Origin of the sequence: Corynebacterium guangdongense (assembly GCF_030408915.1) — a bacterium.
GTDB classification, from domain to species: domain Bacteria; phylum Actinomycetota; class Actinomycetes; order Mycobacteriales; family Mycobacteriaceae; genus Corynebacterium; species Corynebacterium guangdongense.
On record NZ_CP047654.1, the window covers coordinates 392,579 to 507,921 of the forward strand.

At 68.1% G+C, this 115,343-nt stretch carries 100 protein-coding genes and 4 tRNA genes (2 of these 104 running past the window's edge); 70 read left to right on the forward strand and 34 right to left on the reverse strand.

Features of this window, described 5'->3' with window-relative positions:
• The 4 genes from CGUA_RS01900 to CGUA_RS01915 form a co-directional block, all read right to left on the reverse strand.
• Positions 1–23, reverse strand: the 5' portion of a protein-coding gene (locus tag CGUA_RS01900; protein WP_290197167.1) for a carbohydrate ABC transporter permease. The gene continues 811 nt to the left of window position 1, outside the view; the window shows 23 of its 834 coding nt (coding positions 1–23); the start codon lies at positions 21–23; its stop codon lies beyond the left edge, outside the window.
• A complete protein-coding gene (locus CGUA_RS01905) occupies positions 20–1,024 on the reverse strand; it encodes a carbohydrate ABC transporter permease (protein WP_290197169.1) in 1,005 nt (334 codons plus the stop codon). Before CGUA_RS01905 ends, CGUA_RS01900 begins: the two co-directional genes overlap by 4 nt.
• Positions 1,025–1,112: 88 nt before the next feature.
• Positions 1,113–2,441, reverse strand: coding sequence for an ABC transporter substrate-binding protein (locus tag CGUA_RS01910; protein WP_290197171.1), 1,329 nt, complete (start codon positions 2,439–2,441; stop codon positions 1,113–1,115).
• Between the two features lie 114 nt (positions 2,442–2,555).
• The gene (locus CGUA_RS01915; RefSeq protein ID WP_290197173.1) at positions 2,556–3,596 is read right to left on the reverse strand and encodes an ABC transporter ATP-binding protein; all 1,041 of its coding nucleotides are present in this window, start codon (positions 3,594–3,596) and stop codon (positions 2,556–2,558) included.
• A gap of 370 nt (positions 3,597–3,966) precedes the next feature.
• On the opposite strand from CGUA_RS01915, the gene CGUA_RS01920 reads away from it, so the two are divergent.
• Positions 3,967–5,298 carry a DUF2254 domain-containing protein gene (locus tag CGUA_RS01920; protein ID WP_290197174.1) on the forward strand — a complete coding sequence of 444 codons (1,332 nt, stop codon included), beginning with the start codon at positions 3,967–3,969 and terminating at the stop codon, positions 5,296–5,298.
• A gap of 32 nt (positions 5,299–5,330) precedes the next feature.
• Here the strand turns inward: CGUA_RS01920 and CGUA_RS01925 are convergent, their stop codons facing one another.
• The 3 genes from CGUA_RS01925 to CGUA_RS01935 form a co-directional block, all read right to left on the reverse strand.
• On the reverse strand, positions 5,331–6,533 hold the full coding sequence (locus CGUA_RS01925) for a YihY/virulence factor BrkB family protein (RefSeq protein ID WP_290197176.1): 1,203 nt from the start codon (positions 6,531–6,533) through the stop codon (positions 5,331–5,333).
• A gap of 222 nt (positions 6,534–6,755) precedes the next feature.
• Positions 6,756–15,788, reverse strand: coding sequence for a type I polyketide synthase (locus CGUA_RS01930; protein ID WP_290197178.1), 9,033 nt, complete (start codon positions 15,786–15,788; stop codon positions 6,756–6,758).
• 195 nt (positions 15,789–15,983) lie between these two features.
• A complete protein-coding gene (locus tag CGUA_RS01935; protein ID WP_290197181.1) occupies positions 15,984–16,700 on the reverse strand; it encodes an RDD family protein in 717 nt (238 codons plus the stop codon).
• A gap of 145 nt (positions 16,701–16,845) precedes the next feature.
• On the opposite strand from CGUA_RS01935, the gene CGUA_RS01940 reads away from it, so the two are divergent.
• Positions 16,846–19,536, forward strand: coding sequence for a hypothetical protein (locus tag CGUA_RS01940; RefSeq protein WP_290197183.1), 2,691 nt, complete (start codon positions 16,846–16,848; stop codon positions 19,534–19,536).
• A gap of 55 nt (positions 19,537–19,591) precedes the next feature.
• Here CGUA_RS01940 and CGUA_RS01945 read toward each other — a convergent pair whose 3' ends face one another.
• The 3 genes from CGUA_RS01945 to CGUA_RS01955 are packed head-to-tail and all read right to left on the reverse strand — an operon-like array spanning position 19,592 to position 21,716.
• A complete protein-coding gene (locus CGUA_RS01945) occupies positions 19,592–19,852 on the reverse strand; it encodes a metal-sensitive transcriptional regulator (RefSeq protein ID WP_290197185.1) in 261 nt (86 codons plus the stop codon).
• Positions 19,853–19,901: 49 nt separating this feature from the next.
• On the reverse strand, positions 19,902–21,524 hold the full coding sequence (locus CGUA_RS01950) for an FAD-dependent oxidoreductase (protein ID WP_290197187.1): 1,623 nt from the start codon (positions 21,522–21,524) through the stop codon (positions 19,902–19,904).
• 15 nt (positions 21,525–21,539) lie between these two features.
• Positions 21,540–21,716, reverse strand: coding sequence for a DUF8730 family Cys-rich protein (locus tag CGUA_RS01955; protein ID WP_290197189.1), 177 nt, complete (start codon positions 21,714–21,716; stop codon positions 21,540–21,542).
• 213 nt (positions 21,717–21,929) lie between these two features.
• On the opposite strand from CGUA_RS01955, the gene CGUA_RS01960 reads away from it, so the two are divergent.
• The gene (locus CGUA_RS01960; protein ID WP_290197191.1) at positions 21,930–22,949 is read left to right on the forward strand and encodes a putative endonuclease domain-containing protein; all 1,020 of its coding nucleotides are present in this window, start codon (positions 21,930–21,932) and stop codon (positions 22,947–22,949) included.
• 39 nt (positions 22,950–22,988) lie between these two features.
• On the opposite strand, the gene CGUA_RS01965 is transcribed toward CGUA_RS01960, so the two are convergent.
• Positions 22,989–24,707 (reverse strand): long-chain-fatty-acid--CoA ligase, encoded by a 1,719-nt coding sequence (locus tag CGUA_RS01965; RefSeq protein WP_290197193.1) that lies wholly within the window; start codon positions 24,705–24,707, stop codon positions 22,989–22,991.
• A 133-nt stretch (positions 24,708–24,840) separates the two neighbouring features.
• On the opposite strand from CGUA_RS01965, the gene mshA reads away from it, so the two are divergent.
• From mshA to CGUA_RS01990, 5 genes are read left to right on the forward strand one after another with little or no spacing between them, the layout of a single operon-like run.
• The gene (gene mshA, locus CGUA_RS01970; protein WP_290197195.1) at positions 24,841–26,106 is read left to right on the forward strand and encodes a D-inositol-3-phosphate glycosyltransferase; all 1,266 of its coding nucleotides are present in this window, start codon (positions 24,841–24,843) and stop codon (positions 26,104–26,106) included.
• 55 nt (positions 26,107–26,161) lie between these two features.
• Positions 26,162–26,908: a phosphoglyceromutase gene (locus CGUA_RS01975; RefSeq protein WP_290197197.1), complete on the forward strand. Its 747-nt coding sequence runs from the start codon at positions 26,162–26,164 to the stop codon at positions 26,906–26,908.
• 18 nt (positions 26,909–26,926) lie between these two features.
• Entirely contained in the window at positions 26,927–28,180 is a 1,254-nt protein-coding gene (locus tag CGUA_RS01980) for a sensor histidine kinase (protein WP_290197199.1), read from the forward strand.
• Between the two features lie 2 nt (positions 28,181–28,182).
• Positions 28,183–28,878 carry a response regulator gene (locus tag CGUA_RS01985; protein ID WP_290197201.1) on the forward strand — a complete coding sequence of 232 codons (696 nt, stop codon included), beginning with the start codon at positions 28,183–28,185 and terminating at the stop codon, positions 28,876–28,878.
• 35 nt (positions 28,879–28,913) lie between these two features.
• Positions 28,914–29,963 (forward strand): alpha/beta fold hydrolase, encoded by a 1,050-nt coding sequence (locus CGUA_RS01990; protein WP_290197203.1) that lies wholly within the window; start codon positions 28,914–28,916, stop codon positions 29,961–29,963.
• On the opposite strand, the gene CGUA_RS01995 is transcribed toward CGUA_RS01990, so the two are convergent.
• A complete protein-coding gene (locus tag CGUA_RS01995; protein ID WP_290197205.1) occupies positions 29,960–30,877 on the reverse strand; it encodes a DUF3109 family protein in 918 nt (305 codons plus the stop codon). The two genes, CGUA_RS01990 and CGUA_RS01995, sit on opposite strands and share 4 nt — an antisense overlap.
• 34 nt (positions 30,878–30,911) lie before the next feature.
• Between CGUA_RS01995 and CGUA_RS02000 the strand changes: the two genes are divergently transcribed.
• From CGUA_RS02000 to CGUA_RS02020, 5 genes are all read left to right on the forward strand, one after another.
• Positions 30,912–31,847 carry a Ppx/GppA family phosphatase gene (locus CGUA_RS02000; protein WP_290197207.1) on the forward strand — a complete coding sequence of 312 codons (936 nt, stop codon included), beginning with the start codon at positions 30,912–30,914 and terminating at the stop codon, positions 31,845–31,847.
• Positions 31,848–31,874: 27 nt separating this feature from the next.
• Positions 31,875–33,011, forward strand: a complete 1,137-nt coding sequence (locus tag CGUA_RS02005; RefSeq protein WP_290197209.1) for an Rv0497 family membrane protein — start codon at positions 31,875–31,877, stop codon at positions 33,009–33,011.
• 109 nt (positions 33,012–33,120) lie between these two features.
• Positions 33,121–33,933 carry a pyrroline-5-carboxylate reductase gene (proC, locus tag CGUA_RS02010; protein WP_290197211.1) on the forward strand — a complete coding sequence of 271 codons (813 nt, stop codon included), beginning with the start codon at positions 33,121–33,123 and terminating at the stop codon, positions 33,931–33,933.
• 156 nt (positions 33,934–34,089) lie between these two features.
• Positions 34,090–34,281, forward strand: coding sequence for a helix-turn-helix domain-containing protein (locus CGUA_RS02015; protein WP_290197214.1), 192 nt, complete (start codon positions 34,090–34,092; stop codon positions 34,279–34,281).
• 298 nt (positions 34,282–34,579) lie between these two features.
• Positions 34,580–34,681 (forward strand): 30S ribosomal protein bS22, encoded by a 102-nt coding sequence (locus CGUA_RS02020; RefSeq protein WP_003855542.1) that lies wholly within the window; start codon positions 34,580–34,582, stop codon positions 34,679–34,681.
• A 69-nt stretch (positions 34,682–34,750) separates the two neighbouring features.
• On the opposite strand, the gene CGUA_RS02025 is transcribed toward CGUA_RS02020, so the two are convergent.
• The gene (locus CGUA_RS02025) at positions 34,751–35,830 is read right to left on the reverse strand and encodes an HAD family hydrolase (RefSeq protein WP_290197216.1); all 1,080 of its coding nucleotides are present in this window, start codon (positions 35,828–35,830) and stop codon (positions 34,751–34,753) included.
• 147 nt (positions 35,831–35,977) lie between these two features.
• Here CGUA_RS02025 and CGUA_RS02030 point away from each other — a divergent pair, with 147 nt between their 5' ends.
• From CGUA_RS02030 to CGUA_RS02070, 9 genes are all read left to right on the forward strand, one after another.
• Positions 35,978–36,232 carry a glutaredoxin family protein gene (locus tag CGUA_RS02030; RefSeq protein ID WP_290197218.1) on the forward strand — a complete coding sequence of 85 codons (255 nt, stop codon included), beginning with the start codon at positions 35,978–35,980 and terminating at the stop codon, positions 36,230–36,232.
• A gap of 227 nt (positions 36,233–36,459) precedes the next feature.
• Positions 36,460–37,839: a glutamyl-tRNA reductase gene (locus CGUA_RS02035; RefSeq protein ID WP_290197220.1), complete on the forward strand. Its 1,380-nt coding sequence runs from the start codon at positions 36,460–36,462 to the stop codon at positions 37,837–37,839.
• Positions 37,836–38,729 (forward strand): hydroxymethylbilane synthase, encoded by an 894-nt coding sequence (gene hemC / locus CGUA_RS02040; protein WP_290197222.1) that lies wholly within the window; start codon positions 37,836–37,838, stop codon positions 38,727–38,729. The genes CGUA_RS02035 and hemC overlap by 4 nt, the downstream gene beginning before the upstream one ends.
• Positions 38,730–38,800: 71 nt before the next feature.
• Positions 38,801–39,193, forward strand: a complete 393-nt coding sequence (locus tag CGUA_RS02045; protein ID WP_290197224.1) for a hypothetical protein — start codon at positions 38,801–38,803, stop codon at positions 39,191–39,193.
• A 273-nt stretch (positions 39,194–39,466) separates the two neighbouring features.
• On the forward strand, positions 39,467–41,212 hold the full coding sequence (locus CGUA_RS02050) for a bifunctional uroporphyrinogen-III C-methyltransferase/uroporphyrinogen-III synthase (protein WP_290197226.1): 1,746 nt from the start codon (positions 39,467–39,469) through the stop codon (positions 41,210–41,212).
• A gap of 121 nt (positions 41,213–41,333) precedes the next feature.
• A complete protein-coding gene (gene hemB / locus CGUA_RS02055) occupies positions 41,334–42,347 on the forward strand; it encodes a porphobilinogen synthase (RefSeq protein ID WP_494337336.1) in 1,014 nt (337 codons plus the stop codon).
• Between the two features lie 8 nt (positions 42,348–42,355).
• Complete coding sequence (locus tag CGUA_RS02060) at positions 42,356–42,976, forward strand: hypothetical protein (protein WP_290197228.1); 621 nt, start codon at positions 42,356–42,358, stop codon at positions 42,974–42,976.
• A 38-nt stretch (positions 42,977–43,014) separates the two neighbouring features.
• Positions 43,015–43,515, forward strand: coding sequence for a hypothetical protein (locus CGUA_RS02065; protein ID WP_290197230.1), 501 nt, complete (start codon positions 43,015–43,017; stop codon positions 43,513–43,515).
• Positions 43,516–43,594: 79 nt separating this feature from the next.
• Positions 43,595–46,189, forward strand: coding sequence for a heavy metal translocating P-type ATPase (locus tag CGUA_RS02070; RefSeq protein WP_290197232.1), 2,595 nt, complete (start codon positions 43,595–43,597; stop codon positions 46,187–46,189).
• Between the two features lie 21 nt (positions 46,190–46,210).
• Here the strand turns inward: CGUA_RS02070 and CGUA_RS02075 are convergent, their stop codons facing one another.
• Complete coding sequence (locus tag CGUA_RS02075) at positions 46,211–47,233, reverse strand: NAD(P)-binding domain-containing protein (protein WP_290197234.1); 1,023 nt, start codon at positions 47,231–47,233, stop codon at positions 46,211–46,213.
• Between the two features lie 23 nt (positions 47,234–47,256).
• Here CGUA_RS02075 and CGUA_RS02080 point away from each other — a divergent pair, with 23 nt between their 5' ends.
• From CGUA_RS02080 to CGUA_RS02100, 5 genes are read left to right on the forward strand one after another with little or no spacing between them, the layout of a single operon-like run.
• A complete protein-coding gene (locus tag CGUA_RS02080) occupies positions 47,257–47,679 on the forward strand; it encodes an arsenate-mycothiol transferase ArsC (protein WP_290197235.1) in 423 nt (140 codons plus the stop codon).
• Positions 47,680–47,723: 44 nt separating this feature from the next.
• Positions 47,724–48,782, forward strand: a complete 1,059-nt coding sequence (gene hemE, locus CGUA_RS02085) for a uroporphyrinogen decarboxylase (RefSeq protein WP_290197237.1) — start codon at positions 47,724–47,726, stop codon at positions 48,780–48,782.
• Complete coding sequence (locus tag CGUA_RS02090) at positions 48,782–50,164, forward strand: protoporphyrinogen oxidase (protein ID WP_290197239.1); 1,383 nt, start codon at positions 48,782–48,784, stop codon at positions 50,162–50,164. Before hemE ends, CGUA_RS02090 begins: the two co-directional genes overlap by 1 nt.
• 52 nt (positions 50,165–50,216) lie before the next feature.
• Positions 50,217–50,696 carry a hypothetical protein gene (locus CGUA_RS02095; RefSeq protein WP_290197241.1) on the forward strand — a complete coding sequence of 160 codons (480 nt, stop codon included), beginning with the start codon at positions 50,217–50,219 and terminating at the stop codon, positions 50,694–50,696.
• Entirely contained in the window at positions 50,697–51,149 is a 453-nt protein-coding gene (locus CGUA_RS02100; RefSeq protein ID WP_290197243.1) for a hypothetical protein, read from the forward strand.
• 23 nt (positions 51,150–51,172) lie between these two features.
• Here CGUA_RS02100 and CGUA_RS02105 read toward each other — a convergent pair whose 3' ends face one another.
• Positions 51,173–52,018: an NAD(P)-dependent oxidoreductase gene (locus CGUA_RS02105; protein ID WP_290197245.1), complete on the reverse strand. Its 846-nt coding sequence runs from the start codon at positions 52,016–52,018 to the stop codon at positions 51,173–51,175.
• Between the two features lie 102 nt (positions 52,019–52,120).
• On the opposite strand from CGUA_RS02105, the gene hemL reads away from it, so the two are divergent.
• The 6 genes from hemL (at position 52,121) to ccsB (ending at position 58,328) form a co-directional block, all read left to right on the forward strand.
• Positions 52,121–53,455, forward strand: coding sequence for a glutamate-1-semialdehyde 2,1-aminomutase (hemL, locus tag CGUA_RS02110; RefSeq protein ID WP_290197247.1), 1,335 nt, complete (start codon positions 52,121–52,123; stop codon positions 53,453–53,455).
• Between the two features lie 20 nt (positions 53,456–53,475).
• On the forward strand, positions 53,476–54,084 hold the full coding sequence (locus CGUA_RS02115; protein ID WP_290197249.1) for a histidine phosphatase family protein: 609 nt from the start codon (positions 53,476–53,478) through the stop codon (positions 54,082–54,084).
• A 3-nt stretch (positions 54,085–54,087) separates the two neighbouring features.
• Positions 54,088–54,696: a TlpA disulfide reductase family protein gene (locus CGUA_RS02120; RefSeq protein WP_290197250.1), complete on the forward strand. Its 609-nt coding sequence runs from the start codon at positions 54,088–54,090 to the stop codon at positions 54,694–54,696.
• A gap of 2 nt (positions 54,697–54,698) precedes the next feature.
• The gene (locus CGUA_RS02125; RefSeq protein WP_290197251.1) at positions 54,699–55,514 is read left to right on the forward strand and encodes a cytochrome c biogenesis CcdA family protein; all 816 of its coding nucleotides are present in this window, start codon (positions 54,699–54,701) and stop codon (positions 55,512–55,514) included.
• A gap of 73 nt (positions 55,515–55,587) precedes the next feature.
• Positions 55,588–57,201, forward strand: coding sequence for a cytochrome c biogenesis protein ResB (locus CGUA_RS02130; RefSeq protein ID WP_374725058.1), 1,614 nt, complete (start codon positions 55,588–55,590; stop codon positions 57,199–57,201).
• An 80-nt stretch (positions 57,202–57,281) separates the two neighbouring features.
• Positions 57,282–58,328, forward strand: coding sequence for a c-type cytochrome biogenesis protein CcsB (ccsB, locus tag CGUA_RS02135; protein ID WP_290197253.1), 1,047 nt, complete (start codon positions 57,282–57,284; stop codon positions 58,326–58,328).
• Between the two features lie 76 nt (positions 58,329–58,404).
• Here the strand turns inward: ccsB and CGUA_RS02140 are convergent, their stop codons facing one another.
• Positions 58,405–61,578 carry a beta-phosphoglucomutase family hydrolase gene (locus CGUA_RS02140; protein WP_290197254.1) on the reverse strand — a complete coding sequence of 1,058 codons (3,174 nt, stop codon included), beginning with the start codon at positions 61,576–61,578 and terminating at the stop codon, positions 58,405–58,407.
• A gap of 66 nt (positions 61,579–61,644) precedes the next feature.
• Between CGUA_RS02140 and CGUA_RS02145 the strand changes: the two genes are divergently transcribed.
• Positions 61,645–61,908: a helix-turn-helix domain-containing protein gene (locus CGUA_RS02145; protein WP_290198292.1), complete on the forward strand. Its 264-nt coding sequence runs from the start codon at positions 61,645–61,647 to the stop codon at positions 61,906–61,908.
• Here CGUA_RS02145 and CGUA_RS02150 read toward each other — a convergent pair.
• Entirely contained in the window at positions 61,905–62,174 is a 270-nt protein-coding gene (locus CGUA_RS02150) for a hypothetical protein (RefSeq protein WP_290197255.1), read from the reverse strand. The two genes, CGUA_RS02145 and CGUA_RS02150, sit on opposite strands and share 4 nt — an antisense overlap.
• A gap of 100 nt (positions 62,175–62,274) precedes the next feature.
• Here CGUA_RS02150 and CGUA_RS02155 point away from each other — a divergent pair, with 100 nt between their 5' ends.
• On the forward strand, positions 62,275–62,628 hold the full coding sequence (locus CGUA_RS02155) for a DUF4229 domain-containing protein (RefSeq protein WP_290197256.1): 354 nt from the start codon (positions 62,275–62,277) through the stop codon (positions 62,626–62,628).
• On the opposite strand, the gene CGUA_RS02160 is transcribed toward CGUA_RS02155, so the two are convergent.
• Both CGUA_RS02160 and CGUA_RS02165 read right to left on the reverse strand, forming a co-directional pair.
• Complete coding sequence (locus CGUA_RS02160) at positions 62,625–63,551, reverse strand: AEC family transporter (protein WP_290197257.1); 927 nt, start codon at positions 63,549–63,551, stop codon at positions 62,625–62,627. The two genes, CGUA_RS02155 and CGUA_RS02160, sit on opposite strands and share 4 nt — an antisense overlap.
• Positions 63,552–63,815: 264 nt before the next feature.
• The gene (locus CGUA_RS02165; RefSeq protein WP_290197258.1) at positions 63,816–64,718 is read right to left on the reverse strand and encodes a 1,4-dihydroxy-2-naphthoate polyprenyltransferase; all 903 of its coding nucleotides are present in this window, start codon (positions 64,716–64,718) and stop codon (positions 63,816–63,818) included.
• A gap of 77 nt (positions 64,719–64,795) precedes the next feature.
• Between CGUA_RS02165 and CGUA_RS02170 the strand changes: the two genes are divergently transcribed.
• Positions 64,796–65,656 (forward strand): glycosyltransferase, encoded by an 861-nt coding sequence (locus CGUA_RS02170; RefSeq protein ID WP_290197259.1) that lies wholly within the window; start codon positions 64,796–64,798, stop codon positions 65,654–65,656.
• Here CGUA_RS02170 and menE read toward each other — a convergent pair.
• Both menE and CGUA_RS02180 read right to left on the reverse strand, forming a co-directional pair.
• On the reverse strand, positions 65,640–66,782 hold the full coding sequence (gene menE, locus CGUA_RS02175) for an o-succinylbenzoate--CoA ligase (protein WP_290197260.1): 1,143 nt from the start codon (positions 66,780–66,782) through the stop codon (positions 65,640–65,642). The two genes, CGUA_RS02170 and menE, sit on opposite strands and share 17 nt — an antisense overlap.
• A 21-nt stretch (positions 66,783–66,803) precedes the next feature.
• On the reverse strand, positions 66,804–67,244 hold the full coding sequence (locus CGUA_RS02180) for a DoxX family protein (protein WP_290197261.1): 441 nt from the start codon (positions 67,242–67,244) through the stop codon (positions 66,804–66,806).
• Positions 67,245–67,320: 76 nt separating this feature from the next.
• Here CGUA_RS02180 and CGUA_RS02185 point away from each other — a divergent pair, with 76 nt between their 5' ends.
• Positions 67,321–68,502 carry a YkvI family membrane protein gene (locus CGUA_RS02185; RefSeq protein WP_290197262.1) on the forward strand — a complete coding sequence of 394 codons (1,182 nt, stop codon included), beginning with the start codon at positions 67,321–67,323 and terminating at the stop codon, positions 68,500–68,502.
• 2 nt (positions 68,503–68,504) lie between these two features.
• On the opposite strand, the gene CGUA_RS02190 is transcribed toward CGUA_RS02185, so the two are convergent.
• The 3 genes from CGUA_RS02190 to CGUA_RS02200 form a co-directional block, all read right to left on the reverse strand.
• Entirely contained in the window at positions 68,505–68,855 is a 351-nt protein-coding gene (locus CGUA_RS02190) for a zinc ribbon domain-containing protein YjdM (protein WP_290197263.1), read from the reverse strand.
• 64 nt (positions 68,856–68,919) lie between these two features.
• The gene (locus tag CGUA_RS02195; protein ID WP_290197265.1) at positions 68,920–69,282 is read right to left on the reverse strand and encodes an MmcQ/YjbR family DNA-binding protein; all 363 of its coding nucleotides are present in this window, start codon (positions 69,280–69,282) and stop codon (positions 68,920–68,922) included.
• On the reverse strand, positions 69,282–70,241 hold the full coding sequence (locus tag CGUA_RS02200; RefSeq protein ID WP_290197267.1) for a 1,4-dihydroxy-2-naphthoyl-CoA synthase: 960 nt from the start codon (positions 70,239–70,241) through the stop codon (positions 69,282–69,284). The genes CGUA_RS02195 and CGUA_RS02200 overlap by 1 nt, the downstream gene beginning before the upstream one ends.
• A gap of 32 nt (positions 70,242–70,273) precedes the next feature.
• Here CGUA_RS02200 and CGUA_RS02205 point away from each other — a divergent pair, with 32 nt between their 5' ends.
• Positions 70,274–70,867 (forward strand): Type 1 glutamine amidotransferase-like domain-containing protein, encoded by a 594-nt coding sequence (locus CGUA_RS02205; protein WP_290197269.1) that lies wholly within the window; start codon positions 70,274–70,276, stop codon positions 70,865–70,867.
• A gap of 4 nt (positions 70,868–70,871) precedes the next feature.
• Here the strand turns inward: CGUA_RS02205 and CGUA_RS02210 are convergent, their stop codons facing one another.
• Complete coding sequence (locus CGUA_RS02210; RefSeq protein ID WP_290197271.1) at positions 70,872–71,159, reverse strand: hypothetical protein; 288 nt, start codon at positions 71,157–71,159, stop codon at positions 70,872–70,874.
• Positions 71,160–71,215: 56 nt separating this feature from the next.
• A complete protein-coding gene (locus CGUA_RS02215) occupies positions 71,216–71,509 on the reverse strand; it encodes a 4a-hydroxytetrahydrobiopterin dehydratase (protein WP_290197274.1) in 294 nt (97 codons plus the stop codon).
• Between the two features lie 23 nt (positions 71,510–71,532).
• Here CGUA_RS02215 and CGUA_RS02220 point away from each other — a divergent pair, with 23 nt between their 5' ends.
• The gene (locus CGUA_RS02220) at positions 71,533–72,546 is read left to right on the forward strand and encodes an o-succinylbenzoate synthase (protein ID WP_290197276.1); all 1,014 of its coding nucleotides are present in this window, start codon (positions 71,533–71,535) and stop codon (positions 72,544–72,546) included.
• Here the strand turns inward: CGUA_RS02220 and CGUA_RS02225 are convergent.
• On the reverse strand, positions 72,525–73,412 hold the full coding sequence (locus CGUA_RS02225; RefSeq protein ID WP_290197278.1) for a putative endonuclease domain-containing protein: 888 nt from the start codon (positions 73,410–73,412) through the stop codon (positions 72,525–72,527). The two genes, CGUA_RS02220 and CGUA_RS02225, sit on opposite strands and share 22 nt — an antisense overlap.
• A gap of 245 nt (positions 73,413–73,657) precedes the next feature.
• On the opposite strand from CGUA_RS02225, the gene CGUA_RS02230 reads away from it, so the two are divergent.
• The 6 genes from CGUA_RS02230 (at position 73,658) to CGUA_RS02255 (ending at position 80,633) form a co-directional block, all read left to right on the forward strand.
• Positions 73,658–76,018 (forward strand): ATP-binding cassette domain-containing protein, encoded by a 2,361-nt coding sequence (locus CGUA_RS02230; RefSeq protein ID WP_290198293.1) that lies wholly within the window; start codon positions 73,658–73,660, stop codon positions 76,016–76,018.
• Positions 76,019–76,029: 11 nt separating this feature from the next.
• On the forward strand, positions 76,030–76,563 hold the full coding sequence (locus CGUA_RS02235) for a hypothetical protein (RefSeq protein WP_290197280.1): 534 nt from the start codon (positions 76,030–76,032) through the stop codon (positions 76,561–76,563).
• Between the two features lie 25 nt (positions 76,564–76,588).
• Positions 76,589–78,220, forward strand: coding sequence for a 2-succinyl-5-enolpyruvyl-6-hydroxy-3-cyclohexene-1-carboxylic-acid synthase (gene menD, locus CGUA_RS02240; RefSeq protein WP_290197282.1), 1,632 nt, complete (start codon positions 76,589–76,591; stop codon positions 78,218–78,220).
• 86 nt (positions 78,221–78,306) lie between these two features.
• A complete protein-coding gene (locus CGUA_RS02245) occupies positions 78,307–78,687 on the forward strand; it encodes a DUF3592 domain-containing protein (protein ID WP_374725059.1) in 381 nt (126 codons plus the stop codon).
• Between the two features lie 35 nt (positions 78,688–78,722).
• Positions 78,723–79,919, forward strand: coding sequence for a glycosyltransferase family 4 protein (locus CGUA_RS02250; RefSeq protein ID WP_290198295.1), 1,197 nt, complete (start codon positions 78,723–78,725; stop codon positions 79,917–79,919).
• A 24-nt stretch (positions 79,920–79,943) separates the two neighbouring features.
• The gene (locus CGUA_RS02255) at positions 79,944–80,633 is read left to right on the forward strand and encodes a demethylmenaquinone methyltransferase (protein WP_290197284.1); all 690 of its coding nucleotides are present in this window, start codon (positions 79,944–79,946) and stop codon (positions 80,631–80,633) included.
• 49 nt (positions 80,634–80,682) lie between these two features.
• Here CGUA_RS02255 and CGUA_RS02260 read toward each other — a convergent pair whose 3' ends face one another.
• Positions 80,683–81,936, reverse strand: a complete 1,254-nt coding sequence (locus tag CGUA_RS02260; protein WP_290197286.1) for a geranylgeranyl reductase family protein — start codon at positions 81,934–81,936, stop codon at positions 80,683–80,685.
• Between the two features lie 159 nt (positions 81,937–82,095).
• Here CGUA_RS02260 and CGUA_RS02265 point away from each other — a divergent pair, with 159 nt between their 5' ends.
• The 16 genes from CGUA_RS02265 (at position 82,096) to rplL (ending at position 94,189) form a co-directional block, all read left to right on the forward strand.
• Positions 82,096–83,115: a polyprenyl synthetase family protein gene (locus tag CGUA_RS02265; RefSeq protein WP_290197288.1), complete on the forward strand. Its 1,020-nt coding sequence runs from the start codon at positions 82,096–82,098 to the stop codon at positions 83,113–83,115.
• 81 nt (positions 83,116–83,196) lie between these two features.
• A tRNA-Tyr gene (locus tag CGUA_RS02270) sits at positions 83,197–83,279 on the forward strand.
• A 486-nt stretch (positions 83,280–83,765) separates the two neighbouring features.
• Positions 83,766–83,838 (forward strand) — tRNA-Thr (locus CGUA_RS02275).
• A gap of 22 nt (positions 83,839–83,860) precedes the next feature.
• Positions 83,861–83,934, forward strand: a tRNA-Met gene (locus CGUA_RS02280).
• A gap of 104 nt (positions 83,935–84,038) precedes the next feature.
• Positions 84,039–84,114 (forward strand) — tRNA-Trp (locus CGUA_RS02285).
• 24 nt (positions 84,115–84,138) lie between these two features.
• Entirely contained in the window at positions 84,139–84,471 is a 333-nt protein-coding gene (secE, locus tag CGUA_RS02290; RefSeq protein WP_290197289.1) for a preprotein translocase subunit SecE, read from the forward strand.
• A gap of 151 nt (positions 84,472–84,622) precedes the next feature.
• Positions 84,623–85,528 carry a transcription termination/antitermination protein NusG gene (gene nusG, locus CGUA_RS02295; RefSeq protein WP_374725060.1) on the forward strand — a complete coding sequence of 302 codons (906 nt, stop codon included), beginning with the start codon at positions 84,623–84,625 and terminating at the stop codon, positions 85,526–85,528.
• 189 nt (positions 85,529–85,717) lie between these two features.
• Complete coding sequence (rplK, locus tag CGUA_RS02300) at positions 85,718–86,146, forward strand: 50S ribosomal protein L11 (protein WP_290197293.1); 429 nt, start codon at positions 85,718–85,720, stop codon at positions 86,144–86,146.
• Between the two features lie 106 nt (positions 86,147–86,252).
• Complete coding sequence (gene rplA, locus CGUA_RS02305) at positions 86,253–86,966, forward strand: 50S ribosomal protein L1 (RefSeq protein ID WP_290197295.1); 714 nt, start codon at positions 86,253–86,255, stop codon at positions 86,964–86,966.
• Positions 86,967–87,030: 64 nt separating this feature from the next.
• Positions 87,031–88,416, forward strand: coding sequence for a phytoene desaturase family protein (locus CGUA_RS02310; protein WP_290197298.1), 1,386 nt, complete (start codon positions 87,031–87,033; stop codon positions 88,414–88,416).
• Positions 88,417–88,432: 16 nt separating this feature from the next.
• The gene (locus tag CGUA_RS02315; protein ID WP_310169412.1) at positions 88,433–90,373 is read left to right on the forward strand and encodes a heavy metal translocating P-type ATPase; all 1,941 of its coding nucleotides are present in this window, start codon (positions 88,433–88,435) and stop codon (positions 90,371–90,373) included.
• A gap of 138 nt (positions 90,374–90,511) precedes the next feature.
• On the forward strand, positions 90,512–91,657 hold the full coding sequence (locus CGUA_RS02320) for an ABC transporter permease (RefSeq protein ID WP_290197303.1): 1,146 nt from the start codon (positions 90,512–90,514) through the stop codon (positions 91,655–91,657).
• Positions 91,654–92,331, forward strand: a complete 678-nt coding sequence (locus tag CGUA_RS02325) for an ABC transporter ATP-binding protein (RefSeq protein ID WP_290197305.1) — start codon at positions 91,654–91,656, stop codon at positions 92,329–92,331. Before CGUA_RS02320 ends, CGUA_RS02325 begins: the two co-directional genes overlap by 4 nt.
• A gap of 10 nt (positions 92,332–92,341) precedes the next feature.
• A complete protein-coding gene (locus CGUA_RS02330) occupies positions 92,342–92,935 on the forward strand; it encodes a TetR/AcrR family transcriptional regulator (protein WP_290197307.1) in 594 nt (197 codons plus the stop codon).
• Positions 92,936–93,187: 252 nt separating this feature from the next.
• Positions 93,188–93,715, forward strand: coding sequence for a 50S ribosomal protein L10 (gene rplJ / locus CGUA_RS02335; RefSeq protein ID WP_290197309.1), 528 nt, complete (start codon positions 93,188–93,190; stop codon positions 93,713–93,715).
• A gap of 90 nt (positions 93,716–93,805) precedes the next feature.
• Complete coding sequence (gene rplL, locus CGUA_RS02340) at positions 93,806–94,189, forward strand: 50S ribosomal protein L7/L12 (protein ID WP_290197311.1); 384 nt, start codon at positions 93,806–93,808, stop codon at positions 94,187–94,189.
• A gap of 97 nt (positions 94,190–94,286) precedes the next feature.
• Here rplL and solA read toward each other — a convergent pair whose 3' ends face one another.
• Positions 94,287–95,468, reverse strand: a complete 1,182-nt coding sequence (gene solA / locus CGUA_RS02345; protein ID WP_290197313.1) for an N-methyl-L-tryptophan oxidase — start codon at positions 95,466–95,468, stop codon at positions 94,287–94,289.
• Between the two features lie 101 nt (positions 95,469–95,569).
• Here solA and CGUA_RS02350 point away from each other — a divergent pair, with 101 nt between their 5' ends.
• From CGUA_RS02350 to CGUA_RS02365, 4 genes are all read left to right on the forward strand, one after another.
• Positions 95,570–95,980 carry a hypothetical protein gene (locus tag CGUA_RS02350; RefSeq protein ID WP_290197315.1) on the forward strand — a complete coding sequence of 137 codons (411 nt, stop codon included), beginning with the start codon at positions 95,570–95,572 and terminating at the stop codon, positions 95,978–95,980.
• A 27-nt stretch (positions 95,981–96,007) separates the two neighbouring features.
• Positions 96,008–96,985, forward strand: coding sequence for a cell envelope lipid trafficking protein PgfA (gene pgfA, locus CGUA_RS02355; protein WP_290197317.1), 978 nt, complete (start codon positions 96,008–96,010; stop codon positions 96,983–96,985).
• Positions 96,986–97,290: 305 nt separating this feature from the next.
• Positions 97,291–100,782, forward strand: coding sequence for a DNA-directed RNA polymerase subunit beta (gene rpoB, locus CGUA_RS02360; protein WP_290197320.1), 3,492 nt, complete (start codon positions 97,291–97,293; stop codon positions 100,780–100,782).
• A gap of 116 nt (positions 100,783–100,898) precedes the next feature.
• On the forward strand, positions 100,899–104,903 hold the full coding sequence (locus CGUA_RS02365) for a DNA-directed RNA polymerase subunit beta' (RefSeq protein WP_290197322.1): 4,005 nt from the start codon (positions 100,899–100,901) through the stop codon (positions 104,901–104,903).
• A gap of 90 nt (positions 104,904–104,993) precedes the next feature.
• Here CGUA_RS02365 and CGUA_RS02370 read toward each other — a convergent pair whose 3' ends face one another.
• From CGUA_RS02370 to CGUA_RS02380, 3 genes are all read right to left on the reverse strand, one after another.
• Complete coding sequence (locus CGUA_RS02370) at positions 104,994–105,623, reverse strand: DUF1707 SHOCT-like domain-containing protein (RefSeq protein ID WP_290197324.1); 630 nt, start codon at positions 105,621–105,623, stop codon at positions 104,994–104,996.
• 132 nt (positions 105,624–105,755) lie between these two features.
• Positions 105,756–106,778 carry an L-idonate 5-dehydrogenase gene (locus CGUA_RS02375; protein ID WP_290197326.1) on the reverse strand — a complete coding sequence of 341 codons (1,023 nt, stop codon included), beginning with the start codon at positions 106,776–106,778 and terminating at the stop codon, positions 105,756–105,758.
• 49 nt (positions 106,779–106,827) lie between these two features.
• Entirely contained in the window at positions 106,828–108,270 is a 1,443-nt protein-coding gene (locus CGUA_RS02380; protein WP_290197328.1) for an Nramp family divalent metal transporter, read from the reverse strand.
• A 582-nt stretch (positions 108,271–108,852) separates the two neighbouring features.
• Here CGUA_RS02380 and rpsL point away from each other — a divergent pair.
• The 5 genes from rpsL (at position 108,853) to CGUA_RS02405 (ending at position 114,469) form a co-directional block, all read left to right on the forward strand.
• Positions 108,853–109,224, forward strand: a complete 372-nt coding sequence (rpsL, locus tag CGUA_RS02385; protein WP_290197330.1) for a 30S ribosomal protein S12 — start codon at positions 108,853–108,855, stop codon at positions 109,222–109,224.
• A 6-nt stretch (positions 109,225–109,230) separates the two neighbouring features.
• Complete coding sequence (gene rpsG / locus CGUA_RS02390) at positions 109,231–109,698, forward strand: 30S ribosomal protein S7 (RefSeq protein ID WP_290197332.1); 468 nt, start codon at positions 109,231–109,233, stop codon at positions 109,696–109,698.
• Positions 109,699–110,021: 323 nt separating this feature from the next.
• A complete protein-coding gene (fusA, locus tag CGUA_RS02395; RefSeq protein ID WP_290197334.1) occupies positions 110,022–112,148 on the forward strand; it encodes an elongation factor G in 2,127 nt (708 codons plus the stop codon).
• Between the two features lie 346 nt (positions 112,149–112,494).
• A complete protein-coding gene (gene tuf, locus CGUA_RS02400; RefSeq protein WP_290197336.1) occupies positions 112,495–113,685 on the forward strand; it encodes an elongation factor Tu in 1,191 nt (396 codons plus the stop codon).
• 109 nt (positions 113,686–113,794) lie between these two features.
• Complete coding sequence (locus CGUA_RS02405) at positions 113,795–114,469, forward strand: hypothetical protein (protein ID WP_290197338.1); 675 nt, start codon at positions 113,795–113,797, stop codon at positions 114,467–114,469.
• Here CGUA_RS02405 and CGUA_RS02410 read toward each other — a convergent pair.
• Positions 114,466–115,026, reverse strand: coding sequence for a hypothetical protein (locus CGUA_RS02410; RefSeq protein ID WP_290197340.1), 561 nt, complete (start codon positions 115,024–115,026; stop codon positions 114,466–114,468). The genes CGUA_RS02405 and CGUA_RS02410 overlap by 4 nt on opposite strands.
• Positions 115,023–115,343: the 3' portion of a DUF6286 domain-containing protein gene (locus CGUA_RS02415; RefSeq protein ID WP_290197342.1), read on the reverse strand. 264 nt of this gene lie beyond the right edge of the window; only the last 321 of its 585 coding nucleotides appear in the window; its start codon lies beyond the right edge, outside the window — the gene reads right to left on this strand; its stop codon occupies positions 115,023–115,025. The genes CGUA_RS02410 and CGUA_RS02415 overlap by 4 nt, the downstream gene beginning before the upstream one ends.

A 115,343-nucleotide genomic window follows, 5' to 3' on the forward strand; every position in this document is an offset into this window, starting at 1 on the left:
ACGGTCTGCCAACGTTTTCTCATGCCTTTACCTCATTCTTTGCTTCCCGTGCTTGTCGACGCCTGGCCTCACGCAGCTCGGCCCGCCGCTGCCCCTGCCCCGAGACGTCGGCGCCGAGGAAACGGATCAGGACGAAGGCGACGGCGAAGATGAACAGGAATATCAGGGTCGACAGGGCCGAGGCCGAGTTGAAGTTGCCCTGGCGCATGTCCTCGACGACGAGCTGGCTGATGACAGCGGTGGGGGAGTTGGAGGACGCGGAGATCATGATGACCGGGAGGTCGTACATGCGCAACGCGTCGAGGGTGCGGAAGAGCACCGCGACCATGAGCGCCGGTTTCACCAGCGGCAGGGTGATGCGGGTGAAGCGCTGCCAGGCGGTGGCGCCGTCGACGCGGGCGGCCTCGTAGGTCTCCTTGGGGATCATCTGCAGGCCGGCGAGGATGAGCAGCGCCATGAAGGGGGCGGTCTTCCAGACATCGGCGATGACGACCGCGAAGCGGGCCGGCCAGGGGTCGGTGGTCCACATGATGTTCGTGCCGAGGATGGAGTTGACGATGCCCTGGGGGGCGAACATGAACTGCCAGAGCTTGGCTGTCACGGCGGTGGGGATGGCCCACGGGATGAGGACCGCGGCGCGGACCAGGCCGCGTCCCCGGTAGTTGCCCGCCATGATCAGGGCCATGATCATGCCCAGGACGGTCTCCAGACCGACGGTGGTGACCGTGAAGAAGATGGTGTTGCGCAGGGCCGGCCAGAAGTCGGTGGACAGCGTGCCCGGCGGGCAGACCGAGACCGCCCCGGAGGGCGACATGCAGCGCTGGGTCAGCCAGTAGAGGTAGTGCTGGAATCCGGCGAATCCGCCGTCGACGAATATCCCGGTGTCGGGGTCGAGGTGGCGGTCGGCCTGGAACGAGAGGAAGATCGCGCGGATGACGGGGTAGCCGATGACGATGGCCAGCACGATGAGTGCCGGTCCCAGCAGCATCGCCGCCCGTTTCGTCTGTTGGGCTCTGGTGAGCATGTCTCCTCCGGGAAGGGGGTCTAAACGCCTCTGACACCTGCCCTCGGATGTAGCTGTGAGGAGCAGGTGCCAGAGGGGCTGTCGGGGGTTAGCTGGAGGCGTTCTCGATCGCGGACTTCATGTCGGCCGTGGCGTCGTCGACGCTCTTGCCGGCGGTCAGGGCCGCGTAGGCGTTGTCCTGGATGGCCTTGGAGATCTCCTGGTAGAAGGGGCTGACCGGACGCGGCACGGCGTTCTCGAGGGAGATCTTGAGGGCCGGCAGGTACGGGTGCTCCTCGATCAGGGCCTCATCGTCGTAGATGGAGGCCAGGACCGGCGGGAAGGACTCCTCGGCGAAGGACTTCTGGTTCTCCTCGCTGATGATGAACTCGATGAAGTCGCGGGCGGTCGCCTTGAACTCGGAGTTCACGTTGATGCCGTTGTTGTAGCCGCCGAGGGTGGACACGCCCACGCCGTCCTTGCCGACGAGCGGGGAGACCTCGAAGTTGTCGGCGACCTGGGAGGCGTCGTCGAGCGAGGTGGCGTACATGTACGGCCAGTTGATGGCGTAGGCGGTCTCACCGGCGGTGAAGGCGTTGTTGGTCTCCTCCTCGGTGGCGCCGGTGGAGGCCTGGGAGATGATCCCGTCGGAGTAGGCGTCGACAAGCGCCTGCAGGCCCTCCTTGGACTCCGGGGAGTCGACGGTGACGTTGCCGTCCTCGTCGAGGACGGAGCCGCCCCAGCCCTCCATGAAGCCGACGGTGTTGACCGTCAGACCCTCGTACTGCTTGAGCTGCGTGGTCAGGCAGTCGATGTTGGCCTGCTCGGCGGCGACGCAGGAATCGGCCAGCTCCTGGAAGTTGCCCGGCTCCTCCGGCATGACCTCGGTGTTGCGGAAGAGCAGCTGGCCGTTGGTGTTCTGCGGCAGGGCGTAGAGGGTGTCGTTGTAGGTGGCGGACTCGACGGTGGACTCCAGCAGACCGGAGGTGTCGATCTCGTAGTCGCCGGTCAGCGGCTCCAGGTACTGATTCGCGGCGAAGTCGCCGGTCCAGACCACGTCGAGCGCCATGACGTCGTAATCGCCTGAGCCGGCCTGCAGGGACTGGATGAGGGTCTCGCGCTGGGCGTCGGCCTCCTGCGGGAGCTCGTGCAGGGTGACCTCCTCGTCCGGGTGCTCGGCGTTCCAGGCCTCGACGATCGGCTCCAATTTGCCGATGTCGTTGGCGCCCATGGCGAAGGTGATCGGCCCACGATCACCCTCGCCGCCCTCGGAGGCGCCGGTGGTCTCGGTGACGGTGTCGGTGGATTCCTGGGTGGTGGTGTCGGTCCCGTCAGCGGAGTCGCCGCCGGTGTCCGAGGAACAAGCAACGAGCGTCACCGACGCGAGGGTGGCAGCGGCGATGGAGCCGGCGATACGGCGGGAGAAGCGAATCGTCATTCTGTCGACCTTTCATGGACCTGCGATTGACCTGGGATGTGCTTCTGACCATAGTGAGATCAGCCTGTAAACCACCTTAAATGTGATTTGGGCCACCGTCAACGGGGGTGGTTATTACCGGGTGTGCGAGGGGATGATCCGTTCACCGGTGTCCCTGTCGAAACGATGGGCCTGAGCGGCGTCGAAAGCGATGTCGGAGGAGTCGCCCATCTGCGGAACGAGTCCCTTGGGGACCTTCGCCACCATGCGCCCGGCCTCGGTGGCGACATACACGTAGGCCTCCGAACCGAGCTCCTCGACCAGTTCCACGGTTCCGGACAACCCGACCCAGCCGGAGGGGGCCTGCTCGCCGGGACGCACCAGAGTCATGGCCTCCGGACGAACTCCCAGCCGATACCGGTCCTCGCCCGGCAGGCGGGAGTCGAAGATGTTCATGGCCGGGGAGCCGATGAAGCCTGCGACGAACTCGTTGACCGGTTCCTCGTAGAGCTCCTTGGGGGAGGCGACCTGCTGCAGCACGCCCTCGTTGAGGACCGCGACGCGATCGCCCATCGTCATCGCCTCCACCTGGTCGTGGGTGACGTAGACGGTGGTGGTGCGCAGGCGCCGCTGGAGGGCCGCGAGTTCCGCTCGGGTCTGGACGCGAAGTTTCGCGTCGAGGTTCGACAGCGGCTCATCCATGAGGAAGACCTTCGGTTCCCGCACGATGGCGCGGCCCATGGCCACGCGCTGGCGCTGGCCGCCGGAGAGATCCTTGGGTTTGCGGTCCAGGAGACCACCCAGGTCGAGCAGGTCAGCGGCGGCGTTGACCCGCTGGTCGATCTCCTGCTGCGGCATCTTCGCCAGCTTCAGCGCGAATCCCATGTTCTTGGCCACCGACAGGTGCGGGTAGAGGGCGTAGTTCTGGAAGACCATCGCAATGTCGCGCTCACCCGGCTCCATTCGGGAGACGTCCGTGTCGCCGATGAGAACGCGGCCCTGGCTGACCGGTTCCAACCCGGCCAGCGCCCGCAGGGTGGTGGACTTGCCGCAGCCCGACGGGCCGACCAGGACGAGAAACTCCCCGTCACCGATCTCCAGGTTGAGATCACGCACGGTGGGTTCCTCGGCGCCCGGATACTGGATGAAAACCTGATCGAAAGTGACCGATGCCATGAGCATCACAGTAGCAGCGGGGCAGATCACAGTTCGGGGAAACTCGTGGGCACGGGGGTGACGACCAGTCCGCTCACTGAACCGGCCATGACCCCCGAGCCGAACCGGTGTCGGTGTCGGCGGGATCGGGCTCCCCCGCCGCGCGACGCCAGATCAAGGGGCCAGACCAGGGGGCATAACGGACCCGCCCGGGCGGTCCCCCGTCACCGAGGTGGGTCGGTAGGCTCGGGTGCTGCCCAGGGCAGACCGGTTCTCCGCCGTCGGGATGGCGGAGGGACGCGCGCGGGAGTGCCTGTGTACCGGGCCTGGCGCCCGACTCCGGCCGGACGGTCACGGGCGGGGATGAAAGACGACGGAAACATGGTGGAGGATGATTCGCGTGGGGCAGCTGTCCCAAAGGTTGCGACTGGCGACGCTGCGCTACCGGTTCCAGGAAAGCCTGTTTCTGCGCCCCGCCCTGCTCATGCTGGGCGGGATTGCGCTGGCGGTGGTCGCGACAATCATCGACCGCTGGCTCGGCCACGGCACCAGGGTGCCGCTGACGCTGGCGATGAGCAGCAACGCGGCCACCTGGCTGCTGGCGACGGTGGCCGGGGCGATGATCACCACCGTCGGAGTGGTCTTCTCGTTGACGGTGGTCAGTCTGCAGCTGGCTAGCGACCAGTTTTCCCCGCGGGTGATGCGATCGTTCATCCGCGACCGGTTGAGCCAGAGGGTGATCGGCCTGCTGGTGGCAACCTTCTTCTACTGCGTCCTGGTCCTGCCCGCCGTCAGCGGTGAGCCGACCGACCCCGCCCCACAGGTGTCGCTCACGCTGGCGGTGGTCCTGACGCTGCTCACCGTGGCGGGCATCATCGCCCACCTGAACCATCTGGCTCACGGGTTGCAGGTGGGCAACGTCGCCCGGGGCATAGTCGAGGAGGGGGAGGCCGTCGCCGCGACGCTGGACGAGGTGCCGGAGGGCACCCGGGTGGCGGATCCGCATGACTACCGCGATATTCCCGCCGAGGCGGTGGTGCTGACCTCTCCTCGCAGCGGGTGGGTCAGCCAGGTTGACGTTGACCGGGTGTTCGCCGTGGTGCCGGCGGGGACAGCAGTGCGCCTGGAAACGAGGGTCGGGGCCTACCTCCATTCCGGAGAGGCGCTGTTTACGGTGTGGCCGGAGCCTGACCAGGGCAGTCGGAGAGAGCTGGCCGCGACCGTGGAGGTCTCGGCCATGCGCACCATGATCCAGGACGTCGACTTCGCCGTCCGGCAGCTCGTCGACATCGGCCTGCGTGCGCTGAGTCCGGCGGTCAATGACCCCACCACCGCCGTTGAGGTCATCCTCCGGCTGGGCACTCTCATGCGAACGGTGCTCACCACCTCACTGGCCCCGCCGGCGGTCGCCGACGCCGCCGGCCGGGTGCTGGTTCAACCCTGGAATCTCTCGCACGAGGAGTATGTCGCCCACGCCTTCGACCAGCTTCGCCAGAGCTGTCTGGATCAGCCGGAGGTGGCGGCCGCGCTGCTGCGGGTGCTGCGGATGTTGAGCACCCATGTCCGTGACGCCGGCCCGGGGGAGGCGGCGTCCGCGGTCGACCAGCAAATGCAGCTGCTTCTCGACGGGGTGGAACGCCAGCCCGGCCTGCATCCGGACGATCTGCGCCGGCTCCGGGCGTTGACGCGTGATGACACCGACCCCGCGGACCACAGCCTGTGACCGGATCGTCCATGACGATCGCGGGCCCCGGGTCATTCCGGCCGGTAGGCGGTGCTTCCGGAGGCGTCCCCGCCGTCGTCGTCGGGCGCCGCGGGATCCCGGTTACCCTCCACCTCGTCGGAGTCGTCGTGGCGGCCGGCCCGGTTGTGGGCGGCGCGAAGCTCGCGTCCCTCGGAGGTCAGTCTCTCCCGTACCTTCCGCTGTTTCTCCACCTGTGCGGTGTCGCGCGGGGGCAGCTGAATGTTGTCTTCGGCCGCGATGTCACCCTGAAGCTGGCGGGCGCGCTCGACCTCGGCGTCGATCTCCAGGCCGAGCAGCAGGACGATGTTGAACACCCACAGGGTGAACAGCAGGGCCATGACGCCGCCGACGGTCCCGTATGAGCTGTACCCGCCGACGTACGCGAAGTAGAGGTACAGCAGGCCTGCGGCCAGGATGATGCCGAGGATCGCGATGATCGAGCCGATGCTGACCCAGCGGAACTTCGGCTGGCGGACATTGGGCGTGTAGTAGTAGAGCATGGCGACGAGGCCGATGAGCAGTGCCAGGATGACCGGCCATTTCACCCACGTCCACACGGGCAGGAAAGTCCCCATGAGGAAGTCGAGGACCCCCGTCAGGCCGAGGGATCCCGCGACGGGACCGAGCAGACCGGTCACCACGGTCTCATTGATGATCAGGGAAATGAGGATGAGCACGATTCCCAGCAGCAACGCCAGGGTGGTGACGAGCATGGTGCCGGTGAGCTTGATTATTCCCCGGCCCTCCGCCCGTTCGTAGATGGTGTTGGCGCTGCGGGAGAATGCCTTGACGTAAGCCGAGGCCGACCATAACGCGGTGGCCACGCCGATGATCAGGGCGAGGATCCCGCCGGTGGTGGAGACGGTGACGGTGTCGATCAGATCGAGGACGAGTCCCTGGTAATCCGCCGGGATGTAGGCGGCGGTGAAGTCCTCCGCCAGGACGGTCACGGCGTCGGCGTTGTTCGCCAGGACCAGGCTGATGATGGAGAACACCGCCAGCGTCGACGGCGCCAGCGACAGGACGGTGAAGTAGGTGAGCATGGCGGCCAGGTCGGTCCCGCCGTCGGAGAGAAATTCCCGCACGGACCGCTTGGCGGCGTACTTCCAGCTGGCGCCGCTGAGCCTGGGCGGGGAGTCGGGTTTCTTGCCGCTGTCGGGGGCGGGGGCGTCCGCGGCCGCCAGGGTTTCGTCGATCTTTTCCTCTAACGCCATGATGGTGTCCTTTCCTTGCACACATAACCGTCGATGAATGCGTCTGGGTGGTTACCATCCTAGAAATCTTCGCGCGTCGACGCGGGCTGGCCGAGGCAGGAACGGACCCCGACCGCGACGTGCAGGACCACAAACCTCGCCGGTCCCGCACACGACAACGGCGCCGCCCGCCCCTGATCTCTCAGGGACGGGCGGCGCCGTGTGTCAGCTACCTACTCGGGCCTACTCCTGCGGAGCGGCCGGGTAGACGCCGTCTGCACCCAGACGGACGTCGCCGTTGAGCAGCAGGTTGATCTCAGCCTCGTGGGCACCCTGCTCCGGGAAGCGGCGGTTCTCGACCTGCTCGAAGAGCGGGGCGCGACCGATCATGCCGGCCTGCATGTGGGCGACGCCCGCACGCAGACGCTGGGTGGCCTTCTTGCGCCAGTCGGCCAGGGACTGCTCGCCACGCTGGTCGCGCACGGCAGCCTCGAAGGAGGCCGGGTGCGCGTAGACGACCAGGGCGCCGACGTGACCGAAGCCCAGGGAGGTGAGCGCGGCGGCCTTGACGGTGCCGACCTCCAGCGGGGCCTTCAGCCAGACCAGGTTCTTGGCCTTCGGCTGAATCAGCGGGTCAACGCAGTCCAGCGAGGCGTTCTGCGGCAGACGCCCGGTGCGGAACACGTCCATGATGCCACCGGTCTGGAAGAGCGCGGCACCGGCCTTGGAGTGGCCCGTCAGCGACTTCTGCGAGATGACGAACAGCGGGGCGTCCTCGTCGCGACCGACGGCCGGCCACAGGAGGGAGTGCAGCTCCGCCTCGTTCGGGTCGTTGGCGTTGGTGGAGGTGTCGTGCTTGGACAGGACCGTCACGTCGTCCGGGGTCAGACCCAGGGCCTTCAGCGAACGGGCGACCGTGGAGTTGGCGCCGCCGCGGGCGGAGCCCAGCACACCCAGGCCCGGAGCCGGGATGGAGGTGTGCGCACCGTCGCCGTAGGAGGCAGCGTGTGCCAGGACGCCGAGGACCGGCAAGCCCATGTCGGCGGCGACGGAGCCACGGACCAGCAGCACGGTGCCGCCGCCCTCAGCCTCGAGGAAGCCGCCGCGACGACGGTCGTTCGCGCGGGAGATGAAGCGCGGGTCGATGCCCTTGTCGGTCATGGTCTTGGTCTCGGCGGTGGCGTTCATGTCGCCGAAGCCGGCCAGGGACTCGACCTGGACGTCGTCGATGCCGCCGGCGATGACGAAGTCAGCCTTGCCCAGCGTGATCTTGTCGGCGGCCTCCTCGATGGAGACGGCCGCGGTCGCGCAGGCGCCGATCGGGTGAATCATCGAGCCGTAGCCACCGAGCAGGGACTGCATGGTGTGCGCGGCGACGACGTTCGGCAGGGCCTCCTGCAGGATGTCCGACGGACGCTCCTCACCGAGGAAGCGGGTGACGAAGACCTTGTGCAGGGATTCCATGCCGCCGATGCCGGTGCCCTGGGTGGTCGCGACGTCCAGCGGGTGGATGTTCTGCAGCAGCTCGGTCGGGGAGAAGCCGGCGTTGATGAACGCGTCGACGGCCGTGACCAGGTTCCAGGTGGCCATCCGGTCGAGGGAGTCGACCATGTGCTCCGGGATGCCCCACTTTGCCGGGTCGAAGTCGTCCGGCATCTGGCCCGCGACGGTGCGGGTCAGGGTCGCCTTGCGCGGCACGTGGGCGGTGGCGCCCTGCTTGCGGGTGACGACCCACTCGCCCTCGACCTCGTGGGCCTCGGTGAAGTCCGGGTCAGCCTCGACGACGTCCTGGGCCTCGGCCTCGGACGCGACGGTGAACGTGATGTCGCGGTCCAGGAAGACCTTAGTCAGGTCCATCGAACCCTGGTCGACCATGTGGTACTTGTCGGTCAGGGTGCGGATGCCGGAGCGGGCCACGACCTCGTCGCGGAAGCGGTCGTAGATGTCCTCTTCGGCGATGGCGGTGCCGTCGGCGTCGTACCAGCCCGGCTGCGGATCCTCGTTCCACTCCACCAGGCCCATCATCCAGGCCAGCTCGAGGACGCCGGCGGCGGTCAGCTCGACGGAACCGTCGCGCTGGATGCCGTACTCGGCCTCGAAGCGGGTGCGGCCGGAGCCCCAGGAGGAGACCTCGCCGACGCCGGCGATGACGATCATGTCCTCGAGGTCGCGGGTGACGTCACCGACCTCGACACCCTCACCGATCTGGGTCGGGTTGTAGAGGTTCGGCAGCGCGGTGATGGTGGCCGGGGCGGTCGCGGCCTCAGCGCCGGCGGCCTCGGAACGGGCACCCTCGGCGGCCTCGGCGGCGGCCTGCTCGGCCAGCTCGGTGATGGAGATGGCGGACTCGCCCAGACCACCGGTCAGATCCTTCTCGACGGGGGCCTGTGCGGCCTTCACGCGGGTCTCGGCGGAGGCCAGGTCCATGAGCTCGGAGGAGATCTCCTCCGGGGTCCAGACGTGGATTCCGGCCTTCTCGGCGGCCGGGATGATGGCGTCGTTGCCGCCCATCAGGTTGGTGCCGGCGACCCAGCCGATCTTGGCCTGGGCCAGGGTGACGCCCTTCGGCCAGCCGGCCTCGGAGGACCACTTGGCCAGGATGGCGTCCAGCGCGGACTTGACCTCGGCGTAGGCGCCGTCGCCACCGAACATGCCGCGGTTCGGGGAACCCGGCAGGATGACGTGGGCACGGGTGTCGACGGCCTTCTGAGCGAGCTCGGACAGGCCGGCGATGGTGCGCTCGACGGACCAGAGCAGCAGACGGGTCTGGTTCTCGGCGGCCGGGCCGGCGTCGGCGAGCGAGCCGGAGACGGACGGAGCGGCGAAGGGGAAGGCCAGGGTCGGCGTCAGGGCCGGCTTGGTGACCTTGACGTCGGCGCCGACGGACTCACGCTGCTCGGTGCCGATCCAGTCGATGAGGGAATCGATGTCGCGGTAGGAGCTCAGGTTCGCCTGGACCAGCCACAGCGCGGAGCCCGGGGTACCGTGCTCGGCGAAGATCTGGCGGGCGAACTCCTTGCGCGCCTGGGAGACGCGGGACGCGGTCATGATGACCGTGGCGCCGCCCTCGAGCAGACGCTCGACCAGTGCGGTCGCGATGGAGCCCGGTGCGGCACCGGTGACCAGAGCGACGTCGCCGGCGTACTCGCCGACGAACTCGGCGCGGGCGGCCTCGGCGATGGCCTTGAGGTCACCCTTGCCGCCGTTGGAGGCCCACCAGTCAGCCTGCTTGGCGACGGTTTCGCCGGTGCCGGTGAAACGCTCGGCGCCGAGCTCGATCTCGCCGAGGGCGACACGAGCCAGGTCCTCACGGGCGGTGGCCCAGCGGTCGTCGAAGAGCACGGCCTTCTTGGCGTCGAAGGACGGGGTGACGAGCTTGACCCAGTTGGCGCCCAGCTCGGCCTCGACGGCCTCGACGACGGTGGTGTCGACCGGCTCGTTCTCGACCGGTGCCGGGGTCAGGCCCAGCTGGTCGAGGACTGCGCGGGCGGCGGTGGCCAGGACGCCGTTCTCGCCGGTGACGGAATCAGCGTAGGCGGTCAGCGCGGCGGAGTCGACGACTCCACCGGCGCCGCCGGCGCCGCCACCTGCGTTGAGGGAGACGGAGACGCCGTTGCGGGAGGCGACGTTGCCGACGGCGGCGTCGATGAGGGCATCGACGTCGGCCTTGGAGGATGCGGAGGTGGCCAGGGTGGACAGGGAGCCACCGCGGACAGAGTCCTCCTCACGGGAACCGAGGAGAATCTCGGACTCGACGTGACCGACCCAGGAGGCCGGCAGGGACCAGGCGCCGGTGACGCGCTCGCCGACGTGGGCCGGCTTGTAACCGGAGGCGCCCATCAGCTGACGCAGGCGGGTGGTGACGGCTTCGGTGAGGACGGAACCGAACGGGGAGTAGCCCGGGGCCGCGGTCTTGACGCGCTCGCGCAGGGTGGCGACGTCGGAGTCGGCGGCGCCGTCGATGGCCGGCACGCCGATCTCGGCGGACATGTCCATCAGCAGCTGGTTACGGCGGGAGGAGACGCCGTTGGTGAGCTCCTCGACGGTGTCGGAGTCGTTAATCTGCTCCATGCGGATCTTGTTCTGGAAGGCGAACAGGACCATGATCGCCTCGGCGGCCGTGAACGGCAGGTCCGGGGCGTCCGCGCCGGAGCCACCGCCGGTGGCGGCGGGGGCTGCCGGAGCCGGGGCGGCCTCGGCGGCGGCCGGGGCTTCCTCAGCGGCGGCCGGTGCGGCCGGTGCCTCGGACTCGGAAGCGGCCTCGGTCGGCTCCTCCACGAGCGGAGCCTCGACGACCTCGGAGAGCATGACCACGTCCTGGTCGCGCTCGACGTTGAAGACCGGCATGTCCAGGCCCTCGATGGCGAGCGAGCGCTTGGCCATGTTCGCCTGGGTCGGGGAGGCGGCCAGGCCGACCTCGATGATCTGCTCGACGTTGTCGAACAGGACCTGCTGGGTCTCGATCCAGCGGACCGGGGAGGCGAACTGCCAGGACAGCAGCTCGATGATGAGGACGCGGGCCAGCTCGTTGTCGGTGGCGAAGTCGGCGACCTTCTTGCCTGCCAGACGCTCGGTCGGGGCGACCTCGCGGATGGAGTCGATGAAGTCGTCGGTCAGCTCGAACGGGCGGGCGACCAGGTTCGGCACGTAGCGGCCGACCAGCGCGTCCAGATCCAGCTCGGCCGGCAGGAGCTCGTCGAGCTTCTTGGCGAAGTCGGCGACGCCCGGGCGCAGGACGGAGGAGTGGAACGGGACGTCGATACCCGGAACCGTGACGTAGGCGCGGGGGTTGATCGGGTCGGTCTTGGCCTTGAGGGCCTTGAGACCCTTCTTGGTGCCGGCGATGGAGTACTGCTGGCCTGCGATGTTGTAGTTGACGATCTGCAGGAACTCGCCGGTCTCGTCGGCGACGGCGGTGACGTAGTCCTCGACGTCGTCGGCGGAGACGCCGATCATGTTCGGACGCAGCGCGGCCATGGCGTACTCGGAGTTGCCGTCCTCGTCACGCGGGACGAGGGTGCCCATGGCGGAGCCACGGGAGTAGACGACGTCGATGACGGCCTCGAGGTCGAAGATGTTCGCCAGGGAGGCCAGGGCGGTGTACTCGCCGAGGGAGTGGCCCGCGTACATGCTTCCCGACGCCAGTGCGTCGGCCTCGCGCAGACGCTCGGTCTGGGCGTAGGCGACGACGGCGAGGGCGACCTGGGTGAACTGGGTCAGGTGCAGGACGCCCTGCGGGTGCTTGAAGGTCTCACCGCGGACGGTGATCTCCGTCGGGTTCTCGTCGACGATCTGACGGATGGAGAAGCCCAGCTTCTCGCGGGTGTGGGTGTCCGCGCGGTTCCAGATTTCGCGGGCCGCGGCGGAGGCGCTGCGGTCGCCGGCGCCCATGCCCTCGGCCTGGATGCCCTGGCCCGGGTAGACGTAGGCGGTCTTCGGCTGGGCCATGAGGGCCTGGCCGACGGAGACGACCTCGCCGTTGATGCGGCAGGTGACCTCGAAGGCCTTGTGGATGCCCTTGCGGCCCACCCGCTCGACGGTGATCTCGACCTTGTCGTTGAGCTGCACCATGCCGTACATGGAGTAGGTCCAGCCGACGACAGTGCCGTGCTTGCCGGCCAGGTGCTGGGCGGTGGCGGACAGCCACATGCCGTGCACCAGCGGCGCCTCCAGGTTGACCAGCTGGGCGGAGTTGTAGGAGGAGTGGATCGGGTTGTAGTCACCGGAGACCAGCGCGAACGGGGTCATGTCGGACGGGGCGGTGACGGTGGCGCGGTCGACGAAGGAACGCGGGGTGGCCTCGATCTTGTCGGCGGACTTGCCGCCGCCGAACTCCGGAGCCGGGGTCGGCAGATCGGTGCCGGTGGCGCGGCCACGGATGGCGAAGCGCTGCATCTGGGTCGCGACCAGGTCGCCGGACTCGCGGTCGAAGAGCTCGAGCTCGACGGTCACGATGCGGCCGGAGACGGACTCGTCGATGGCGGTGCACTTGGAGGTGACGTCGATGGTGCGGCCGTCGGCCAGCTCCTCGAGCGGGACCAGGACGTCGACGACGTGGTTGAGGTGGACGGCGTTGAGCAGACCCTCGATGACCGGGTAACCGGACTCGAGCTTGCCGGAGCCCAGCGCGGTGTAGATGGCCGGCCAGCAGGGGCCGACCAGGACGTCCGGGGTGCCCGGCTCAACGGTGCCCAGGGCGGCACCGGTGACGGCGGTGTGGGCGTTGAGCAGCGACGGTGCGAAGGTGAAGGAGTACTTGGCGACGCCGAACGGCGCGTCCTCGGACTCGGAGCCCGGGATGATCTGCGGCATCTCGGCGATGTAGTCGCCGTTCTCGGAGGTGGAGCCGACACCGGCCAGGCCCTCGAGGAGGGCGAAGACAGAGTCGGGCAGGCGCTCGTCGGAGACGACCGGGGAACCACCGGTGGCGACGGCCTCGGAGAGGTCGAGCGGAACGGTGACTTCCTTGACGTAGAACGGGCGCTGCTCCTCCGGGAGGTCGTCCCAGTAGGAGTCGGCGTTGATGCGGATGGACCAGCGGCCCTGCTCGTCCTGGATCAGGTCGTAGGCGTCCTCGTCCATCTCGTAGGCCGGGTTGGCCATGAAGTGGCCGTGCCACTGGATGGTCGGGGCGGCCTTGATGAACTCGGCCTCGGACTGGGCGTCGGCGAGACGGGAGAACTGGGTTTCCGGCTCGGCGCCGGAGGCGCGCAGCGCTTCCGTGGTGCCGTCCTCGAAGCGGGCCAGCAGGTCGGCGACCGGCTCGTTCTTCTTGGTGATGCCGGCGACGGCCATCGGGCCGGGGATGATGCGGACCTGGTCGGCGGTGTAGCGCTCGTCCTGGGCCTGCCAGAGGGTGTCCTTGCCGAACCAGACCTTGAGGTCGCCGTCGATGGCCGGAACCCACGGCATCGGCTTGACGTGCTTGCGGTTCAGGGAGATCCACCAGGCGGCGTCACGCGGGCTGACCAGCGTGTCGTGGGCCCCCGGGTAGGCGTCGAGAAGCTTCTTGGCGGCAGCCGGGGCGTCGGCGATGGACTCCACGTCCGGGAAGAGGGTCTCGATCTGGCCGTGGTCGGCGTCGCTGAGACGGGCCTCGACGCGGTTGAGCAGGTCGAGGAAGCGGTCGTCCCAGGTCGGGTCGATGAACGGGTGGGCCAGCTCGACGAACTTGTTGACCCACTCGGCGTAGGTCATGGTCTCGACGTCGCCGAAGTAGGGCTTGGAGGTCTTGGCCAGGGCGGCGATGATCTCGTCGCGGCGGGCGTCGTACTCCTCGAAGGGCATCGAGGTGATCAGACGGGACGCGGCCGCGAAGGAGTTGTCCAGGTCGTGGATGTCGGCCAGCAGGTGCGACTGCGAGGAGGCGACGCCGTGACGGCCGGTGCCGCGGGCGACCCAGCCGTTGTTGTCGTCGCGGGAGATGCCCGGGGTGTTGACCAGCAGATCCTTGACGGAATCGGTGGCCTTGGCCTCCTTGGTGGCCATGGCCACGGTGCCCAGGAACACGGCGTCGACCGGCATCTTCGGCAGGCCGTACTTCTCGGACCAGGTACCGGTGATGTAGGTGGCGGCCACCTCCGGGGAGTAGATGCCGCCGCCGACGGTCAGCAGCACGTTCGGGTACTGACGGATCTCGGCGTAGGTGTCGATGAGCATGTCATCGAGGTCGGTCCAGGAGTGGTGGCCGCCCGCGTGACCGTCCTCGACCATCATGATGATGCTCGACTCCGGATCGACGGCGGCGATCTTCAGGGTGTCGCGGATCTGCTTGGTGGTGCCCGGCTTGAACGCGATGTACGGGAAGCCGTCCTTGTGCAGCTGGGCGAGGAGCTCCTTGGCCTCATCCGGCTCCGGGATGCCGGCGGAGATGGTCACGCCGTTGAACGGGGCGCCGGCGTTGCGGGCCTTCGGCACGATGCGGGCCTGACCGAAGTGCAGGTTCCACAGGAAACGGTCGAAGAACATGGTGTTGAACTGGGCCATGCGACCCGGCTCAAGCTTCGACTCGAGCTCCTCCTTGTGGGCCGTGAAGACCTCGTCGGAGAACATGCCGCCGCCGGCGAGCTCGGTCCAGTAGCCGGCGTTGGCTGCGGCCGCGACGATCTCGGAGTCGGCGGTCGACGGGGTCATGCCGCCCAGCATGATCGGGGACATGCCCGTCACGGTGGAGAAGCGGGTCTGGGTGTAGGTCTTGCCGTCCGGCAGGGACACCAGGCGCGGGGCGAAGTCCGCGTAGTCGGTGGCGGTCGGCAGCTCGGTGCCCGGGGTGGCCAGGGCGTCGCGCTCGGCCTCGGTGCCCGCCGGGACGACGGCGATGCCGGTGCCGGCGAGCAGACGCTCGGACATGCGGGTCAGGGAGCCGTCCAGGGAGAGGGCGTGGGTGACGCCGTTCTCCTGCAGCTTGGCGACCTGCGCCGGCCAGTCGTGCTGCTCGACCAGGATGGCGTCGGCCAGCTCGCGGGCGGTGACGCCCTCGAAGGAGACGCCGCACTTGTCGGCCCACTCGACGGCCAGGTCGGCGGCCGCCTGGTTGCCGGAGTGGTGGAAGGGGTAGGCCACGGCGAGGACGTCGAACTGCGGGGTCCACTCGGAGCCGCCGAACTCGGCCTCCTCGAGCTTCTCGTTGTGGGCCTTGACCAGGCTCTCGATGCGGGACTGGGCGGCGGTCAGGGTCTCCGGGGCGCCGGAGAGCACGACGTGGCGCGGGCCGTTGATGACGGCGATCTCGGCGCCGGCGACGTCGGCGATCATCTGCTCGACGACGTTCGCGGTCAGTCCGCGGATCGACAGCATGCGGGCGCGGTCGTCGGTGGCGCCGGCGACGTGGCTGGCGGCGGTGCCCATGAGGATGGCGAAGGCCAGTGCCTGGGTCGGCTGCTTGGCGGCGACGACGCCGAGCGAACCCTGGGAGTGGCCGAGCAGGATGGCGTCGGTGACGTCCAGGCCCAGGTCACGGAGGTGGTCGACGGCAGCGATCTGGGAGAGAACGATGCCCGGTACGGAAACGGCCGGGTACACGTCGATGTCCGCTGCCTGCGGCAGCGCATCCGGGCCAGTCAGCTCCTCCAGGCGGCCCATGGCGCCCGGAACGGTGGAGGCGATGGTGCGGGCGACCGGGCCCGTCAGTGCGCGGGCGTCAGCCAGCACCTCGGCCAGGCGGCCGGCGGAGTGGTGGCTGGAGGCGGAGCCGGCCAATGCGGACTGCCACGGCGAGCCCTGGCCGGCGAACAGCAGCGCCGGCTTGTCCAGGGCGAGAAGCGGGGTCAGAGACATGTGGTGCAACGTCCTTTACTTTTCTGGTCAATAGTTATTTGGACTACGACACCGTAACTTACGGGCCCGTATATCGCACTATGCGACACCCTCGATTGTGACATGAATTACGGAACGGTAACAGGGCCTGGCGGGAAACGATTCCGCCCCGGCGTCGGGGGTTCGAGGCCGGGGCGAAACTGGTGGGCGGCCGTATCAGGCGCGCTTGAGGACGCGGGTCCGTGCCCATCTGTCGTTGAGGCCCTGGGTCCGGTCGCCCTGGCCCGCCTGGAAGAAGATGATCAGCCCCAGGACGAAGACGATCAGCCCGCCGAAGGCCGGCACCAGGCCCGCGAGCAGCCACGCGTTGCGCTTCGCCGACGTGCCCAGGGACAGTCGCCCGCCGTCCAGCTCGGTGACCCGTATTCCCGCCAGGCGCTTGCCGACGGTCGAAAAATCGGTCGTCTGCATGAACACGGCATAGAGATAGAAGACAACCGTGTTGAGCAGGCTGAGGGTGACGGAGGTCTGGGCCATCTCGTCCATCCAGGAATTCATCGTGGCCCCGTCGTTCATCATCCCCGGGTCCACGGGCGGGAAGACGCCCAGCATGGAGGCCAGGGCGTTGACGACGAAACCGATGATGAAGCCGTCGATGAAGTAGGCGAGCAGGCGACGGCCGCCGCCTGCCCCAGCCGTGGGGGCGGCGACGCCGTAGCCGTAGCCCGGCTGATCAAAGCCGTAGCGCGGCTGCGGATACCCGTAGCCGGCCTGGCCGTAGCCATCTTGGCCGTAGCCGGGCTGCGGCTCGTACATGGGATAACCGCCCGGTTCCTGCGGGCTCTGCCCGTAGCGACCGGAACCGGCCCGGGGGTCGGCGTCGTCGGGGTGGCGGGGGTCCTGGTTGTCGGGGTTCTCGTACGGGTTGGTCATGAGGGCATCCTTCAGGGTCGGGTCGTGCGTTCAGTCTGCATCGTTTTCTCGGCCTCGTCGACCCCCGGAGGGCCTTTCCGGCGACCCGCCGAAGGCTATATCAAACTGACTGCGGGTGCGGGGGGCGCCCGGTAGCGTGGCAGGCATGACCCCCATGGAATGCGAGCAGCAGTGGGCTAGCGCGTACGGGTCCTATCGCAAGGACCAGATGCGCGCGGACGTCTTCGTCGAGAAGGTCGACGAATTGTGCGCGGAGCTGGCGTCGGCCAACGAGGCCAGCGCCGAAGTGTCGGAACTCGACTACCGCATGCGACTGTCCCTGGTGTACGCGTTGCACAACGTCGACCGGTCCCGCGCGATCGAGACGACCCTCTCGCTGTGGGAGCAGCACCGCCGCAATCCGGCGGCGTTCCCGGCCAACGAGCTGGCCCTGCCGGGGACGAACCCGCCGACGGACCGTGACGGCGAGGTGCTGACCGACAGGTTCGACGTGCTCATTCCGGACCTGGCCTATGACGCGGTGTTTGAGCCGTCGATAAGCGCGGCCCGCATCGAGGAGCTGATCACGATCAGCCAGAACTACCGGCGGGAGCGGGGTGACTCCCAGCGGGAGATCGACAACGTGCGCATCTACGCCTACCAGGGGATGGATCGGCCCGAGCGGGTGCTCGAGCTGATCGGGGATCGCCGCCGGCTCGACGTGGACAGGGTGGCGACCTACCAGGAGGCGCTGGCCTGGTTCCTCGAGTACGACATTCTCGCCATGGCGCACCTGGAGACGGGCGACCTCGTCCAGGCCAACCAGCTCATCACGGAGATGGAGGCCGCGCCGATCGACGTCACCTCCCAGCCGCTGATGATGATCGCCGAATCCCTGGAGCCGCTGGCCAGGCATCTCAGCCCCGACACCACCCTGCGCCGGGTGCGCCGTGTGCTCACCGACGCCGTCGGGGTGCCGTCGCTGCAGAAGCCCCTGCTCCAGGCCGCCTGCGTCACCGCCGCCGGCGGGCTCGTCGACGCCACCCTCCGCCTCGTCCACGAATCCGAGGGGCACATGCGGCACCCGGTGGAGCTGCTCGACGTGCTGGCCCGGGTCCTGAGCATCGCGGCCGGGGCCGGCGCCGGGGCAACCGTGCTGCCGCGCTTCGACGCCCCCCGCTGGCGGGCGGTGGCCGAGGTGGGGGAGTGCACCGTCGCTGAGCTGGCGCGCGGATTCATGGCTGCCGCCACCGATTACGCCGCCCGGCTCGACGAGCGCAACGGCACGACCCGGCGCGTCGACTCACTGGCCCGGCCCTACGAGGTCCCGGACTGGAAGCCCGAGCACTTCATCGGCACCGGCCTCGACGCCGCCGCGCCGGTCGACGCCCTCGGGCTGCGGCGCCTGCGCGAGGACGAGGCGCCCTCGCCGTGGACGGTCATGGACTACCTGCAGATGATCGGGGAGGAGGACGAGGCCCAGAGGATCGCGCACAATCTGGCCAACCCGACGGGCGCGTCCCTGGACGGCTACGTCGCCGCGGTGCCCCGTTTCCTGGACGAGGACGAGGACACCGGGGTCCAGGGCGCGCTGGAGATGGTGGCCCTGCACGACGGGCTCGTCGACGGCACCATCACCGACCCCGTGGAGGGGCGCGCCTCGGAGGTCGTCGGCATGGTCCGGGCCCAGATGGCGCGGCGCCCGGAGGTCTTCAGCGACCGCCACGCCGTCGAGATCGCCGCCCTCGGCCTGCCGACGCTGCTCGCGCTCGATCCCTCCTACTGCATCAACCGGGCCGCGGCCATTCTGCTCAAGATCGCGGAGAGCTTCTCCCTCTCCGCCAACGGCATGCGACAGCCGGATCCCCTGCGCCGGGGCATCGCCTCCTTCGTCGCCTCGGTGGCCGAGGACGAGCTGAGCAACCCTGAGCTGCGGAGCGAGCTGATCATCATCGCCGAGGCCCTCGAGACGGAAAGCGCCCACATCGACGCGCTGGCCACCGTCAGTCTGGCGCAGACCTACCTGACGGATCCGGCGCTCACCGGGGAATCGGTCGTCGGCGACGCCACCCACGAGGACATGCAGCTGCACCTGCTGACGATGAAGGCCCGCAACTTCCGCTACGCCAACAACACCCGGGAATCGGTCCGCACCTACTTCGCCATCATCGATGTCGCGGACAGGACGAAGGACGTCGATCTCGCCGTCGACGCCCGCGCCCAGGCCCTCGGGGCGCTCCTGGACAACCGCGAGTTCACCAAGGCCGCCAACCTGTGGGAGGACAACCGCCGGTGGATGGACACCCTCGGCGACGCCTTCCTCACCTCCCATCCGGGGCCGCGCTCCACGATGGCCGCGGCGATGCTGCGCACCACCGTCTTCATGACCGACGACGCCATGGATCTGTACTTTCCGCAGGCCTTCGAGGACTACCGGCGCGACGCCTGGGACTACCTGGTCCAGGGCAGTGAGGACGGGTCAACCCCGGCCGAGGACCGCACGCGACACATCATCGGTGAAACCAGCCAGATCGTCGGCGAGCTGGTGCGCATGGAGCACCTGCGTCACGCGGCCGAGATGGCGGGCTGGGCGTCGTCCATTTCTCCGATCGACCTCTCTGCCGAGGGCCACTTCCTGGCGCTGACCATGCAGGTGCCCATCCACGTCGCCCGCGGCGACGACCGCACGGCGGCTCTGCTCATCGAGACCGCGGCCCAGCAGGCCCGCGACCGGGGCATGACCATGTGGTACAACCACGCGGTCAATCTGCTGCGCATCTATCGGGAGGCGGACCGGGCGAGCGGGGAGCCCTACCGTCAGGCGCTCGCGGATCTGGGCGAGCCGGCGGAGGGCTGAAAGCGACGACCCCGGCCTCCGGTGACGGGGGTCGGGGTCGTGGCGTTCTATCGGGCTACGCGAGCTTGAGCAGCATCTTCTCCAGGCGCTGGCCGTCCATGGAGTCGGGCCCCTGCTCGACCATGCACTTGCGCATGCCGGTGGAGACCACCAGGAAGCCCGCGCGCTGCACGGCGGTGGCGACGGCGGAGGTCTGGGTGACGATGTCCTCGCACTCCTCGCCCTCCTCCAGCATGCGAATGACCGCGTCCAGCTGGCCGCGGGCGCGCTTCAGGCGCATCAGGGCCGGCCTCATCTCTTCCGGATCAAGCTTCATTGGATTCCTCGTCTCCGCACAGGGATAGGGGGTGGGGTATTCACCCAGCTTAGACGGCGTTGACACTGGAGGCAGCTTCCCAGGTCAGGAACCCGCCGTTGAGATTGGCGGCTTCGATGCCCTTGTTCTCCAGGAGGGTGACGGCAGTGTGCCCGCGCTGGCCGACGCGGCAGAACGCCAGGACCTTCTCGCCCTCGAACTCGTCGAAGCGGTCGCGGATGTCGTCCAGCGGAATGTTGACCGCGCCGGGGATGGTGGCGCGGTTGAACTCGCCGGGCGTGCGGACGTCGACCAGCTTCCAGCCCTCGGCGACGGCCTGCTCCAGCTCGTGGTGCAGAAAGGACTTCTCGCCGTTGGCGAGGTTGTCGGCGATGAAGCCGGCCATGTTGACCGGATCCTTCGCGGAACCGAACTGCGGGGCGTACGCCAGCTCCAGATCGGCCAAGTCGGAGGCGGTCAGGCCGCCGCGCATGGCGGTGGCGATGACGTCGATGCGCTTGTCCGCGCCCGCCTCGCCGACGGCCTGGGCGCCGAGGATGGCGTCGGTGGCGGCGTCGATGATGAACTTGAGGTGAATCTGGGACGCGCCCGGGTAGTAGCCGGCGTGGTCCTGCGGATGCAGGGAGACCACGCGGATGTCGCGGCCGGCGGCGCGGGCCCGCTTCTCGTTCCAGCCGACGGTGGCGGCCTGCAGGCCGAAAAGGCCGACGATGGCGGTGCCCAGGGTGAGCCGTGAGGTCACGTCGCGGCCGGTGATGATGTCGGCGATGAGGCGGCCGTGGCGGTTCGCGGTCTGGGCCAGCGGGACCAGGGTGGTGTCACCGGTGATGGCGTCGCGCTTCTCGGCGGCGTCGCCCAGGGCGAAGATGGCCGGGTCGGCGGTGCGCTGGAACTCGTCGACGACGATGCCGCCGCGCTCGCCGACCTCCAGGCCCGCCTCGGAGGCGAGCTCGCTGGCCGGACGCACGCCGATCGCGGCGACGACCATGTCGGCGTCGATGACGCGCCCGTCGCGCAGGGTGACCGATCCCTCCGCGATCTCGACGGTGTCGGCGCCGGTCAGAACGGTGACGCCGTTCTTCTCCAGATGCTGGTGAACGTAGGCGGCCATCTCCGGGTCCAGCGGGGCCATGATCTGGTCGGAGAACTCGAGCACGGTGACCTCGACGCCACGGTGGGTGAGGTTCTCCGCCAGCTCGAGGCCGATGAAGCCGCCGCCGATGAGGACGGCCTTCTTCACACCGTCAAGGGCGGCGGTGATGACGTCGACGTCCTCGACGGTGCGCAGCGTGTAGGCCCGCTCGATGCCGTCGATCGGCGGCAGGACCGGGGACGCGCCGGGGGAGAGCACCAGGTGGTCATAGGCCTGGGTGGTGGTGCCCTCGGGGCCGGTGAGCTGGATGGTCTTGGCCGCACGGTCGATGTCGTGGGCGCGGGTGCCGACGCGGACGTCGAGGTTGAAGCGCTCCTTCAGGGATTCCGGGGTCTGCAGCAGCAGTTCGTCGCGTTCCCCGATGACACCACCGACGTAGTAGGGCAGGCCGCAGTTGGCGAAGGAGACGTAGCCGGAAGCCTCGACGACGATGATCTCCATGTCTTCGTCACGACGACGAAGGCGGGTGGCGGTGGACATGCCGCCGGCGACGCCGCCGACAATCACGGTGGTGGTCATAGTGGGTGAAGCTCCTTAGCGCTTGAAAAGGCCGGACAGAACGGAACCGATGTTAGCGGTGCCCGGGGTGTCGCTGTCGTTGCAGGTGCACCACTGGTTGGCGGGGACCTGTGCCTTGACGGAGTCGATGTGGTTGCCGCAGCCGGCCCAGGTGGTCTTGCCGCAGGAGTTGCAGGTGGCGGGGTAGCACATGGTGGAGGTTCCTCTCGGAGAATTTAATACCTGTGGGGGTATGTTGCTGACGGGGGTTAATATACCCATGGGGGTATGGGGGCGCAAGTCTCTGTGCAATATCCGACCCGGCCGCCTCGTCTTCCCGTGTAATTGCACGGGATCAACGGCCCCGGCAGGCGTGTCATTGCATCCACCCGGAACCTGACCTGCTCGATCCCCGTCCAAGTAGGCATGGATGTCCCGACCTTGAGGTCGACGCACGAGCTCGTCGGCGCCGCACGCAACCACCTGCCAGCACACGCCCGAAACGATGAGGTCGACGCGTCAATCGCCGAGCACTACACCAGGGCGTCACCCGATCTGTGGGTCCCCAATTCGTCCCTGCGTCCGCCCGGGCTGGTGCGCAGGGAATCCGCGCATCACCCCCGGGGACTCGGCTACCGGGTGCCGGCGCGGGTCCGGGCGTTGGCGCACCTGCAGGAACGGCCGGACTGGGTGGCCGACGGCTTCAGCGCTGCCGCTCTCCACGGTTTCGGGGCGTTCTCGGAGTCCTCGGACACCATGCTGCTCGGCGTCACCCGCAAACGGCTCGCTTCCCGCCCGGAACAGGCCACGACGCGGAGGCTGCATGACGCGGTGCGTACCCGGTTCGTCTCCGTCGAGGGTCGCCACGTCCTGGTCGTCGACCGGGGCACGGCCATCGCGCACTGCCTCAGGGACATCCGGGCCGGAGCGGTCTCCTGGCCGATCACCCGGGGGCTGGCATTCCATGACACGTCCATCCGGGCCATCCAGTTCCTCGATCACGTGCTGGACCGCACCACGCTGACGGCCGAGGACATTCGTGGCCAGTGCGCCGGGCTCGTCGACTCCCGGTGGCTGCGACGTATGGTGGCGTCGACAAGCCAGGGCATGGAATCTCCGCCGGAGACGCTGCTCAGGCTGGTCGTCCGGAACCACGGCGACTTCGAGCCTCAGGTACCCGTTCACGACGGCGGTCTGCTGATCACCCGGGCGGACCAGGCCGACAGGCGCCGCCGCGTCGCGCTGTTCTACGACGGGGAGCATCATCTGGATCGTCGGCAACGTGACAAGGACACGGCGATCACCCGGACCATGCACCGCCTGGGCTGGACTGTCGTCCGCCTGACGGCGACGGACCTTGCGGATGCGGGTCGGGTGATCGAGGCGATCAGGGTTTCCGTGCAAAATAACGCTCCCCGAACCCCTCGTGATTATGCAATTACATAGCAACGCCGGGGCCGGGGAGCGTGCAATTGCACGACGGGGCTACTTCGATTCCTGCGAAATCCGTTCGACGAGCTGCTCGCGGACCTCCTTGCGGGAGACCTTGCCCATCATGTTCGCGGGCAGTTCCTCGAAGTGGTAGAAGGTGCGCGGCACCTTGTAGGGGGTGAGCCGTTCCCGGGCGAAGGCCTTCATGCCCGCGATGTCGATGGCCGCGCCTTCGCGCAGGGTCACGCAGGCGACGACGTCCTCGGACCCGTCCGGGCGTGGCTTGCCGACGACCGCCGCCGCCTCAATGTCCGGGTGTTCGGCCAGGACCTCCTCGACCTCGGCGGGGTAGACGTTGAATCCGCCGGTGATGATGACTTCCTTGATGCGGGCGACGAGCTTGACGAAGCCGTCGGAATCCATGACCCCGACGTCGCCGGTGCGGAACCAGCCGTCGTGGAAGGTCTTCTCGTTGGCCTCCTCGTTGTTGAGGTAGCCGGCCATCACCTGCGGGCCGCGGGCGAGGATTTCCCCCTCCTGGCCGTCGGGCATCAGCTCGTCGAGGCTCTCAGGGTTGACGATGCGGATCTCGGTGTCGGGGAAGGGGACGCCGATGTATCCTGCCTTCCGCTTGTCGTTCATCGGGGTGCCGATGAGAATCGGCGAGGTCTCGGTGAGGCCGTAGCCCTCGACGAACATGCCGGAGGTGCGGCGCTCCCACTTGTCGACGAGTTCCTTGGGCATGTTGGCCGCCCCGCAGAAGGAGTTGCGGATGGACTTCAGCGAGAAGTTCTTCTCGTCGGCGGTCTCCATGACCCGCTCGAAGATCAGCGGGACGCCCGACATCCAGGTGATGGGTTTGGCCTTGAAAGCGTCGGCGATGAGGTCCATCTTCGGGCTCGGGACAATGACCATCTGGCCGCCGACGTAGGGCGCCAGGGTGAGCACCGTGGTCAGGCCGTAGGCGTGGAAGAAGGGCAGGGCGGCGAGCATGTACTCCTGCTCTTTGCCCAGGTCCTTGACCCAGGCTTTGCCCATGGCGATGTTGGAGAAGAGGTTGCCGTGGGTCAGCTGCGCACCCTTCGGGGCGCCGGTGGTGCCGGAGGTGTACATGATCACGGCCGGGGTGTCCGGGGTGACCTGGACCGTGTCCAGGTCCGCTCCGTCGCCGCCGATGGCCGTTCCGACCAGCGCGTCGAAGGGCACGGTGTTCGGGGCGGCGCCGTGGAGCTGCTCGCGGGCCTCGCGCAGGGCGGGCAGCGGGATGCGCAGGGCCAGCTGCTTGATCTTCGGCATCGCCTGGATCACGTTGACGCTGACGATGGTCTCCAGGGCGGTGTCACCGGAGTCGCGGAGTTTCTCGAAGACCGGGGCGGCCTTGTCCCAGACGACGGCCACCCGCGCCCCGGAGTTGACGAAGGGATCGTGCAGCTCGTGCGTGGTGTAGAGCGGGTTGTGCTCGGTGACGGTGGCGCCGAGCTTGAGCACCGCATAAAAAGCGACGACGTGCTGCGGGCAGTTCGGCATCGCCAGCGCGACCTTGTCGCCCGGCCGGACGCCGAAGGCGCGCAGGCCGGCGGCGGCCCGGCGCACCAGCTTGTCCAGCTCGCCGTAGGTCATCTCGCGTCCGAAGAACCACGTCGCCGGCTTCTCCGGATTACCGGCGACGGCGTCGTCCCACACGTCGTTGAGGGTGGTGTCCCCGTAATCCAGCGTCGGATCGGTCCACTCGGAGTAGGCGGACAGCCAGGCCTTGGTCTCGGCGGCGCTCATGGTTCTCCTTCGGTGTTGGCGATCAAAGTCAAAATCAACGGTCAATTAAGCCTCGGCCGCCAGTATAGGGACAGCGGGAACACCGGTGTCGGCCGCCGCTTTCGGCGCCGACGGGCCTGCCTATGATGAGGGCATGCGCATCGCGATGATCTCCATGCACACCTCCCCGCTGGAGCAGCCCGGCGTCGGCGACGCCGGCGGCATGAACGTCTACATCATCAACACCGCCCGCCAGCTGGCGCGACGGGGGGTGACGGTGGACGTCTACACGCGTGCCACCCGGCCCAGCCAGGGTGAGATCGTCGAGGTCGAGGAGAACCTGCGGGTCATCAACGTCATTGCGGGTCCCTACGAGGGCCTGGCCAAGGAGGAGCTGCCCACGCAGCTGGCGGCGTTCGCCGGCGGCGTCATCGAGTTCGTCCGCTGCCGGCAGGGCCTGGCCTACGACGCCATCCACTCCCACTACTGGCTCTCGGGTCAGGTGGGGTGGCTGCTGCGGGATCTGTGGGACGTCCCGCTCATCCACACCGCGCACACCCTGGCGGCGGTGAAGAACGCCCATCGGTCCGAGGGTGACACCCCCGAGTCCGAGGCCCGGCGCATCTGCGAGCAGCAGCTCGTCGACAACGCCGATCTGCTGGTGGTCAACACCGTCGACGAAACCCGGGAGCTGGTCGCGCACTATGACGCCGACGCGGCCAAGATCGAGGTCGTTCCGCCGGGCGCCGACACCGAACTGTTCACCCCGGGAACGCACCGCAACACCGAGCTTTCCCGGCGCCATCTCGGCATCCCGCTGCACGCGAAGGTCGTCGCCTTCGTCGGCCGCCTCCAGGAGTTCAAGGGGCCGCAGGTGCTGCTGCGGGCCACCGCCGAAATCTTCGAGCGGGATCCGCACCGCAACCTGCGGGTCATCATCTGTGGCGGGGCGTCGGGGGCGTCGGCAAGCAGCAGCACCTACCGAAATCTGGCCGGGGAGCTGGGCCTGGCCAACCGCGTGCGTTTTCTGGATCCGCGCCCGCCGGAGGAGCTGGTCAGCGTGTACCAGGCCGCCGACATCGTGGCGGTTCCCTCCTACAACGAGTCCTTCGGCCTGGTCGCCATGGAGGCGCAGGCGACGGGTACCCCGGTCGTCGCCGCGGCGGTGGGCGGTCTGCCCATCGCCGTCGCCGACGGTGAGACGGGTCTGCTGGTCCACGGCCATGATCCGGCCCAGTGGGCGGATGCGCTGGAGCAGCTGCTTGACGACGACGAGCGACGCATCGCCATGGGCGAGGCCGCCGTCGGTCACGCCGCCCAGTTCAGCTGGGCGGCCTCCGCCGGGAGACTCGCAGCCGTGTACGAACGCGCCCTGGCGATCGAACTGCCCGACTGTCAGGGAAGAAAAGCCCAGGGTTAGGAAAAACCACCCCTGTGACCAGCATTGCCCCGATGAAAGTGGCATGCTGGAGGTCATGACTAACGGAAAGCTCATTCTCGTCCGGCACGGTCAGTCCGTGTGGAACGAATCCAACCAGTTCACCGGTTGGGTCGATGTTGATCTCACTGACAAGGGTCGTGGCGAGGCCGTCGCCGCCGGCAAGCTGCTCAAGGAGCAGGGCGTCCTCCCCGACGTCGTGTACACCTCCCTGCTGCGTCGCGCCATCACCACCGCGAATATCGCGCTGGATGCGGCCGACCGCCACTGGATTCCGGTCGTGCGCAACTGGCGTCTGAACGAGCGCCACTACGGCAAGCTCCAGGGCCTGAACAAGGCCGAGATCCGGGAGCAGTTCGGTGAGGAGCAGTTCATGGAGTGGCGCCGTTCCTACGGCACCCCGCCGCCGGCGATCGACGTCGACAACGAGTACTCCCAGACCGGTGACCCGCGCTATTACAACCTGCCGGAGGTCCCGCGCACCGAGTGCCTCAAGGACGTCGTCGAGCGCTTTGTCCCGTACTTCACCGACAACATCCTGCCGCGCGCGGCCAAGGGTGAGTCCGTGATGGTCGCCGCGCACGGCAACTCCCTGCGTGCCCTGGTCAAGTACCTGGACAAGATCTCCGACGATGATATCGCCGGCCTGAACATTCCGACCGGCCAGCCGCTGGTCTACGAGATCGCCGCCGACGGCTCCGTCGTCAACCCGGGCGGCACCTACCTGGACCCGGAGGCCGCCGCCGCCGGCGCCGCCGCCGTGGCCAGCCAGGGCCAGAAGTAAGGGCGATCCTTCCTGCCCGTGGATCTGATTCTCGCGTTCCTGCTCGGCGCCTTGGTGGTGGCGTTGATGATTCCGGTGACGGTGTACGTCCGTCGCCGGCTCGTCCGTATGCGCGCCACCGCCGCCGCGAACGACAACCAGGTCACGACCATCAGCCAGGTGCTGCATCTGGCCACCCAGGGCTCGCCGACCGGCGTCACGGTCCTGGACCGCGGGGGAGACGTGGTGCTCTCCAACGCCCGTGCCCACGACATGATGATCGTGCACGACCGGGCGATCAACCCTGAGGTGTGGGCCGTCGCCCAGCAGGTCTTCGCCGACAAGGAGACCCATTCCCTCGAGATCGAGATGCCGAAGCGGCGCACCGGCACCCGGGTTTCCAACGTCCGGGCGGTCGTCAAGCCGTTGACGCTTGTCGACGACCGTTTCGTCGTCGTCTACGCGACCGACGAGAGCGAGAACGTGCGCATGGAGTCGGCGCGGCGTGACTTCGTCGCCAACGTCTCCCACGAGCTCAAGACCCCGGTCGGCGGCATGAGCCTGCTGGCCGAGGCCCTTCTCGAGGACCCGGGCGACCGGGCGCACGTCGAGTACTTCGGTTCGCGGATACTCAAGGAGTCCCACCGCATGGCCAGCATGATCAGCGAGCTGATCGCGCTGTCCAAGCTCCAGGGCGCCGAGGCCCTGCCGGAGATGGAGCCGGTCAAGGTCGACGACATCATCACGGAGGCTTTTCGGCGCAACCAGGTCGCCGCCGACCAGGCCGGCATCCTCCTCACCCGGGGCGTCAGCTACGACGTCCAGGTCCTCGGTGACCGTTCCCTGCTGGTGACGGCGCTGTCGAACCTGGTCTCCAACGCCATCAACTACTCGCCCCACTCCGCGCCGGTGTCGGTGACCCAGAAGATCATCAACGACATCGTCCACATCCGGGTCACCGACCGCGGCATCGGGATCGCCCCGGAGAACCAGAAGCGCGTGTTCGAGCGCTTCTTCCGGGTGGACAGGGCCCGGTCCCGCCAGACGGGCGGCACCGGGCTGGGCTTGGCCATCGTGAAGCACGTCGTCGCCAACCATGGCGGTAATATCAAATTGTGGTCCCGCCCCGGCACGGGATCGACGTTCACCATTGAACTTCCCATCTACCGTCCGAAACCCGACTCCGTCGAGGAGCTCGAGGCAAAACAGTCGGATGACGAGACATCATCTGCAGGCGCGCAGGCGCTTCGCGAGGCCGTCAGCCGTGTGACGACGCGACGAAAGGAGTCATAGCAATGACGACCACCATCCTGATTGTTGAGGACGAGGAATCCCTGGCGGATCCGCTGGCTTTCCTGCTCAAGAAGGAGGGGTTCAACACGATCGTCGCCGGCGACGGGCCACGGGCTCTCGAGGAGTTCGCCCGCCACGAGATCGACATCGTCCTGCTGGATCTGATGCTTCCGGGCATGTCGGGCACCGACGTGGCCAAGCAGCTGCGCACCACCTCCAACGTGCCGATCATCATGGTCACCGCCCGGGACTCCGAGATCGACAAGGTCGTCGGCCTCGAGCTAGGCGCCGACGACTACGTGACCAAGCCGTACTCCTCGCGCGAGCTGATCGCCCGCATCCGTGCCGTGCTGCGACGCGGCGGAACCGAGGCGGAGGAGGTCGAGGTCGAGGACGAGCAGATCCTCGAAGGAGGCCGCGTCCGCATGGACGTGGAGCGCCACGAGGTCACCGTGGCCGGCGAGCCCGTGGCCATGCCGCTCAAGGAGTTCGACCTGCTGGAATACCTGCTGCGCAACTCCGGGCGTGTCCTCACCCGCGGGCAGCTCATCGACCGCATCTGGGGCGCGGACTACGTCGGCGACACCAAGACCCTCGACGTCCACGTCAAGCGCCTGCGCTCCAAGATCGAGGAGGAGCCCTCCCGCCCCCGGCACCTCGTCACCGTGCGTGGCCTGGGCTACAAGTTCGACGCCTAGCGACGCCCCCGCCGAGGACGATTACTCTCGACGTCATGATTGTCGAGGAATTCTCCTATCCCTCCGCCAACGGGCGTGACGAGATCACGGCCTGGCTCTACCGCCCCGAGGAGGAGACCGGCCCACCCCGGGCACTGTTCCAACTCATCCACGGGTACGCGGAACATTCGCGCCGCTACATGCCGATGATCGAGGGGCTCACGGAGAAGGGGGTCGTGGTCGTCGCCGACGACCACGTCGGCCACGGCGCCACTGCGCTGTCCTCCGGAACCTGGCTGGACACCGGGGGCACCGGCTACCAGACCTTCATCGACGATGAACTGGCGCTGACCAAGATCGCCCGGGAGAGCTACCCGGACCTGCCGCTCATCCTCTTCGGCCACAGCTGGGGATCCATGATCGCCCGCGAATACGTCTCACAGTGCCCTGATCTGGCCGCCGGGCTGATTCTTTCGGGCGTCGTCGAGCAGCTGACCTCCGCCGGCCTGGACATGGAGGTGCTCAGCCAGTCGGCGCGGGCGGCCATCGCCCTCAACGTCTCCCCGAAACTGCGGGAGGTCTCGCCCCGGCTGCGCGCCAGCTCGGAGGAGGAGGTCGTCACCGAGCTGGCCTCGGTCATCGCCACCAAAGCCACCGCCCGCTACGAGGAGGACGACCCGATGGCCTGGGTCGCCACCGACGTCGACGCCCGGCGCGAGTTTCTGGAGGACCCGCTGGGAGCTCCGGCCCGGCAGCCGAGCTTCGACTTCTTCCGCGATCTGCTCGGGCTCTACATCCGGGTCGGGTCGGATCGCTTCCCCCGCCGGGTGCGGAAGGACCTGCCGATCCTCATCATGTCCGGCGACCAGGATCCGATGGGCAACTACGGGGAGGGCGCCTATCACCTGGCCAACAAGCTGTGGAAGGAGGGACATGGGCACGTGCGGACCCGCGTCTTCCCGGGGGCGCGCCATGAGATTCAATGGGAGGGGTCGTCCCGGGGTGGCGTCCGCAAGGAGATCCTGCGCTTCCTCGACGACGTCGTGGAGGCGGGGCGCAAGGTCAGCGTCGACGAGGCCCCGCCGCGTCGCCAGGCGTACAGCTAGGAGAGCTCGCCCCGCGCGGTGGCGGGGTGACGGGTCCGGAGTCGGCCGCCGACCGCCTCGTCGGCCCGGGCCCGGTTGCGGCAGTGCTCGGCGAGGAGCTCATAGGAGGGGTCGCCCATCAGCGCGATGAGCTCCTCGCGCTGGGTGATCCACATCGGCTCGGCGGCCGTGTGGCAGCCGGAATCGCCGGTGCAGTACCAGTCGAAGTCCTCGCCGCCGCCGCCCCAGCCACGGCGGTCGTACTCGCCGATGGTGGTGCGCAGAATTTCCTGGCCGTCCGGTCGCTCCTCGTAGGCCTCCAACCGGCGCAGGGGCAGCTGCCAGCAGACCTCGGGCTTGACGACGGTCAGCTCCTCCCCGGCGTCGACCGCCCACTGGTGCAGGGCGCAGCCGGCGCCGGTCGGCCAGCCGGCCCGGTTGGCGAAGACGCAGGCCCCGCCGGTGACCTTCGTCTTCAACGCCGGCTGGGGGTTGCCCTCCTCGTCGTCCAGCTCGTCCCAGACCAGCCAGGGTTCGATCTCGTCGGTGGCGTCCGGGGAATCCGCGGCCGCGAAAAACTCGTCGACGGCCGCACTGCGCCCCTGCCAGTACTTGGCGGGCATCCGCTTGACGGCGTCGTAGAGCTGGTCACGGTCAGTCTCGTCCGCCATGTAGGCGCCGTGGTTGCAGCAGCCGACGTCCGGGTCAGATTGGAGGATGCCGTGGCACGCGTCGGTGCCGAATGCGCAGTTCCAGTTCGACTCCAGCCACGTCAGATCGACGGAGAAGACGTGGTGTTCGTCCTCCGGGTTGGTGAATTCGAACCAGTCACGGGGGAAGTCGGGGGCAACTTCACGACCAGCAGAAATGGATCGACCTGCTGGGGAATCAGCGGGGAAGCCGAGGAAAACTGTGGTATTGCGAGGTTGGTTCACACTGACACACCGTAGACCGTCTACCCTGATAGGCGTGCGTTTAGGTGTATTGGATGTGGGAAGCAACACGGTTCATCTCGTGGCGGTTGACGCCAGGGACGGTGGTCGACCGACCCCGATGAGCGACTGGAAGACCGGGCTCCGGCTCGTCGAGATGCTCGACGGGGACGGGGCCATCGACGACAAGGGCATGAAGAAGTTGACCGAGGCGGTCGCCGAGGCCGCGGATCTCGTCGACAAACTCGGCTGCCAGGAGATGATCCCGTTCGCGACGTCCGCCGTGCGATCGGCGACGAACTCCGAAGCGGTCCTTGACCACGTGGAGAAGGAGACCGGCGTGCGCCTGGAGATCCTCTCCGGTGAAGAGGAGGCCAACCTGACCTTCCTCGCGGCCCGCCGCTGGTATGGCTGGTCCGCCGGCCGCATCACCAACCTCGACATCGGCGGCGGCTCGCTCGAGATGTCCACCGGTCTCGACGAACATCCGCAGATCGCCGTCTCCCTCGACCTCGGCGCCGGCCGCCTGACCCACGAATGGTTCGACACCGACCCGCCGGAGCGCAAGAAGATCAACACCTTGCGCGACTACATCGACGCCGAGCTCGCCCGTCCCGCCGCTGACTTCAAGGCCATTGGTGTGGAGGGCCTCGCCGTCGGCACCTCCAAGACCTTCCGTACCCTCGCCCGACTGACCGGCGCCGCGCCCTCCTCGGCCGGGCCTTACGTCCAGCGCACCCTGACCGCGCCGGGCCTGCGTCAGTTGATCTCCTTCATTTCCAGGATGACCGCCGCGGACCGAGCCGAGCTCGAGGGCATCAGCTCCGACCGATCCCACCAGATCGTCGCGGGTGCCCTCGTCGCCGAGGCCTCGATGCGCGCCCTGGGCCTCGAGAAACTGGAGATCTGTCCGTGGGCTCTGCGAGAAGGGGTGATTTTGCGTCGACTGGACAAGGGGACTGGAATAGAGTGACGGGAAAGACGGAAGGACACCTGAGCAATGGCTGAAGACAAACAACTCACGGTTGCGGAGCTGCTGGCCCGCTCCCGTGAGAGCAAACCGGATGCGGAGCCGCCGCGGCGTCGGCGTCGCCGCAGCCTGGAGGAAGGTGGGATCTCCGTCGCCGAGTTGACGGGGTCGTTCCCAGCCGTCGAGGCCACGCCACCCGAGTCCAAGCACAGTTCCGTGCCCTTGGATGCCTCCCCTGAGGATTCCGACGCCGAGCGTCAGGCCGCGGAGAAGGCCGAAGCCGAGCGTAAGGCCGCGGAAAAGGCCGAAGCTGAGAAGAAGGCCGCCGAGAAGAAGGCGGCCGACAAGGCGGAAGCTGAGCGCAAGGCGGCCGACAAGGCGGAAGCTGAGCGTAAGGCTGCGGAGCAGAAGGCCGCCGAGGAGGCGGAAGCCGAGCGCAAGGCCGAAGCCGAGAAGAAGGCCGCCGAAAAAAAGGCCGCCGAAAAAAAGGCCGCCGAAAAGGCCGAAGCCGAGAAGGCCGAAGCCGAGAAGAAGGCCGCGGCCGACAAGCGTGCTGCCGAGGATCGCGCCATTCTCGAGGAGAAGGCCCGCAAGGAGCGTGAGGCTCAAGAGGCCGAGACGGCCGCCGTCAAGAAGCCGTCCGCCGATGAGACGACCGTCATCAGCAAGATCACTGAGCAGCCCAAGCCGAAGGAGTCGGCAGCCCCGAACTCCCTCACGTCCGCTTCCAGGGCCGGCGCCACCGCGGCCGACACAACGGCCATTCCGACTGTCAGGGCGGACGCCCCCGAACGGCGAGGGTACGGCGACACCGCCACCATCGACGCCGTCCGCATCGACGATGATGACGAACGCTACGCCGACCGGCAGGTTGAGCACAGTCACGACAGTGGGGCCGAGGACTGGGAGGATGAGGGCGCCGGCATCGCCACAGTCATCGGGATGGCGCTGGTGGGCGTCGTCATCGGCGTTATCGTCTTCATCGGTTTCGAACTCATGTGGGGACAGCTGAACTCGTGGTTCGTCACTCTCCTCGCCCTAGCGGTGACCGCCGTCATGGTTGCCGTCATCCGGGCGCTGCGCACCGGCCGCGACGCCGCGGCCATGGCACTGGCAGCCCTCGTCGGCCTGGTCATGACCTTTGGGCCGGCCATACTGGTGCTCTAAAAAGATCGCCTTCCCTTCCGTCACCCGGGCCGGGGGCCGCACGTTGCTGTGGCCCCCAGGCCCGGTTCTCTTTGCCCGGAAGGCGGGTGGTCTGTCTACCATGGGCGCCATGAACAAAATCGCAGTTATCGGTGGCGGACAGATCGGCGAGGCGCTCGTCTCGGGTCTGGTCGCCGCTGGCCGGGAACCGTCCAGCATCATCGTCACCAACCGTTCCGAGAAGCGTGGGCAGGAGCTTGCCGACGCCTACGGGGTCCACACCACCAACGACAACCAGCAGGCGATCGACGAGGCCTCCGTGGTGTTCCTGTGCGTGAAGCCGGTGGGCATCCACTCCATCCTCCACGAGATCTCCGAGGCGCTGGAGTCCAACGACGACACCGTCGTGGTGTCCCTGGCTGCCGGCGTCACCCTGGCGTCGATGGAGGAGGCGGCGCCGGCGGGCCAGCCGATCGTCCGCGTCATGCCGAACACCCCGATGCTGGTGGGCAAGGGCATGAGCGCCTGCGCGCCGGGTCGCTACGTGTCCGAGGCGCAGATGGAGCTGGTGACGAAGCTGCTGCAGGCCGTCGGGCAGGTCGCCGTGGTGGAAGAGTCGGACATGGACGCGGTCACCGCGCTGGCCGGCAGCGCCCCCGCGTACTATTTCCTGCTCACCGAGGCACTCGTCGACGCCGGTGTCCAGCTCGGCCTCAAGCGCAGCCTCGCCACGACGCTGGCGTCGGCGGCGGCATCCGGCGCGGGTGCCCTGCTCGACGCCGAGAGCCCGGACCCTGCGCGTCTGCGTCAGGCCGTCACCTCTCCGGCGGGAACCACCGCGGCCGCTCTGCGCGAGCTGGAGGAGTCGGGTCTGCGTGGGGCGATCTACCGCGCGGCGGAGAAGTGCGCCCAGCGCTCCGCCGAACTGGGCGGGCTTGGATAATAGGGGATAGGGGGATAGACCCACCCCGTCCCGCAAATTTCTTTCCCGTAAGTCGCATGAGTAACAAATTTAACGGTAGACTTGTTCCGGCACGTGCGTGTTGATACTGCGGGAGGGGAAGCCTGCAGCGCGCCCCGTGCTGAAGGGTTGATAGTTATGGTGAATGAAGATAAAGGTTCGTTTCTGACCGTCGCTGAGGTCGCGGAGATCATGCGCGTCTCGAAGATGACGGTGTACCGCCTGATCCACGCAGGTGAGTTGGCCAGCGTTCGCGTCGGCCGCTCCTTCCGCGTTCCGGAGAAGGCCGTGAAGGATTACCTCGACTCCTCCTACTACGAGGTCGGGTAGCCCGGCGCCGTTGATCTGAACCGCGTCGCTGTGGCGTCGCCATCATGCCTCGGAGGAGTCTTCGGAGTCTTCCCGGGGCAGGACGGCGACGCCACACTGCTTTTCCGGCCGGGGAGTTCGGAGGGGCCTGTTTGGTTGCGAATAGCGCCCTCGGTATGATGGACCCCATTCGTGTTCGCCTTCGGGTAGGAGTGCACCTTACCCACGTGTGTCAACCCTCCTCGAGCGGGTTCCGCGGAGAGGCGAACAGGACTTGAGAAAAGTACGTACCTAACAACGAACTGAAACGAGGAAACCCATGGGTTCAGTCATCAAGAAGCGTCGCAAGCGCATGTCCAAGAAGAAGCACCGCAAGATGCTTCGTCGTACCCGCGTTCAGCGTCGTAAACTGGGCAAGTAAACCTTGACCAGCAGGGCCCCGTCACCAGGACTTTTGTCCCGGTGCCGGGGTCTTGTCGTTGTGCCGGGGTTAGACCTGGTCCTGGCGCAGACGAAGGCCGCGGCGGTAGCGCTGCACCCGGTTGAGGGAGAATGCGGCGGCGACGAGCGTCGGCACGCCCCAGCGGCGGACGGCCTGGCGCATGCTGCGGTAGTCGCGCACGGCCCAGCCCCGGGCCTTCGCCTCCTTCTTGAGTCCCGCGTCCGGGTTGATGGCCACGGCGGTGCCGACCATGGACAGCATCGGCAGATCGTTGCTGGAGTCGGAGTAGGCGGTGCAGCGGGAGAGGTCGAGGTTCTCCATGGCGGCCAGGGCCGCCACGGCGTGGGCCTTGCCGGGGCCGTGGAGGATGTCACCGACCAGGCGGCCGGTGAACCTGCCGTCCTCGACCTCGGGGACCGTTCCGAGGGCGCCGGTCAGGCCGAGGCGGTCTGCCAGGATGTGCGCGAGCTGCACGGGGGTGGCGGTGACGAGCCACACCTGCTGGCCGGCGTCGAGATGCATCTGCGCCAGGGCGCGGGTACCGGCGTAGGTCTTCTCGATCATCTTGTCGTCGACGATTTCCTCGCCAAGGGCGATGAGGTCGGCGACCGGGCGCCCCTTGATGAATTCGAGGGCCTTCATGCGCCCCGCCGCGACGTCCCCGGCGTTCTCCTTGCCGCTGACCTTGTACTTGATCTGCTTCCACAGGAAGGGGGTGATCTCCGAGAGGCGGAAGAATTTCTTGCGGGTCATCCCGACCGCGAGCTCGACGAGGGAGGAGCCCTGGATGAGGGTGTTGTCGACGTCGAAGAAGGCGGCGGCGCCCGTGTCGACCGGGATGTCCGGGTCGGGGGTCGCCCGGTCGGTCCGGCCGGCTGAGTGGTAGGCCCCGGACACGGAGTCGACTCCGGAGGTGAACTCGTCGAAGCCCAGGCCGAAGGTCTCGCGGATGGCCTCGGCGGCGGCGGCTTCACCCGCTTCGCGCTGTTCCTCGTCGCCGAGCGGGGGAGCTGCGGTGTCCTCGATGAAGTGGCGGATGTTGCCCCGCGAGCGCGCCCACAGGGAGAGGAACTCTCCCGGATCCGCGGGGAATCCGGGCTCCCCGTTGTTGCTGGGATGGCTGGTCACCGCGACTGGCACCCGCCCTTCCTGAACTCGCTGACAGCTGACCGACTAATCTTTACCATCGTAATGCCCCGCCGGGGCGGCGGCCCGTCGGGATTCGGGCCCTGCCATGTGAACCCGGGGAGCCGTGAACGAGGAAGGAATGATTTCATGCCGAAAGCAGGGACTCCCCGGGAGGTTGAACTCATGGTCCGGACCACGTGCGGCTCCTGTGCGCGGGTGGAGGCGCAGATCACGCCGGTGGTGTCGGCGGCCGGGGCGCGCCTGAGCGTCCGCAACGTCGATCACGACCGTGAACTGGCCATGGAGTTCGGGGACCGGGTCCCGGTCGTGGTCATCGACGGGGAGGAATTCTCCGCGTGGGAGGTCGACGACAGAGAGCTCGCGGAGGAACTGGCGGACTAGGGGCGCCCGGCCGGGCGGGTCCGTGGGGTCACCCGGGGAGCTCCCCGGCTAGGAGTGGGCGGTGCGGATCGCTACACTGGCTATAGCCCAGGGTTAATCAATGGTTTGATTCAATCGGGCATTCAGCCCGCTTTGTGTCCTATCGAGGAACGAGCCCGGCATTGTGGGACCCACCTCCGGGCGCGGCGGAAGTCCGTGGTCGGGGGGCGTACAAGGAGGACTATTTCGTGAGTGTGCTCGTCGTAGGGATGTCGCACCGGTCTGCGCCGGTGGCGCTCCTGGAGCGTCTCAGCATGGACGACACTGTCCGAAACGACACCACCACCCGTCTGGTCGACCGGCCGTCGCTGTCGGAGGCCATGATCGTCTCCACGTGTAACCGTCTCGAGGTCTATTCGAGCACGGACTCCTTCCACGCCGGCGTCGCCGACGTCATCGAGGTGCTGGCGGAGATCTCCGGCGTCGACACCGAGACGCTGCGCAGCTACCTCTACGTCCGTTACGCGGACGCGGCGGCCGAGCACATGATGGTCGTCGCCGCCGGTCTCGACTCCATGGTTGTCGGTGAGCAGCAGATCATCGGGCAGGTGCGCACCGCGTACCAGTCCGCGGCCGAGAAGGGCACCGTCGGCCCGAAGCTGCACAGCATCGCCCAGTCGGCGCTGCACGTCGGCAAGCGCGTGCACTCGGAGACCGGCATCGACGAGGCCGGCTCCTCGATGGTGACCTACGCGCTGGACCAGGCGATGGCCAACGCCGACCTCGAGGATCTCGCGGGCAAGACCGCACTCGTCCTCGGGGCCGGCGCGATGGCCTCGTTGGCGGCCACCCATCTGGGAAAGCGCGGCGTCGAGAAGCTCATCATCGCCAACCGCACTTTCGAGCGCGCGCAGCGGGTCGCCCAGCACGCCCGCGAGGCCGGCGTGGCCGCCGAGGCCCTGGCCTACGAGGACCGGGCCGCGGTGCTCGGTGAAGTCGACATCGCCGTTTCCGCGACTGGCGCGGACGGCTTCACCATCACCGCCGACGACATCCCGGAGACGCGGGCGTCGCGCCTCATGCTCGTGGATCTTTCACTGCCGCGCGACATCGACGACGCCGCCGGCGAGGTCGCGGGCGTCGACCTGGTCAACATCGAGTCGCTGCACAAGTCGGTGACCGCTCGCGACTCCACCTCCCGGGCCCATCTCAAGGCGCAGAAGATCATCGCCGACGAGCTGCGCGAGTTCCAGTCCGAGCAGCGCGTCCGGGACGTCGTGCCCGCGCTGACCGCAATGCGCACCCGCGCCAACGACATCATGGAGTCCGAGGCGGACCGTCTGCGCTCCCGGCTGGGGGAACTGGACGACAAACAGTTCGGGGAGGTCACCAAGGCCATGCGCCGCGTCGTCAACGAGATGCTGCACACCCCGACCGTCCGTGCCAAGAAACTGGCCGCGGAGGAGGGCACCGTCACCTTCGGCGACGCCCTGACCCGCCTCTTCGGCCCGGACGAGGCCGACGCCGACTCACCGAGCGTCGCCGTCAACGCGGTGGACCTGCCGCGGGTCGACCAGACCGACACAGGAACCATCTACACCCTGCGAAAGGACGCTGAAAACGCATGACCACCCTCAAGATCGGCACCCGGGGCTCCAAGCTGGCCACCACCCAGGCCGGCCACATGCGCGACGCGCTCATCGCCAACGGCTACGACGCGGAGCTGACCATCATCACCACCCCCGGGGACGTGAACATGGCCCCGGTCGAGCGCATCGGCGTCGGGGTGTTCACCCAGGCCCTGCGCGAGGCGATGGAGGCCGGCGAGTGCGACATCGCGGTCCACTCCTTCAAGGACCTGCCGACCGCGGCCGACGAGCGTTTCCACCTCGTCGTCCCGGTCCGGGAGGACAGCCGCGACGCGCTCATCGCCCGCGACGGACTCACCCTGGCCGAGCTGCCGGAGGGAGCCCGCGTCGGCACCTCGGCCCCGCGGCGCATCTCCCAGCTGCGTGCGCTGCGACCGGACCTGGACATCCAGCCGCTGCGCGGCAACATCGACACCCGGATGGGCAAGGTCACTGACGGCGAGCTCGACGCCGTGGTGCTCGCCTACGCCGGCCTGTCCCGCGTAGGCCAGGCAGACCGGGCCACCGAGGTCTTCGAGAAGGACCTCGTCTACCCGGCCCCGGCCCAGGGCGCGCTGGCCATCGAGTGCCGCGCGGAGGACGAGCGGGCCCTCGCCGCCATCACCACCCTGCTCGATTCGGACGCCCTGACCTGCGCCACCGCCGAGCGCACCGTCCTCAACCGCCTGGAGGCCGGCTGCACCGCGCCGGTCGCCTCCTGGACCGAACTGGGCGAGGACGGCACCATCACCCTGCACGCCGGAGTCTTCGCGGTGGACGGCTCCACCCAGCTGACGTCCTCGGAGTCCGGCACCGACCCGGTCGCCCTGGGGCAGGCACTGGCCGACCGACTGCTCGCCGAGGGGGCGGCGGGGATTATCGAGGGCTGATTCCGCGCCCGTTCGTCCCCGTTCCTCCCCATTCGTCAAGGCCGTGCCCGACCAGTAGGATCAACCGGACTATGGCCGACCTTTCGATTAGCACTGACCGTCTCACCGTCACTCTCGGCTGGTGGGAGAAGCTCGCGGCCCGGCGATCCCACTTCACCCTCCCCCTGCGCGCCATCGTCGGAGTGGCCGTGTGCCCCTCCGCCATCGGCGCCGCCGGGGTGGAGGAGGGGGGCGAGCGCCGCCTCCAGGCCACGCGCATCCCCGGGCTCCTCGCCACCGGAACCTACGCCAACGAGGGCACCGGCAGCCGCACCTTCCTGGCCTCCCACCGCAGCGGGCCGGGCCTGGTCCTGGATCTGGAGGGCGCGACCGTGGATCGTGTCATCCTCACCACGCCGCACGCGGAGATCTACGCCGAGGAACTGGCCCGGCACGGCGCGACGCGCCTAGACGGGGACCAGTGAACCGCCCGTCACACTCGGGTGGGTAAAATGACGTGTTTTTCTTTTGTGGCCATCCTAAATTAGGGTGTAACTATCACATGAGGTCTGCCCGGTGTGCGACCGGCCCCAGCTAGTGCAAAAGTGGAGGTCACACGCTAGCTTGGCAGACTTTCTGTGTGGATAGCGGAAACGCTCCACCATCCGGTGCCCATGTGCGCCACTCCAGCCGTGCCCTGTTGGGGCGCGACCTGTGATGACATATTGACCAGAGTTTCGACCTTAGAAAAGAACCGAATGAGCCAGGCACCACAGACTCCCCAGCCGGGGAGGATCGTCTTCGTCGGCGCCGGTCCGGGAAACCCCGACCTGTTGACCGTCCGCGCCCGTGAGGTCCTCGCCAACAACGTCATCGCCCTGACCGACGCGGACGTGTTGGCCGGAGTCCGGGACATCGTCGGCGAGAGTCTCCCGGTTCCTGCGTCCAAGCTGGAGGCGGCGAACGAGGAATACGAGCGCATGTGCGCCGAGGCCAAGGACGCGGGTGCCCGTCGCAAACCGCCGCGTCCCGAGGGGCCGAGCGCGGGGGAGATCCGCATCGTCACCGACCGTGAACCGGCCGCCGTGGTCGAGCAGCTCAAGCAGGGCCAGGCCGACGTCGCCGAGGCGTGGGAGCGGGGGGAGGCCGGCGAAGGCTACGTCGTCCGCCTGGTCTCCGGAAACCCGCTGACCAGCGACTCCGTCATGGCCGAGATCAGCGCCGTGGCCGCCGCCGGTCTGGAGTTCCAGATCGTGCCGGGGATGTCCCTGCCGTCGACCGTCCCGTCCTTCGCCGGCATCGCGCTGGGCTCGACCTACACCGAGACCGACGTCTCCGGCGGCAACGTCGACTGGGATCAGCTCGCCGCCGGCCCGCAGCCGCTGGTGCTGCAGGCCACCGCCGAGGACCTGCCGGTCGTTGCGACCGAGCTGCAGGCCCGCGGCCTGTCCGCGAGCACCCCGGCGTCGGTCACCACCAACGGCACGACCCGTCTGCAGCGCACCCACGACGTCACGCTCGGCACCCTGGCCAAGCTCGACGCCGAACTGCCGGGCCACCTCGTCGTCACCCTGGGCAAGGGCGTCGATGAGCGCACCAAGTACTCCTGGTGGGAAAACCGCCCTCTGTACGGCTGGCGCGTGCTGGTCCCGCGCACCAAGGAGCAGGCCGCGTCGATGAGTGCCCGCCTCTCCGGGTACGGCGCCATCCCGCAGTCCGTCCCGACCATCTCCGTGGAACCGCCGCGCAACCCGGCGCAGATGGACCGCGCGATCAAGGGCATCGTCGAGGGCCGCTACCAGTGGATTGTCTTCACCTCGGTCAACGCCGTGACCGCCGTGTGGGACAAGCTCCACGAACTCGGCCTCGACGCCCGTGCCTTCGCCGGCGTCCACATCGCCGCGGTGGGCACGAAGACCGCCGATGAGCTGCGCGCCCTGGGGCTGCACCCCGAGCTGCTGCCGCGCCCGACCGAGCAGAACGCCGCGGGCCTGGTCAAGGTCTTCCCGGAGTACGTCGAGGAGCTCGACCCGGTCGGCCGGGTCCTGCTGCCGCGCGCCGACATCGCCACCGACGTGCTCGTCGACGGCCTCATGGACAAGGACTGGGAGGTCGACGACGTCGTCGCCTACCGCACCGTCCGCGCCGCCCCGCCGGCGGCCGAGGTCCGGGACCAGATCAAGACCGGCGGTTTCGACGCGGTCTGCTTCACCTCCTCGTCGACGGTGAAGAACCTGGTGGGTATCGCCGGCAAACCCCACCAGCGCACCATCATCGCCGCCATCGGCCCGATGACGGCGGAAACGGCTCGCGAGATGGGCCTGCGCGTCGACGTCATGCCCGAGGTCGCCGACGTCCCCAGCCTGGTGGACGCGCTGGCCGAGCACGTCGCCCAGCTGCGCGCCACCGGCCAGCTGCCGCCGCCGAAGAAGAAGCGGCGGGCACGGCGCAAGCCGACCGAGGCGGCGGCGGAGACGATGGAACCGCAGGCGGACAGCGCCTAAGACGGCTTATCGACGACCGCTTCGTCGCTCCGGCGAAGTCCGTGTCGGCCGGGGTCCTTATGATGGGGGTCAAGGCTTGAACACCTCAAGCGACCAGATCCGTCGGAAGGACCCCTTTGTCGTGACCACCCCAGATTTCACGCCGATCCCGGCCCGTCGTCCCCGCCGTCTGCGCACCACCCCGGCCATGCGTGACATGGTGTCCGAGACCAGCCTGCGACCCGCGGACCTCATCCTGCCGATGTTCTTCGCGGACGGGCTGAGTGAGGCCAGGGAGATCTCCTCCATGCCGGGCGTGCACCAGCACACCCTCGATTCACTGAAGTCGGCCGTCGAGGAGGGCCTGGCCGCCGGCGTCCGCTGCTTCGACATTTTCGGCGTCCCGCTCGACTCCGACAAGGACGCCACGGGTTCCCCGGCCTGGGATCCGGACGGGGTCCTCAACCGGGCGCTCAGCGCGCTGCGCTCCGAGTTCGGCAACGACGCCATCATCATGGCGGACACCTGTCTGGACGAGTTCACCGACCACGGCCACTGCGGGGTGCTCAGCACCGACCGCTACGGCGAGACCGTCGTGGACAACGACGCCACCCTGCCGCTCTACCAGCAGATGGCCGTGGCCCAGGCCGAGGCCGGCGCCCATATCGTCAGCCCCTCCGGCATGATGGACGGCCAGGTCCTGGCCATCCGCGAGGCGCTCGACGCCGCCGGTTTCGACGACGTGGCCATCATGGCCTACTCCGCCAAGTACGCCTCCGCCTTCTTCGGTCCCTTCCGAGAGGCCGTCGGCTCCTCCCTGCAGGGCGATCGCCGCACCTACCAGCAGGACCCCGCCAACCTCCGGGAGTCCCTCCTGGAGGTCGAGCTCGACATCGAGGAGGGGGCGGACTTCGTCATGGTCAAGCCGGCGATGCCGTATCTGGACGTGCTCAGCGAGGTCGCCCAGCTCTCCTCCGTCCCCGTGGCCGCCTACCAGGTCTCCGGCGAGTACGCGATGCTCCAGGCGGCCGGCCGTAACGGCTGGGTCGACCTGGACGCCGTCATGATGGAGTCGTTGATCTCCATCAAGCGCGCGGGCGCCGACCAGATCCTGACCTACTTCGCCGTCGACGCAGCAAAGGCCCTCGCCCGTTGAGCTCTCCCGTGACTGACGACAATAAAACCGGCGACACTAAAACCGGCGACCAGAAGCAGCGGAAGGATCCGCTGGGCCGGCCGGAAACGGTCCGTCTGGCGGTGCAGCTGTGGGCCGCGACGGTCGCCCTGCAGCTGATCCACCTGGTGTTCAACGTGATCATGCTGATCATCGACCCCTCCGGACTGAAGGCCGCCGCCCGGGAAACCGCGGACGCGCGCGACGTCGAGGAGGTCACCACCGAAATGATCCAGGGCAGCGTCATCGGCTCCGTGGTCATCATGACGCTGATCAACCTGCTCATCCTCGGTCTGCTGACCTGGGGTCTGCTGGCCATCAACAAGCGGAGCAGGCACGCCGGTTCCGCGCGCCACCTCTGGCTGGTGTTCAGCATCTACTTCGCGTTGCAGGGCATCACCGTGTTCGCGTTGTCCCCGGCCGGTTCCGCCGTCCCCGACTCCCTGTTCCTGGTGGACGGCTCGCTGCAGATCGTCGCCGCCGTCGCCGCGGTGACCGGCCTGGTCTTCGCCTCCAAACAGGACACCCTGAACTGGATTGACCCGAACCGCAAGGAGAAGATGTCGTTGCCGCCCGGCCCCCGGGGGCCGCGTCCACCGACATCCCGATAAGCCCCCGGGCCCTCCCGCACCACCCAAGGACTTCCCTCATGAGCAGCACCTACCCCTCCTACCGGCCGGACCCCAACGACCCGAACAGGCGACGTCGCGTCGTTCTCCCGGAGGACGGGAGCTGGCCGGTCCAGCTGCGCTGGGGCTTCCTGCTGATCCTGGGGACCGCGGTCCTCATGATTGCCACCGGACTTGTTCAGCTCACCGGCGGATTCCCCGGTAATCCGGACGCCGACTACGCCTACATCCAGTCCTACATGTTCAACCTGCGCTTCACCGCCGTGTGGAACATCACTGCGGCGGTCATCCTGGCGCTGCTGGCGGCCCAGCTGCGTACCGGCCACAAGCTGGCCCGTCGCTGGCTGGCGGCGGTGATCACCCTGACCAGCATGCTCAACCTCATCTCCTTCCTCCTCAACGTCACCGGGTTCGCGGGCATCCTCATCCTCGTTCTGCTGGTCCTGGCCCTGCTCCTGCTGTTCCGCCCCTCCTCGAACGCCTTCATGGATCGAGAGTGGGAGGCACGCCGTAACGCCTGAACCCTCGAGCCCGCGGCCGTCGTGGTTGTAGGATCACGGGTGCACAACAGGTCCGGTCAACCATGAAGGAGGTGGCCCTGTGGTCACCAGCCGCCCGGGCACCGGGTCAGTGGCCTCGTCGCAGTTGCTTCTCGACGACCGCGACGCCGACGCCGCCGAACTGCCCAACGTCTCCTACACTTTCGACCTCGAGGGCCTGGAGGCGGCGCCGGACATCGAGGAGATCGAGGACGCGCTGCACGCCATCTCGGGCGTCCGCGTCCGTATCGTCTTCCCGAAGCACACCGCCTGGATCTCCGCGCCCTCCATCGTGGCGCCGGGGCAGATCGCCGCCGTGTTCGCACAGTTCGGGGTCACTGCGACAATGACGGAGACCTCCGCGGACCGTTATCTGCATGATTCGCGCAGCCGTGGCCGACGCCGCCGCAGCCAGCGCCGCCGCAGCAAACTGACCCGGCCGTCCTGGCGGCTGCGCCGTCAGCAGGAGGAGGAGGACAGGGCCGCGGAGCGTGCCCGCGCGGCCGGTTTCTTCGACGATGAGCCGGGCGAGGTGGGACGTTCCCCCCACGAGGAGGAACCCGAGGACGTGCTCTTCACCTCCCGGGACCTCGTCACCCGCGCCCGCCTGTATGTGGCGCTCCTGTTCGGCCTCCCGATTATCGTGATCAGCTACAACCCGGACTGGCAGTTCCCGTGGTGGCAGTGGGCCGCGGTCGTCATGGCCGCCCCGGTGGTCGTGTGGAGCGCCTGGCCCTTCCACCGGGCCCTGGTCGGGGGCGTCCGGCGCGGGCTGACCGCGCTGGACGGTGCGAGCACGGTCGCGATTGTGGCCGCCTACCTCTGGTCCCTGAGCATGCTCATTTTCACCGAGGCGGGCGCGGTCGGATGGACGTCCCGGCCGAAATGGTTCGCCATCCAGCACAGCACCATCTATGAGGGGGAGCTCTTCCTCGACGTCGCCTGCGGCATGACCATCCTGCTGCTCTTAGGCAGGTTGATGACGATGCGGTCGCGGGCCAGCATCCTGGATCTCATCGACGCCCGCCGTCCCGACCCGCATTCCCTGGTCAAGGTGGCCCGGCGCGGCCGGACCAGCCCGAACGACCCCTACGAGACCCTGCCCCTCCAGGAGGTCAACGTCGGCGATGACGTCATCGTGGAGGCGGGTGAGGTGATCCCGGTGGACGGCTCCGTGATCGGCGGCGCCGCGGTCATCGCCCCGGGCGCGGTGGGCGGCACCGAGAAACCGGGGGACGAGGTCAACCCGGGTTCACCGGTGTTCGCCGGCACGCGCAACGTCGAGGGCCGGATCAAGGTGCGCGTCGCCCGTACCGGGCACGGCACCCGCATGGCGGCGACCCGCCGCTGGGTGGCGGCCGCGACGCACCACCAGAACCGGGCGACGATGCTCTCGACCCGTACTGCCGCGCTGCTGATCCCGACCGCCCTGACCCTGGCGCTGGTGGACTTCGCCCTCTGGTGGATGATCACCGGCAACCTCAACGCCTCCTTCGCGACGGCGCTGGCGGTGCTCGCCTCGGTCGCCCCGGTGGCGCTGGCCCTGTCGACGGCGCTGGCGGTGCGCCACGGCATTGAGGCCTCGGCGAGGCACGGCATCATGCTGCGTGACGGGCGCGTCATTCGGCAGCTGGATTCCGTGGACACGGTGATGTTCAACCGTCTCGGCACCCTTACCGAGGACCAGATGGTGGTCCAGGACGTCACCGCCGCAGAGGGGGAGAACCCGGAGCTTCTTCTGCGGGTCGCGGGCGCGCTCGTCATCGACTCCGATCATCCGGTCTCCCAGGCCATCGTCCACGCGGCGCGGGAGTCCCGTGACCGCGGGACCGAGGACCAGTCCGTCGTGCCGCATTTCATCCAGGCCAGCCGGGTGGAGATCACCGAGGACGGTTCCTTCACCGGCCTGGTCGAATTGCCGCTGGCCGACGAGGCGGGGACGCTGGCCACGCGTCCGGTGGAGGCGGTGCTGTGGCGTCCCCGCACGATGTCTGAGCTGCCGACGGGGCGCCTGTCCCGGGCGGTCGCCGCCGGTGGCACGCCGCTGGTGGTGCGGTGGCGGGGGCGCGACCGGGGCGTGATCACGCTGACGGACACGATCCGCACGGACGCCCCGGCGGCAATCGACGACCTCGAGGAGCTCGGGCTCGAGACGATGATGCTCTCCCGCGACGCCTATCCCGTGGCCCGGCGCTTCGCCGACCGCCTCGGACTGGACTACGTCCTGGCCGGCGTCGCGCCCGGCCGCAAGCCGCACGCGGTGCGCAGCGTCCGCACCCGTGGCGCGACGGTGGCGATGGTGGGCGACGAGTCGGTGCTCGACACCATCCGGGTGGCCGACGTCGGGGTGCTCATGGGGCCGACCGAGACTCTCAACCTCGTGCACGGGGAGAGCATCACCGCCCGGCACAACTCCGATCACGGCGTGGACGTGGTGATCCTGCGCCACGACGTCTCAGCGGTGCCGCAGATGCTCAACCTGGCGCGCCGGGTCTGCCGGATCATCGATCGCAACATCCTGTTCGCGTGGTCCTACAACATCGTCGCGCTCCTCGCCTCGATGGCGGGTCTGCTGCATCCGATGGCCGCGACGGTGCTGATGCTGGGCTCCTCGGTGTTCATCGAGGCGCAGTCCAACCGCGTCCGGCGCTTCTGAACCGGCCACGGCGAACAACGCTCAGCGTCGTTCGGCGGCGTCGGCGCGGAGGAAGGCGGCCACGGATTCGGCGGCGGCGCGGGCGACGGGTGAGACCCCCACGATGGTGGCGGCGCCCGGCCCGACCCAGTCGCCGTATCCGACCAGGAAAAGCCCGCCGACGGTGGGCGAGCGTCGGGCGTCGAGAAGCCCGCGCACGGGGCCCAGTGCGGGACGGAAGCCGGTGCACCAGATCAGGTGGTCAGCGTCGACCTCGTCGAGCGAGGTGAACATCGGCGTGGCCCGCAGCGCGCCGGAGTCACGGGCCTGGCGGACGGCGGGGAGCATGACGATGTCGCCGAGCTCGGTGTCGTTGCCCGGGTCCGCCTCCCCGCGGAGGATGGCCAGGGCGCGCACGCTGTTGCGCTGGAACAGGACCCGGCCGTCGACGTCGTCGGGCATCCAGCGCGGCGCGGAGCGGGTGTACCAGGTGACCTCGCCGACGGCCTCGTCGAGCGTGAGCTCCGCAGCGATCTGGGCGGCGGAGTTGGCGGCCCCGACCACGGCGACGCGCGCGCCGCGGAAGGGCGCGAGGCCCGGGTAGACGGCGGAATGCCACTGCCGGACGTCCCCTCCCGGACGGGCGAGGGAGCCGGGGTAGTAGGGGATGAACGGGGTCTCCCACGTGCCGGTGGCGGCGACGACGGTACGGGCGGTGAAGGTCCCGGAGTCGGTCTCCACGGTGAACTCCGAGCCGTCGTGGGTGACGCAGCCGACGCGCACCGGGCGCCGGACGTCGAAGCCGTAGCGTCGTTCGTAGCGGGTGAAGTAGTCCACCACGTGGCTGGCCGACGGGAAGCCCCGGTAAGCGGGCATCGCCATGCCCGGCAGGTTGGAGAAATCGGCCGTGGAAAAGAGGGTCATCGACGGCCACACGTGCAGCCAGGCGCCGCCGGGTGAGGCCTGGGCGTCGAGAAGCAGGGGTTCGACGCCCTGCCTGCGAAGATAGAAAGCCGACGCGAGACCGGCCTGGCCGGCGCCGATGATGATGCAGTCGTGGGTCACGCTTTCAGCCTATCCTGGAGGACATGAGCACTCCTTCCGTCCTCTTCGTCTGTGTTTCCAACAAGGGAAAGTCCCGCATGGCAGCCGCGCTGGCCAGCAAGTTCGCCCGCGACAATGACCTCAACGTTGACGTCCACTCCGCGGGCACCGACCCGGGTGAGGGCATGAACACCGAATCCGCCGAGGCCGTCGCCGAGGTCGGCGCGGACATGACCGCCGACCACCCCAAGCCCATTGACCCTGAACTGCTCGCCACCGTCGACCGTGTCGTCGTCCTCGGAACCTCCGCCCAGGTTGAGCTGCCCGCCGACGCCCGCGGCGCCCTCGAGGTCTGGGACACCGTCGAGCCCTCCAGGGACGGCATCGAGGGGATGGAGCGGATGCGCCTGCTCAGGGACGACATTCAGGGCCGTGTCGAGACGCTGCTCAGGGAGCTCGCCGACTAGCCCCGTTCACACCCCCTACAACTTTTGGGCCATAATCGATTGCTATGACTCGTCGACAGCTTGAAGGCGCTCCCATCCTGGACGCCGCCGCCGGTAAGAAGCCCACCCGCACCCCGGTCTGGTTCATGCGCCAGGCCGGCCGTTCGCTGCCCGAATACAAGAAGGCCCGCGAAGGCATCCCCATGCTCGACTCCTGCTTCATGCCGGAACTGCTCGCGGAGATCACCCTGCAGCCGGTGCGCCGCCACGACGTGGACGCCGCCATCCTCTTTTCCGACATCGTCGTGCCCCTCAAGGCCGCCGGCGTCGGCGTCGAGATCGTGCCGGGCCGTGGCCCGGTCATGGACCAGGCCATCACCACCCGCGCGGACGTCGACAACCTGCCGATCCTCGACCACCACGTCACCGAGGTCGCCGAGGGCATCCGCATCATCCTCGACGAGCTCACCGGCAAGCAGGCCCTCATCGGCTTCGTCGGCGCCCCCTTCACCCTGGCCAGCTACCTCATCGAGGGCGGGCCCTCGAAGAACCACGAGAAGACCAAGGCCATGATGCACGCCGAGCCGGAGACCTGGCACGCGCTGATGCGCCGCCTGGTCCCGACCATCACCGCCTTCCTCAAGACCCAGGTCGAGGCCGGCATCGACGCCATGCAGCTCTTCGACTCCTGGGCCGGGTTCCTCACCGAGAAGGACTACCGCGAGTTCGTCCTGCCGTATTCGGTGGAAATCCTCAAGGAGGTCGACGGGGTCATCCCGCGCATCCACTTCGGGGTGGGCACCGGCGAACTGCTCGCCGCCATGGGCGAGGCCGGTTCCGAGGTGGTCGGCGTCGACTGGCGCGTCCCGCTCGACGTCGCCGCCGAGCGTATCCACGCCCTCAACGGACCGAAGGTCCTGCAGGGCAACCTCGACCCGGCGATGCTCTTCGCCGGCCCGGGCGTCATCCGCTCCGAGGTCGCCCGCATCAAGGCCGAGGCCGCCCGCGCCATCGAGGCCGGGCACGCCACCGGACACATCTTCAACCTTGGACACGGCGTCATGCCGAACACCGACGCGGACGCCATCACCGAGGCCGTCCGCATCATCCACGAGGAGGACTAATGCGTTACGCCATCATCGGAGCAGGTCTGGCAGGACTGACCACGGCACTGGAAATCCGGCGCGCCGACGCCGACGCCACCATCGACGTCTTCGAGGCGACCGACCGCATCGGCGGCAAGCTGCTGACCGTGCCGTTCGAATCCGGCCGCGTCGACATGGGCGCGGAGGGCTTCCTCTTCCGCCGCCAGGACGCCGTCGACTTCTTCCAGAGCCTCGACCTGGGTGAAAGCATCGTCCACCCGTCCGGCCTGCGCTCCATCCTGTACTCCGGTGATCAGGCGACCACCCTCCCCACCGGCGGCGTCATGGGCATCCCGGGCTCCTCCGAGGCCGTGGCGCACCTGGTGTCCCCGGAGACCGCCGCGCGCATCGACGCCGAAGGCGACGCCGAGCCCATCGACTGGAAAATCGGCGGTGACGTCAACGTCGGCAAGCTCGTCCGCGAGCGTTACGGCGACGAGGTCGTCGACCGCAGCGTCTCCGCCCTGCTCGGCGGCGTGTACTCCTGCACCGCCGATGACCTGGGCCTGCGCGCCACCATCCCCGAGCTCGCCGACGCCCTGGACATCCTGGCGAAGAAGGGGCAGAAGGTCACCCTCTCCGGGGCCGTGCGCAGCTGCGAGTTCGCCCGTTCCAAGGCGCCCAGCTCCGCCGACCCGGTCTTCGGCGCCTTCGCCGGCGGCTTCGCCCAGCTCTACGAGGAACTCGCCGAGCAGTCCGGCGCCGACATCTACCTCGACGTCTTCGTCTCCGCCATCACGCGTGACGAGGACGGCTTCATGTTCACGGGCGCCGAGGCGCCCTACGACAAGCTCGTCCTGGCCACCCCCGCCCCGACGACCGCGCTGCTGCTGAAGTCGCTGGCCCCCGAGGCCGGCGAGACGCTCAAGTCCGTCAAACTGGCCAACTCCGTGGTCGTCGGCATGAAGTTCGACAGCGAGGAGGGGCTCCCGGACAACTCCGGCGTGCTCATCGCCACCGACCAGGACGGCGTCAAGGTGAAGGCGTTCACCTTCTCCTCCAAGAAGTGGCCGCACCTGGCGCATCAGGGCGGCGCCCTGGTGCGCGCCTCCTTCGGCCGCTTCGGTGAGGACGAGATCACCCGCGCCGACGAGGACGACCTCGTCGACTGGGCGCTCGACGACCTCAAGACCATCACCGGCTTCGACGGCCGGGAGGCGGGGCTGTCCGAGATCTACACCCAGCGCTGGTTCGGTGGCCTGCCCCGCTACGACGAGAACCACCTGGCCACCGTCGCCCGCGTCCGCGAGCTCATCGCCGAGGTGGACGGGCTGGAGGTCACCGGCGCCTGGGCCGGCGGCGTCGGCATTCCCGCCGTCATCGCCGACGCGCACGCGGCCGTCGCCCGTCTGGTGGGGTAGCCCACCCCCGGCAGTTGTGTGCTCCGGCACACATCTAGGTAGCCTGCGCTGTATGAGCTCACACCCTCAGGTCGACCCGCAGCGGGCGGACCGCATCATCAAGGCCGTGCGCCGCTCGCAGCTGGCGGGCCTCATCATCGCCGTCCTCATCGTCGTGGGCCTGTTCGTCGCACTGATGAACAGGTGGGAGCCCAACGTCATCGTCCCGCTGGTGCTGCTGATCCTCGCGGCCCTGACGGTGTACCCGATCGCGTGGATGGACACCTCCAAGCGCTGGATCGTCACCGTCCTGCTGCTGATGTCCATCCTCAGCGCGATCAGCGCCGGCCTCGGTCTCTACGGGGGGCTGGGCACCGGCTGGCCAAACACCGTGGCCATCGCCGGCCTGGTCGCCGCCGCGGCCGCCATGATTCTCTCCGCCCAGTCCCGCACCGCCCTGGCTCGCCAGGTCGCGTCCGAGGACGAACTCGAGAGGGCCGACGCCCCCGCCAAGGAGGGCGAGGAGCGTCGGGCCCGCCGGCGCGCCCGGTAGATGGGCGCGTCACGTCGAGGCGCCGTCATCGCGGTGCTCGCGATCCTGGTGGCGGCGGTTCTCCTGCTGATTCTGCGCGCCCCCGGCATGCCCCTGGGCGGGCCACCGGTGGTGACCACGACCGTCGTGACCACCGAAGTGGCGGGCATCCCCGCGACCGTCACCGAAACCGAGGGATTCACCGCCCGCGAGGGTGTGGCCCCCTCCGCCACGGTGGTCAACGATGAACCGCCCGGCGACCTCAACTCGATCTGGACCACCGGCGACATCCCGGAGGGGGACGCGCAGCTGGTCCGGGACGAGTTCATCCGTGGCTTCGGGCACGACGGCCGGACCGAACGCCGCATCAACGTCTACCTGCCGTCGACCGGGGGAGCGGAGACGTTCTCCTGCGCCCGCGACGTCGACGTGGTGCGCTGCGACGGGCCGGGGATGCAGGTGTTCATCGCCTGAGCCGCCTGAGCCGCCTGAGGCGGCTAGGCCTCACCGCGGTAGACCACCGCCGCCGAGAAGTCGTGCTCGCCGCGCCCCGCCTCCTGCTGCGCACGCAGGGAGGCGAGGGCGGCGGCCACGCCGGGCAGCTCCTCCTCGGCGGTGTCGAGCATCAGCCCCGCGTCCTTGGCAATGGCGTCGACGGTGAAATCGCCCGGGGAGGTCGAGCGCTCCCCGAGAATGAACGGGGTCTTCATGTTCTTCATGAACTCCAGGCCGGTCCAGTCGAGCATGTCGAGGACCTCCGCCTCAGCCACGCCCTCCGCCGCACCCAGGTGCAGCGCTTCGGTCACGCCCTGGACGGTCACGGCGAGGGCGAGGTTGGCCAGCAGCTTGCCGGTCGCGGCCTTGGCGGCGGTGTCGACCTGTTTGAGGCGGTCGGGGTTCTTGGCGGTCCAGGGGGTGACGACGTCGGCGACGAGCTGGCGCCGGGTCGCGTCGGGGGATCCGACGTAGACGCCGAGGCCGCCGGCGCGGGCCGGGCCCAGCGTGCCGACGACCGGGATGTGGACGAAGCCGTCGACGGCGGCGGCGAACTCCCGGGCGTCGTCGGGCGAGATGGTGGTGGAGTCCGCCCAGGTCACGCCCTCGGGGATGAGTCCCGGTTCGACGACGGTCTCGCGGACGGCCTCCGGGCCGAACAGTGAGGTGATCACCAGGTCGGCGTCGGCGACCGCGGCGGCCGGGGTGTCGGCGACGGTGGCGCCGGCGTCGGCAAGCGGGACGGTCTTGTCCTTCGAACGGTTCCAGACGGTCAGGTCGTGGCCGGCGATGAGATGGAGGGCGAGTTCCGTGCCCATGCGGCCGAGGCCCAGGAATGCAATCTTCATGCCGTCCATGGTGGACCAACGGATCGGAAGTCGCCAGAAGTGATTGCCCCCGCCATATCAACCGTATGGATTACCCCGGATTCATTACCTACAATGTTCCGCATGACTGAGCAGACCCCCAGGCAGACCCCGACGTCCCAGAACACCGCGCGTTCCGCTGAACTTCATGAGCGCGCCCGTGCCGTCATCCCTGGCGGCGTCAACTCCCCGGTCCGCGCGTTCGGGTCGGTCGGCGGGCAGGCCCGCTTCATCGAGTCCGCGCAGGGCTCGAAGCTTCACGACGTCGACGGCAACACCTACGTCGACCTGGTGAACTCCTGGGGCCCGATGATCAACGGCAACGCGCGGGCGGAGATCCGCGACGCGGTGCACGCGGCGATCGACAAGGGCTTGTCCTTCGGGGCGCCGACCGAGGCGGAGATCGACCTGGCCCAGGCCATCATCGACCGCACCTCCGTCGAACAGGTCCGACTGGTCAACTCCGGCACCGAGGCGACCATGTCCGCGGTGCGCCTGGCCCGCGGCTTCACCGGCCGTTCGAAGATCCTCAAGTTCGACGGCTGCTACCACGGCCACGTCGACTCCCTGCTCGCCTCAGCCGGCTCGGGCGTGGCCACCTTCGCCCTCCCGGACTCCCCGGGCGTGACCGGCGCCTCGGCGGCCGACACCATCGTCGTCCCCTACAACGACCTGGTCGCCGTGAGGCAGGCCTTCGCCGAGCATCCGGGGGAGATCGCCGCGATCATCTCCGAGGCCGCCGCCGGCAACATGGGCACCGTCGCCCCGGCCGAGGGCTTCAACGCCGCGCTCAAGGAGATCGCCCACGCCGACGGGGCGCTGCTCATCCTCGACGAGGTCATGACCGGTTTCCGCACGTCCTACCAGGGCTGGTACGGGGTCGACGGCGTCGCCGCCGACCTCACCACCTTCGGCAAGGTCGTCTCCGGTGGCCTGCCGGCGGCGGCCTTCGGCGGCCGCGCCGACATCATGGACCACCTCGCCCCCAACGGCCCCGTGTACCAGGCGGGCACGCTCTCCGGAAACCCGGTCGCCATGGCCGCGGGGCTGGCGTCGCTGACGCTGGCCGACGAGGACATCTACCCGGTACTGCAGGCCAACGCCGACCGGCTCACCGGCCTGATCTCCGAGGCGCTGACGAAGGAGGGCGTCGCGCACCACATCCAGCGCGCCTCCTCGATGTTCTCCGTCCGCTTCGCCGAGGGCGCCGGACATGACTTCGCCGACATGAAGGCCGCCGACACCTGGCGCTACGCCCCGTTCTTCCACGCGCTGCTCGACAGCGGCGTCTACCCGCCGGCGAGCGCGTTCGAGACCTGGTTTGTCTCCACCGCGCTGACGGACGATGATTTCGAACTGATCGAGCGCGCGCTGGCCCCGGCCGCACGTGCAGCCGCGGCAGCCACCTCGGGCCAGTAATCAGATAGGACACCACAGTCTTGAGCACCACCATCGTTCACCTTGTCCGGCACGGTGAGGTCCACAACCCAGGCCAGATCCTCTACGGCCGGCTCCCGGAGTACCATCTCTCCTCCCGCGGCCGCAGCCAGGCCGCCCGCACCGCCGCGGCCTTCACCGGCCACGACGTCACCTACTTGGCGGCCAGCCCCCTGACCCGCGCCCAGGAGACGGCCGAACCCTTCGCCGAGGTCACCGGGCTGCAGGTGGAGACCGACGAGGATCTCATCGAGTCCTGGAACCACTACGAGGGCCTGCGCACCAAGGGCTGGCGTTCCCAGCTGTGGAACCCGATCCGGTGGCAGCTGATGACCAACCCCAACCTGCCGAGCTGGGGCGAGCCCTACGAGGAGATCCTCGCCCGCATGCGCGACGCCATCGCCCGCGCCCGCGCCCAGGCGGAGGGCCACGAAGCGATCCTGGTCAGCCACCAGCTGCCGATCGTCATCGTCCAGCGCGCGGTCCGTGAGATGCGGCTGCCGCACAGCCCGCTGGATCGCCAGTGCGACCTGGCCAGCGTCAGTTCGCTGATCTTCCAGGACGACACCCTCACGGAGATCAAGTACTCCGAGCCCGCGAAGGATCTTTAAGAGATGCAGCTGAATCGCCGTAGCTTTCTCGGGCTGACGCTGGCGGGCTCGGCCACCTTCCTGGCCGCTTGCGCGCAGGAGGAGGGCGCTTCCCAGAACGCCGTGGCCGTGGGCGGCACCTTCCAGTTCCACTCGCCCGGCGGTGAGACGATCATCCGCTACGAGGAGTCGGAGCGGCAGCCGGTCGGCAACTTCGGCGGGCCCTCGCTGATGGACCAGACGCAGGAGATCCAACTCTCCGATTTCGCCGGCCAGGTCGTGGTCCTCAACGCCTGGGGACAGTGGTGCGCCCCCTGTCGCGCCGAGGTCGACGACCTGCAGCTGGCGCACGAGGAACTGCAGAAGCAGGGCGGCACGGTGCTGGGCATCAACGTCCGCGACTACCAGCCGGAGATCGCCCAGGACTTCAAGACCGACAACGGCGTGACCTACCCCTCGGTCTACGATCCGCCCTTCAAGTCCGCCCTCGCGCTGGGCGGTGTGCCGACCTCGGTCATCCCCACCACCATCGTGCTGGATCGCCAGCACCGTCCGGCCACCGTTTTCCTCCAGGCCGTGACCTTCGACGAGATCATGGACGCGGTCCGCCCCGTCCTTGAGGAACAGGCTTAAGCGTGGACACCCTCCTTCTGGCCCAGTCGGACGTCGGCGGGGCTTTCGCTGACGCGGCCGTGTCCGGGCCGCTGCTCATCGGCATTCTCGCGGCGGCGCTGGCCGGCCTCGTCTCCTTCGCGTCGCCCTGCGTCGTGCCGCTGGTGCCGGGCTACATGTCCTACCTGACCGGCATCGTCGGCGGGGAGATGGCCATGGACAAGGAACACGGCGTGGTCGTGGCCAGGAAACGCCAGTGGGCCGTCGTCGGCGCCGCGGGCCTGTTCATCCTCGGCTTCACCGTCGTCTTCGTCCTGCTGACGGTCACCGCCTTCGGATTCATCAGCATGTTGTCCCTGAACACGGGCACCCTGATGCGTCTGGGTGGCGTCGTCACCATCATCATGGGCCTGGTGTTCATCGGGATGGTCCCGGCGCTGCAGCGCGACACTCGCCTGCAGCCGAAGAAGTGGACCTCCTGGCTGGGCGCCCCGCTGCTCGGCGGCGTCTTCGCCCTCGGCTGGACGCCGTGCCTCGGCCCCACCCTGGCGGCGATCATCTCGGTCTCCGCCGGCACCGAGGGCATGACCGCCGTCCGCGGCGTCATCCTCATCATCGGCTACTGCCTGGGCCTGGGCCTGCCGTTCCTGCTGGTGGCCATGGGCGCGAACTGGGCGATGACCTCCATCGGCTTCCTGCGGCGTCACTCCCGCACGATCCAGATCCTCGGCGGCGTCGCCATGATCGTCGTGGGCGTGCTGCTGCTGTCGGGCGCCTGGAACTACTTCATCGGCTGGGCCCGCATGCTGACGGTCGATTTCGGCACCACAATCATCTAGCGACGTTCGGAGAACTACCCACGTGAAGACCGTCACCTCCCTGCTCAAGAAATCGTGGCACTGGCTGACCAGCATGCGCACCGCCCTGGCGCTGCTGTTCCTGCTGGCGCTGGCGGCCATCCCGGGGGCGCTGCTGCCGCAGCGCAGTCTCAACGAGACGAACGTCAACGACTATCTCGCCAACAACGGCCGACTGGCGGAGATCTACGACAAGCTCATGCTTTTCGACGTCTTCCAGTCGCCCTGGTTCGTCGCCATCTTCGTCCTGCTGATCATCTCGCTGATCGGCTGCATCATCCCGCGCTCCGTCGACCACTGGAAGGCGTACCGCACCCCGCCGACGAAGGCCCCGAAGTACCTGCACCGCCTGCCCCTGCACATGGAGGGGACCGTCGAGCACTCCTTCGCCGAGGTCCGTGCCACCACCCTGGGCCAGCTCAAGCGCTGGCACGTCAAGGAGACGAGCGCGGCGGAGGACCGCGCGGGCGTCTACTCCATCTCCGCGGAGCGCGGTTACGGCCGTGAGCTGGCGAACCTCATCTTCCACCTGGCCCTGGTGGCGATGATGCTGACCATGGTCGCCGGCCGCATCGTCTACTACGAGGGCCACACGATCGTGGTCACCGAGTCCCAGGCGGAGTCCGCGTTGCCGGTCAACCAGTCGAAGGAGTTCTGCAACACCTCCACGTCGAACTTCGACTCCTTCCGCGCCGGCGCGCTCTTCGATGGCACCGGCCTGACCCCGTTCTGCTTCGTCGCGCACAACTTCTACGCCGACTACCTGGCGAATGGCCAGGCCGAGATGTTCACCTCCGACATCTCCTACGCGCTGGGCGAGGACGTCACGAGCGATCCGGAGACCTGGACGGACTACCAGCTGCAGGTCAACCACCCGCTGCGCATCGCCGGCGACCGCGTCTACCTCCAGGGCCACGGTTTCGCCCCGCAGTTCACCGTCACCTGGCCGGACGGCGAGTCCCGGACCCAGATGCTGCAGTGGCAGCCGACCGACCCGACCTTCTTCCTCTCCTCTGGCGTCATGCGCTTTGATCCGCCGGCCGGCATGTACCCGGACCTCTACGAGCGTCGCCAGAACCAGATCGCCATCCAGGGGTTGTTCGCGCCGACGGCCGAGTGGGCCGGTGACAACGGTGAGCTGCTGCAGTCCGGTTACCCCGCGATGCGGGACCCGGCCGTGGCCATCGACGTCTACCGCGGCGACGCGGGCCTGGACACCGGCCGCGGCCAGTCCATCTTCGAGCTCGACCCCTCACTCATCCACTCCGGCCAGCTGCAGCGCATCGAGCGCGTCAACCTGGAGAAGGGGGAGTCCGTCACGCTCGACGACGGCACGACCGTCACCTTTGACGGGGCCGCGGAGTTCGCGAACTACCAGATCTCCCACGACCCCTTCCAGAACTGGGTGCTCGTCTCCACGCTGGTGATGCTCGGATCCCTGGTGGGTTCCCTGGTGATCAAGCGCCGCCGCATCTTCATCCGCCTCGAGCAGCTCGCCGACGGGACCACCCGCGTCGAGCTCGGTGGCCTCGCCCGCACCGACCGCGCCGGCTGGGGCCCGGAGTTCGACAGGATCGCCCGCGGCATCCTCGAGCTGCCCGACGCCGACGAGGTCGAGGAGGACGGGCTCGTCGACGACGACATCATCAACGTGGGGGTCTCCCGCTAGACCCGGCTATTGCCCAACCTCCCGGGGAGGGGGTAGCGTCACGGAACGAATCATCCTTAAGAACGAGGACCTAGTCATTCATGTTGCCTGTTAACCAGACCCTTTCGAACTACTCCGACATCGCGTTCCAGTCGGCGTTCGTCATCTACGTGGTGGCGCTGTTCGTGTCGCTGTTCTTCTACGGGAAGATGCAGGGCATCATCGACGCCCGCCGCGAGCGCGCCACCCGCCCCGCGGAGGCCTCCGTCGCGCAGCGGGTCGCCGTCGGTGACGCGGGCTCGACGCTGGTCGACGACGGCGTTCCGGCGTCGGCAAGCGACGCCAACGACGAGCAGCTCAGCGACGGCGAGCTGGCCGGGCGGGAGGCCCGCGCCGACAAACTTTCCGGCATGACGCAGGCCCTGGTCTGGGTCGGCATCCTCCTGCACGCCACCTCCTGGGTGCTGCGCGGCGTGGCGACCGAGCGCTTCCCGCTCGGCAACCTCTACGAGTACATGCTCGGCATCTCCCTGGGCGTCATGATCGCCGCCGCCGTCGCGCTGCAGCGCCGGTCCTGGCGTTCGCTGTGGCCGTGGGTGCTGACCCCGATGCTCGCCCTGATGTTCTACGGCGGCACCGAACTCTACGCAGAGTCCGCCCCGGTCGTCCCGGCGCTGCAGTCCAACTGGCTGCCCATCCACGTCAGCACCGTCGCGATCGGCGCCTCCATCGGCATCGTCTCCGGCGTTGCGTCGCTGCTCTACCTGCTGCGCATCTGGCAGGCCCCCGGCCAGGAGAAGGGGTTCTTCGGGGCGCTGGCCAAACCGCTGCCGACCGCCAAGAAGCTCGACGCGCTGGCCTACCGCGCCGCGATCGTCACGCTGCCCACCTTCGGCGTGGGCATCCTGCTCGGCGCCATCTGGGCCGAGGCCGCCTGGGGCCGATTCTGGGGCTGGGACCCCAAGGAGACCGTCTCCCTGATCACCTGGATCCTCTACGCCGCCTACCTCCACGCCCGTGCGACGGCCGGCTGGAAGAACTGGAAGGCGGCGCTGATCAACATCGTCGGCCTGGCTTCGATGATCTTCAACCTCTTCTTCATCAACCTGGTCGTGTCCGGCCTGCACTCCTACGCCGGACTGAACTGACGCACCCCACCGGAGGCGCACCGCGGTGGTCACCCGCCATGGTGCGCCTCCGCTGCGTTTCCGGGGAGTTCCCGGCCTACTCCCGCACCGGCAGCGACGCCACCCACTGATCGCCCGGATTGAGCCGATGATGCACCCCGCGCACGACCACGTCCAACGGCGTCAGCGCCCGGGCGTGCAGATGCAGCGTCACCTCGTCCTGGGTGATCCGCACCTGAAGCGGCTGGCCGAGGAAATGAATCTGGAAGCCGACCTCCGGCACGGCCCGCGGCAGGTTCGGGTCGAGGACCACGTCGTCGCCGCGGATCTGGAGCCCGGAGTAGGCGCGCATGAGCATGTCGACGGTGCCGCTCATGACACCGAGGTGGATGCCCTCGGACGTCGAGGACCCTTGCTCGTTGTCGAGGTCGGCCACGAGCGCCTGCTGGTAGAGCTCCCATGACCTGTCGAGGTCGTGGCGGGAGTACGCCCAGGCGTGGATGAACTCGCTGAGCGTGGATCCGTGGGTGGTGCGCTCGACATAGTAGTCGATGGTGTCCGCGATCTGCTTCCTGGTCATCCGGTAGCCCATCCGTGCCAGCACCGCGCCGAGCTCATCCCCGGAGAAGAGGTAGAAGAGCATGAGCACGTCCGCCTGCTTGGACACCTTGTAGCGGTTCGGGCTGTCGCCCTCGGCCGCGAGGATAAGGTCCATCCGGCCGATGTCGCCGTATTTCTCGTGGTAGCCCTCCCAGTCGAGTTCCTCCAGTTCCTCGTAACCGTCGAACTGGCTGAGGACTCCGTCCGTGTGGAACACCAGCCGCAGGCGACGGGAAATATGGTCCCAGGTCTCCACCTCGGTGTCGCTGAGACCCAGGCGGGAGCGCAGGGCCTCGCTGTCGTGCGGGTCGAGCAGCCGCAGCGCCTCCCCGGCGCAATTGAGGATCCGTGAGGTCAGGACGTTGGTGTAGGCGTTGTCGCGCAGGCCCTGGCCCGGGGCGTCCGGGTAGCCGTCGTGGAACTCGTCCGGGCCCATGATCCCGTGCAGCGAGTAGCGGTCGGCCTTCTCGTCGTAGACGGCCCTGGTCACGAAAAAGCGCGCGACCTCGATGAGCAGTTCCGCACCGTGGTCGGTGAGGAACGCCTGGTCGCCGGTGGCCTTGTAGTACTGCCAGACGGCGTAGGCCACGTCGAGACCCACGTGGTACTGGTTGTGGGAGTTGTCGGGCATCCACTCCCCGGTCATCGGGTTGTACAGCTGCGAGGGCGTCTCCTCGCGGCCGTCCGAGCCGGACTGCCAGGGGAAACGCGCACCCTGGCCGCCTTCCAGCAGGGCGGCGTGGCGTGCCTCGTCGAGGCGACGATAGCGGTACATCAGCAGGGCGCGGGTGAGCGCGGGCTGGCGCAGGCTCAGGGTCGGGTACACGAACAGCTCGTCCCAGAAGACGTGTCCGCGGTAGCCCTCGCCCTGCAGGCCCCGGGCCGGGGTGCCGGCGTCGAGGTCGCGGGAGGCCAGCGCGGTGTTCTGCAGGACGTGGAAGGTGTTGAAGGTCAGCGCCCGGTGGTTGGTTCGCCCGGCCTCGAGCTGGACGTTGAAGACGTTCCAGAGCTTGCTCCACGCCGCGGCGGAGGCGGCGGCGACCTCGGCGACGGACCCGGTGCGCTCGAGACGTTTGGTGGCGTCGAGAAGCGGGGTGGACAGGGCGGGGTCGCGGGAGGTGACGGCGACGGCGAGCTTGTCGACGTAGAGCGGCTCGCCCGCGCGGGCCGGGGTCCGCCAGACGTCGCCGGCCAGGCGGGGGCCGTCGGCGCGGGCGGGATCCCCGCCGCCGGAGACCCAGGTGCGCGTGCCGACGGCGACGTCGACGTCGGACTGGAGCGTCCGGGTCTCCAGGACGACGGCGGTGTCGTCGACGTGGTGGATCGCCGGGACCGACAGGTGGCGGGTCTCCAGCGCGTGATCGTCCTCGACGTTGCGGTTGCGCACGTCACCGTTGATCGCCGAGTGCACGGTGACCTCGCCGGACCAGTTTTCGGGGATGACCTCCACCCGCAGGGCGGCGGTGTGGGCGTCGGCCAGGGAATGCAGGTGGTGGGTCGAGACGGTGGTGATGCGCCCGTCCGGCGCCCGGCGCACCGTGGTGCGCCGCGAGACGCCGGTACGCAGGTCCAGTTCCTGGCGCTCATCCAGGATCTCGTCCGCGGAAGGCAGCAGCGCGTGGCCGTCGGCGTCGGTGATGCGCACCCAGGTCCAGTCCGGGGTGTTCACCAGGTGCTCGGTCTCGGCCACGGCGCCGGCGGTGTCGGTGAGGTCGGAGAGCACGCGGTTGTACACCCCGGCCAGGTAGGAGCCGGGGTAGTGGACGCCGTCGTCGACGGTGCCCGGTACGGCAGCGCGGGTGCCCCAGTAGCCGTTGCCGGTGCCCAGGGCCGCCTCGCGCTCCCCCTCCTTCTCGGGGTCGGGGGAGTCGTACGCGAGCAGGTGGGTCGAGGGGACGTCGAGCTTGTCCGACCAGCCCAGGCGCAGGTCGATCGTGGCCAGGTCGCGCAGCAGGCGGTCCGCACCGGCGTCGTAGAGGGCGTCGCCGGCGGTGTCCTTGTCCCGGAGGACGCCGAGGATGAGGCCGAATTTTCCCGCGAACGCGGCCGCCACGCCGCTGGTGGAGTCCTCGACGACGACCGTGTTGTGCGGGCTCGCCCCGAGGGCGGTGGCGGCCCGGAGAAACATGTCCGGGGCCGGCTTGCCCGCCAGCCGGTGGTCGCGGGCGGTGTTGCCGTCGACGCGCACGTCGAAGAGGTCGAGGATGCCGCCGGCGCCGAGCACGGCCTCGCTGTTGCGGGAGGCGGTGACCAGGCCGATGGGCAGGCCGGCCTCGCGGAGGCGGCGGATGAGCGCAACGGTGTCCTGGAAGACCCGGACCCCGTCGGCCGCCAGCGCGGCGTCGAAGTAGCCCTGCTTCCTGGCGGCCAGTTCGTCGACGGTCGTCTCCTCGACCACGACGTCGCGGGAGAGGAGAAAATCACGCACCCCGTCCTCGCGTGTTTTGCCGTCCACGTGGGTGCGGTAGTCGAAGGTGACGTCGAAGGGCCGGGGCTGGGCTCCCGCGGGGGCGAGGGAGGGGAGGGCCTCGTCGAAGAGTGTCTTCCACGCCCGCGCGTGCACGGCGGATGTGTCCGTGACCACACCATCCATGTCGAAAATGACCGCGTCCGGTTCCACCCGGCGGGCGGAAGTGAGGGTCTCGGCTGAAGGTTCCGGGATCTGGTTCATAAGTACAGGCTAAACAAAGCCCCCGACAGCGGTAGACTGCGAAACGTGGAGCCTGTCAAAAAAACGATGTCGAGCCCGCGCAACAAGCCGGGCAAGCCAGCCAGCGATGATCCGCGGCTGCAGGCGCTCGGCGCGCGACTAGCCGATCGCCGTCGGGAACTCGGCCGTCGTCAGCAGGACGTCGCCGAGGAGGCCGGAGTCTCCCGCTCAACTCTGCACACGATCGAGCGTGGCGGCACCGGCGTGCGCTGGGAGAAGGTCCTGGCGGTTGCCGAGGTGCTGCACCTGGACTGGGTGCTGGTCGACGCCGACGGGACCGCCGGGGACTAAGCCTCGGGTTCGCCGCGTTCTTCGCGGCGGCGCCGACGTTCCTCCTCTTCGCGGGCGGCCCGCTCCTGGGCCTCCTTCTCCCGGCGCTGCTTGAAGGCGTCCTTTTCCAGGCGCCAGAGGAAATCCTCGTCGTCGTCGGGACCCTTGATGGCGGGCTGTTCGGGGGCGGAACTCCGGTTCTGGCGGTTCCAGGTGCCCGGGCCGAAGGCCTTCCACAGCAGGATCACCGCCACGATGATGAGGATGAGAAGCAGTACTCGTCCCATGGGGTGACATCACCTTCCCTTGTCGCGTGTTGACCCACCAGTCTACTCCCGCCAGGGTTGCGACTTTCGATTGACGGGGTGATGGGTAGGATCGCCACTTGTGACTAACAACGACCAGACCCCGAACCCGTCCCAGCCGGCCGGAGCCGCCGCTCAGCCGCCGGAGCTGGATCCGGAGGTCCGCAAGCGGGCCAACCGCGCCGCCCTCAAGTACGGTCTGGCGCGCCTGGGGCTGTTCGTCGCGCTGACCGTCGTCATCGCGGCGCTCGCCGGGCTCATCGGCGCCCCGGTGCCGGTGGTGATGAGTGCCCTGCTCGCCCTGATCGTGGCGTTCCCGCTCTCGATGCTGATCTTCCCGAAGATGCGCCTGGAGGCCAACGCCGCCGTCGCCGCCTGGGACGCCCAACGCAAGGCCCGCAAGCAGTGGGTCCGCAGCGAGCTGGAATCCCGCTAGCCGCCGAGCAGGAAGGCGACCATCAGCATCGCCGGCATCGACAGGAAGGTCGTCAGGAAGACGGTGTCGCGGGCGATGACCTCGCCCCGCCGGTAGGTGGCGGCGTAGTTGTAGATGTTCTGCGCCGTGGGCAGCGCGGACAGGATGACCGCCATGTAGGTCAGCTCGGGGGAGACGTCGAAGAGCCCGCACAGCAACCAGGCGATCAGCGGCATGCCGGCCACCTTGAGCGCGGTCGAGACCACCGTCGCGACCCGGTCCGAGGCCAGGATGCCGCCCACGGTCAGCGAGGCGCCGAAACTCATGAGAATCATCGGGACCGAGGCCCCGCCCAGAATCTGCAGTGGCGCGAGGATTGGCGCCGGCACCGTCCACCCCAGGTAGGCGATGAGCATGCCGCCCAGCGCGGCGAGCACCACCGGGGAGGTCATCGCCGTGCGGATGCTGGTGAGGACGCGCCGGCGCGTCGAGCCCTGGCCGGAATCCGAGCCCAGGAAACCGAGGATGATCGGGGTGAACAGGCCCATCTGGACCACCAGGGTGGGCACGACGTGGGTGGCGTCGCCGAGCACGTAGAGCGAGACCGGCAGGCCGATGTTGACCGAGTTGTAGTAACTCGAGGCCGACGCGCCCATGGTGGTCTTCGGGACGTCCATCCGGAAGAAGAGGCGCGAGGCGACGACGTAGACCAGCGAGGTCAGCACCGTCGCGGCGCTGATCACCAGCACGACGGGGGAGAGGAAGTTGTCAGGGTCGGCCACGACGACGCTGGAGAAGATCAGTGCCGGGCTGGCCGCGTAGAACGCCACCCGGTTGAACATGATCCGCTGCTCGCCCTCGCCGATCACGCCGCGCTTGGACAGCAGCCAGCCGACGGCGATGACCGCGAAGACGATGGCGAAGCCGGTGATGACGTCTAACAAGGGAGAATCCCGCCTCTCAGGAGTATGCCGCTAGATCATACGTCCGGCTCGGGCGGCGGTGCCCGTCGGTGTGTCGTGGGCGCAGATCCGTGGACCGGTCGGGACCCCACTTTTCCCGCCCCACGGAAATCACCAACCCCAGGGTGAGAACCCCCGGGTCAGCGGTGACCCTGGTGTTTGGGGCCCGAAACGGACTCACCCTGGGGTTCTCACCCTGGGTGTCGGGATTTCCCGGGGACGCCCGCCCCAGGCCCCCGATCCGACTCAGCGCACGTACCCGCCGACGAACATGGCGATGGCGGTGATGACGGCCCAGGCGAGCATGGCCTTTCCGGTGGAGCCGATGACCGGGATGAGGTCGCGGCCGGCCACCCCGCGCCGCATCGCCAGGTTGCCCGGGGCCACCAGGGGAGAGGCGACCACGCCGAGCATCAGCGGCCACCACGCGAAGAAGTAGATGAGGGAGACGATGAAGGGAACGGAGGACAGCATGGTGAAAAGGCGCCGGGATCCGGTGTCGCCGAGGCGCACGGCGAGGGTGATCTTGCCGGTGTCGCGGTCGGAGGGGATGTCGCGGATGTTGTTGGCCAGGTTGACCGACGCGGAGATCGACCCGATGGCCACGGCCGCCAGTGCGCCGACCCAGGTGATCGAGCCTGACTGGGTGTACTGGGTGCCGAGCACGGCGACGAGGCCGAAGAAGACGAAGACGGCGACCTCGCCGAGCCCCCGGTAGCCGTAGGGGTTCTTGCCTCCGGTGTAGAACCAGGCACCGAGGATGGCGACGGCGCCGACGAGGATGAACCACCAGGCCGACCACAGCGAGAGCGCGACGCCGGCGACCGCCGCGACGCCGAAGGCGATGAACGCCGCCCGCTTCACGTGCGCGGGTTTGGCCAGTCCGCCGCCGGTGAGGCGGGCCGGGCCGGTGCGGTCCTCGTCGGTGCCGCGGATGCCGTCGGAGTAGTCGTTGGCGTAGTTGACGCCGATGATCAGCGCCCAGGCGACGATGAGCGCCAGCAGGGCGCGGCCCCAGTGGTGGGAGGCCCCGTCGTAGGCGGCGGCGCCGGTGCCGACGATGACCGGCGCCCAGGCGTTGGCCCAGGTGTGGGGGCGGGCGGCCTGAAACCAGTCGCGCCGGGTTGCGGGGTAACGCGTTGTAGACATGGTCAACATTGTTCCTCATTCGTCGGCGAAGTGTCCGGGAGGGTCTAGAGTGAACAAGTCCGAACGGGAAGGTGCGTATGTGGATTCGTTATGGGCTTGGTCAGGCCGTCAGTCTGGTGGTCACCCTGGTGCGGCTGGTTCCGTTGGCCATCCTCAACCGGGTGTCGAGGGAGCGGCTGCCGGACGCCACCCCCGCCGGCGTGGTCATTTCCATGACCACCCACGGCGCCCGGCTGGCGCATGTCCATTACGCGCTGGAGTCCCTGGCCCGGGGCAACATGGTCGCGCCGATGGTGCTGTGGCTGGACAAGAAGGACTTTGACGCGCCGTGGCCGGCCCCGCTGCGCCGCCTCGTCGACCGGGGGCTGCGGGTGCGCTGCTCGGATGGGGACTATGGTCCGCACACCAAGTACTGGGGGACCTTCAACGACGTGGCGGGCACGGCCACCCGGGTGGTCACGGCCGACGACGACATCATCTACCCCGAGTGGTTCCTCGAGCGGCTGGTGCTCGCCAACGACATCAGCCCGGATCGGATCGTGGCGCACCGGGCGCACCGGGTCAAGCTCAACGACGAGGGGGTCGCGCCCTACCGGCGCTGGAAACCGGTGACCGGCACCCGTCCCACCGCCCGCAATTTCGCCACCGGGGTCTCGGGGGTGCTCTACCCGGCCTCGTTCATCTCCTACGTCGTCGGGCAGGGCACGCGTTTCATGGGGGTCAGTCCGCGCGCCGACGACGTGTGGCTGCACCTGTGTGCCCTGCGTTCGGGCCATGAGGTGCGGCAGGTGTCGGGGCAGTCCCGCAATTTCGCGGTGATCCCGGCGACCCAGATGACGGCGCTGTCCTTCCACAACACGATGTTCGGCGGCAATGACGCCCAGATCGCGCAGGCCTACACCGACGACGACGTGGCGGTGCTCAAGGCCGCGCGTTGAAGAGCTTGACGACGCCCTGCCGGTCCACTTTGCCCGGCCCGATCAGGGGCAGCTGTGTTACGCGGCGAATGTCCTTGGGGATCTGCCAGCGGGGCAGGTGGGCCAGTCCGTCGAGGACGTCGCCGACCTCGGCCTCGCCGACGTAGGCGGCGACGATGGCCTGACCGAAGCGTTCGTGGGGGACTCCGACGACGCAGGCCTCGGAGACTCCCGGCACCTGCAGCATCTCCCTTTCGAGGACTTCGGGGTGCAGTTTCATGCCCCCGGAATCGATGACCGCGTCGAGGCGGCCGGTGACGGTCAACTTCCCCCCGTCCAACCGACCGCCGTCGGAGGTGGCGAACCAGCCGGGACGGGCGAAGGCCTCGTGTCCGGGCATGTTGCGGTAACCGTGGGCGATCATGGGGCCACCGAGATGGATACGCCCGTCGGGGTCGACCTCCACCTGCGCGCCGGGCAGGGGGGTGCCGTCGTAGACGCAGCCCCCGGAGGTCTCGGAGGAGCCGTAGGTGGTGACGACCGTGATCTGCATGGCCCGCGCAGCGGCGAGCAGCGTCGGGTTGATGGCGGCGCCGCCGACGAGGACGGCGTCGAAGAGCCGCAGGGCCTCGATACCTTCCAGGCTGTCCATGGCCTTGCCCAGCTGATGCGGGGTCAGGGAGGTGTAGACGCGGTCGCCGGTCTCGGCGAGTTCCCGGGAGGCGGCGGCGAAAGCCGGGACGGAGAAGCCCGCGGAGACGTCGATGGCCAGGGGGTCGACGCCGGCGACCAGGGAGCGGACGAGCACCTGCAGCCCCGCGATGTGGTGGGCGGGCATGGCCAGCAGCCACTGGCCCGCCCCGCCCAGGAATCGGTGGGTGGCGTCGGCGGAGCTGACGAGGTTGACGGGGGAGAGCAGCGCGCCCTTGGGCGGTCCGGTGGAGCCGGAGGTGGCCACGACGAGGGCGGTGTCCTCGTCGACGGGGGTGCCGGGGGCGAGGGTGGCGCGCAGCAGTTCGCGCCGGGCGGCGTCGTGGGCGGGGACCGGCAAAAGGGAACGCTGCCCGGCGATCGCCTCCTCCAGATCGCCGAGGATGGCGGTCGGGTGGTGGGGATCGACGGGCAGCAGTTCGAGGGGGCGGTTCACGGCTACATCGTAGCCCGGGGGTTAGGCGTAGGCCGGGGTGCGGGTCTCGGTGGTGGTGGTGCGGCGGGCGGCGAGGACGGAGTCGACGGACCAGGCGCCGGCGCCGTGGGCGGCGAGCAGCAGGCCGGCGGCGCCGATGACGCCGACAAGCTCCCAGCCGCCGTTGGCGGCGAAGATGCCGTAGGCGACGTGGGCGGTGAGGGCGGCGACGAGCATCTGGAGGGCGAGCAGGCCGCCGACGATGCGGGTGCCCAGGCCCAGGATGATGAGGATGCCGGCGATGATCTCGAAGGCGGCGACGAGCGGGGCGGCGGCGCCGGCGGCCGGGATGCCGATGGAGGCGAAGTAGCCGGAGATGCCCTCAAGGCCGGTCATGGCGAACTTGTCCCAGCCGTGGGCGATGAGCACGACGCCGAGGACGAGGCGGGCGAGAACAGCGGAAGCATTGGTGAACGTTGTCATGTCAGCGAACATACACGAGATGGTTTAATCTTCAAACTATCAACGGGGTGCGATTGTTTGTGAGTACGATTACGCCATGATTGTGCAAGTTCTTCGTGTAGCGCTCGCCTTCGTCGGCATCATCGTCGGCGCAGGCTTCGCGTCCGGTCAGGAAGTCATGCAGTACTTCGTCGGCTTCGGCATCAACGGGCTGTGGGGGGTGGTGCTGTCGGCCGTGGTCATGACCGTGATGGCGATGATCATTCTCCAGCTCGGCTCCTATTTCCAGGCCGCCGAGCACGGCGAGGTGTTCGACCGGGTCTCGCACCCGATCTTCTCCCGCGTCCTCGATCTGGGGGTGATCGTGACGCTGTTCAGCACCGGTTTCGTCATGTTCGCCGGCGCCGGCGCCAACCTCAACCAGCAGTGGGGGCTGCCGACCTGGGTCGGCGCACTGCTCATGGTCGCGCTTGTGCTGGCCAGCGGGCTTCTCGACGTCAACAAGGTCACCAACGTCATCGGTGCGATCACCCCGTTCATCATCTTCTTCCTGACGGTCGCCTCGCTTTATGTGATCTTCTTCACCGATCACGTCTCCTTCGCCGATCTCGACGTCTCGGCGCAGGCCGTGGGGTCCCCGCTGCCGCACTGGGCCGTCGCCGCCGTCAACTACGTCGGCTTCAACCTCATGGTCGCCGTGTCCATGGCCATCGTCATCGGCGGCGCCATGTTCCATCCGCGCCTGGCCGGTTACGGCGGCCTCCTCGGCGGCCTGTTGTACTCGTTCCTCCTGGTCATCTCCGCGGTGACGCTCTTCCTCGCGGTGCAGACCGTCGGCGACGACGACATGCCGATGCTCACCCTCGTCGGCGACATCCACCCCTGGCTGGGGCAGGTCATGGCCGTGGTCGTCTTCGGGATGATCTTCAATACGGCCCTGGGCATGTTCTACGCCCTGGCCAAGCGCATCTCCGCCTGGTGGGGCGGGCGATTCTTCCTCATCTACTCGATCACCGTGCTCGTCGGCTTCGTCCTCAGCTTCCTCGGCTTCAAGAACCTCGTCGGCTACGTCTACCCGGTCCTCGGCTACATCGGCCTGCTGCTCATCGCCGTCATGCTCGTCGCCTGGTTCCGCGCGCGCGGGCGCATCAACGACGAATCCGCCCGCCGCGTCAGAATCGAACAGCTCTGGCGCCGCGGGCGGGAGGTGGAGATCATTGAGGAGGTCAAGGCGTCGAACCTGGACGTGACAGACGTCCGCCAGGCGATGGAGGATTAGGCCTAGGCCTTCTTGACCACCGAGGTCTTCAGGTACATCTGACCGGCGCCGGGGACGGTGGCGGAGATGTCGTGGCCGTTGACCGGCTCGTCGAGCAGCTTGATCTTGGGGACCTTGGTGCCGCGCTTGATGGGGGAGCCGCCCTTGACGTCGAGATTGACGGTGACGGTGACGGTGTCGCCGTCGGCCAGCTCGTTGCCCACGGAGTCGCGGAAGACCCGGGCTTCCGGCTCCGCGTCAGACGAGGCGCCCGGCGCGAACTCGTGGTTGCACATCGGGCAGACGACGATGCCGCCGTCCTCGTAGGTGTACTCGCTGCCGCACTCGGGGCACGGGGGGATCTGGTCAGCCATGTCCGGCTCAGCCTTTCTGCTCGGTGGTTCCTGACGTCCCAGCTTAGCCCCGGCCAAGCCCGCCTCAGCCCTTCCCGCCGGTGAGCAGGAAACTGGCGTGCAGCAGGTCGAGCACGTCCTCCTCGTCGACGGTGCCGTCGAGGCGCACGCTCACCCAGTGCCGCTTGTTCATGTGGTACCCGCGGGTGAAGCCCGGGCGGGTGACCAGCGCGTCGACAAGCTCCGGCTCCGCCTTGAGGTTGAGCACGTCCACCCTGCCCGGCTTGTCGACGCCCACCGTCGCGTACGGCAGCCGCATGAGCATCCCGAACCACTTCCCCGAGGCGTGCTTGAGCGCTCGGTTGTCGGGGTGGAGTTCCGGCCAGGGCAGCACCGGCTCGGTGGCCAGGTGCTCGCGGGCGTAGGCCAGGACCGCGTCGACGAGCATCAGTAGTAGAAGGGGAACTCGTCCCAGTTCGGCTCGCGCTTGTTGAGGAAGGCCTCCTTGCCCTCCACGGCCTCGTCGGTCATGTAGGCCAGGCGGGTCGCCTCGCCGGCGAAGACCTGCTGGCCCATCAGCCCGTCGTCGGTGAGGTTGAAGGCGAACTTCAGCATGCGCTGGGCGGTCGGGGACTTGCCGTTGATCTCGCGGGCGACCTGGATGGCCTCCGCCTCCAGCGAACCGTGGTCGGCGACGATGTTGACCGCGCCCATGCGGTGCATGTCCTCGGCGCTGTAGGTCCGGCCCAGGAAGAAGATCTCGCGGGCGAACTTCTGGCCGACCATCTTCGCCAGGTAGGCCGAACCGTAGCCGGCGTCGAAGGAGCCCACGTCGGCGTCGGTCTGCTTGAACCTCGCCTCCTGGCGCGAGGCGATGGTCAGGTCGCACACCACGTGCAGGGAGTGCCCGCCCCCGGCCGCCCAGCCGTTGACCACGGCGATGACCACCTTCGGCATGGTGCGGATGAGGCGCTGGACCTCAAGGATGTGGAGGCGGCCGCCCTCGGCCTTGACGCGGTTGAGGTCCACGGTCTCGGAGCCGGCCTCCGCGTCATTGGACTCGTGGGAGGTGGCGTACTGGTAACCCGAGCGGCCACGGATGCGCTGGTCGCCGCCGGAGCAGAACGCCCAGCCGCCGTCCTTTTCGCTCGGGCCGTTGCCGGTCAGCAGCACCACACCCACGCTCGGGTCGCGCCGGGCGTGATCGAGGGCCCGGTAGAGCTCGTCCACCGTGTGCGGGCGGAAGGCGTTGCGCACCTCCGGGCGGTCGAAGGCGATGCGGACGACGCCGTCCCGGCGGGTCTCGCCGACGTGGCGGTGGTAGGTCAGGTCGGTCAGACCCTCGAATCCCTCAACGACCTTCCACTGGGTGGGGTCAAACGGCTGCTCGGTGCTGTAGTTACTCATGCGCCCGAGTCTAGAGGCCTACCCTGGGCGGCATGAGACTGCTGCTGACCTCCTTCGGCCACGAGTCGATCGGCTCCTTCGTGACCGGCCGCGTCGCCTACGTCCCCGACGCCACCCGTTCCTTCGCCCACAAGACCGAGTGGGTCAACGTGGAACGCGAGATGCTGCGCGGGCACGGACTGGAGATCGTCGAGCTGCCGCTGGCCGCCACCGCGCCAGCCGAGACTGACCGCGTCCTCGGCGAAGTCGACGGCGTCTACGTCGCCGGCGGCGAGACCTTCGACCTCCTGGGGGTCCTGCGCACCACCGGCAACTTTGAGGTCCTGCGCCGCCACGTCCTCGCCGGCCTGCCCTACATCGGCACCAGCGCCGGGGCGGTGCTGGCCGGCCCCAGCATTGAGCCGGTCAGCCTGATGGATGATCCCGGGCTGGCCGGCCCGCTGAGCGACTACTCGGGCCTCGGGCTCACCGACTACGTCATCATTCCGCACCTCGGCGACAACCCGCCGTTCTCCATGGACGTCTTCGCCGAGACGGTGCGCACCTACGGGGCGGACTGGAAGCTGGTGCTGCTTCACGACGGGCAGGCGCTGCTCGTCGACGACGACGGAACCCACCTCGTCTGACGGTCTAGCGAATCTCGCAGCCGCTCGTGTCGACAAGGTTGCACTGCGGCCCGAACAGGCTCGAGGCCATGGCGGACAGGATGAACGGCGTCCACAGCGCGGAGCCGACGATGGTGAAGGCGCCCTGGCCGATGGACTTCAGCGGTTCCTGGCTGGAGAAGGTGTCGGCGAAGGGCATCTGCGAGGAGGTGGGGTCGTGCTGCAGCGACTGCGCGGCGGCGGCGGGGGTCACGAGCGCGGCCGTCGTGATTCCCGCAGCGGCGGTGAGGGCGGCGATTCTGCGGTTCAGCATGGGTCTGATCCTTGCCTTGAGGGAGGGGACTGTGACCCACATTACGTGATTGGCGCCTAAATCGAGTCGAAGAGCTTATTGATCTGCGTGGCCAGGTCGATGTCGCGCGAGGTGATCCCGCTGACGTCGTGCGAGCTGAGGGAGACCGTGACCTCCGGATAAGTCAGCAGCACGTCGGGGTGGTGGTTGGCCCGCTCGGCGGCGTCGCCGATGGCCCGGACGAACTTCACTCCGGTGGCGAAGTCACCGGTCTTGAAGTCGGCGACGATCTCGCCCTCGATGAATTCCCAGCCTTCCGGGAGCTGGTCTGCGATCTGCTTCTCGGACAGTACTTTCTTCGGGTTGCTCATGGGCCCAACCTACTATGAACCGCATGAACCCTACCGTTGACGAAATCCTCGAGCGCTCCCACGTCGTCGCCCTTCCCATGCGGATGAAATTCCGCGGCATCACCACCCGGGAGGCGCTGCTCATCGACGGCCCCGCCGGCTGGGGCGAGTTCTCGCCCTTCCTCGAATACGACGCCCTTGAATCGTCCTCCTGGCTGGCTTCCGGCGTCGAGGCCGCGTGGGAGGGCTTCCCGACGCCGGTGCGCGACCGCGTGGAGGTCAACGGCACCATTCCGGCCGTCCCCGCCGACGAGGTCGAACCCGTCGTCGCCCGTTACCCGGGCTGCCGGGTGTTCAAGGTGAAGGTCGCCGAGCCGGGCCAGACCCTCGCCGACGACGTCGCCCGCGTCGCCAGGGTGCGTGAGCTCGTGCCCCATGCCGTCATCCGCGTCGACGCCAACCGCGGCTGGACCGTCGCCGAGGCCGTCGAGGCGGCCAAGGCACTCGGTCCCCTCGATTACCTCGAGCAGCCGTGCGCCACCGTCGACGAGCTCCGCGAGGTCCGCATGACCCTGCAGCGCTCCGGCATCTTCTGTCGCGTCGCCGCCGACGAGTCCATCCGCCGCGCCTCCGATCCGTACCTGGTCGCCGAAAAGCAGGCCGCCGACGTCGCCGTGGTCAAGGTCGCCCCGCTCGGCGGCGTGCGCCGGACCATGGGGCTCGCCCGTGACCTCCACGTCAACCACCACATGGACATCACCGTCGCCTCCGCCCTCGACACCGCCGTCGGCATCAACGCGGGTCTGGCCGCCGTGGCCGCCTTCGACGCGCACATCGACGACGACGGCATCGACGTCCGCCCCAACGCCGCCGGCCTTGCCACCGGGCAGCTGTTCGTCGAGGACGTCGCCGAACCGCTCGAGCTCGTCGACGGCCACCTGCCCGTCGCCCCGCGCACCCCGTCTCTGTCGCGTCTGGAGACGCTGGCCGCCCCGGCCGATCGCCGCGACTGGTGGTTCAACCGCGTCCGCGAGGCCTATCCGCTGATCCAGAGATGAAAATTCCACACGCCGGGTTCGGGGAAGTCCCGACCGTAGCGGGTTGAGGGATCTTTTCGTCTCGCTTCCAGGGTGTTCGCGAGTTCCCTGACCAGCCACTTCATGGCGTGATCGGTGCAGTAGTTGGTGTACCGCAACGGCGCCCACCCGGCGCGCACCGCGTGGTTGGTCTTCCACCGGTCGACGATGAAGGTCCGGTCCTTCACCCCGCTGCCGTGGTGTCGGTCGCTGTCCAGGTCCAGGACCGTCGAGCCGTGCCGGAATCCGAGATCCCAGTGATACGGGCCCAGGCGATAGTTGGGGACGGGGTCCAGGCCGATCTTCCCCAGCCGTTCGATGACCTGGCGTTCCCACCGGCTGGAAGCACCGATCGTGGCCCGGTCGAGCGCAGGTTGGAGCAGGGCCTTCTCCGCGGGGGTGAGTTCCTTCAGATCCATCGTGAACTGATCGCGCCCGCGCCAGCTGGCGTACTGCTCCTCGAGAAACGCCGCGAGCCGTCCGGTTCTCTCGTCGACGCCCGCCGCCGCCCGCAGCGGGCTGACCACTCGGAAACCGTCGACGAGCCGGTGGCCGGTGCGTCGCGAGCGGGTCATCCGGAGCAACTCCGTCGTTCGTGCTTTGGGCCCTGTCGCGCTCAGCGGCAACGTCGGAACCAGGTGCCGATAGAGGTCGTAGGCGGTGTCCCCGGTGAAAACCAGAGTCGGACGATGCCGTTGCAGAGCCGACATGGTCTCCGGGACGCTCAGTTCGCGGTTCCGGTACAGGCCGTTCTCGATCCGGTGGAGTGATGTTCCCAGCTTTCGATTGATCTGCGTGCTGTTGAATCCGAGCTCGTTGAGCTGCTGCGTCGTAAAAATTCCATCCACGCGTATTTGGACTTGGGGGATCGGGCGAAGGTTCCGGGCAGTTGGTGCACGCGCAGCCACCCTGCAGCCCTAAAACCCCAGGTCGCGTTTCTGGCCCGTGTACCGAATGCCACGCTGGATCGTGAGGGTGGGCAGTTGGTGCACGCGCAGCAACCTTGCAGCCCTAAAACCCCAGGTCACGTTTCATCCCCGTGTACCGAATGCCCCGGCCACCTCCCGGCCTACACTGGCCGTCGATGAGCAACATGATCGAAATCCGCGGCGCCCACCTGCACAACCTCAAGAACGTCGACGTCGACATTCCGAGAAACCAGCTGGTGGCCGTGACGGGCATATCCGGGTCGGGCAAATCAAGCCTGGCGTTCGGCACCATCCACGGGGAGGGGCAGCGCCGGTACTTCGAGTCGGTCGCGCCGTTCGCGCGGCGGCTGATCGGCAGCGCCACCGACCCTCAGGTCGAGCAGGTCAACGGGCTGCCGCCGACGGTCGCCCTGCGGCAGAACACGTCGGTGGGTGGGGCACGGTCGACGGTCGGCACGGTGTCCACCATGAGCAACACCGTCCGGCTGCTCTATTCCCGCACGGGCGACTACCCGGCCGGCGTCGGGCACCTGGACTCGGACCACTTCAGCGCGAACACGGCGGTCGGCATGTGCCCGACCTGCCACGGCACCGGCGTGGAGTACGTGCCCACCGAGGCCAGCATGGTGCGCGAACCGGACAAGACGATCAACGAGGGGGCGATCACCGCCTGGCCGGGCGCGTGGGCGGGCAAGAACTTCCGCGACATCCTCGACACGCTGGGCTTTCCCATGGACACCCCGTGGCGGGAGCTCGACCGGGACACCCGCGACTGGATTCTGTTCACCGACGAGCGCCCGGAGGTCACCGTCACCCCGGACCGGCGGGCCGACCAGGTGGAGAAGCAGTACCAGGGCATCTGGCGTTCGGTGGCGTCCTACCTGCGCAAGACGCTCGCGGAGACGGAATCGGACACGCTGCGCAGGCGCGCGATCAGTTTCATGGAGGAACACGAGTGCCCGACCTGCCACGGCCGCCGGCTCTCCGCGGAGGCGCTGACGGTGAGGTGGGCGGGGCTGCCCATCGACGAACTCAACGCCCTGTCACTGACCAGGCTCAAGACGCTTGTCGACGCCCACCGCACCGACCCCGCCAGCGAGGCCGAAAGACTGCTGCTCGAGGCGCTGGCGCCCATCGTCGACTCGACCATCGAGCTGGGCCTCGGCCACCTCTCGCTGGATCGCCCGGCGCGCACGCTCTCCGGCGGCGAATCCCAGCGGCTGCGCCTGGCGGGTCAGCTCCGCAGCGGCCTGTTCGGGGTGGCCTATGTCCTGGACGAGCCGAGCGCGGGGCTGCACCCGGTGGAGCGCACTGCGGTCTCGGCTCTGGTCCGCCGGTTCATCGGGCAGGGCAATTCCGTTCTGCTGGTGGAGCACGACATGGACCTGGTGGCCCAGTCGGACTGGCTGGTCGACGTCGGCCCGGCGGCCGGTGAGGGCGGGGGAGAGATCGTCTACTCCGGGCCGCCGGACACCTACGACGCGCAGACGCCGACGGGCCACGCGCTGGCGCACCGGGGCCTGACTCCGAACAGCCGACCCCGCCCGGCCAGCGGTCACCTGACGCTGGCGGGCATCACGGCGCGCTCGATCCGGGACCTTGACCTGCGCGTCGGGCTGGGCCAGTTCACCGCCATCGCCGGGGTGTCCGGATCGGGCAAGACCACGCTGATGAACGTCATCGCCGAGGCTCTGGGCGGCGGCGAAGGGGAACACCCGGGCGTCGTCACGCAGGTGCACGGCGAGATCGACCGGCTGGTGCAGATCACCCAGCGCCCGATCGGGCGCACCCCGCGCTCCTGCCTGGCGACCTACGTCGGCTTCTTCGACGACGTGCGCCGGCTGTTCGCAGGCACGGCGGAGGCGAGGAAACGCCGATGGACGGTCTCGCGCTTCTCCTACAACGTCAAGGCGGGCCAGTGCCCGACCTGCCAGGGTGAGGGCACGATCGAGGTGGAACTGGTGTTCCTGCCGGGTTCCTACACCCAGTGCCCGACGTGCCGGGGCGCGCGCTACAACGCGGAAACCCTCGAGGTCACCTGGCGGGGAGCCACCGTCGCGCAGGTGCTGGGCATGACCGTCGACGAGGCGGCGGAGTTCTTCGCCGGGGAGGGCAGGATCCGCCGGGCGCTGGACTCGCTGCAGGCCGTGGGGCTGGGCTACCTGCGCCTCGGGCAGGGCGCGCCGGAGCTGTCGGGCGGGGAGGCGCAGCGCATCAAGGTCGCCCGTGAGCTGTCCCGGGCGCGCCGGGGCCACACGCTCCACCTCCTCGACGAGCCGACCACCGGCCTCCACCCGGCCGATTCCGCGCGCCTGAACCGCGAGCTCCACCGGCTCGTCGACGCCGGCGACACCGTCCTCGTCGTGGAGCACGACCTGGCCACCCTCGCCGCCGCGGACCGCGTCATCGAGATGGGGCCCGGCGCGGGGGAAGAGGGCGGCCGGATCATCGCTGACGCCACGCCCGCGGAACTGACAGCGTCACCGACTCCCACGGGCAGGGCGTTGGCAGCCCGGAGGGGCTAGGATCAACGCCCATGAACGACCGCCCACGCCAGCACTTCCCCGGCGAGAACGAGCCGAACAACGACCAGACCCAGCAGTTCAGCCGCTATCCCGAGGATTCCTACGCCGACCGGGATTTCGCGGGTGGGCGACAGCAGTTCCAGCAGCCCCAGTATGAGCAGCCCCAGTACCAGCAGTACGAACACTACGAGGAGCCGGCCGAGGAGAAGCGCGGCCCCGGCGCCCTGGCGATGATCATGTCGGTGCTCTTCCTGGTCGCGCTGGTGGCGGCGGGCATCCTCTACTTCCTCTGGCAGGACGCCGCCGCCCGCGCGGACCGTCAGCCGGCGACGGTGACCGAGACGAGCGTGTCGACCTCCCTCGCCCCGCCGACGACGGTCACGGTGACGGAGGAGGGGCTGCCCTTCTCCGTTCCCTCGGAGATTCCGAGCGGACTCCCGAGCGAAATCCCGAGTGAGCTGCCCTCGGGCGGCATCGACGTGGAGGGTTTCCTCAACGACCTGCTGAGCCAGGGCGGCGCCGACGAGCCGGCACCCGCTCCTTAACCGGCGTTCTCGTAGACTGGTCGGCATGTCTGAACCGTCCTCCCCGGAACTTGCCGCCCACGTCGCCGACCGTCTCGCCCACCATGTGACCGACGTGGTGCTGTGCCCGGGTTCGCGCAACTCGCCGCTGTCCCTGGCCCTGCTGGCACGCGAGGACCTGCGCGTCCACGTCCGCCTCGATGAGCGTTCCGCCGCCTTCCTCGCGCTCGGCATGGCCCGGGTCACGGGCCGCCATGTCGCGGTGGTGACCACCTCGGGCACGGCGGTCGCCAACTGCCTGCCGGCCGTCGTGGAATCCGCGTCCTCCCACACGCCCCTGGTGATCGTGTCGGCGGACCGCCCGGCCCGCTTCATCGGCACCGGCGCCTCCCAGACCATCGACCAGGTCGGCATCTTCGGCTCCTACGCCGACACCGTCCAGGTCGACGCGGACACCGATTTCGGGGAGGCGTTCCGGGCCACCACGGTGCATCTCAACGTTGCCCTGGACACCCCGCTCGTCGGCGACGCGCTGCCGGGACGTGTCGGCGGCGCCGTCCGCGAGCGGGTGGACCTGTTCGTCGATCACGGCGAAGTGGCGGTGGATCTCTCCCTGGACACACTGGTCATCGCCGGTGACGAGGCGTGGGAGGTGGCGGGGCTGGAGGACGTCCCGACCATCGCGGAGCCCACCGCGCCGGCTCCGTTCCACCCGGTGCACCCGCTGGCTGCGGGGCTGTTCGCCAGGGGCGAGATCTCCACCAGCCGCGAGAGCGACTATGCGGACTACGTCGCCAGGGTCCGTCCGCAGCAGATCATCATCGTCGGCCACCCCACGCTGCACCGCCCGGTGCTGCAGCTCATGGCCGCCGAGGACCTCCGCGTCATCACGCTGTCGCGCACCGCGGACTTCACCGATCCGACCGGCGTCGCCGTGGCCCGCGGCACCCGGGTCAGGACCACCGGAGAGCCGGAGACCCGCTGGATGACGGTCTGCCGGGCGCTGTCGGACACCGCCGCGGAGGCCGTGCGCACGACGCTTGACGACGCCTCCCTCGGCTTCACCGGCCTCCACGTCGCCGCCGCGCTCAGTGACGGCCTCGGCGTCGGTGACACGGTCGTTCTCGGGGCCTCGAACCCGGTCCGGGACGCGTCGCTGGTGGGCCTGCCCTACGACGGGGTCGACGCCTACGCCCCGCGCGGCGCCGCCGGCATCGACGGCACCGTATCCCAGGCGATCGGCGTCGCCCTGGCCACCCAGGCCCGCCACGCCCACGAGATCCGGGCGCCCCGCACCGTGGCGCTGCTCGGTGACGTCACCTTCCTCCACGAGGCCGGCGGCCTGCTCATCGGGCCGGACAACCCGACCCCGGAGAACCTCACCATCGTCGTCGCCAACGACAACGGCGGCGGCATCTTCGAATCCCTCGAGATCGGCGCCGCCCCCCTGCGCGACAGCTTCGAACGCGCCTTCGGCACCCCACACGAGGCGGACCTGGAATCCCTGGTGGCCGGCTACGGTGCGAACTACCTGCGCGCCGAGAACCTGCGCGAGCTGCTCGAGCACCTCACCGACACCACGGAGGATCCCCGCAGCATCACCGTCATCGAGGCGGTCACCACCCGGGCGACCCGCCGGGAGCTGGACCGGGCGTTGAGGACGGCCGTCGGACTGTGAACCTGCTGGCCTACCTGCGCGGACTCGATGAGGAGCTGATCCGGCGACGGCTCCGCCAGCTGGTTCTGGCCCTGTGGGTCACGGCGATGATCGGGTCGGCGGCGCTGCTGGGCGGCGCGTGGCTCAATGACCGCACCATCCACTCCGACCCGGGCAGGTCGATGGCGACGGTGACCGAAGCGAGCTGGCTGCGCACCACCGTGGAGTACCAGGACTCGGAGGGCCGGTACCACTCGCCGGCCACCGGGCTGCTCTACCCCTCCGGGCTCGGACCGGGGCAGCAGGTGTGGGTGACCTACGCGAAGGATGAGCCGGGGCTGGTGACGGTCGAGGGGCGCCGGTGGACCCTGTCGATCATCCCCGTGCTCTCGATCGCCGCGGTGTCCTCGTTTCTCGCGGTGGTGGCGTGGTGGGGTGTGGCTAAGCTGGGGCACAGAAAGATTGGGCGAACGGACACCGATTCTTAACGGTGTGTTTGCCTGGGAGGTGTTTAATGCTGAGTATGCGTGTGGCCATCGTCGCGGAGTCTTTCCTGCCGAACATCAACGGAGTGACCAACTCGGTCCTGCGGGTGCTGGAGCATTTTCACCGCACCGGCGTCGATGCGGTCGTGATCGCTCCGGCCGCCCGGGACCACCAGGAGGAGGTCGCCGACTACCTGGGATTCCCCATCGTGCGCGTGCCCAGCGTGCGGGTGCCGCTGATCGATTCGCTGCCGATCGGGGTGCCCAACACCACGGTGCTGGAGACGCTGTACGAATACAAGCCGGACATCGTCCACCTGGCCAGCCCCTTCGTCCTCGGTGCCTCGGGCGCGCTCGCCGCCCGCAACCTGCGTATCCCCGCGATCGCGCTGTACCAGACCGATGTCGCCGGTTTCGCCACGAAGTATCACCTCGCCCCGCTCGCCGCGGCCGCCTGGGAGTGGACCCGCACCATCCACAACTCCGCGCAGATGACGCTGGCGCCCAGCTCCCTGACCATCCAGGAGCTGCGTGACCACGGCATCCACAACGTCAACCACTGGGGCCGCGGCGTCGACGCGGAGCGTTTCCACCCCTCGAAGCGCTGCGCTGAGCTGCGCCGTGCGTGGGATCCGAGCGGCCGGAAGAAGATCGTCGGCTTCGTCGGCCGCCTCGCCGCCGAGAAGGGCGTCCACCGCCTGGCGCCGCTGCACGGGCGGGAGGACATTCAGCTGGTCATCGTCGGTGACGGCCCCGAGGCCGAGGAGCTGCAGTCGCTGATGCCGGGCGCCGTGTTCACCGGCGCGCTCGGCGGGGAGGAGCTGGCCCGCGCCTACGCCTCCCTCGACCTGTTCGTCCACGCCGGCGAGTTCGAGACCTTCTGCCAGGCCATCCAGGAGGCCCAGGCCTCGGGTGTGCCGACCATCGGCCCCCGTGCCGGTGGCCCGGTGGATCTCATCACCGACCGCCACAACGGCCTGCTGCTTGACGTCGCGACCTTCTCCGCTGACCTCCCGGCCGCCGCGGACTGGCTGCTCGACGAGGCGCGCCTGCCCGAACTCCGCGCCAATGCCCGGGCGGGCGTGGCTGAGCGCACCTGGGAGTCCCTGGGCGAGCAGCTCCTCGGTTACTACGACCAGGTGCTGGCGTCGACGAAGCGCAACCCGCTCACCTTCTTTGGCCAGCTCCCGGCGCTGCCGACCTGGGCGGCCCGCGCCCTCGGCGCCCGCGTGTAGGCGGCGCTGGCTAGACTTGGCCGGGTGGCTAGAGCAGACCTGGACAAGAAGCCCTTTGACGTCGCGAAGATGTTCGACGACGTCGGGAAGAACTACGACCTGACCAACACGGTCATCTCCTTCGGGCAGGACGCCCGGTGGCGCAAGCGCGCCCGCCAGCGGCTCGACCTGAAGCCGGGGGAGAAGGTCCTCGACGTCGCCGCCGGTACGGCCGTCTCCACGGTCGAGTTGGGTAAGTCCGGCGCGTGGGTCGTGGCCTGCGACTTCTCCCAGGGCATGCTGGCCGCCGGCGCCCGGCGCGACGTCCCCAAGGTCGTGGGCGACGGCATGCACCTGCCCTTCGCGGACGAGTCTTTTGACGCGGTCACCATCACCTACGGCCTGCGCAACATCCACGACCACCAGGCGGCGTTGCGCGAGTTCGCGCGGGTGACCAAGCCCGGCGGACGACTGCTGGTCAACGAGTTTTCGACTCCGGTGGTGCCGGGCTTTTCGACGCTCTACAAGGAGTACCTCATGCGCCTGCTGCCGAAGGTCGCGCGTGTCGTCTCCTCCAACCCGGAGTCCTACGAGTACCTTGCCGAGTCCATCCGCGCCTGGCCGGACCAGGACGAGCTCGCCGCCCAGATCAACCACAACGGGTGGACCGACGCCGGCTACCAGAACCTCTCGCTGGGCATCGTCGCCCTGCACTCGGCGGTCAAGCCGGGCTAGCCGGCCCCGAACCCAGGGGAGGGCGCCCCGGCCCCACGGTCGGGCGTTCTCAGGACCATAGCGGGGTGCCGCGGCGCACGGCGGAAACCGTGCCCCCGGCGGCGCGCCACAGGCGGGCCATGAGGTCGCGGTCCTCGTCGGTGATGAGGTTGGCCATGAGCCGGGCGGCCGTGGGCATGAGCCTCGCTCCGACGGGGCCGCGCAGCGCCAGGGGGCCGACCGCCGGAAGGAATTTCGGGTAGGTCAGCAGTCTGGCGGCGGTGCGGGCGAGCAGGAACGCCTCGCCGTAGCGGTCGCGCAGCAGCTGCGGCCAGACGTCGGTGAGGTCGGCGTAGCCGGCGTCGAGAAGCGTCACGGCGTGCTCGGCCATCTCGAGGCCGTAGTCGATGCCTTCGCCGTTGAGGGGGTTCACGCCGGCGGCGGCGTCGCCGATGATCATCCAGTTCCTGCCGGCGACGCCGGAGACGGCGCCACCCATCGGGAGCATGGCGCTGGTGACGCGTTCGGGTTCACCGAGGCCCCAGTCGGTACGCTGCTGGCGGGCGTAGTGGGCGAGCAGCTTCTTGGTGTTGAGCCTGGCTGGGCGGGCGTCGGTGGAGAGGGCGCCGCAGCCGAGGTTCACGGTCCCGTCGGCGAGCGGGAAGATCCAGCCGTAACCGGGGAGGATCGTGTCGTCCTCGTCGCGCAGCTCGACGTGGGAATGCATCCACGGGTCGTCGCTGCGCGAGGACGACACATAGGAGCGGGCGGCGATGCCGTAGACCTCCCCGCGGTGCCACTCGCGGCCCAGCTGCCGGCCGAAGGTCGAGCGCACGCCGTCGGCGACGATGACCCACCTGGCGCGCACGGTCGATTCGACGCTGGAACGGGTCACGGTGACGCGGGTGAGCGTCCCGTCGATGACGTCGGGCGCCGTGGCGGTCGCGTTGTCCCAGACGGTCGCGCCGCCGGCGATGGCCGCGCGGGCGAGGTACTCGTCGAACGCGGTGCGCGGCATGGCGGAGCCGAGCGTGCCGTAGGCGGAGGAGGGCCAGGGGGCGGTGACGTCGCCGCCGTAGCCGTGGAGTTTCAGGCCATGGTTGACGTAGTGGGACGTGATGGCGTCGGCGAGTCCGAGGCGCTCCAGCTGGTGAATAGCCCGTGGCGTGAGTCCGTCACCGCAGGTCTTGTCCCTGCCCAGGGGCCCGGCTTCGACGACGAGGACCTCGTGGCCGGCCCGGGCGGCGTGGAGGGCGGCGGCGGAACCGGCGGGCCCGGCGCCGACGACGAGGACATCAACTGCAACATCAGACACGTCCGCCATTGTCGCATGCGCCGACCCGACAGTGTTTTTCACCCGTGGGGTGGACTACGGTATGTGGGGAAGTTTGCCCGTCGCTTTCGTCGCCTCCTTCGCCCCGTATATCGGGCGCTCGTCGGCTTTCGGAGGCGAATCCACCACGAGTCCGAGGATCGCCACACCATGACCACTGGCCCGAGCCCGTCACCGCGCAACATCACGAGCGTGGATCTGGGTGATGCGGACCTCAACGCCCGCATCAGCTCCGGCATGGCTGACGTTGAGGCCCTGCTTGAATCGACCCTGACCAGGGGAGAACCCTTCATCGTCGAGAAGGTGGCGCACCTGGCCAAGGCCGGCGGCAAGCGTTTCCGCCCGATGATGGCGCTGCTGGCCTCCCAGTACGGCACGGCGCCGGGCTGCGAGCGGGTCGTCAAGGCGGCCGTCATCGTGGAGGTCGTGCACCTGGCGACCCTCTATCACGACGACGTGATGGACGAGGCCGACAAGCGTCGTGGGGTGGAGTCCGCGAACTCCCGCTGGGGCAACTCCGTGGCCATCCTCGCCGGGGACATCCTGCTCGCCCATGCCTCCCGGCTGATGAGCCAGCTCGACACCCGCACCGTCGGCCACTTCGCCGACACCTTCGAGGAACTGGTCACCGGCCAGATGCGCGAGACCGTCGGCGAGTCCGCCGGGCTCAGCGCCGTCGAGCACTACATGCAGGTCATCCGTGAGAAGACCGGGGTGCTCATCGCGTCCGCGGGTTACCTCGGCGCGCTGCACGGCGGCGCGGACGAGGAGATCGTCGACGCCCTGTACCACCTCGGCGGCGTCATCGGCGTGATCTTCCAGATCGTCGACGACATGATCGACATCTTCTCCGCCACCGACGATTCCGGCAAGACGCCGGGGACGGATCTGCGCGAAGGCGTGTTCACCCTGCCGGTGCTCTATGCGCTCGAGGAGGAGGGGGAGGTCGGCGACGAGCTGCGTGCGCTGCTCACCGGCCCGCTCACCGACGACGCCGAGGTGGATCGGGCCCTCGAGCTGCTGCGCCGTTCCACCGGCCGCGCGTGCACCATGCAGGTCGTCCAGGGGCTCCTCGACGAGGCGGAGTCCTACATCTCCCGCCTGCCCGCCGGCCCGGCCACCGACGCCCTGCGCGCCCTCTCGAAGTACACGATTCACCGCGTGGGCTAACCGGTGTGACCTGCTGATTTGCTTTCCGGGTGTGGTCTCGTAGTAATGTTGTGTTCCGCACCGCACGTGAGTGTGCAGCTTGCCAGGTTGTCCGAGTGGCCAAAGGAAGCGGACTGTAAATCCGCCGGCGTACGCCTTCAGAAGTTCGAATCTTCTACCTGGCACAATCAACACCCACCAGAGAAATCTGGTGGGTGTTCTCCTTTTCCGGCGCGGTCGTGACGCGCCCCGGCCGACGTGCGCGGGACACGGCGCTCGCCTCCCGGCCGGGCCCTGGAGGGTGTGGGTCGCCGCCGACGGTCCCGGGGTCCTCCGGCGGGAATTCGGGGTCCGGAAGGGGCCTGCGGCCGCGGGTGTCCGTCCCGCGTGGCCGACGGTGGCGGGTGGTGCGGCGTGGATCTGTCCCGAGGGGTGGCGGTGCTCCGGGGTCCGATGGCCGTGGGGCCGGGCCCCGGCCGGCGCGCGACTGTGGCGGCACGGCGCCCATCGACGAAACGGGTGTCCGATCGGCCTCCCGGGAGTGGGCAAAACCCGCGTTCAGCTGCCGATTTGTGTTGTAAAACGGTTTCGGGTTAATCTTCTTAAGGCTTCAACGGAGCGGCCCGCACAGAACAGACAAGTTCTGCCGCGGACAGTGACAAAGAAGCTACGCCCCCTTAGCTCAGTCGGTAGAGCGTTTCCATGGTAAGGAAAAGGTCAGCAGTTCGATTCTGCTAGGGGGCTCTGTTCTTTGAATAAGGACTGTGGCGGTGTAGCTCAGTTGGTGAGAGCGCGCGACTCATAATCGCGAGGTCGAGAGTTCAAGTCTCTCCACCGCTACCGGGACCCGCCCAAGGGTCCTTCTCCCGCCGGAGGCGGTGGACAGGGTCCACGCCACAACGTCTCTGGTAAGGTAGCTCGTACCGCTTTGCGGCGGTACCCGAAGGGGCGTGGCGCAATTGGTAGCGCAACGGTCTCCAAAACCGTAGGTTGCAGGTTCGAGTCCTGTCGCCCCTGCCAGAGTTTCCAGTATGAGGAGTGCTAGTGAGCGACGATAAGACGAACGAGAAGGACGTCCTTCGTCCCACCGGAAAGCGCCAGCTTTCCGGGGACAGCACTGCCTCCACCTCCACCGCCGCCTATGAGGCCAAGCGTCAGGTCCGTCCGGAGAACACGGATGATGACCGACCGGGCGGTGGGGTCGCTGCTTTCCCGGGCGAGGTCGTCGCCGAGATGCGCAAGGTCGTCTGGCCGACCACCCGCGAGATGATCAACTACACCACGATCGTCTTTGCCTTCCTGATCATCATGACGGGACTCGTGTGGGGCATCGACACGCTCGCCACAATGGGAGTTGAAGCAATCCTCGTCCCGTAGCTATACTCGAGACCATCACATGTTCATCCCGCAGACCGGACCCTCGGTCGGCGGGATTACTTATTACCTGCATCCCCCTGTCCACAGGTCGAGCAGGTACGGACATCGGCAACCGCCCAGCACACAGTTCACACAGTGAGGAAAAATCGTGATCGACAACGAGAACCCGGAGACCTTCGCAGATTCTGAGACCGGGGAGAACGCCGCGTCCCCCGCGATCCCCGACACCGACGTGTCCAGCGCCGTGTCCAACGCCGACGAGACCGTGGCCACCGAGCCGGCCGTCGACGAGTCCGTCGTCGACGAGAGCGCTGACGCCGAGGACGCCGAGGCCGGTTCCGGCGACGCCCTCGCCGACGCGGCCGCCGCGCTGGGCGACACCTCCGCCGAGGATCAGGAGGCCGCCTACCGCAAGCGTCTGCGCGAGTTCACCCGCGAGCTGAAGAAGCTGCCGGGCACCTGGTACATCGTCCAGACCTACGCCGGCTACGAGAACAAGGTGAAGACCAACCTCGACATGCGTGCGCAGACCCTCGAGGTCGAGGAGTACATCCACGACGTCGTGGTCCCGATTGAGCAGGCCGTCGAAATCAAGGACGGCAAGCGCAAGATCGTCAAGCGTAAGCTGCTGCCGGGCTACGTCCTGGTCCGCATGGAGCTCAACGACTCCTCCTGGTCCGTCGTGCGTGACACCCCGGGCGTGACCAGCTTCGTGGGCAACGAGGGCAACGCCACCCCGGTCAAGCACCGTGACGTCGCCAAGTTCCTGCTGCCGAAGGACGCCCCGGCCGAGGGTGCCGCGGAGTCTGCCGCACCGGGCGTCGCCCAGGACGGCGAACTCGCCGTCGCCATGCCGGAGGAGGACGCGAAGCCGAAGTTCGCCTACGACTTCGAGGTCGGCGACGCGGTCACCATCCTCGACGGCGCCTTCGCCTCCGTCGCCGCGTCCATCTCCTCGATTGACCCGGTCACCGGCCGCATCGAGGCACTGGTCTCGATCTTCGGGCGCGAGACCCCGGTGGAGCTGACCGCCGACCAGATCGAGAAGATCAGCTAGCACGAGCCACGCCCCGCCGCCGCCCACAGTGATTTGGGGGTGGGCGGGGTGTGCCGTATCGTTTACCGACGCGTGTGCACACACGCGCATTCAATCGTTTCATCCCCGGTGGCTCGCAGAGTTTGCGGGCATCCGGCCGGAACCGTCATCATCGTGGCGCGTTCCCGGTACCAAGGAAGAGGTAATCCGATGGCAAAGAAGAAGGTCTCTGGCCTCATCAAGCTGCAGATCCCGGCCGGCCAGGCCACCCCGGCTCCGCCGGTCGGCCCGGCCCTGGGTGCGCACGGCGTCAACATCGTCGAGTTCACCAAGGCCTACAACGCCGCCACCGAGTCCATGCGTGGCGACATCGTTCCGGTCGAGATCACCGTGTACGAGGATCGCTCCTTCACCTTCAAGCTGAAGTCCCCGCCGGCCGCCAAGCTCCTGCTGAAGGCCGCCGGCCTGCAGAAGGGCTCCGGCGTCCCGCACACCCAGAAGGTTGGCTCCGTCACCTGGGACCAGTGCAAGGAGATCGCAGAGCGCAAGAAGGACGACCTCAACGCTCGCGACATCGAGAACGCCGCCGCCATCATCGCCGGCACCGCCCGTTCCATGGGCATCACCGTCGAGAAGTAATTCCCGACACCTCCACAACCATGTGGCAGGGCGCCAGCTCGCCAACTCGCTCAGGCGGGAGAGCACACGCCCGTTAACACCACACAACCAAGAAAGGGCCTGACTCATGTCCAAGAAGTCAAAGGCATTCAAGGAAGCCGCGTCCAAGGTCAACCGCGACGCCGTCTACCACCCGCTCGACGCCGTCAAGCTGGCCTCGGAGACCTCCTCCAAGAACTTCGACGCCACCGTCGACGTCGCCATGCGTCTGGGCGTCGACCCGCGCAAGGCTGACCAGCTGGTCCGCGGCACCGTCTCCCTGCCGAACGGCACGGGCAAGTCCGTCCGCGTCGCCGTCTTCGCCGAGGGTGAGAAGGCCACCGAGGCCAAGGAAGCCGGCGCCGAGATCGTCGGTACCGAAGAGCTGATCGAGCAGATCACCTCCGGCACCATCGACTTCGACGTCGCCATCGCCACCCCGGACCAGATGGCCAAGGTCGGCCGCGTCGCCCGCGTCCTGGGCCCGCGTGGTCTCATGCCGAACCCGAAGACCGGCACCGTCACCGCCGACGTCGCCAAGGCCGTCTCCGACGTCAAGGGTGGCAAGATCTCCTTCCGCGTCGACAAGGCCTCCAACCTGCACGCTCTGATCGGTAAGGCCTCCTTCACCCCGGAGCAGCTGGCTGAGAACTACGGCGCGCTGCTGGACGAGATCAACCGTCTGAAGCCGTCCTCCGCCAAGGGCATCTACCTGAAGAAGATCACGGTCTCCTCCACCAACGGCCCGGGCGTCCCGGTCGACACCCACGTCCAGAAGAACTACGCCTCCAAGGACGCGTAGGTTTCACTGGCATTCCACTCAACCCGCTTGCCTTCGGCAGGCGGGTTTTGTGATCCTGGGGAGCATGACCCTCACCGCTAACATCATCGGCGCCGGCCCCAACGGTCTGACCGCCGCCGCATTCCTCGCCCGTGACGGTTGGGAGGTCAACGTCTACGAGCGTGCCTCGCATCCCGGCGGCGCCGCGCGTTCCAGTGACGTGCTGGGGGAGGGGACGGTCACCGACCTCGGCGCAGCGGCGCACCCCTTCGGCGCCGCCAGTCCGGCGTTCCGGGAGCTCGGGCTCGAGGTCAACTGGCTCCACTCCAGGTACGCGATGGCGCACCCGCTTGACGACGCCCCCGCCGCCCTCCTCTCCCGCGACCTCGGGGAGACCGCTGCGGGACTCGGGGAGGACGCCGCCGCGTGGCGACGCCTGCACGCCGATCTCGTCACCCACGTCGACGAGCACCTGGCCAACCTGCTGGGACCGGCCATTCGCTGGCCGGCCCACCCGGCGCGACTGCTCCGCCTGGCGCCCTCGGCGCTGCTCCCGGTGGACGCGCTGGGCCGGCTGCGGCTGTCCACCGACCGGGCCCGGGCCCTGCTGGCCGGGTCCGCGGTGCACGCCACCGTCGCACCCTCGCACCCCTTCACGTCGGCGTTCGGCCTGCTTTTCGGCGCCCTCGGTATGACCAGGGGGTGGCCGGTCGCCGAGGGCGGCACCGGCGCAATCGTTGACGAGCTGGTGCGCGTGGTGCAGGGGCACGGGGGCCGACTGCACCTGGGGGTCCATGTCACCGACCTGCGGGATCTGCCGCCGGCCGACGTCACCGTCCTCAACCTCACCCCCCGGCAGGCGCTCGCCCTGCCCGGGGTGGAGAGCCCGCGCCTGCGGAAGTGGCGCTACGGCACGGCCTCCTACAAGGTCGACTACCTCCTCGACGGCCCGGTCCCGTGGACGGACCCTGCCGTCGGGGAGGCCACCACGGTCCACGTCTGTGGCACCGTCGCCGAGATCGAGCACGCCGAACGCGAGGCCGCGCGGGGGAGGATGCCGGAGAAGCCCTTCGTCATGGTGTGCCAGCAGCAGGCGGCCGACCCGTCGCGGGCGCCGGAGGGACGCCAGGTGGTGTGGGTCTACGCCCATGTGCCGCACGGCTACCGCGGGGACGCCACGCAGGCCATCGAGAACCAGATCTCCCGTTTCGCCCCCGACTTCCGCGACCGCGTCGTGCGCCGGTCCGTCTCCGGCCCGGAGCAGCTGGAGCGGTGGAACCCCAACCTCGTCGGCGGTGACATCGCGGGCGGGGCGATGGACGGGGCCCAGGCGCTGCGGCAACCCTACCGCCTGGGGCCGGGGCTCTACCTGGCGTCGGGGGCCACGCCCCCGGGGGCGGGCGTGCACGGAATGCCGGGCTACTGGGCGGCGCGGGCCGCCAGCGTCGATAAGCAAGGCAGCCTTAACTAAGGCAAGCTTAAACTTGCTGGTCAGACGGGATATTTTCTGTGACAATGGAGTCATGGACATCACGAGCTCACCCCCGGCCGCCCACCCCACCACCACGGCTGGACCGTGGCGGCTCTTCGTCAGTTCCCGGGACGGCCTCATCACCCTCGCGGCGCTCGTCGCCATCACGATTCACCTGGTCCTCTGGCTGGGCGTCGGACTGGCGGGCTGGGCGCGCGACTGGCCGCTGGTCGTCATCGTCGTGGCCGGCGGCATTCCGCTGCTGATCGACGTCCTGAAGAACGCCGTGCGTACCCGGGGCGGCGCGGACACCCTGGCTGCGGTCTCCATCATCACCGCGGTGATTCTGGGGGAGTGGCTGGTCGCGGCGATCATCGTGCTCATGCTCTCCGGCGGTGAGGCGCTGGAGGAGGCGGCGACCAAGCGTGCGTCGGGCACCCTTGACGCGCTGGCGAAACGAGCGCCGACCATCGCGCACCGGCGGTCGGGCGAGGACGTCGCGGTCGAGGACATCCGGGTGGGCGATGAGCTGCTCATCCTGCCCCATGAGCTGGCCCCGGTGGACGGCGAGGTCATCGAGGGGCACGGCTCGATGGACGAGTCCTATCTGACCGGCGAACCCTACGTCGTGAGCAAGTCGGTGGGTGCGCAGGTCATGTCGGGCGCGATCAACAGCGACACGCCGCTGACGATCGTGGCGACGGCGCATGCGCAGGACTCGCGCTACGCGCAGATCGTCGGCACCCTGCGCCAGGCGGAGGACAACCGGCCGCCGATGCGGCGTCTGGCGGACCGGCTCGGCGCCTGGTACACGGTCGTCGCGCTCGCCCTGGGCGCCCTGGGCTGGGTCGTGTCCGGTGACCCGATGCGCTTCCTGGCGGTCGTGGTCGTGGCGACGCCGTGCCCGCTGCTCATCGGCATCCCGGTCGCGATCATCGGCGCGATCTCGCTGGCGGCCAAGCGCGGCATCATCGTCCGCGACCCGGGCATGCTGGAGAACGCCTCACAGGTCACGACGATCATGTTCGACAAGACCGGCACCCTGACCTACGGCCGCCCCTCCATCACCAGCATCCATGTCGCGCCCGGGATCGACGAGAACGCGGTCTTGGCCGCCGCCGCCTCCATCGAGCGCTACTCCCGGCACCCGCTCGCCGACGCCATCCGCAACGAGGCCCAGGCCCGGGGGCTGACGCTCCCTGCCGTCGAGAAGGTCTCCGAGAAACCCGGCCAGGGCCTGACCGGGGAGGTCGGCGGGAGGCTCATCCGCATCGGCAACCGGAAGACGGCGTACCGGATGGACCCGGCGAGCGAGGCCGTCATCCCGCGCACCGCGGCCGGCATGGAGTCGGTGGTGCTGCTCGACGAGAAGTACGCCGCCACCATCCAGTTCCGTGACGCGCCCCGCCTCGAGGCGGAGCGGTTCATCGCCCACCTGCCGCGCAAGCACGGCGTGGAGAAGATGATGATCATCTCCGGGGACCGTGAATCGGAGGTCAAGTACCTCGCCAGCCGCGTCGGCATCGACGAGGTCCACGCGGGCGTGAGCCCGGAGGGCAAGCTCGACATCGTCACGGAGCACAACCGGCACGGCAAGACGATGTTCCTCGGCGACGGCATCAACGACGCCCCGGCCATGGCCACCGCCAGCGTCGGCATCGCCATGGGCGCCGACTCGGACGTGACCTCCGAGGCCGCCGACGCCGTCATCCTCGACTCCTCCCTGGAGCGCCTCGACGACCTTCTCCACATCTCCGCCCGCATGCGCCGGATTGCGCTGCAGTCCGCGCTCGGCGGCATGGGCCTGTCGATCATCGGCATGATCCTCGCCGTTTTCGGCGTCCTCACCCCGCTGGCCGGCGCCATCTTCCAGGAGGTCATCGACATCGGGGCGATCCTCAATTCCGCCCGCGTGGCGATGCACCGCGGCTCGCTGGCGGACTTCGACGACGAGTGAGGGGAGGAAGTGAGGGGGCCGGGGGCGCGGGGAGGGGGTGACGAAAGGTTGGCGACACCGTGTCGGTAAGATATCGACACGGTGTCGATGCATGTCGTCGGCACATCTTACCGGTCCACTACCCAAAAGAGCTGCCACATGTTTCTAGCCTGGCGCGAGATCCTCTTCGCGCGAACCCGCTTCCTGCTGATGGGCGTCGTCCTCGCCCTGATGTCCATCCTCATCGTCCTGATCTCCGGCCTGACCGCCGGTCTGGTCAATGACGGGGTCTCCGGTCTCAAGGCCCTTGACGCCGAGGTCATCGCCTTCGAGAAGGACACCGAGATCTCCTCGGCCTTCACCCGCTCCACGGTGGACGTCGCCGAGACCGACGCGCTGGCGGCCGCCGACGGCGTCACCGGCGCCGCGCCGCTGGGGTTGACCATCGTCAACGGCCGCAACCAGGACGACGTCCCGGTCGACCTGACCCTGTTCGGCGTGCAACCCGGTTCCTTCATCGCGCCGGGGGGCCTTCCCGAGCTCAGCCCCGAGCGCCCGGAGGGGCGACCGACCGACACCGAACCCGGCGTCATCCTCTCCGGCACGCTGGCAGACTCCGGCATGGCCGTCGGCGACACCATCACGCTGGAGCAGCTCGGCACCGAGCTGACCGTGCTCGGCTTCACCGACGACCAGCGCACCTTCGGCCACGTCGACATCGCCTACACCCCCCTGGACGTCTGGCAGGAGATCCAGGCCGGCGCCCGACCGGGCGAGGCCGCCCCGGCCGAGGCGTACCGGCAGGCGTCGGTCATCGTCGCGCAGACCGACGGCACGGACGCCGACGAACTCAACGGCGCGTCCGGGCTGGACATGGTGACGCTGGAGGAAAGCTTCCAGGCCTCGCCCGGCTACGGCCCGGAGACGATGACCCTGTCGATGATCGAGTGGTTCCTCTACATCATCACCGCCCTGGTGACCGGCGCATTCTTCCTCGTCTGGACGATCCAGCGGGCGGGTGACATCGCCGTCATGCGGGCGATCGGAGCGACCCGCGGCTTCCTGCTGCGTGACAGCCTGGGCCAGGCCGTGGTCATTCTCCTGGTGTCCATCGCCGTCGGCGTCGGCCTCGCGGTCGGCCTCGGCCTGTGGCTGGAGAGCACCCCGATGCCGTACTCGACCGAGGCCGGCCCGATCGTCGGGGGCGCCGCGATGCTGTTCTTCGCCGGCCTGCTCGGGGGGCTGATCGCCATCTACCGCGTGACCCGTACCAACCCCCTGACCGCACTGGGAGAAAACCGATGAGCACACCAGCACTGATCCTCGACCACGTCCGCGTCAGCTATGGCGACGGCGATTCGGTGGTCCACGCCCTCGACAATGTCTCGCTGAGCGTCTCGCCCGGGGAGTTCATCGCCGTCGTCGGGCCCTCCGGCTCCGGCAAGTCCACGCTCCTCGCCGTGGCAGGCGCACTGACCACTCCCGACGACGGCGCGGTCACCATCGCGGGCGAGGACGTCGCCAACGCCACGGACCGGGACCTGGCGCGCATCCGGCGCGAGCACGTCGGCTTCGTGTTCCAGTCCTCCGGCAACCTGCCCTCCGCCCTGCGCGCCCGCGACCAGCTCGAGCTGGCCGCCCGCGTCCACGGCAGGCGGGGCAGGCGCGGCAACGAAGAGCTTCTCGACGCCGTCGGCATGGCCCACCGGGCGAACCACCGCCCCGCGACGCTCTCCGGCGGTGAGCGCCAGCGCATCGGCATAGCCCGGGCCCTGGTCGCGGACCCGGACATTCTGCTCGTCGACGAACCCACCGCCGCCCTGGACCGGCAACGGTCCCACGAGATCGTGCGGCTTCTCGCCGAGGAGTGTCACGGGCACAACGTGGCGGGCGTGATGGTCACGCACGACCTCGAGGTCATCGAGCACTGCGACCGGGTATTCGAAATGGTGGACGGAACGCTGACCGCGACCCGGTAGCATTCCGGACATGCCCAGAATCTCGGAACCATCGGTCGCCGAACACCGTGCGGCCCAGCACCAGGCCGTGCTCGAGGCCGCGGAGAAGCTGATCGTCGCCTCCGACGGCACCATGCCGTCCTTGGCCGAGGTGGCCACCGAGGTGGGCCTGGCGCGGTCGAGCGTGTACCTGTACGCCTCCTCGCGGCAGGACCTGCTGATTCAGCTGCTGCTCAAGGCCATCCCGGCCTGGACCCGGTCACTGCGCGAGGCCGTGACAACGGTGGACGAGGGGCCGGGGAACCGGATCGCCGCCTACGTGAACGTCACCCTCGATCTCTTCCTCAGCGGTCGCCACGGGCCCCTGATGGCGGCGGCGCAGCAGTATCCCGACGCGTTCACGGATGAGCGGGTCCGCGCCGCGCACGACGCCCTCGGCCCGGCCCGGGTTGAGCTGGTCGGCGACGTCGGCCCGGCCTTCGACCTGATCGACGCGGCCATCGCGCGGGGGGCGGAGCTGGTTCAGGACCGCGGGGAGGACGAGGCCGTCGTCAGGCTGACGGTGGAACGCATGGCGCGGGCCGCCGTCGAGACGGATTTGGCGGATCCCGGGTCGGTGCTCTAACGTCAACACCCGAAGTTTGAACGGATTAAACGCCGTGCTCAAGTTTCACCGAAGACCGTCGGCCGTCTCCCCACGGGGAGATCGAAGGAGTCCATACCCTGGACCGGCCCACGCAGGCGACACTTCAGCGGATCGTGCTTGTGGTTCACGTCAGTGGGCCCCGCGCCATCACGCCCTGTGCCTCCTGCACGGGGCGTTTTTACGTCTCGGGCGGACACACACTAGCAATTAAGGGAAGGAGGCGTAAAGGACATGGCAAACGCAAAGAACATTGCATCGGTCGCCGATCTGAAGGAGCGCTTCGGCGCTGCTGACTCCATCGTGCTCACCGAGTACCGCGGCCTGACTGTCCAGCAGCTCGCAGAGCTGCGTGGCAACCTCGGCTTCGATGTCGACCTGCACGTCGCCAAGAACACCCTGATCAAGATCGCTGCCACCGAGCAGGGAATTGACGGCCTTGACGAGCACCTCGTCGGCCCGACCGCAGTCGCCTTTATCAAGGGCGAGGCAGTCGACGCCGCCAAGGTCATGAAGGACTTCGCGAAGAACCACGAAGCCTTCGTCGTCAAGGGTGGCTACATGGACGGCAACGCTCTGTCTGCCGACCAGGTCAAGGCCATCGCCGACCTCGATAACCGCGAGACCACCCTCGCGAAGATCGCCGGCGCCATGAAGGGCAACTTGTCGAAGGCCGCAGGCCTGTTCAACGCTCCCGCTTCCAAGGCTGCTCGCGCTGTCTCTGCACTGCAGGACAAGAAGCAGTCCGAGGGCGAGAACTAAACACGCTGTTCTCCCGCGGCGCACGCCGCGGGAACCACATTCACACATCACATCGGGTCCGAACATTCGGGCCCAGGAAAGGAAGCCACCATGGCTAAGCTGTCTAAGGACGAGCTCATTGAGCAGTTCAAGGAAATGACCCTCATCGAGCTCTCCGAGTTCCTGACCGAGTTCGAAGAGGTCTTCGACGTCACCGCCGCCGCTCCGGTCGCCGTCGCCGCTGCCGCTCCGGCCGCCGGCGAGGCTGCCGCTGAGGAGAAGGACGAGTTCGACGTCGTCCTGACCGACGCCGGCGCCAAGAAGATCGGCGTCATCAAGGTCGTCCGTGAGCTCGTCTCCGGCCTGGGCCTGAAGGAAGCCAAGGAGCTCGTTGAGTCCGCTCCGAAGGCCATCCTCGAGGGTGCATCCAAGGACGACGCTGAGGCTGCCAAGGCCAAGCTGGAAGAGGCCGGCGCCTCCGTCGAGCTCAAGTAGTTTCGACTCCACAGTCAATCCCTGTCACCGCGGTTCTTCCGCGGGGCGGGGATTTCCTGGCTTTCGGGGGCGGGGGCGGGCCGACGCCGCCCGGGCCTCAGCGCCCTGCCGCGACCTGTACCCCGGGAAAACGCAGCGGGTCGAACATCGGGACCCCGGTGGACAGTGAGCCGGACTCCACCAGATCGGCGAGCAGCTCCCCGACGGCTGGGGCAAACTTGAAACCGTGGCCGGAGAAACCACAGGCGAGGACGACGTTCTCGTGCCCGGCCCGGGGGTCTCTGCCGATGACGAAGTTCTTGTCCGGTGTACTGGTGTACATGCAGGCCTTGGCGTCGATGAACTCCGCGTCGGCAAGCGCGGGGGAGATGAGGGCCAGACGGGCCCGCAGTGCGGCGACCTCGGCGGGTGAGACTGTGCGGTCAAGGGTGTCCGGCGAGGTCGGCAGGCCGTTATGGTGCGCGGCGACCTTCACACCGGGCACCTCACCCTCGAGCCACGGGAATCCGTAGATGTGCTCGCCCGTGCCGTTGTCGTGGATGAACACGGGGCCGTCCCGGAACTCGGCCTCAAAGACGGCGGGGCGCAGCCAGTACATCAGCTGCCTTTCCACGGTGAGCGGGACATTGAGCTGGCCCAGGAGGCGAGGGGTCCAGGCCCCGGCGGTCACGACGGCCTTGCGCGCCGTCACCGTGGTGGAACGGCCGTCGCGGGAGACGTCCACTGTCACGCCCCCGGCAGTCGGGGTGATGGACACCACCTCGGTGTTCTCCCAGACCTCCGCGCCGTGCTCTTGCGCCCGGGCGACCTGCGCGGTGATCGTCTCCTCCGGGATGACAAAACCGGCGGTGTCATCGTGGAAGACGGTGTCGGTGTCCGCGGGGGAGAACTGCGGGAACCTGCGGCGGGCGTCGGCAAGCGAGAGGGTGGAATACGGCAGGCCGTGATCGCGGGCGGCCAGCAGTGAGCCGGTGATGATGGCGGAGGACGCCGGGCCGAAGGAGACGCCGCCGGTGCGGAAGAAAAGGCCGTTACCGCCGTGCCCACGCTGCCAGGCGTCCAGGTCGTCCCAGAGTTCATAGGCGCGGCGCAGCACCGGCACGTAGTCGGGGTGTTCGAAATAGGATTGGTGGATCATGCGGGAACCCCCGTGGCTGGAACCGAGGGCGTGGGCGAGGGTGAACTGCTCCAGGCCCAGTACCCGGTGGCCACGCCGGGCCAGGTGATCCAGCGCCGCCGACCCCATCGCGCCGACACCCACGACTACCGCATCCCACACGACCGAGGAACCTCCCAGGAAGACAACCGAAAATCATCATTTTACCTGTTCATTTCCCAGCTAGGCTGATAATCATGGATATGACAGGCAGGGATTCGGACATGGACGATCTCGACCCCATGGACGACGATTACGAGGAGCTCGATGCGCAGCGGGCGGATCTCGGCCCGCTCACCTCACCCGGGGCGGAGGAGGTGCTCCGCGACATCGAGAGCGACGGCCTCCGGCTCGAAGAGTCCCTCGACGTGGCCGACAGCGAGTACATCGAGGCGGAGGAGGGCGCCCGCATCATCGTGCTGGCCCACCTGGCCGCGGGGGAGGAATCCGACCTTCCCTCCGGTCTCGACGAGGGGGAGCGGGAGCAGCTGCGGGACCCGCGGACGCTGGAGGCGCTGCACGAACTGCTCAACACCGTCCTCTACGACACGCGCTCGGAGCTGCGTCAGGAGCGCCGGGCCGAGGGCGTGCTCAACGACTGGGTAGAGCTGAACCGCTGGCCGCAACCTGGATAGTCAGGAAGCGCAGGTACACTTTCCCGCATGCTCCCCAAGTCCCGCATCTTTTCAGCAACGCTCGTCGGTCTCGGTGTGGCGCTCGTCGCCGGCGGTGCCGCGGCCCCGGCGTTCCTGAACTATGACGGGCGTCTTCCCCTGGACCTGGGCAACACCACGTGGACCCTCCGCGACGACTCGGCCAGCACCCGGCTGATCACCGACGGGCGCGTGCTCGAGGTGCCGGTGACCCGCCAGCTGCACCTGGACGTCCAGCAGCCGGCGACGCAGGACGTGGCGGGGGTGCGGATCGGCTCGACGTGGATGCGCGACTCCTTCCAGGACGAGCAGGAGCGGCTGATCGAGGCGTCCACGTGGAGTTACACGATGGACCGCGTCAGCGGGCAGGCGCAGACCCCGGCGACGCTGGCGCACACCATAGGCATGCCCCCGGAGGAGGTGGACGTCGACGGGGTCTGGCTGAAGTTCCCCTCGGACGCTGAGCAGACCACCTATGACGTCTTCGACGAGACCCTGCGCCAGGCCCGGCCCGCCACCTACATCGATTCCCAGGAGCGTGAGGGGCGCACCATCCACCACTACCGCCAGGTGATCGAACCCACGAACGTCGCCGAGCTGCACGACGGTCTCTTCGTCGCCGGGGAAATCGACGGACGGCCGGCGCCGCTGTTCCATTCGGTCACCCGCGACCTGTACGTCGACCAGATCAGCGGCGTCGTCATCGACGCGGAGGTGGCGGTCGACGACTATTACGCCTTCACCGCGGAAGGCCCGGAGCGTCAGACCGTCCTCACCTTCGAGGGGGAGCGGGATGAGGCGCAGGTGGCCGCGGCCCTCGCGGAGGTCAAGGACATCCATGGTCAGGCCACCGCGCGGCTTATCCAGTGGGCGGTCATCGGGGTGGGGGTCCTGCTCGCCCTGGCGGGGCTGATCGGCGCCTTCGCCACGGGCGCGCGCACCCGGCGGCGGCCGCCGGGCGGGGGCGACGCCGGCTCGGGGCAGTGACGGCGATCCGGAGTCGGTTTGGGGCGGAGCGCGATCTCGGTGGTAGGCTGACCGGAAATCAGGGCGACACGCGGGATGGGTCGCTCGCCTTTACAGGCATCAAAAAATGGTATAGGGTACAACGTTGCGCTGGAATCTGATCCGGGGTCGCGGTACGAGCCTTGTTTAACGGACTTGAGAAAGTCAACTTGACAAGGTGACTTTTTGCTATTCCGGGGTCATTTTCCACAGCAGACCGAATGCTAAAATACCAGCGGAATGGGCGGATCCCTGTTAGCCAGAGTGGGGACCGCCATCCGCGTGAGGTGCTGGAAGGACCCATCTTGGCAGTCTCCCGCCAGACCAAGTCAGTGGCCGACATCCCTGGAACTCCGAAGCGATACTCTTTCGCGAAGATCACGGAGCCAGTCGAAGTCCCGGGCCTCCTCGACGTTCAGCTCGATTCTTTCGCATGGCTCGTCGGTGCGCCTGATTGGCGCGCCCGCGAGCAGGAAGAGCGTGGGCAGGACACCCGCATCACGAGCGGACTCGAGGACATCCTGGAGGAACTCAGCCCGATCACCGATTACTCGGGCAACATGTCCCTGACCCTCTCCGAACCGCGCTTCGAGCCGGTCAAGCACTCCGTCGACGAGTGCAAGGAGAAGGACATGAACTACTCCGCGCAGCTCTACGTCACCGCGGAGTTCGAGAACAAGGAGTCTCTCGAAATCAAGTCCCAGACCGTGTTCATCGGCGATTTCCCGCTGATGACCGACAAGGGCACCTTCATCGTCAACGGCACCGAGCGTGTCGTCGTCTCCCAGCTCGTCCGCTCCCCGGGCGTGTACTTCGACATGTCCATCGACAAGTCGACCGAGCGCCCGCTGCATGCGGTCAAGGTCATCCCGTCCCGCGGCGCCTGGCTGGAGTTCGACGTCGACAAGAAGGACACCGTCGGCGTCCGCATCGACCGCAAGCGTCGTCAGCCGGTCACCGTGCTGCTCAAGGCGCTGGGTTGGTCCACCGAGAAGATCACCGAGCGCTTCGGCTTCTCCGAGCTGATGATGACCACCCTCGAGAACGACGGCATCGCCAACACGGACGAGGCCCTGCTCGAGATCTACCGCAAGCAGCGCCCGGGTGAGCAGCCGACCCGCGATCTGGCCATGAGCCTGATCGAGAACGCCTTCTTCAACGCCAAGCGCTACGACCTGGCCAAGGTCGGCCGCTACAAGGTCAACCGCAAGCTCGGCCTGGGCGGCGACCACGACGGTCTGACCACCCTGACCGAAGAGGACATCGCCACCACCATCGAGTACCTCGTGCGTCTGCACGCCGGTGAGCGCGAGATGACCTCCCCGGACGGCACCACCATCCCGCTGAACACCGACGACATCGACCACTTCGGCAACCGTCGTCTGCGCACCGTCGGCGAGCTGATCCAGAACCAGGTCCGCGTCGGCCTGTCCCGCATGGAGCGTGTCGTGCGCGAGCGCATGACCACCCAGGACGCCGAGGCCATCACCCCGACCTCGCTGATCAACGTGCGCCCGGTCTCCGCGGCCATCCGCGAGTTCTTCGGCACCTCCCAGCTGTCCCAGTTCATGGACCAGAACAACTCGCTGTCGGGCCTGACCCACAAGCGTCGTCTGTCCGCGCTGGGCCCGGGCGGTCTGTCCCGTGAGCGCGCCGGCATCGAGGTCCGAGACGTCCACCCGTCCCACTACGGCCGCATGTGCCCGATTGAGACCCCTGAGGGACCGAACATCGGTCTGATCGGCTCCCTGGCTCAGTACGCGCGCGTCAACCCCTTCGGGTTCATCGAGACCCCGTACCAGAAGGTCGTCGACGGCCGCGTCACCGGTGAGATCGACTTCCTCACCGCCGACGAGGAGGATCGCTACGCCATCGCGCAGGCGACCACCGAGCAGGACGAGGACGGCAACCTGGTCGAGGAACGCATCGAGGTCCGCCTCAAGGACGGCGACATCGCCGTCGCCTCGGCCGCCAACGTCGACTACCTCGACATCTCCCCGCGCCAGATGGTCTCCGTCGGCACCGCCATGATTCCGTTCCTGGAGCATGACGACGCCAACCGTGCCCTCATGGGCGCCAACATGCAGAAGCAGGCGGTGCCGCTGCTGCGTGCGGAGTCCGCCTACGTCGGCACCGGCATCGAGTCCCGCGCCGCCTACGACGCGGGTGACATGGTCATCTCCGTCAAGGCCGGTGTGGTGGAGAACGTCTCCGCCGACTACATCACCATCATGGACGACAACGGCATCCGTGACTCCTACCAGCTGCGCAAGTTCGAGCGCACCAACCAGGGCACCTGCTACAACCAGAAGCCGCTGGTCGACCTCGGCCAGCGTGTCGAGGCCGGCCAGGTCATCGCCGACGGCCCGGGCACCAAGGACGGCGAGCTCGCCCTCGGCCGCAACCTGCTGGTCGCCTTCATGCCGTGGGAGGGCCACAACTACGAGGATGCGATCATCCTCAACCAGTCCGTGGTCGAGCAGGACATCCTGACCTCCATCCACATCGAGGAGCACGAGATCGACGCCCGCGACACCAAGCTCGGTGCCGAGGAGATCACCCGTGAGATCCCGAACGTGTCCGAGGACGTCCTGCGCGACCTCGACGACCGCGGCATCGTGCGCATCGGCGCCGACGTCCGCGACGGCGACATCCTCGTCGGCAAGGTCACCCCGAAGGGCGAGACCGAGCTGACCCCGGAGGAGCGTCTGCTGCGCGCCATCTTCGGCGAGAAGGCCCGCGAGGTCCGCGACACCTCCCTGAAGGTTCCGCACGGTGAGCAGGGCAAGGTCATCGGCGTCACCCGCTTCTCCCGCGAGGACGACGACGATCTGGCCCCGGGCGTCAACGAGATGATCCGCGTCTACGTCGCCACCAAGCGCAAGATCCAGGACGGCGACAAGATGGCCGGCCGCCACGGCAACAAGGGCGTCGTCGGCAAGATCCTCCCGCCGGAGGACATGCCGTTCATGGCCGACGGCACGCCGGTCGACATCATCCTGAACACCCACGGTGTTCCGCGCCGTATGAACATCGGCCAGGTCCTCGAGATCCACCTGGGCTGGCTGGCGCACGCCGGCTGGACCGTGGACCCGGAGGACCCGAAGAACGAGGAACTGATCAAGACCCTGCCGAAGGAGCTCTACGACGTCCCGGCCGGCTCCCTGACCGCCACCCCGGTGTTCGACGGCGCCTCCAACCAGGAGCTCGCCGGCCTGCTGGCCAACTCCAAGCCGAACCGGGACGGCGACGTCATGGTCGACCCGGACGGCAAGGCCCAGCTCTTCGACGGCCGCTCCGGCGAGCCGTTCAAGTACCCGGTCTCCGTGGGCTACATGTACATGCTCAAGCTGCACCACCTGGTCGACGAGAAGATTCACGCCCGTTCCACCGGCCCGTACTCCATGATCACCCAGCAGCCGCTGGGCGGTAAGGCGCAGTTCGGTGGCCAGCGCTTCGGCGAGATGGAGGTGTGGGCGATGCAGGCGTACGGCGCCGCCTACACCCTCCAGGAGCTGCTGACCATCAAGTCCGATGACGTCGTCGGCCGCGTGAAGGTCTACGAGGCCATCGTCAAGGGCGACAACATCCCGGATCCGGGCATCCCGGAGTCCTTCAAGGTCCTCCTCAAGGAGCTGCAGTCCCTGTGCCTGAACGTCGAGGTCCTCTCGGCCGACGGCACCCCGATGGAGCTCACCGGCGACGATGACGACGAGGCCACCTCCTCGCTGGGCATCAACCTGTCCCGCGACGAGGGCTCCTCGGCGGACATCGCCTAAGACCCGCGCCTGGTCCCGCGTCGGCAAGCACCGGCTTGACGACGCGGGACGCTCGACACAATTTTCTATATACGCCAAAACAACATCCCTCCACTGAGGAGGGGAAAGGGAGTTACGTGTTCGACGTAAACCTCTTCGACGAGCTCCGTATCGGCCTGGCCAGCGCGGAGGACATCGAGCGATGGTCCCACGGCGAGGTCAAGAAGCCGGAGACCATCAACTACCGCACCCTCAAGCCGGAGAAGGACGGTCTCTTCTGCGAGCGCATCTTCGGCCCCACCCGTGACTGGGAGTGCGCCTGCGGCAAGTACAAGCGCGTCCGTTACAAGGGCATCATCTGTGAGCGCTGTGGCGTCGAGGTGACCAAGTCCAAGGTTCGCCGTGAGCGCATGGGCCACATCAAGCTGGCCGCCCCGGTCACCCACATCTGGTACTTCAAGGGCGTCCCGTCCCGTCTGGGTTACCTGCTGGATCTCGCTCCGAAGGACCTGGAGCGCATCATCTACTTCGCCGCCAACATCATCACCACCGTTGACGACGAGGCCCGCCACAACGACCTGTCCACCCTCGAGGCAGAGATGCTCGTCGAGAAGAAGGAAGTTGAGGAGGAGGTCAACGAGGAAATCGCCGAGCGTGCCGCAAAGCTCGAGGAGGACCTCGCTGAGCTCGAGGAGGTCGGCGCCAAGGCCGACGCCCGCAACAAGGTCAAGAAGGCCGCGGACAAGGAGATGCAGCACATCCGCGAGCGCGGCGAGCGAGAGATCGACCGCCTCGACGAGATCTGGAACACCTTCGTCAAGCTGGCCCCGAAGCAGATGATCATCGACGAGAACATCTACGAGGAGCTCGTCGACCGCTACGAGGATTACTTCACCGGCGGCATGGGTGCCGAGGCGATTCAGACCCTGATTCGCAACTTCGACATCGACGCCGAGGCCGAGGAACTCGCCGACGTCATCAACAACGGCAAGGGCCAGAAGAAGATGCGCGCCCTCAAGCGCCTCAAGGTCGTCGCCGCGTTCCAGCGCTCCCGCAACGATCCCTCCGCCATGATCCTGGACGCGGTCCCGGTGATCCCGCCGGAGCTGCGCCCGATGGTCCAGCTCGACGGTGGCCGTTTCGCCACCTCCGACCTCAACGACCTCTACCGTCGCGTGATCAACCGCAACAACCGTCTCAAGCGCATGATTGAGCTCGGTGCCCCGGAGATCATCGTCAACAACGAGAAGCGCATGCTTCAGGAGTCCGTGGACGCGCTCTTCGACAACGGCCGCCGCGGCCGTCCGGTCACCGGACCGGGCAACCGTCCGCTGAAGTCCCTGTCTGACCTGCTCAAGGGCAAGCAGGGCCGCTTCCGCCAGAACCTGCTGGGCAAGCGCGTCGACTACTCCGGCCGTTCCGTCATCATCGTCGGTCCGCAGCTGAAGCTCCACGAGTGTGGTCTGCCGAAGCTGATGGCCCTCGAACTGTTCAAGCCGTTCGTGATGAAGCGTCTGGTCGAGAACGACTACGCGCAGAACATCAAGTCCGCCAAGCGCATGGTCGAGCGCCAGCGACCGGAGGTCTGGGACGTCCTCGAGGAGGCCATCTCCGAGCACCCGGTCATGCTGAACCGTGCCCCGACCCTGCACCGTCTGGGCATCCAGGCGTTCGAGCCGAAGCTCGTCGAGGGCAAGGCCATCCAGCTGCACCCGCTGGCGTGTGAGGCCTTCAACGCCGACTTCGACGGTGACCAGATGGCTGTCCACCTGCCGCTGTCCGCCGAGGCGCAGGCTGAGGCCCGTGTCCTGATGCTGTCCTCCAACAACATCCTGTCCCCGGCGTCGGGCAAGCCGCTGGCCATGCCGCGCCTGGACATGGTCACCGGCCTGTACTACCTGACCATGGACAAGTCCGAGGATGAGATCGGCGGCCAGGGCGCCTACCAGCCGGCCACCGACGAGGCGCCGGCGCAGGGCGTGTACTCCTCCTACGCCGAGGCCATCATGGCCATGGATCTGGGTGTCCTGGGTCTGCAGGCTCCGATCCAGGTCCGCATCGACCACCTCCGCCCGCCGGCGGAGATCGAGGCCGAGCAGTTCCCGGACGGGTGGGAGAAGGGGCAGACCTGGTCGACCACCACGACCATCGGCCGCATCATGTTCAACGAGCTGCTGCCGTGGAACTACCCGTACCTTGAGGGCGTCATGGTCCGCAAGGGCGGCGGATCCAACAAGATCCTGCTGGGCGACGTCATCCAGGACCTCACGGAGCGCTACCCGATGATCGCGGTCGCGCAGACCCTGGACAAGATGAAGGACGCCGGTTTCTACTGGTCCACCCGCTCCGGTGTGACCATCTCCATGTCCGACGTCATCGTCCTCCCGAACAAGGAGGAGATCCTCGAGTCCTACGAGCGCGAGGCCGAGAACATCGAGAACAAGTTCTGGGTCCGCGGTGCGCTAACCGAGCGCGAGCGCTACGACCGTCTGGTCGAGCTCTGGCAGGACGCCACCAACGTGGTGGGTCAGGCCGTCGAGGACCTGTACCCGGACGACAACCCGATTCCGATGATCGTGAAGTCGGGCGCCGCCGGTAACATGCGTCAGATCTGGACCCTGGCCGGCATGAAGGGCATGGTCGTGAACTCCAAGGGTGAGTACATCACCCGCCCGATCAAGACCTCCTTCCGTGAGGGCCTGTCGGTCATGGAGTACTTCAACAACTCGCACGGTTCCCGTAAGGGCCTGGCCGACACCGCGCTGCGTACCGCCGACTCGGGCTACCTGACCCGTCGTCTGGTCGACGTCGCGCAGGACGTCATCGTCCGCGAGTCCGACTGCGGCACCCGTCAGGGCGTCCGCGTCCCGGCCGCCGAGCCGCTTCTCGACGCCGAGGGCAACGTGTCCGGCTACACCCGCCACTCCCTGGTCGAGACCTCACTGTCCGGCCGCGTCATGGCCGGTGACCTGAAGGACGCCGAGGGCAACGTCGTCGTCGAGTCCGGCACCGACCTGACCGAGGAGCTCATCGACAAGATCGTCGAGAGCGGCATCACCGAGGTCAAGGTCCGCTCCGTGCTGACCTGCCAGACCCCGTCCGGCGTCTGCGCCAAGTGCTACGGCAAGTCCATGGCCTCCGGCCACCTGGTCGACATCGGCGAGGCCGTCGGCATCGTCGCCGCCCAGTCCATCGGTGAGCCGGGCACCCAGCTGACCATGCGTACCTTCCACCAGGGCGGCGTCGGCGGCGACATCACCGGCGGTCTGCCGCGTGTCCAGGAGCTGTTCGAGGCCCGCGTGCCGAAGAACCGCGCTCCGATCGCCTCCGTGGCCGGCACCATCTCACTGGAGGACGAGGGCAACTTCTGGACCCTGCGCATCTCCCCGGATGACGGCGGCGACGACGTCATCTACGAGAAGCTCTCGAAGCGTCAGGGCCTGGCCCAGGTCCGTCGTCCGATGGAGTCGAACCCGTCCGCCATGATCGAGCGCTCCCTGCGCGAGGGCGACCACGTCGAGGTGGGCGACCGCCTCCTGCGTGGTGCGGCCGACCCGCACGACGTCCTCGACGTCCTCGGTCGTCGTGGCGTGGAGAAGCACCTCATCGACGAGGTCCAGGCCGTCTACCGCACCCAGGGTGTGGCCATCCATGACAAGCACATCGAGATCATCATCCGTCAGATGCTGCGTCGCGGCACGGTCATCGACGCGGGTTCCACCAACCTGCTGCCGGGCACCCTGTCCGACCTCTCCGAGGCCAAGCAGGTCAACTCCGCGGCCCTCGCCGAGGGCGGCCAGCCGGCTGAGCTGCGCTCCGAGATCATGGGCATCACCAAGGCCTCCCTGGCCACCGAGTCCTGGCTGTCGGCCGCCTCCTTCCAGGAGACCACCCGCGTCCTCACCGACGCGGCGATCAACAAGCGCTCCGACAAGCTCCTCGGCCTCAAGGAGAACGTGATCATCGGTAAGCTGATCCCGGCCGGTACGGGTATCTCGCGCTACCGCAACATCACGGTGAAGCCGACCGAGGCGGCCCGCAACGCGGCCTACTCGATCCCGTCCTACTCGGACAGCATCTACGGCGACGACGGCTACGGTGAGTTCACCGGCGCCTCCGTCCCGCTGGATGAGGCGTTCTAGGCTGACCGGCTTATCTGGCTAGCACGGTCTGCGTGCCGACGCCTCGGCGTCTCCCCAGTGCGGGAGGCCCGGGGCGTCGGCCTTTTCCGGCTATTTCCGGGGCACCCGGAGAACGTCGGTGCCGCCCATGAGGGCGAAGGAGCGGATGACGATCGTCGGGGCGTCGGCGGGAAGCTCGCTCATCTTCACCGTCACGCCCGGCGCGTCCTTGAGCCCGGTGCCGCCCATGAGGGCGAAGCCCTCCAGGACGACCCGGAAATCCTCCGGAACCTTGACTTCGGCGCCGCCCATGACGTCGATGGTGGTCAGCACCGTGCGTTGGGCGGCCAGGCGGGCGTCGGTGAAGTCGAATTCACTGCCGCCCATGATGTTGATGCTGGTGTGCGTCGGGGCGCACTGCCAGTCGCCGGTGAGCTCGGCGCCGCCCATGATCGCGACGCTCAGGCGGCTGCCGTCGGTGGCGGGCACGACCTGGGTGCGGGTCACGTCGTGCTGTTCGGGCGAGCGGTCGAGGACCGCGTGCGGATCGGGGGTGAGGTCGGCGAGCAGGGCGGGCAACTCGTCGCGGTAGATCGCGGCCCAGGCAGTGCCGGAACGTTCCTCGAATTCCGTGGGGCTGATCTGGGCCGCGGTCAGCGCGCGGCCGAGGGCCTCGACGGTGGCGTGGCGTTCGGCGTCGGTGGCCCGCCGACGCGGCGCGGGGGTGGGGTCGGTGCTCATGGTGGCTTCGCTTTCTGCCGGGGTGGTCGGGCGTACTCACCGCCAGTAAACACAGAAAAGCGCGCCGTGGCGACGCGGAACGCCCCGCCCTCCCTGGTGGGGGAGGACGGGGCGTCGTCAAGCGGCGGGATCCTAGTCGAGCTTGAGCAGCACCTTCGAGGAGCCGGTCGAGCGGTCGGCGGCGGTGGCGAAGGCCTCCTCCGCCTGCTCGATCGGGAACTCATGGGTCAGCAGGGCAGTGACGTCCATGCCCTGCGCCATGGCCTCGAGAGCCTCGGTGACCTCGTCGATGAAGCGGTAGGAGCCGATCCAGGTGATCTCGCGGGTGACGAGCTGACCGAGATCGAACTGGGCGGCCTGGCCCGGCAGGTTGCCGACCTGGACCAGGGTGCCGCCGCGGCGGGTGGCCAGCAGCAGACCGCCGATGGCGGCGGGGGCGCCGGAGGCGTCGAAGACCACCTCGAAATCGCCCGGCAGCTCCTCCCGGGAGGCGTTGACTGTGTGGTCGGCGCCCATGCGGGCGGCGATCTCCAGGGAGGAGTCGGCGAGATCGGCGGCCCAGATCTCGCCGGCGCCCCGGAACTTGGCGGCGGCGACGACCAGCAGGCCGATCGGTCCGACGCCGTTGACCAGAACGCGCTTGCCCGCGAGGTCACCGGCCCGGGAGACGGCGTGGAAGGCGACGCCGGCCGGCTCGGCGGCGGCGGCCTCGCGGGTGCTCACACCCTCCGGGATGGCGCGCAGCTGCTCGGCACGGACCACCCGGTAAGTGGAGAACCCGCCCTGCTCGTGCGGCAGGAAGGCGGCGGAGCCGAAGTAGCGGACCTCGGGCCAGAGGTTGGTGCGGTCCGCGAGTTCCTCGGGGACCTCGTGGTCGCCGACCAGGGTCGCCGGGTTGAAGGTGACGGTCTGGCCGATCCGCCAGTCCTCGACGCCCTCGCCGAGGGCGTCGATGCGGCCGGCGACCTCGTGGCCGAGGATGAGCGGCTCGCGCAGCACGGCCGTGCCGGAGACGCCCGACTTCCAGTAGGCGATGTCGGAGCCGCAGATGCCGCCGTACTCCATGGCGACGCGGACTTCACCCGGGCCGGGGGTCGGATCCGGCACCTCGGCGACGCGCAGGTTGTTGGCTTCGGAAATGATGACGGCTTTCATGGTCACTCCTTGGTGGGGGGTTGGTCGATGGAATCCAGAATAAGTCGTACTAACCGACGAGTCCGAGAACGCCCACCGCGAAGATCGCGACAGCGGAGAGCAGCAGGAAGAACGTGAACAGGTTGCCGTCCTTGAGCCGGGGATCGGTCTGGGTGCGCGAGAGGTAGAGGGTGGAGACGGCGACCAGCATCAGGTAGATCGCGTTGAGGGTGCCGCCCAGCAGAACGAGGAAGAGGGGCGATTGCGCGAAGGTGGCCAGGGAGCCCCAGGCCAGCGGCATGATGATCATGAGGACGCGCATCACGCGGTCGCGCTTCTTCTGGTCGGACCACTGGTAGAGGTTGAAGGTGGCCAGGGAGGCGGCCGTCTGGCGGGCCAGACCCGGCACGTTGGCCAGAATCGTCTTGTACAGGGCGACGGCGGCGAAGACGAGGAACAGCGGCCCGGCCCAGCCGCCCATGGTGTCGGTGAAGATTCGGGAGATGGTGTCGATCAGCGCGCTGCCCTCGACCTCGAGGCCCTGCTTGTAGAGCACCGTCGCGCCGAGCATGTAGAAGGCCACGGTGGACAGGGTGTAGACGACCCAGGCCACCCAGGCGTCCTTCTTCATCACGGCGATCCAGCCGCGGGCCCGGCGGACCCAGGCGTCGGAGCCGTCGTTGGGGCCGGACCAGGCGGCGTAACCCTTCTCGACGACCCAGAAGGAGTAGCCGGTGATCTCGCCGGCGCCGACGCCGGTGAGGCCGAACATGGACAGGGCGATGCCCATGGACCCGGCGGCGATCTGGAAGCGCATGCCATCGGCGAGCTCGGCGCCCGACCAGGCGAACTCGGTGCCCTGGATGCCGAAGACCATGAGGACGATCAGGGCGGTGACGATGAACACCAGCCAGGTCGAGACCTTCTCGATGAGGTTGTAGCTGTTGCGCTGGTGGATGATGATGGCCAGCAGAATCATGATCCAGACCCAGATGCTGATGGAGATCGGGGAGTTGGGTGCGCCGCCGATGGGCATGAGCATGCTCAGCGCGACTGCGGCTGAGCCGACCACGCCGGCCTGGCTCGTCATGAACTGGAAGAACATCGCCAGGACGATGTAGGAGGGCCAGCCGCGTCCGGCGATCCTGGGCTTGACCTCGTCGTAGCCGAAGACGGCGGGCTTGCCGGTGGAGATGGACCAGCGGGCGATCTCGATCTGGATGAAGACCTTGACGAAGGTCGAGACCAGAATCAGCCACAGGAGCATCATACCGACGCGGGAACCCAGCGTGGTGGCGGTGATGAGCTCGCCGGAACCCACGACGGCCGCGGAGGTGATCATTCCCGGGCCCAGGAACTTCATGGAGGCCCGCCACCCGCGGGGAGGATCCTGAATCTGGGAGCCGTCGATGACGTAGGGGTCGTGGACGTGATCGTCGAGCGTGGTCTCGGCGCCGCCCGGGCTGTCCGGGCCCGGCTGGGCAGCAGGGGAACTGTCGACTGCATGACTCACGGGTGAGCCTCCTTCAATGCTTGGCCCCGTCCGGCTCACCGTCAGGGGCAAGCCCGAAGCGGTGGGTGAGCGCCGGCGGGAGCCGGACGATCAGGACGGGGGATTTAGTGTTATGAGAGTATGTACAAAAGGCGTGTGACCTCAATCGGAAGGTTGACAATCGGTGTGATAGGCCACATTTCCTAGGAAAACCTAGCCCATTCCGGGGGTAAAGTAGGGGTAAAGGTGCGATCTATGATGGTTCGCGATTTCCGATTGGCGATGACGGGTCCGGGCGGATGTGGAGGGCGTGCCGGCCAAGCGATTTTGGACCTGCCGTTCGGCGTGGTAGTCTCACGGGCAGTCCCACGTGTTATGCGTCGGGAATCCAACAACCCGCCGCCTGTCCGCAGGTAGCGGGGGAGTTGTGATCATCATCGGCAGGGCCCCGAAAAAGAGCCCCCATATTTTTGTGTTTCCGAACGGTTTCACACGGGTATGGAGCCCCCGCGGGCCCGCTGATGATCACGACGCCGCACTCAATCACGAGCGGGTGGAACGGTGCCGTCAGGCAGCCGCTCCACCCAGACACGAAAGAGATTCATGCCAACTATTCAGCAGCTGGTCCGCAAGGGCCGCCACACCAAGAAGGCTACGACTGCAACCGCAGCCCTGAAGGGCTCCCCGCAGCGTCGCGGCGTGTGCACCCGCGTGTACACCACCACCCCGAAGAAGCCGAACTCCGCTCTGCGTAAGGTCGCCCGTGTACGTCTGACCAGCGGTATCGAGGTTTCCGCCTACATCCCGGGCGAGGGCCACAACCTGCAGGAGCACTCCATGGTGCTCGTCCGCGGTGGTCGTGTGAAGGACCTCCCGGGTGTCCGCTACAAGATCGTCCGCGGCGCGCTGGATACCCAGGGCGTCAAGGATCGTAAGCAGGCCCGTTCCCGCTACGGCGCAAAGAAGGGACAGTAATAACCCATGCGTAAGAATGCTGCACCGAAGCGTCCCGTCGTCAAGGATCCGGTTTACGAGTCTGAGCTCGTGACCCAGCTGGTCAACAAGGTCCTGCTGGACGGCAAGAAGTCCACCGCCGAGCGCATCGTCTACGGTGCCCTCGAGAAGTGCCGCGAGAAGACCGGCACCGAGCCGGTCGGCACCCTCGAGAAGGCCCTGGGCAACATCCGTCCGGACCTCGAGGTCCGTTCCCGCCGTGTCGGTGGCGCCACCTACCAGGTCCCGGTTGAGGTCAAGCCGGGTCGTTCCAACACCCTCGCACTGCGCTGGATGGTCACCTTCTCCCGCGCCCGTCGCGAGAACACCATGGTTGAGCGTCTCGCCAACGAGATCCTCGACGCCTCCAATGGCCTTGGCGCATCCGTCAAGCGTCGCGAGGACATGCACAAGATGGCTGAGGCCAACCGCGCCTTCGCCCACTACCGCTGGTAGTCACTGGTCGTCATGGATCATCTGCCCGGTCGTTGCTGCTGTATCCCCAGTCGGTTCGTCGTGTCGTCATCGACTCGACGGGTCCGGCCGGCGGGGCAGTCGCACGACCGGGTTTTTGTTGCCCGCGGTCACTCCTGGTGACCGTGTGACGACCACAAGCCGCTGCTGACAGGTGGCCACTGCGGGGTGTATTCTCCATCAGTGCTGCCAAGGTCACGCATCAGTGGCACAATTGACCGGAAACTATCCATAATCCGACGCCTCCGAGCGCCCGCACACCGGCGCAGGACAGACGTCGACAACCTACAAGTTGGGGTAAGACTGTGGCACAAGAAGTGCTTAAGGATCTGAACAAGGTCCGCAACATCGGCATCATGGCCCACATCGATGCTGGTAAGACCACCACCACCGAGCGCATCCTGTTCTACACGGGCATCAACCGCAAGGTCGGCGAGACCCACGACGGCGGCGCGACCACCGACTGGATGGAGCAGGAGCAGGAGCGTGGCATCACGATCACCTCCGCGGCCGTCACCTGTTTCTGGAACGGCAACCAGGTCAACATCATTGACACCCCGGGTCACGTGGACTTCACCGTCGAGGTCGAGCGCTCCCTGCGTGTCCTGGACGGCGCTGTCGCAGTCTTCGACGGCAAGGAAGGCGTCGAGCCGCAGTCCGAGCAGGTCTGGCGTCAGGCCGCCAAGTACGACGTCCCGCGTATCTGCTTCGTCAACAAGATGGACAAGCTGGGCGCCGACTTCTTCTTCACCGTCGGCACCATCGAGGATCGTCTGGGTGCCAAGCCGCTGGTCATGCAGCTGCCGATCGGCGCTGAGGACGACTTCAACGGCGTCGTCGACCTGCTGACCATGAAGGCCCACGTCTGGGAGGGCAAGGTCGAGGTCGGTGCCGAGGCTGACATCCAGGAGATCCCGGCGGATCTGCAGGAGAAGGCGGAGGAGTACCGCGAGAAGCTCGTCGAGACCGTCGCCGAGTCCGACGAGGAGCTCATGGAGAAGTTCTTCGGCGGCGAGGAGCTCACCGTCGAGGAGCTCAAGGCCGGCATCCGCAAGATGGTCGTCAACTCCGAGATCTACCCGGTCTTCTGTGGCACCGCCTACCGCAACAAGGGCATCCAGCCGCTGCTGGACGCCGTCGTCGATTACCTGCCGAACCCGCTGGACATCGGCGAGGTTCACGGCGTTGCGGTCAACAACCCGGAGGAGGACCTGGTCCGCAAGCCCTCCATCTCCGAGCCGTTCTCGGCTCTGGCGTTCAAGATTGCCGTCCACCCGTTCTTCGGCAAGCTGACCTACGTCCGCGTCTACTCCGGCCAGGTCAAGCCGGGCGACCAGGTGCAGAACTCCACCAAGGGCAAGAAGGAGCGCGTCGGCAAGCTCTTCCAGATGCACGCGAACAAGGAGAACCCGGTCGAGGAAGCAGTCGCCGGCAACATCTACGCGTTCATCGGTCTCAAGGACACCACCACCGGTGACACCCTGTGTGACCCGGCCAACCCGATCATCCTGGAGTCCATGGACTTCCCGGATCCGGTCATCCAGGTCGCCATCGAGCCGAAGACCAAGTCCGACCAGGAGAAGCTGGGCACCGCGATCCAGAAGCTCTCCGAGGAGGACCCGACCTTCACCGTCCGCCTGGACGAGGAGTCCGGCCAGACCGTCATCGGCGGCATGGGCGAGCTGCACCTCGACGTCCTGGTCGACCGCATGAAGCGCGAGTTCAAGGTCGAGGCGAACATCGGTAACCCGCAGGTCGCCTACCGCGAGACGATCCGCAAGGCCGTCGAGCACGTGGACTACACCCACAAGAAGCAGACCGGTGGTTCCGGCCAGTTCGCTAAGGTCATCGTCTCCATCGAGCCGTACAACCCGACGGCGGAGGAGCTGGAGGAGGGCGACGATCCGAACTACAAGTTCGTCAACGCCGTCACCGGCGGCCGCGTGCCGAAGGAGTACATCCCCTCCGTCGACGCCGGCATCAAGGACGCCATGCAGTACGGCTACGTCGCCGGCTACCCGCTGGTCAACATCAAGGCCACCCTCGAGGACGGCGCCTACCACGACGTCGACTCCTCGGAGATGGCGTTCAAGCTGGCCGGCTCCCAGGCCCTGAAGGTCGCCCTCGAGAAGGCCAAGCCGGTCCTGCTCGAGCCGATCATGGCCGTCGAGGTCACCACTCCGGAGGAGTACATGGGCACCGTCAACGGTGACCTGAACTCCCGTCGTGGCCAGGTCTACGCCATGGACGACCGCCACGGCGCCAAGATCGTCCGCGCCAAGGTGCCGCTGTCCGAGATGTTCGGCTACATCGGCGACCTGCGCTCCAGCACCGCCGGCCGCGCGAACTTCTCCATGGTCTTCGACTCCTACGCCGAGGTCCCGAAGTCGGTTTCCGAGGAGATCATCGCCGAGCGCACCGGCAACGCCTAAGCGTTAGGCACCACACTTCCGTCGTCGCCCAGTCTCCGGCCGGGGCGCAGTGCCTGCCCCGTCCGGAGGCGGCGGCGGAGTGGCAGGGTAGCGGTCTGCTGAGTTCCCACCCCTAGTGCGGTGGGCGCTGAGTTGGCCGTTACCCTGTGAGAAGGTCCGCGGTTCTTGTCGGCCCGGATCCGGTCTTACCGGGTTTGAAAATCGGCCGTCATAAATCTAGGATCGTGTAACTGGCACTAAGTAATATTCGCGCGCGCGACACTCCAAGGAACGCGTGTGCGAGTACCTGTCAAACACCAAGTGGCTGCGAAAGTCGTAGCCACCATGAAGTCCAGGAGGACATACAGTGGCAAAGGCGAAGTTCGAGCGTACGAAGCCGCACGTCAACATCGGCACCATTGGTCACGTCGACCACGGCAAGACCACCACCACGGCTGCCATCACCAAGGTGCTGGCTGACGCCTACCCGGAGGAGAACAAGGCCTTCGCCTTCGACTCCATCGACAAGGCTCCGGAAGAGCGCGAGCGTGGCATCACGATCAACATCTCCCACGTTGAGTACAACACCCCGAAGCGCCACTACGCACACGTTGACGCCCCGGGCCACGCCGACTACATCAAGAACATGATCACCGGCGCTGCTCAGATGGACGGCGCCATCCTGGTCGTCGCCGCTACCGATGGTCCGATGCCGCAGACCCGCGAGCACGTCCTTCTGGCTCGCCAGGTCGGCGTCCCGTACATCCTCGTTGCCCTGAACAAGTGCGACATGGTTGACGATGAGGAAATCATCGAGCTCGTCGAGATGGAGGTCCGCGAGCTGCTGGCTTCCCAGGACTACGACGAGGATGCCCCGATCGTCCACATCTCCGCCCTGGGCGCCCTCAACGGCGAGCAGAAGTGGGTTGACTCCGTTCTCGAGCTCATGGAGGCCTGCGACAACTCCATCCCGGATCCGGAGCGCGAGACCGACATGCCGTTCCTGATGCCGGTCGAGGACATCTTCACCATCTCCGGCCGTGGCACCGTCGTCACCGGTCGTGTCGAGCGTGGCGTCCTGAACGTCAACGACGAGGTCGAGATCATCGGCATCAAGGAGAAGGCGTCCAAGACGACCGTCACCTCCATCGAGATGTTCAACAAGTTCCTCGATTCCGCTGAGGCCGGCGACAACGCAGCTCTGCTGCTCCGCGGCACCAAGCGCGAAGAGGTTGAGCGCGGCCAGGTCATCATCAAGCCGGGCGCTTACACCCCGCACAAGAAGTTCGAGGGCTCCGTCTACGTCCTGTCCAAGGACGAGGGCGGCCGCCACACCCCGTTCTTCGACAACTACCGTCCGCAGTTCTACTTCCGCACCACCGACGTCACCGGCGTCGTGAAGCTGCCGGAGGGCACCGAGATGGTCATGCCGGGCGACAACGTCGAGATGTCCGTCGAGCTGATCCAGCCGGTCGCCATGGACGAGGGCCTGCGCTTCGCTATCCGCGAGGGCTCCCGCACCGTCGGCGCTGGTCGCGTCACCAAGATCGTCGAGTAATTCACTCGCCTGATCTGAGACGACTCAGCATCACCTGAAGGCGCTGCCTCTCCCACTCGGGAGAGGCGGCGCCTTCGGTCTTTTCCGGTTCATTAGAGTGGAGCCCATCATGAAGGATCCGACGCGAATCCCGCGCGTGCTCGACGCGCTCCGCCAGGTCTGGGAGGGACAGCCGGACCTTGAACTCGCCGCACTGTGGGGCGTCATCGGAAACCACGGCGTCGGCTGGGGCACCGACGACGAGGCGCTGCTGGCCGTGCTCGGGGAGATGTCGGCGACGTACCCGGCCCGGCTTGACGACGCCTCCTTCCCCGGCCGACTGGCCATCATCGACACCCAGTCACCTGCGCGGCGAATCACCGTCGACGGCGACACCCGGCGGGTAAGCGTGCGCGCCCGCTCCGGGGACCTGGTCCCGGCGACGTGGCTGGCCTCCTCGCTGAAGACCGTCGTGGCCAGCGCCCCACTGATCCTCACCGACGGCAACGGCATCGACCACCGGCTGGGCGTGGTGGAGCGGATTCATGTCGTCGACAAGCCCGTGCCCGGAGCCGGCGGCACCTGGGGTGTCCTCCTGGAACGCGAGGCCGGCCAGGGAACGGATTTCGCGGTCATCGGCCATGGCGTGCGCATCTTCCGGGCAGGGCGGCGCAGCGTGGACACCGAGAACCACAGCTTCGACCGCCTCCTCCGCGTGGAGGTCGGCCAGCCGCTGCAGATCGAGCACGCCCGGCGGGTGAGCAGCCTCGGCGTGGTGGCGGAGATCTTCCCGCTGGACGTCTAGCCCGGGGCCACCGGGTTGAGCTGGAGGAGGTAGCGCGTGTCGAGGTCCAGGCCCGGGACCGCGGCGTGGAAGTCCCGGTCCGCCTCCTCGATCGCGTCGAGCAGGCTGCGCAGGCGCACCTCGGGGGAGGCGTGGACCGCGGTCGTGACGACGTGGCGGCCCCGGTCCATGCGGGTGGCGGTGTCCACGCCGGTGATGTCGGCATGGCGCCTGATCTGGGTTCCCGTGGCCCTGGCCAGCTGGCTGACCGAGAGCGTCAGCTGCCCCGCCTCGCCGCTCTCGCCGGCGGTGAGCCGGTTGAAGGTGTGTGCGCGCAGGTTGGCGACCAGTAGCCACAGGCCGCACACCAGCCCGGCGATGACCACCAGGAGGAGGACGGCGGGATACCAGGGCGACGCCAGGACGCCCTCGACGGCGTCGAGACTGAGGTATCCGCTCAGCCTGTCGCCCATGGGGTGGTCGAGGGCCCACAGCAGGGCCCAGCCGCCCGCGCCGAGGCCGAGCAGGCCCAGGAGCCCGACCAGGAGACGGTCGATGAGGGAGAGCCGGTGACTCACGCCGCACCTCCCGCCGGGGGCAGCATCGCGTCGTCCTCGACGGTGTCCCGGAGCACGATCCGCACGCGGAACGCCTCGCCGAACACGGGGCGGACGGCGTCGGTGATTTCCTGCCGGAGCCGTTCGCGGGCGGCGTCGTCGGGGTTGAGCATTTCCGCGGTGACGGTGACGCTGTCGTTCTTCGCCAGTGAGGAGGCCGAGACCACGCCGGGGAAGCGTTTCGCGGTGGCGGTCGTGTACCTGGCGACGTCGACCCGGCGGACCCAGACGGCGCTGCGGGTGCCGGCCAGCGCCCGGTGGGCGCGCCGCCGCGGCGT

Bases quoted from the DNA above. Each gene is read 5' to 3' on its own strand.
- CGUA_RS01905 (WP_290197169.1), bottom strand. From the start codon at position 1,024: ATGCTCACCAGAGCCCAACAGACGAAACGGGCGGCGATGCTGCTGGGA.
- CGUA_RS01910 (WP_290197171.1), bottom strand. From the start codon at position 2,441: ATGACGATTCGCTTCTCCCGCCGTATCGCCGGCTCCATCGCCGCTGCC.
- CGUA_RS01915 (WP_290197173.1), bottom strand. From the start codon at position 3,596: ATGGCATCGGTCACTTTCGATCAGGTTTTCATCCAGTATCCGGGCGCC.
- CGUA_RS01920 (WP_290197174.1), top strand. From the start codon at position 3,967: ATGATTCGCGTGGGGCAGCTGTCCCAAAGGTTGCGACTGGCGACGCTG.
- CGUA_RS01925 (WP_290197176.1), bottom strand. From the start codon at position 6,533: ATGGCGTTAGAGGAAAAGATCGACGAAACCCTGGCGGCCGCGGACGCC.
- CGUA_RS01930 (WP_290197178.1), bottom strand. From the start codon at position 15,788: ATGTCTCTGACCCCGCTTCTCGCCCTGGACAAGCCGGCGCTGCTGTTC.
- CGUA_RS01935 (WP_290197181.1), bottom strand. From the start codon at position 16,700: ATGACCAACCCGTACGAGAACCCCGACAACCAGGACCCCCGCCACCCC.
- CGUA_RS01940 (WP_290197183.1), top strand. From the start codon at position 16,846: ATGACCCCCATGGAATGCGAGCAGCAGTGGGCTAGCGCGTACGGGTCC.
- CGUA_RS01945 (WP_290197185.1), bottom strand. From the start codon at position 19,852: ATGAAGCTTGATCCGGAAGAGATGAGGCCGGCCCTGATGCGCCTGAAG.
- CGUA_RS01950 (WP_290197187.1), bottom strand. From the start codon at position 21,524: ATGACCACCACCGTGATTGTCGGCGGCGTCGCCGGCGGCATGTCCACC.
- CGUA_RS01955 (WP_290197189.1), bottom strand. From the start codon at position 21,716: ATGTGCTACCCCGCCACCTGCAACTCCTGCGGCAAGACCACCTGGGCC.
- CGUA_RS01960 (WP_290197191.1), top strand. From the start codon at position 21,930: ATGGATGTCCCGACCTTGAGGTCGACGCACGAGCTCGTCGGCGCCGCA.
- CGUA_RS01965 (WP_290197193.1), bottom strand. From the start codon at position 24,707: ATGAGCGCCGCCGAGACCAAGGCCTGGCTGTCCGCCTACTCCGAGTGG.
- mshA (WP_290197195.1), top strand. From the start codon at position 24,841: ATGCGCATCGCGATGATCTCCATGCACACCTCCCCGCTGGAGCAGCCC.
- CGUA_RS01975 (WP_290197197.1), top strand. From the start codon at position 26,162: ATGACTAACGGAAAGCTCATTCTCGTCCGGCACGGTCAGTCCGTGTGG.
- CGUA_RS01985 (WP_290197201.1), top strand. From the start codon at position 28,183: ATGACGACCACCATCCTGATTGTTGAGGACGAGGAATCCCTGGCGGAT.
- CGUA_RS01990 (WP_290197203.1), top strand. From the start codon at position 28,914: ATGATTGTCGAGGAATTCTCCTATCCCTCCGCCAACGGGCGTGACGAG.
- CGUA_RS02005 (WP_290197209.1), top strand. From the start codon at position 31,875: ATGGCTGAAGACAAACAACTCACGGTTGCGGAGCTGCTGGCCCGCTCC.
- proC (WP_290197211.1), top strand. From the start codon at position 33,121: ATGAACAAAATCGCAGTTATCGGTGGCGGACAGATCGGCGAGGCGCTC.
- CGUA_RS02015 (WP_290197214.1), top strand. From the start codon at position 34,090: ATGGTGAATGAAGATAAAGGTTCGTTTCTGACCGTCGCTGAGGTCGCG.
- CGUA_RS02020 (WP_003855542.1), top strand. From the start codon at position 34,580: ATGGGTTCAGTCATCAAGAAGCGTCGCAAGCGCATGTCCAAGAAGAAG.
- CGUA_RS02030 (WP_290197218.1), top strand. From the start codon at position 35,978: ATGCCGAAAGCAGGGACTCCCCGGGAGGTTGAACTCATGGTCCGGACC.
- hemC (WP_290197222.1), top strand. From the start codon at position 37,836: ATGACCACCCTCAAGATCGGCACCCGGGGCTCCAAGCTGGCCACCACC.
- CGUA_RS02045 (WP_290197224.1), top strand. From the start codon at position 38,801: ATGGCCGACCTTTCGATTAGCACTGACCGTCTCACCGTCACTCTCGGC.
- CGUA_RS02050 (WP_290197226.1), top strand. From the start codon at position 39,467: ATGAGCCAGGCACCACAGACTCCCCAGCCGGGGAGGATCGTCTTCGTC.
- CGUA_RS02065 (WP_290197230.1), top strand. From the start codon at position 43,015: ATGAGCAGCACCTACCCCTCCTACCGGCCGGACCCCAACGACCCGAAC.
- CGUA_RS02080 (WP_290197235.1), top strand. From the start codon at position 47,257: ATGAGCACTCCTTCCGTCCTCTTCGTCTGTGTTTCCAACAAGGGAAAG.
- hemE (WP_290197237.1), top strand. From the start codon at position 47,724: ATGACTCGTCGACAGCTTGAAGGCGCTCCCATCCTGGACGCCGCCGCC.
- CGUA_RS02090 (WP_290197239.1), top strand. From the start codon at position 48,782: ATGCGTTACGCCATCATCGGAGCAGGTCTGGCAGGACTGACCACGGCA.
- CGUA_RS02095 (WP_290197241.1), top strand. From the start codon at position 50,217: ATGAGCTCACACCCTCAGGTCGACCCGCAGCGGGCGGACCGCATCATC.
- CGUA_RS02100 (WP_290197243.1), top strand. From the start codon at position 50,697: ATGGGCGCGTCACGTCGAGGCGCCGTCATCGCGGTGCTCGCGATCCTG.
- CGUA_RS02105 (WP_290197245.1), bottom strand. From the start codon at position 52,018: ATGAAGATTGCATTCCTGGGCCTCGGCCGCATGGGCACGGAACTCGCC.
- hemL (WP_290197247.1), top strand. From the start codon at position 52,121: ATGACTGAGCAGACCCCCAGGCAGACCCCGACGTCCCAGAACACCGCG.
- CGUA_RS02120 (WP_290197250.1), top strand. From the start codon at position 54,088: ATGCAGCTGAATCGCCGTAGCTTTCTCGGGCTGACGCTGGCGGGCTCG.
- CGUA_RS02130 (WP_374725058.1), top strand. From the start codon at position 55,588: ATGCGCACCGCCCTGGCGCTGCTGTTCCTGCTGGCGCTGGCGGCCATC.
- ccsB (WP_290197253.1), top strand. From the start codon at position 57,282: ATGTTGCCTGTTAACCAGACCCTTTCGAACTACTCCGACATCGCGTTC.
- CGUA_RS02140 (WP_290197254.1), bottom strand. From the start codon at position 61,578: ATGAACCAGATCCCGGAACCTTCAGCCGAGACCCTCACTTCCGCCCGC.
- CGUA_RS02145 (WP_290198292.1), top strand. From the start codon at position 61,645: ATGTCGAGCCCGCGCAACAAGCCGGGCAAGCCAGCCAGCGATGATCCG.
- CGUA_RS02150 (WP_290197255.1), bottom strand. From the start codon at position 62,174: ATGGGACGAGTACTGCTTCTCATCCTCATCATCGTGGCGGTGATCCTG.
- CGUA_RS02165 (WP_290197258.1), bottom strand. From the start codon at position 64,718: ATGTCTACAACGCGTTACCCCGCAACCCGGCGCGACTGGTTTCAGGCC.
- CGUA_RS02170 (WP_290197259.1), top strand. From the start codon at position 64,796: ATGTGGATTCGTTATGGGCTTGGTCAGGCCGTCAGTCTGGTGGTCACC.
- CGUA_RS02180 (WP_290197261.1), bottom strand. From the start codon at position 67,244: ATGACAACGTTCACCAATGCTTCCGCTGTTCTCGCCCGCCTCGTCCTC.
- CGUA_RS02185 (WP_290197262.1), top strand. From the start codon at position 67,321: ATGATTGTGCAAGTTCTTCGTGTAGCGCTCGCCTTCGTCGGCATCATC.
- CGUA_RS02190 (WP_290197263.1), bottom strand. From the start codon at position 68,855: ATGGCTGACCAGATCCCCCCGTGCCCCGAGTGCGGCAGCGAGTACACC.
- CGUA_RS02195 (WP_290197265.1), bottom strand. From the start codon at position 69,282: ATGCTCGTCGACGCGGTCCTGGCCTACGCCCGCGAGCACCTGGCCACC.
- CGUA_RS02200 (WP_290197267.1), bottom strand. From the start codon at position 70,241: ATGAGTAACTACAGCACCGAGCAGCCGTTTGACCCCACCCAGTGGAAG.
- CGUA_RS02205 (WP_290197269.1), top strand. From the start codon at position 70,274: ATGAGACTGCTGCTGACCTCCTTCGGCCACGAGTCGATCGGCTCCTTC.
- CGUA_RS02210 (WP_290197271.1), bottom strand. From the start codon at position 71,159: ATGCTGAACCGCAGAATCGCCGCCCTCACCGCCGCTGCGGGAATCACG.
- CGUA_RS02215 (WP_290197274.1), bottom strand. From the start codon at position 71,509: ATGAGCAACCCGAAGAAAGTACTGTCCGAGAAGCAGATCGCAGACCAG.
- CGUA_RS02220 (WP_290197276.1), top strand. From the start codon at position 71,533: ATGAACCCTACCGTTGACGAAATCCTCGAGCGCTCCCACGTCGTCGCC.
- CGUA_RS02230 (WP_290198293.1), top strand. From the start codon at position 73,658: ATGATCGAAATCCGCGGCGCCCACCTGCACAACCTCAAGAACGTCGAC.
- CGUA_RS02235 (WP_290197280.1), top strand. From the start codon at position 76,030: ATGAACGACCGCCCACGCCAGCACTTCCCCGGCGAGAACGAGCCGAAC.
- menD (WP_290197282.1), top strand. From the start codon at position 76,589: ATGTCTGAACCGTCCTCCCCGGAACTTGCCGCCCACGTCGCCGACCGT.
- CGUA_RS02245 (WP_374725059.1), top strand. From the start codon at position 78,307: ATGATCGGGTCGGCGGCGCTGCTGGGCGGCGCGTGGCTCAATGACCGC.
- CGUA_RS02250 (WP_290198295.1), top strand. From the start codon at position 78,723: ATGCGTGTGGCCATCGTCGCGGAGTCTTTCCTGCCGAACATCAACGGA.
- CGUA_RS02260 (WP_290197286.1), bottom strand. From the start codon at position 81,936: ATGGCGGACGTGTCTGATGTTGCAGTTGATGTCCTCGTCGTCGGCGCC.
- CGUA_RS02265 (WP_290197288.1), top strand. From the start codon at position 82,096: ATGACCACTGGCCCGAGCCCGTCACCGCGCAACATCACGAGCGTGGAT.
- rplK (WP_290197293.1), top strand. From the start codon at position 85,718: ATGGCAAAGAAGAAGGTCTCTGGCCTCATCAAGCTGCAGATCCCGGCC.
- rplA (WP_290197295.1), top strand. From the start codon at position 86,253: ATGTCCAAGAAGTCAAAGGCATTCAAGGAAGCCGCGTCCAAGGTCAAC.
- CGUA_RS02310 (WP_290197298.1), top strand. From the start codon at position 87,031: ATGACCCTCACCGCTAACATCATCGGCGCCGGCCCCAACGGTCTGACC.
- CGUA_RS02320 (WP_290197303.1), top strand. From the start codon at position 90,512: ATGTTTCTAGCCTGGCGCGAGATCCTCTTCGCGCGAACCCGCTTCCTG.
- CGUA_RS02325 (WP_290197305.1), top strand. From the start codon at position 91,654: ATGAGCACACCAGCACTGATCCTCGACCACGTCCGCGTCAGCTATGGC.
- CGUA_RS02330 (WP_290197307.1), top strand. From the start codon at position 92,342: ATGCCCAGAATCTCGGAACCATCGGTCGCCGAACACCGTGCGGCCCAG.
- rplJ (WP_290197309.1), top strand. From the start codon at position 93,188: ATGGCAAACGCAAAGAACATTGCATCGGTCGCCGATCTGAAGGAGCGC.
- rplL (WP_290197311.1), top strand. From the start codon at position 93,806: ATGGCTAAGCTGTCTAAGGACGAGCTCATTGAGCAGTTCAAGGAAATG.
- CGUA_RS02350 (WP_290197315.1), top strand. From the start codon at position 95,570: ATGGACGATCTCGACCCCATGGACGACGATTACGAGGAGCTCGATGCG.
- pgfA (WP_290197317.1), top strand. From the start codon at position 96,008: ATGCTCCCCAAGTCCCGCATCTTTTCAGCAACGCTCGTCGGTCTCGGT.
- CGUA_RS02370 (WP_290197324.1), bottom strand. From the start codon at position 105,623: ATGAGCACCGACCCCACCCCCGCGCCGCGTCGGCGGGCCACCGACGCC.
- CGUA_RS02375 (WP_290197326.1), bottom strand. From the start codon at position 106,778: ATGAAAGCCGTCATCATTTCCGAAGCCAACAACCTGCGCGTCGCCGAG.
- rpsL (WP_290197330.1), top strand. From the start codon at position 108,853: ATGCCAACTATTCAGCAGCTGGTCCGCAAGGGCCGCCACACCAAGAAG.
- rpsG (WP_290197332.1), top strand. From the start codon at position 109,231: ATGCGTAAGAATGCTGCACCGAAGCGTCCCGTCGTCAAGGATCCGGTT.
- CGUA_RS02405 (WP_290197338.1), top strand. From the start codon at position 113,795: ATGAAGGATCCGACGCGAATCCCGCGCGTGCTCGACGCGCTCCGCCAG.